Source organism: Novosphingobium sp. FW305-C-30-35, from assembly GCF_058783135.1.
In genome coordinates, this window is sequence record NZ_JBYSYJ010000001.1 from 2,023,361 (window position 1) to 2,134,137 (window position 110,777).

The following is a 110,777-nucleotide window of genomic DNA, read 5'->3' on the forward strand; positions in this document are numbered from 1 at the left end:
GCATTGACGGGAAGCCAGAGCGCGGGCGATTCGTTCGTGCGCGCAACTCTGGAAGCGGCGCTTGCTGACGACTCCTTGCGTGCGATGATCGGCGAAGGGCGTCCGCAGCTCTATCATGCTTTCAACCGGGTGTGGTCGACGGCCTATGTCGACACGGTGGACCGGTCGAGCGGCTTGCTCGGAGATCATGAAGCCGCTGCGCAGGAACGGCTTGCGGCCATGACGCCCGCCAATCGCCAGGCCTTGCTGCTGACCACGCTGGAAGACTTCAGCATCGAGGAAGCAGCCTTCATCATGGGTCGCGAGCCGGCTGATGTCGAACTGCTGGTTCAGGATGCCGTTGCCGAGATCGACCGCGAATCTGCCACGTCGGTTCTCATCATCGAGGACGAGCCGCTCATCTCGATGCAGCTCGAGGACCTCGTCCGCTCGCTCGGCCACGATGTTTGCGGCATGGCGGCTACACGCACCCAGGCGCTTGAGATCGTCCAGCGCGAACAGCCCGGCCTGGTGCTTGCCGACATCCAGTTGGCCGATGGCAGCTCGGGCCTTGACGCCGTGGACGACATCCTGCGCATCGGGTCCGTGCCGGTCATTTTCATTACCGCCTATCCCGAGCGCCTGCTTACCGGCGATCGTCCGGAGCCGACCTACCTCATCACCAAGCCTTTCCAGGAGCAGACCGTGCGCACCGCGATCAGCCAGGCGCTGTTCTTCGGATCAAGTCGTCCGCTCTGAAAGGCTTTTGGCCGAGTGACCAGGCCAAGGGCGCGGTGTCAGCCGCGCCCTTGTCGTATGGCGAAATCGCCGCGCCGTCTGACCGGAATGAGCAGGCTGCAGCGCACGCCTTCGGCCTCGAACTTCAGGTCGACAGGATTGCGCAATTCGTGCGCAACGATCTTCTCTACCAGTTCTGTGCCGAAACCGCGCTTGCGGCGAACGGTGGTGTCGATCGCCGGACCTCCCCGCTCGACCCATTCGATGCGCGCCAGGTTCTCGCCGGCCATATCCCATGTGACCGACACTTGCCCGGTCTCGACACTTAACGCCCCGTACTTTGCCGCGTTTGTGGCCAGTTCGTGGATGGCAAGCCCCAGCGACAAGGCATCGTTCGGCGCGAGTTCCACGTCAGGGCCTGAGATAACGAGATGGCGTTGGGCATCTTGCGCATAGGGCGCGAGTTCGGCCCTTACGACAGCCATGACCGGCGTCGTTCCCCAATCGGACTGCGTCAGCAAATCGTGAGTTGCCGACAGCGCGCGAATGCGCATTTCCAGGCTGTCGGCAAATTCCGGCAGGCTCGTCGCACGGCGACGCGTCAGCGAGATGATCGAAAGCACGTTGGCCAAAGTGTTCTTGACGCGATGGTTGAGTTCGCGCGTCAACGAGTTGCGGATCGAGGACTGCTGCTCGAACCAGGCCAGGGCGATGCGGTCTTCCACGGCCTGCTGGGTCAGCAGACGGGCGAGGACCAGAAGCAAAGTTGCAACGAGCAGGCCGAACAGCAGCGACATGACCGACATTATCGAAAGCATCGGCGTTGTCGGTGCCTCGATCTCCAGAACGAAGCGATGCCCGGCGATGTCGAGCGCCTGACGGATGATCCGTCCGGAGGCTCCGCTCGGGGCGACTTCCGCCATGAGTGTCCTGCCGGATGCATCTTCATCAAAGAGTCGCACGCCCGCACCCCCGAGGTGGCTGGCATCGACAGAAGATTCCAGGAAGCGCTGCGCATTGTAGGGAGAGTAGACGTATCCGCGCAGCGTGCGGGGGTTGGGATCGGTGTTCAGGGTATACACCGGCATGTAGACGAGGAACCCCGGCTTGCGCGTCTCCTTGCCTTCCTGCTGCAGCACCACAGCACCCGACGCCGTGGGCTGGCCGGTCCGCTCGGCCGATTTCATCGCCGCGCGGCGCGCCGCTTCGGAAAACATGTCGAATCCGATCGCACGTCGATTGCGCGGGGTATCGGGCTCGAGGAACATCACCGGGACTACGAACGGACGTTCGGCATCGGGCTTGGGCCTGATCGCAAAATCGCTCACCCCTCCGTTCTGCATGATTGCTTCAACTGTCGGTATGTCGGCGCTGTTAACCTTCATCGCCCAGCCGATCCCATCGGATCCGACATATCGGCCATCAAGATGCAGTTGGCGGATAAAGGTACGGAACAGCGGTGCCTCGACCATCTGCTGTGTCGCGAACAACGCTGCACTTGAACGCAGATAGGCGGCATTGGCGTTGGACCGCCGCTCCAGACCGGACGCGACGGACTGGGCAAGTTGCGCCGTGGTGGCGGTTTGGCGACGATCTTCGGCAGTTTCGATGGCTGCGACGCTAATGACCGTGACTGCCATGGTAAGGCCAAAAATACCGACGGGCAGGGCGCGGGGAAAGCGCTCGTACCATCTGGACGTCAGCTTTTTCTGGGCAAGCAATTTCTCCATCGCGCGCCCGTTGTCCCTTCCATTGCAGGTTTCACCAAGAAACCCGCTTCCCCCGATACAGCCAAACGCCCGCGAAGCGAAAATTTCGCTGCAAGCATCAGGTCGGGAACCGACAGGAGCCAATATCGTTCCACATCAAAACCTCGCGTCGCGTGCTTTGCCGTTTACCTTGATCGCTTTCTGATGAAAGCAATTCAGTGGACGGGCGCGATGCATTCAGAAATGCGCATCTGCCGCGCCGTTGCGGTCACACTTTGGATTTATCCCTGGAGGGGGAGGCGTTGACAGAGCGAATGTCGAAAGAACAACCAATGAATCCGGGTCAGCAGCGCCGCAAAGGCGGAAAACCGCGCCCGCCCGAATGGGCAGATGGGCTCAAGCGCCTTTACGATTCCGTACTCGATGAACCTCTGCCAGACACCTTTGCCGATCTGCTGAACAAGCTGGACGATCCGTCCAATGGCTGAAGCTGCTCCGAAGGCTGCCGGTGTTGACATCGACAAGACGCCTCGCCCCGCCAGCGATCCGGTCACGTTCAAACGCGAACTGACCGGCGTCATCCCCCACCTTCGCGCGTTCGCGCGCGGTCTTTGCGGCAGGCCGGATCTTGCCGATGATCTGGTACAGGAAACGCTGCTCAAGGCCTGGGCCGCGCAGGAGCGGTTCGAGCCGGGCACCTCGATGCGTGCATGGACTTTCGTGATCCTTCGCAATGCCTACCTGACCGACATGCGCCGGAACCGCTTCCGCGCCGACTATGATGAAACCGTAGCTGAACGGATCCTGGTCGCCCCCGCCGCGCAGGAGGGGCCCATGCACCTTTCGGACATGCACCGAGCCTTGCTCACGCTTCCGCCCGAACGGCGCGAGGCATTGCTGCTGGTGGGCGCAGGCGGCTTCAGTTACGAGGAAGCCGCCCAGATTTGCGGTTGTGCCGTGGGTACAATCAAGAGCCGCGTTGGTCGCGCCCGCGCAGCACTGTCGCAAATGATCGAGAATGGGCAAATCCCGCGCCGCAGCACTGATGATGCGGTGGCCCACTCGGCAATCATGAGCGAACTCGATCATACCGTACACGCCGGCAGCCAGTCCTGACGGACTGCTCTGTCGGAGCAGCAACACTCCCCTGCAAATTCACGCGGCCTCCTGCCAAGGCTATTGATCAGCGCCTGACAACGGTGGATGGAACATTGAAACCTCCGTCAGGCCCGTTTGCGTGAATCAACAGCCGTCAGAAATGCTGGAAAGACCGCTGGACGTCGACGATCCGGCGGATCGTCGTGCACGGCTGCAATCGGCCATTGTCCTTTTGCTGGGGCTGGGGCTGTTCCTTGCCTTGCCGTTCGTGCTCTCCATCGGGTCGGTGGTCTTTCTCCCTCCGGTGACGGCGATGATCTTCACGATCGTCATGTCGCCGCTTGCCGACCGACTGACCCGTCTGGGCCTGCCAAACATGCTGGCATCCTTCATCGCGATCTGCGCGCTGATCGCAGTCGTGTTGATGGCGCTACTGCTGATCCTGCAGCCCGCGTTCGTGATGGTGGATCAGGTCCCGGCCCTGGCCCGGCAGGTTGCCGGACGGTTTGCCGAGCTTCGCGGAAACCTTTCATGGATCGCCGATGTGAACCGGCAGCTTGCCCGGATCACCGGGCATTCGGCCACACGCGAAGTGGTTGTCGCCAGTCCGTCAGTGATCGAACAGGTCGCCTTTGCCACGCCGAGCGTGATCCTCGAAACCCTGCTTACCCTGCTGATGACCTTCTTCATGATCGAATCGCGCATTCGCATGAAGCGACGCATCCTGCTGGATCGCCATTCCTTCAACGCCTCGGTCCGCCTCGCACGGGTCCTGCGCGATGTGCAGGAGCGTGTCGCGAGCTACATCCTTACCGTGGCACAGGTGAACTTCGGCGTCGGGGTCGTCGTGGCGCTGGGAGCATGGGGCTTTGGTCTCGCCGCGCCGGTCATGTGGGGCGGCCTTGCCTTCGTGCTCAATTTTCTGCCCTACCTGGGACCACTGGTGATGATGGGACTGCTGGCACTGGTGGGACTCGGCACGGCTAGTAGCGTGGCGGTGGGTCTGGTGCCGGTTCTTGCCTACCTGGTGCTCCACGCTATCGAATCGAATGTGCTGACCCCGTCGATCCTCGGCGCGCGCTTCACCCTCAATCCCGTCGCGATCCTGCTGTCGATCAGCTACTTTTCATGGATCTGGGGTGTGCTCGGCGCACTGCTTTCGGTCCCGATCCTGCTGACCATCGCCGCGCTGCTTGATCACATCGGCAGGCCGAACCTCGTCGGCTTCCTGTTTGGCGAGGCTCTTTTCGAACCTGCCCGCCTCGCCGGTATCGACGAGGACGGGCAAGCGGATGCGAATCAGGCCGGATAGGTCCAGGTGCCATCGCGGCCGAGGTTCTCGGCGGCAAACTCCCAGTTCAGATGCTTCTCGATCACCGCCTTGAGATATTCGGGGCGCAGGTTCTTGTGGTCGAGATAGTAGGCGTGCTCCCACAGGTCGATGACCAGCAGCGGCTTGGCATCGCCGGTGGCAAAGGTCGCCGCGTCATGCGTCTGTTCGACAGCCAGCTTGTCGCCGCGGGCCACGAGCCAGACCCAGCCCGATGCAAAGTGTGCCGCGCCCTGTGACGCCAGTTCCTCGCGCAGGCGGTCGAGCGAGCCGAAGCTGCCTTCGATCGCTGCAGCAAGATCGCCGGTCGGCTCGGACGAGGTCGGTGTCAGGCTATTCCAGTAGAAGGCGTGGTTCCAGCTCTGCGCAGCATTGTTGAACAGGCCCTTGTCGCCCTTTGCCTCGGCAGCGGCGACGACTTCCTCGAGGCTCTTGTCCGCCAGGTCCGTGCCCTCGATCGCGGCATTGGTCTTGTCGACGTAGGCGTTGTGATGCTTGCCGTGGTGCGTCTGCAGCGTCGTCGCCGAGATGCTCGGCTCGAGTGCGGTATCGGCATAGGGAAGCGGGGGAAGTGTAATCGCCATGATAGTCAACGTCCTTGCTTGGAAATCTGCGTCGCAGACCAACGCGCGAGGTAGTCGTTGGTTGCGAAGTCGTCCCGCCCCAAGGTCGTTGAAATTATCGAAACAGCAGTTGCACTTATCGCGCAGGTTCACCGTGTGCGCGGTCGACCGCCGCCGTCACCGCGACGTCCATCGTCACGTTGCCGAGCGTGCGCATGAGGTCGGGCAGGACTTCCACGGCAACCAGGATGGCGAGTGGCTCCACCGGTATGCCCATCGCGATGGAGATGGGGCCGATCGAGGTCACGAAGCTGATTGCGCCGGGCAGGCTGACCGCGCCCAGTGTCGTCAGCGTTGCCACCACGAAGCCCGCAACCAGCATCGAAGGCGTGATCGGCATGCCGAACCAATGCGCAACGTAGATGGCGACAGCGAAGTTCATCGCTGGCCCGGTCGCGCGGAACAGCGCCACGGCAAGTGGCATCACAAGGTCTGAAGTCTGGTCCCGAACGCCCAGCTTGCGGCAAACCGTCAACATTGCGGGAAGCGTTGCGAGAGAGGACTGCGTCGAAAGTGCCAGAGCCTGCGCCGGCAGCACAGCGCGGGCGAACTCGCCCAGCCGCAGACGCGCGCCGAACACGGCAACGGCATAGGCCATAAGGAAGATCACGGTGCCGGCCGACGTCACTACCAAAACGTAGTGCGCCAGCGCGCCGATGGCCGAAGTCCCGCTCTGCGCCGCAACCGAAAGGCTGAGGCAGAACACGCCGAGGGGAGCGGCCAGAAGCACCCAGCCGATCACCACCAGCATCGCATTGGCGACGCCCTCGAAGAATGTCGCGAGCGACCGCCGTTGCGTTTCGGCAAGGCGCGTGGCGGCAAGGCCGAACACGGCGGTAAACAGGATGACTGGCAGGATCTGGTCCGTGGCAGCCGATTGCAGCACGTTGGTGGGCACCAGCGATTGCAGGAAGGCGCCAAAGCCGGGCACGGTCGCCTTGTCGTGAATCTGCGCGACGCTGGCCCGCAAGGCTGCTGCAGCGGCGGTCGGCATCGGGAAAACGGAAAGGATCGCCGGGATCAGCAGTCCCGCCATTGCACTTCCGCCGGCCAAGATCGCGAAGAAGAACAGCAACGCCCGTCTTGCCAGCGCCCCCGCACGCGCTGCGGCCACCGTCTGTGCGATGCCGGTGAACAGCAGCGAAACCACGAGCGGCACGATCGTAGCGCGTAAGGCGTTCAGCCACAGCGTACCGACAGGTTGTGCCACGACCAGCACGGGATCAAGCAGCGCCGGGCCAAGAAACGCCAGGGAAAGGCCCAACGCAAGCCCTCCGACAAGCGCGGCAAAGATCCAGCCTGCGCGGATCGTCGGGATCGGCGGTTGCGTGATGGACGAATTTTCAGAAGGCGGTAAGGTCATCTTGAGACAACTCTAGCTAGGTTGCACGGCAAGGCAACGCATGCCGCCCGGGATCGGGCGCACGAAAAAGAGGGAAACGCCGGTTCATGGCACGCAAGTTCTTCGGCACCGATGGCATCCGGGGCCGGACCAACGCCGGAGTGATGACCGCCGCGACCGCAATGAAGGTCGGGCAGGCGGCAGGCACGTACTTCCAGCGCGGCGACCACCGCCATCGCGTCGTGATCGGCAAGGACACGCGCCTGTCCGGCTACATGATGGAAAGCGCAATGGTCGCCGGGTTCACTTCGGTTGGCATGGATGTCGTCCTGCTCGGACCGATGCCGACGCCCGCAGTCGCCATGCTCACCCGCTCGATGCGGGCGGACCTTGGCGTGATGATCTCGGCCAGCCACAACCCTTTCGAGGACAACGGCATCAAGCTGTTCGGGCCGGACGGCTTCAAGCTTTCGGACGATGCTGAACTCAGCATCGAAGCCATGCTGGCCCAGGATCTTGCCCTCGCCGACGCCACGCAAGTCGGGCGCGCCCGTCGTATCGAGGATGCGCGCGGCCGCTATATCCATGCGGTCAAGGCCAGCTTGCCTGACAACGTGCGGCTCGATGGCCTGCGCATCGTGATCGATTGCGCAAACGGCGCAGCCTACCACGTCACGCCCTCGGCGCTGTGGGAACTGGGCGCGGAAGTCATCGCCATGGGCGTCGAGCCCAACGGCAAGAACATCAATGCCGGGGTCGGCTCCACCCATCTTGATGCGATCAAGGCCAAGGTTCGCGAAGTGCGGGCCGATATCGGCATTGCCCTCGACGGCGACGCCGATCGCCTGATCGTGGTCGACGAGAAAAGCCAGACGGTCGACGGCGACCAGATCATGGCACTGATCGGCACCCAGCTTGCCGCGCGTGGAGAGCTGCGCGGCGGCGGCGTGGTGGCCACTGTCATGTCCAACCTCGGCCTCGAACGCTGCCTCAATGGCAAAGGCCTGACACTCGAACGCACCGCAGTGGGGGACCGCTACGTGCTCGAACGCATGCGCGAAGGCGGGTTCAATGTCGGTGGCGAGCAGTCCGGCCACATGATCCTGACCGATCACGCCACCACTGGTGACGGCACGGTCGCGGCCCTGCAGGTGCTGGCCGCGCTGGTAGAAAGCGGCAAGCCGGCCAGCGAGCTGCTGCATCAGTTCGACCCGGTCCCGCAATTGCTGAAGAACGTGCGCTTTGCTGGCGGCAAGCCCTTGGACGACAAGACGGTGAAGCAGGCGATCGCTGATGCCGAGGCGCGCCTGATCGGCAAGGGCCGCCTCGTCATCCGTCCATCCGGCACCGAACCGGTCATTCGCGTGATGGCCGAGGGTGACGACGCCGGCGAAGTCGAGGCTGTGGTCGACCAGATCTGCGATGCCGTCAGGAAGGCTGCCTGATGCTGGAAATGCGCCCCGATTGCGAACGCTGCGGCGCGGATCTTCCGGCCGAAGCCCCCGGCGCCTTCATCTGCTCGTTCGAATGCACGTGGTGCGCCGAATGCGCCGAAGAGCTCGACGATCGCTGCCCCAACTGCGGCGGTGAACTTATGGACCGCCCGACGCGGGCGAAGGCGCTCCACGCCAAGCACCCGCCATCAACGGAGCGCAAGTTCAAGGGATGAGGCCACCCCGCGTCCTGTCGATCGCAGGCTCGGATTCCGGCGGCGGCGCCGGCATCCAGGCCGACATCAAGACGATCACCATGCTTGGTGGCTATGCGATGACCGCGATCTGCGCCCTGACCGCGCAGGACACCACCGGCGTCCATGCCGTCCTCCCGGTCGATCCCGCCATGGTCGCCGCGCAGATCGACGCCTGCCTCAACGATCTGGGCGTAGATGCGGTGAAGATCGGCATGCTCGGCTCACCCCAGATTGCGACCGTGGTAGCAGACCGGCTCGAATGCCTGTCCGTGCCCATCGTGTTTGACCCCGTGATGATCTCCACCAGCGGTGCAGCGCTCGCTGACGCAGCTACAATTGCTGCCTTCGAACGACTGATGGCGCTCGCCACGCTGACAACGCCGAACGTACCTGAGCTCGCAGCGCTTGGTGGCGATGCCGCGATGCAGGGGCGGGGCATTGCCTATATCGCCAAGGGCGGGGACGCCGACGGTCCCGAAGTGATCGACCGCCTGGTCATTCCAGGGCAGTCCGAGCGCGTCTGGACCGCACCGCGCATCGAAACGCGCCACACCCACGGCACCGGCTGCACAATGTCGAGCGCCATCGCCACGCTGCTCGCCAGCGGCGCGTCGCTCGAAGAGGCGGTGGAAGACGCCAGAGAATTCGTCCGCGCTGCCCTGCTGGCCGCGCCCGGCTTCGGCGCTGGCCACGGCCCGCTCGGCCATCAGGCGGTGCGCTGATCCCAATCCTCGCGCGTTAGCGCGAAGTAGACGCTGTCGCACCACTCCTCGCCGACCAGCCACGTCCGCGCCGCGCGGTGTGTCTCGGCAAAACCGAGCCGTTCAAGCAGCCGGATGGAAGCCTTGTTGCGCGGATCGACGTCGGCAAGGATGCGCGGCAGGTGATGGACGGTAAACCCGCGCGCGATCACCATGCCCACCGCCTCACGTGCGAAGCCCTGCCCCCAGACGTCCGGGTCGAACATGTAGCCGAGGTCGGGGAAGCGGTAGAATCCCGCCTTGCCGATGACGCGGCCCTGATGCTCGACGATGAAATCCTCACCCTCCAGGTCAGGGATGTCCGCCATGTTGCCAAGCCATTCCGCTGTCACGGCCTCGCTGTCGTGCGGCGGTGTGGACCAGTAGGCCATGGCACGCGGCTGCCGCATGATCGCGTGCATCGCCGCAAGGTCCTCCTGCGGGCGCACGGGTCGCAACAGCAGCCGCGCGGTCCGGATCATCGGTCAGCAGTCCAGATCGTAGAACTTGACGATGTGGTCCCAGGCTTCCTCGGCTGTCTCCACCGGAATGAACAGCTCCAGGTCCTCGAAGTTGATCACGCCTTCCTCGGCAAGCGCACGGAAGTTCACCACGCGGTTCCAGTAATCACCGCCGAACAGCAGGATCGGAATCGGCTTCATCTTGCCGGTCTGGATCAGGGTCAGCAGTTCGAAGAACTCATCGAAAGTGCCGAAGCCTCCCGGGAACACCGCCACCCCCCGCGCCCGCAGCAGGAAGTGCATCTTCCGCAGCGCGAAGTAGTGGAACTGGAACGAGAGGTGCGGCGTGACATAGCTGTTCGGTGCCTGCTCGTGCGGCAGGACGATGTTCAGCCCGATCGATTCGGCGCCAGCATCGTGCGCCCCGCGATTGGCCGCTTCCATGATCGATGGCCCGCCGCCCGAGCAGATCACGAACTGGCGCTTGCCGTCTTCCACCAGCCCGCACTTGCTGGCGGTGAAGGCCAGCTTACGCGCTTCTTCGTAGTACTTGGCCTTGGCAACAAGGCTCTCGATCACCGCCTTGCGCTCGGGCGTGGTCGCCGTCGCCAGCGCCGCTTCGGCCATGTCGGGCGAAGGAATGCGCGCAGACCCATAGACAACCAGCGTCGATCCGATGTCCGCTTCGTCGAGCAGCATCTCGGTCTTGAGCAGTTCCAGCTGGAACCGCACCGGTCGCAATTCCTCGCGCAGGAGGAAGTCGGTGTCACGGAAGGCCAGCCGGTAGGCCGGGTCCTGCTGCTGGGGGGTGGTCTTGGGGTGGTTCTCGACGAAACCGGCTTCCTGCTCGGCCTTGTAGAACTTGCGCTTGGTCAGCTCGTGCTGCTTTTCTTCTTCAGTCATGCCTGCATAGGTCGGTCACCATGCCGGAAAGCGCAACCCCCGAACCGTGCAAGGAAAGATTGCCGCACACGCCAGTGCGCGCTGGTGGGCCCCGCAAGCTGTATGCGGCGGTGCTAGGCCAGTTCAGCGCGATGATGGCACCAGGCGACTGCAAGCCACAGCAAGGCAAAGAACGTCAGGACGCCCCATTCGACAGCGTGCCCCGGCATCTGGTTGAGGGCGACGACACCGGCGGCATACTGGCCTGCGGCGAGGCACAACGCTATCCAGCGCATGGCGTGGGGGCGGAACCGACAAGCCACCGCCACCGCCATCCCGACAACAACCATGAGGAAGAAGAGCGTGTTGACGGAATTGTCGTCGCCAATGATGCCAACGGCAGCGTTTGACCAGACGGTAAGGAAGGCTGCAACACCGGCGAGGATGTAACCCGCGCGCTGTGTTCCTGCCTGAGCATATCTGGCCGCAAGTTCGCATACGGCGCCGATGAAGCCTAGCAGCAGTGCGGCGAACACGAAGTCCCCGGCAGTCCAATTCACCTCCGGGGTCAGTTGCATCGCAAGGGCGGGAAGGAGGAGCAGTGCCAGGAGGCTGCCCCATCCGGCAATTCGCCAGCCATTGGCAGTCTTCGAAGTATGGGCGTTGGTCATGATCGAGCCTCCTTGCGCATTTATGGCGGCGATTGATGAGGCGGCGCGGTCTGAAAGGCATGAGGAAAAGATGAGCAATTGCTGACAACACGCCAAGCGCTTGCCAATGCTCCGGTATGGCAGCAGACCCGGACGCAATGGGAAGACACGCACAGATTCTGCGCTTCGGGGACTTCGAGCTCGACTGCGAGAACCGGCAGTTGCTGCAACACGGAAAACCGATCGAGCTCGGCAGCCGCTACTTCGATGCGCTCGCGCTGCTGGTCGCGCGGCGGGGCGAACTGGTGAGCAAGGACAGCTTCATGGACGAGGTCTGGCAGGGCATCCCGGTTACAGACGAGGCGCTGACACAATGTATCCGCACCCTGCGCCGCGCGCTGGGAGACAATGCGGCCAATCCCCGCTTCATTCAGACAGTGCCGAAACACGGCTACCGCTTCATTGCTGCGATGCCGCAGCAAGCGGATGCTGCCGAACCAATGGCGCGAGCGTCGCGTATCGCCGCGGCCTGCACTTTGTTGGGACTCGTGGCCGGAGCCGCCGCCGGGCTGTGCTATGGCATCATCGCGGGGACTGGCGGTGGCGGTCAGGTGCTTGTTCTGTCCGCGATGATCGGTGTCCTCGGTCTTCTCGCCGGTGCAGGTCTGGGCGCGGGAATGGCTGCCACCGTGGCTTGGCGCCAGAATGCCGATTGGTTGATCGTTGCCGGCGCCGCACTGGGCGGCCTTGCGATTGGCGCTCTGGGCAACCTCTTGGGCCGGGAAGGCGTGGGGTTGCTGTCCGGCGTATCGGACCTTTACGTCACCGGACCTTTTGAGGGCGCAATTCTTGGCTCTGCGGCAGGTCTGGCCTCGTGGGCCGCGTGCACCGGCCAAAGCCGACGTGTCGTGCTTGCCGCCGCACTGTGCGCGGGAGGGACGGCGGGCCTCCTGATCTACCTTTCCGGCGGAGTTCTGCTGGCAGGCTCACTCCAGGCTCTCGAGCTGGGAGTTGCGGGCATGCAGCTCGATGTCGACAGGATTGGCAACCTGCTTGGCGAACAGGGGCTTACAACGACTGCACGGGGGCTCACCGCGGTCATCGAGGCGCAGGTTTTCGTCCTGGCGATCACCTGGGGGCTGCTCATGGCAGGCAGAAAGTCTGGAAAGCTGGATGCCCCGCGAGGATTCGAACCTCGATAGACGGAATCAGAATCCGTAGTCTTACCATTAGACGACGGGGCAGTGTGAGGCGCGCAACTAGGGGGCGAGTGCGCCCAAGTCAAGCGGTTCAATGGGCATTTTTGGTGCCGGTCTTGCGGGCGGGGCGGCACATCGCTAGCATTGGCATCAAGTACCCGGCCTGCATCAGGCGGCGCGGGAAAACATAAGCGAATACGATTCATGGCGGGTTCCATTCCGCCGGCAAATGGGCAAGGCGCGCGACCGGACGGCCAGCCGGCCAACGGCAAGACGGCAGGCGGCAAGAAGGGGCAAAGGAAAAAGCCCCGTCGGCCACGCGGCAAGACCGGGAGCGGTGTCCCACCCAAGTCGGCCGGCAAGACCAGTCCGCCCGCAGCACGCGGTGGCGGCACGCACGAGGCTATCGCCGCGGCAACTCCGGCTGTGGTGGCGGAATCTCCCGCACCGCCCGCGTTTGAGCGTGCAAGCACCTGGCAGAAACCGCTGCCCCATCACCGCCAGGCCTATGCCGCGATCGACCTGGGCACAAATAACTGCCGTCTCCTGATCGCAAGGCCCTCGGGCGAGCATTTCGTGGTGATCGACGCCTTCAGCCGCGTGGTCCGCCTGGGCGAGGGACTGGCCCAGACCGGGCGCCTTTCCGACGAGGCCATGGACCGCGCGCTTGGCGCCCTGCACGTCTGTGCCGACAAGCTGCGCAAGCGCAACGTGCATCTTGCCCGCTCGGTTGCCACTGAAGCCTGCCGCCGTGCGAGCAACGGACAGGCCTTCATCGATCGCGTTCGCAACGAAACCGGCATCCACCTGAATATCATCACCGCGCAGGAAGAGGCACGCCTCGCCGTGCTCGGCTGCCACATTCTGCTCGAACAGGGCAACGGCCCGGCGATGATCTTCGACATCGGCGGCGGGTCGACGGAGATGGTGCTGGTGGAAACCGGCGAAACCGTGCCCCGGATCCTCGATTGGCAGTCGGTGCCATGGGGCGTCGTCTCTTTGACCGAGAGCATCGGCGCGATTGCCGACGATCCGCATGCCCGCGCGGTCGCCTATGCCGAGATGCGCCGCCGTGTGGACGAAGGTTTTTCCGATTTCACCGCCCGCGTAACGCCGATCCGGCACGCAGCGCAGGGCGAGCGCAGCATCCGCCTGCTGGGCACCAGCGGCACCGTCACCACGCTGGCATCACTCCATCTCGAACTGCCGCAGTATGATCGCCGCGCAGTCGACGGCCTGATCGTGCCGGCCGATTCCATGCGCGACATCTCGCGCCGTCTGTCAACGATGACCCCGGCGGAGCGCATTGCCGTGCCCTGCATCGGGCGCGAACGCTCGGACCTCGTCGTTGCCGGGTGCGCCATCCTCGAATCGATTCTCGACATCTGGCCGGCAGAGCGCCTTGGCATTGCCGATCGCGGCATTCGCGAAGGCATCCTGCGCAGCCTCATGGCCACCGGCGCCGATCCGCGCGGGCCCAGGAAAACGGAAGCAGCATGAGTCGTTCCGGAAAGAATCCCAATGAGCGGCTCAAGAGCGCCAAGGGCCGCTCGGCCTCATCGGTGCGCTGGCTGTCGCGCCAGCTCAACGACCCTTACGTGAAGCAGGCCAAGGCCGAAGGCTGGCGCAGCCGCGCGGCATTCAAGCTGATCGATCTCGATGAGAAGTTCGGCCTGCTCAAAGGCTCGAAGCGTGTCGTCGATCTCGGCATCGCGCCTGGCGGGTGGAGCCAGGTCGTGCGCAAGAAGTCGCCGGCGGCAAAGATCGTTGGCATCGATCTCCTGCCCACCGATCCGATCGAGGGCGTGACCATCTTCCAGATGGACTTCATGGCCGATGAGGCGCCGGAAGCTCTGCAAGGTGCGCTGGATGGTCCCCCAGATCTCGTGATCTCCGACATGGCCGCCAACACCGTTGGCCACAAGCAGACCGACCACCTGCGCACGATGGGCCTGGTCGAGACGGCTGTAGACTTTGCCGTCCAGACCCTGGCCCCCGGCGGGGCGTTCGTCGCCAAGGTCTTTGCCGGCGGCACCGATGGCGAACTCCTCAAGATCCTCAAGAAGAACTTCACGACTGTAAAGCACGCCAAGCCCCCCTCGAGCCGCAAGGATTCCTCGGAGTGGTACGTGATTGCCCAAGGGTTCAAGGGCCGTGCGGGCGAGCCTGCGTTAACCGACAACTAGCCTGCTGTCGCATCGCGGGACTCAGGACAAACCCCTAGCTGGGCGCGCCTGGCGGGCATGGTTATCAGCACCTTAACCGAAGCACTCCGGAGCCACCCGATGACCTCCATCCGCAGCCTGCTGCTCCCTCTCGCCTTCCTCGGCTTCTCCGGCGGGGCAATGGCAGAAGACATTGCTGCAAGAGGATGGTCTGCCGACTGGAAGGTCATCGGCGTGGCCGAGGACCGCACCGAAGTGCTCGTGCGTCCCGAATCAGTCCGCGAACTGCCGCCCAGCCCGGCTCGTAGCTTTGCCGTCCGTCAGGTCTGGGCAGGTTTCGACTTTGCCCCCGCCGCGAGCTTGGCCACCGGGCGCAAGATCATCCTGTTCCGCTATGACTGCGCCGCGAAGCGCGTGCTCATTGCCGCGGCAACGGACTACGCGACGTCCGGCGAGATCCTGTCCCGCAACGCCGTTGCCGCCGACAGTGCCGATCAGTACGCCCCGGTTGAGCCAGAGACGCTAAATGCAGCGATCATGGCCGAGGCCTGCCACCTCTGACGGTCAGCGCTTCGCGTTCCAGTTGAACAGGAAGCTGCGATGCTCCGCCCAGGTCTGGCCCTCTATGTGATCGCCTACCAGGCACGCCGCCGTGTGATAGGGCCCGGCGCCATCGGTGGTGCGAACGCTCACGCAAGTCCGCGCGCGGTCGGTCTTCCAGCGTCCTGCCAGTATTTCGCTCTCGTAGAAGCTGCCCTTGACCGTGCCATCGGCCTGCAGCTGTAGCACCATCGGTTTTGTGTAAGGCTCTTCCGGCTTGGCCGACAGGTCGACAGTCCAATTGCCCTGCATGGCGGCGGGAGGTTCCGCCGCACCGGCCGGAGTCATGACGAGCAGAAGCGGCAAGGCAGTAAACAGGCGCATCGGTTTCTCCTAAAGCGCAACTCTGCGCGGCTCATGCGCAAACGCAATAGGTACCGAAGACATCAAAAGGGCGCCCGGATCGCTCCGGACGCCCTTTTGAATTTCGTCTGAAAGCGAAGTTTACTTCTTCGACTTCAGGTAGGCGATCACGTCCGCACGCTGCTGATCGTCAGCAATGCCGGCGAAGGTCATCTTGGTGCCAGCGGCAAAGGCCTTGGGATTCTTCAGCCAGGCATCGAGCGTGGCATCGTCCCAGGTGCCGCCCTTGCCCTTGAGCGCGTCGGAGAAGGCATAACCGCCGCGATCGCCAGCCACGGCCTCACCATGAACGCCGAACAGGTTGGGACCAATGCCGTTGGCACCGCCCTGATCGATGGTGTGGCAAGCCTTGCACTTGGCAAAGACTGCCTCGCCCTTGGCGGCATCGCCAACCAGAGCAACGGCAGCACCTTCGGCAGGCGCAGCACCAGCTGCCGGAACGGCTTCAGGCGCAGGCAGCGGCAGGTTCGAGCCGAGCGAGTTGAGATAGAGAATCACGTTGGCGCGGTCTTCACCCTTGGGCAGACCGGCGAATGACATCTTGGTGCCGGCGGCAAAGGCCTTGGGGTTCTTCAACCAGGCATCAAGCGTGGCGAAATCCCAGTTGCCGCCCTTGGCAGCGAGATCAGCCGAATAGGCAAAGCCCGCAGCATGCTTGCCGACCGGCTTGCCGACGATGCCATAGAGGTTCGGACCGATGCCATTGGCGCCGCCCTGCTCGGCGGTGTGGCAGGCCTTGCACTTGGCAAAAACGGCTTCGCCCTTGGCAACGTCACCAGCAGCGAGGAGATTCGCCAGCGGCAGCTCAGCCGCCCCGCCACCCTCGGCACCTTCTTCGACGACGCCCTCGATCGCGTAGCCCATCTTTTCCGGACGGTGCTCCTTGTCGGCCAGGAAGTAGTGCGCCGACAGGCTGGAGAGCCCCAGAGCCACGATGCCCCCGAACAAGGTCCATCCGGCGATGGTATTGAAACGATCGTCCATTTACGAGCCCCATAGGCGCAACGTCAGCACCTTGCCGACACCCGCGCGAGTTCGGGGTCCCTCTAGTCAGGGCCATGCGGCAGCGCAAGATGGTTTGCGCCGCAAATTCGATCTCCCTTGCCCGAAAGAACAGAGCGGCTTAACGCGCGAGCCATCATGCAGAGCTATCCCGCCCCCGCGCTCGCCCTTGTCGAGAACATGGCTGCCGCTGCAGCCGCCGATCCTGCGCGCGCCGTTTCGTTCCAGGGGGCGCCGGGCGCCAACTCCCACCGCGCCGCGCTCGAGGCCTTGCCCGATTGCCTGCCGCTGCCATGCTTCTCGTTCGAAGACGCGCTCGACGCGGTCAAGGAAGGCCGCGCGGCCCACGCGATCATCCCGATCGAGAATTCGCAGCACGGGCGCGTAGCCGACATCCACTTCCTGCTGCCCGAGAGCGGCCTTTCGATTGTCGGCGAACACTTCCTCGAGATCCATGCGAGCCTGATGGCGCTTGGCGATGGTCCGTTCACCGCCGCATACAGTCACCCGCAGGCGCTCGGCCAGTCGCGATTCTATCTGCGTGACCGCGGCATCGTGCCGATGAGCTATGCCGATACCGCCGGGGCCGCTGCCTATGTCGCCGAACTGGGCGATCCGACCGTGGCCGCACTTGCCCCGCGCATCGCCGCCGAACTCTATGGCCTGAAGGTGATCGAGGACAACGTCGAGGACGCGCACGACAACACCACCCGCTTCGTGATCCTGTCCAAGACCCCGCGCGATCCGGCCACCATCTCCGGCCCGGCGATGACGACGTTCGTATTCGAAGTGCGCAATATCCCGGCTGCGCTCTACAAGGCGCTGGGCGGCTTTGCGACAAACGGGGTCAACATGACCAAGCTGGAAAGCTACCAGCGCGGCGCGAGCTTTGCCGCCACCGAATTCTATGCCGATATCGTCGGCGCGCCGGGTGAACGCCCCGTCGATCTTGCGCTCGAAGAGCTCGATTTCTTTGCCAAGAACCAGCGAATACTTGGGACTTACCCGATGGAACGCGTCCGCGGCCAGTAAGAGTATTCAAAAGGACGGTGACTTGTGCTTGCCCCGTCGCCTGCCGCGTGCAAGGTTGCGCGGGTGACGGCACCGGCTTCGGCAACAGTACCAGCAAATGATGCGGCCGCAGCCGAGGCTGCATGGCGCTCGATCCGCGAATCGGGCGATATCCAGTTCGCACCTGTCCCGCCCGATCCCGTGCCCGTCACGCCGGACTGGCTCAAGGCGCTTGGCCGCTTCCTCGAATGGCTTCTCTCACCGCTCGGGCGCCTGCTTGGCGGCAGCTGGAGCGTGATCGAGATGCTGATGCTGGTCGGCGCAGGGCTCGGCGTGCTGTGGATCGCATGGAGCCTCCTCTGGCCGCTGTGGCGCGAACGTGGCACCCACCGGAGAGTGGCAGAGCCTGAATGGGCACCGCTGCGAGAAGAAGCGCTCGCCCTGCTCGAAGACGCTGACCGCCTTGCCGCGCAAGGCCTCTATGGCGAGGCCGCGCATCTCCTGCTCAAGCGCAGCGTTGGCCAGATCGCCCGCGCCCGGCCCGATTGGCTGGCCCCCTCCAGCACCGCGCGCGAAATCGGCACGATCACCGGACTACCCGGAGAAGCGCGCGCCGCCTTCGGCACCATCGCCAGCCTGGTCGAGCGCGCCCGCTATGCCCTGCGGCCCCTTGGGGCAGACGAATGGAGCACGGCGCGCGAAGCCTATTCGCGCTTTGCCATCGCGCCGCTGACGGTCGCTGCGCAATGAGCAATGCCGCACCAACCCCGTTCTCGCGCGGCACGCTGATCGGGATGCTGCTGGTCGGCGCGCTCGCCTTCGTCGCGCTGCTCTGGTTCCTTGGCAACGGCACCGGCGGCAACGGCAACAACGGCGGCGCGCATGTCGGCGGGCAAGGCCTCAATGGCTATGCCGGCCTTGCGCGGATGCTCGAAGCCGAAGGCCTTGACGTCCAGCGCCAGCGCAACCGCCGCGCGCTGGAAAACGCACCGGGCCTGCTCATCCTCACCCCGCCAGTCGATGCCGATAGCAAGGAGATCGCCAGGATCGTCGATGCCCACCGCTACTGGGGCCCGACGATCGTCGTCACCCCCAAGTGGCTGGCAATGGGCGTCAACGCCAAGGCCGCCAAGCGCGGCTGGGTGCAGATGGTCGGCACGCAGGCGCCCGAATGGAAGGGCTTTGCCGACAACGTCACGGTCGAGATCGGCGATGAAGATTCGCCACCCGCGGGCGGCTGGAAGCTTGGTGACCGCCGCGGCAAGTTCCCTGACGATCGCCAGATCGAAACCGGTTCCGGCAAGGGCCTCGTCCCCCTTCTCACCACCGGCAGAGGCAAGACGCTCGCGGCGTTTCTGGATGACGATGGCTACTATCCCGCGCTCAACAATTTCGCCGGGATCGACCCTGGCTACGGCGGCGATGATGAGGATCTGTACCCTGTCGTCCTCGTGTTCGAGCCCGACCTGCTCGACAACTGGGGCTTGGCCGACCGCAACACCGCCATGCTTGCCTGCGATCTCGTGCTCGCCACGGCGGATGATCGCAGCCAACCAATCGTCTTCGACATGACCTTCAACGGCTTCGGCGCCAGCCGCAATCTGCTGACCCTCGCGTTCGAGCCACCTTTCCTTGCCGCCACGATCTGCCTTTTGCTCGCCGCGCTGGCGATCGCCTGGCGCGCGCTCAATCGCTTCGGACCGGCGCTGGTGCAGGGGCAGGAAATCGCGTTTGGCAAGGCCGCCCTGGTCGCCAACGCTGCGGGGCTCATCCGCCGCGCCGGCCGCGTCCACCTCGCCGCCGCGCCCTATGCCGATGCCACGCGCGAACGCATTGCCTTGGCGCTGGGCCTGCCCAAGGGCCTCGACCCGCAGGAGACCGAGCGCCTGATCGACGCTGCGCAACTCCGCCGGGCCATCGCCGGCCCACCGTTTTCCCAGGCCGCGCGCCACTTGCGCGATGCCCGCAAGCCCCATGAACTGACGAAGCGCGCCCAAGTGCTGCAGCAGATAGAAAGGCACCTCAAGTGACCGAGACGACCTCCGAAATGTCCCTGACCGAGCTCGGCGCGCTATCCGGCCGGATCCGCGCCGAAGTCGGCAAGGCGATCGTGGGGCAGGAAGAGGTGCTCGATCACCTGCTCGTCGCGCTGTTCGCAGGCGGCCATGTCCTGCTCGAAGGCCCTCCCGGCACGGCCAAGACCTTCCTCGCACAGACCTTTGCCGCCGCTCTCGGCCTTGATTTCGGGCGCATCCAGTTCACCCCCGATCTGATGCCTGGCGACATCCTCGGCTCCAACCTGTTCAATTTCCAGACCAGCCAGTTCACGCTCACGCGCGGCCCCATCTTCCACGAACTGCTGCTGGCCGACGAAATCAACCGCACCCCGCCCAAGACGCAGGCCGCCCTGCTCGAAGCCATGCAGGAGCGCCGCGTCACCCTCGACGGCGAGGTCCACGCCCTGTCCGAACGCTTTACCGTGGTCGCCACGCAGAACCCGATCGAAAGCCAAGGCGTCTACCCGCTGCCCGAAGCCCAGTTGGACCGCTTCCTGTTCAAGCTCCTCGTCGGCTATCCTTCCATCGAGGAGGAAGCCCGCATCGTTGCCCGCTACGGCGAAGGCAAGGGCGCACCCAAGCCCGCCGATCTCGGCGTCGTTTCCGTGACCACTGCGGCAGAGCTTGGCCGCGCACAGTCCGCCATCGCCTCGATCACGCTCGCAGAATCGATTGTCGACTACATCGTGCGCCTGGTTCGCGCCACGCGCGAAAGCGGCGATCTGGTCGTCGGAGCCAGCCCCCGCGCCGCCGTGCTGCTGGCCGGGGCCGCCCGCGCACGCGCCGCGCTCGATGGTCGTGATTACGTCATCCCCGACGACGTCAAGGCGCTCGCCACTGCCGTCCTGCGCCACCGCCTGATGCTCAGCCCCGCTGCCGAGATCGAAGGCAAGCAGGTCGAGACCATCGTTGCTGCGCTGGTAGAAGGCACGGAAGCCCCCCGTTGATCAAGCCTGCCGCCATCCTGCCCTCGGGCCGTGCAGTCCTGCTCTTTGCAGGCCTCGCCCCGCTGGCCCTGGTCCTGGCCGCGGCCGCTCCTGCGGCCTGGATCGCCGCACCTGCGCTGGGCGGCGCACTGCTCGTGCTGATCCTGCTCGACGGCCTCTTCGCCGGCTCCCTCGAGGACGTACAGATCCACGCGCCGTCCGATAGCGAGGTCGGCGAACCTGCCACCCTGACGGTGGTCGCCGCACTCGCCCGTGTCCGCAACGGCATCCGCCCCGACGCGGCAATCGCATGCGACTCTCGCCTTGCCGAGGGGGGCCGTATTGCCCTGCCGCTCACCTTCGCGGACGGCGCATGGAGCGGCAGCACCACGATCGCCCCCACCCGCCGCGGCACCGGCCGGCTCACCCGCCTGTGGCTGCGCTGGAGCGGCCCGCTCGGCCTCGCCCACCGCCAGGCCACCCGCGATCTTGAGGCCGAAGTGCGGGTCTGGCCGAACATCGCCCCGGTACGCAGCCCGGCGCTGCAGATATTCCTGCGCGATGCCCAGTTCGGCTTGATCGCGCGGCGTATCCGTGGCGAGGGCACTGAATTCGAAGCACTTGCCGAGTACGAACCGGGCATGGACCGCCGCCGGATCGACTGGAAAAGCTCGGCCCGCCACGCCCGCCTTTTCGCCAAGGAATACGAGGTCGAGCGCAACAACCAGATCGTCTTCGCGTTCGATTGCGGACAGGCGATGTGCGAACCGATCGACGGCCTGCCCCGGATCGACCGCGCCGTCACCGCCGCACTCACCACCGCCTATGTCGCACTCAAGGCGCAAGATCGCGTCGCGCTGTTCGGCTTCGCTGCGCGCCCGGAAGTTGCCACCCCGTTCGTCACCGACAGCCGCGATTTCGCTCGCCTGCAGCGCGCCGCCGCCCAGCTTGATTACCATCCCGGCGAGCCCAACTTCACGCTCGCCCTGTCCACGCTCGCCGCACGGCTGCAGCGCCGTTCGCTGATCGTGCTCTTCTCTGATTTCTCCGACCCCACCAGCGCCGAGCTGGTGGTCGAGAACGTGGGCCGACTGGTAGAGCGCCACCTCGTGCTGTTCGTGGTCATGGCCGATGCCGAACTCGCCGGCCTTGCAACCGCCACCGTCACCGACATGCAATCTGTCGCCGAAGCGGTCACCGCCACTACGCTTTCCAGGCAGCGCGCGATCGTGCTCCAGCGCCTGCGCCACCTCGGTGTGCGCGTGCTCGAAGCGCCGCATGACCAGATCGGCACGCGACTGCTCGATTCCTATCTCGCGATCAAGCGCGAGGGACGCATCGGATGAACGCTGTCACCACAGGAATTGCCCAGAAGATCGGCAACTGGTTCGCCCGGCCGACAGAGGCCGCTGTTGCGGCAGAACACGCCGCCCTGCGTTCCGATCGCTTCCGGCTTGAACGCGAAGCCGATTGGAAGCGCCTCGAAGCAGTGCTCAAGCGCATGGAGGCCGGGCGCACGCGCGGCGTTTCGGATGAGGACTTGCTCGCCCTTCCGGCTCTTTATCGCACTGCCGCGTCCAGCCTTTCGATCGCCCGCGAAACCTCGTTGGACGCGGCGCTCGTCGCCTATCTCGAAGCGCTGACACAACGCGCCTGGTTCCTCGTCTATGGCCCGCGCGCCTCGTTGTGGTCATGGTTTCGCGGCTTCATCGGCGGCGGATGGAGCGCCAGCGTGCGCGGGCTCGGCATCGATCTGCTGATCGCGCTCGCATTGATGGTTGCGGGCACTGCGGTCGGCTGGCTGCTCGTGGCGTCGAACCCCGAATGGTACTATTCGCTGGTCCCTGGCGGCATGGCCGATGTCCGCGTGCCGGGGGCGAGCCGCGAAGTCTTGCACGGCACGCTATTCGGCAACCAGGACCAGAGCGGGATGGGCGTGTTTGCCGCCGGCCTGTTCAGCAACAACGCGCAAGTCTCGATCATGTGCTTTGCGCTGGGCTTTGCCTTCGGGCTGCCGACCATGCTGTTGCTGGTTCACAACACGGCACTGCTTGGCGCGATGCTGTGGCTATATCATGGACAGGGCCTGCTGCTCGATTTTGTCGGGTGGCTCGCCATTCACGGCACGACAGAGCTGTTCGCGATCCTGCTGGCGGGCGCAGCCGGCATTCATATCGGACGCGCCATGGCCTTCCCCGGCAACATGTCGGTCATGGATGCCGCCGCTGCGGCCGGCCGCCGCGCCGCGCAGGTCATGACCGGCGTGGTCCTCATGCTGATCCTTGCCGCCCTGCTCGAAGGCTTCGGGCGTCAGCTCATAGACTCCACCCCATCGCGCCTCACCGTGGGAGGCTTCATGCTGGTGCTGTGGAGCGGCTATTTCTTCGCCTTCCGGCGTGAGGCCCGCTGATGGCGATACGCCTGCCCTTCCGCCGTGACGCCAAGTCCGCGCCCCGTACTCCGCAGGCGCTTCAGGACCGCCGCCGCCGTATGGTCGTCACCCCTGAAGGCGTGGCGCTGCCATTCGTCCTGGCCTCGCGCGGAGCACGCGCCGCTGCACTCTTCCTCGATCTGGCCATGATCGTCGGCGCGATCATCGGCGCCACGCTGCTCATTGCCTATGTCGCCAATGCAGTGGGCATAAACTTCAATGATGATGACAGCCCCGCCGGGCGCGCGGTGCAGGCGCTGGTAGTCGTCTGGATCATCGCGCTGTTCCTGTTTCGCAACGCCTGGTTCCTGTTCTTCGAACTCGGCCCGCGCGGCGCCACGCCGGGCAAGCGTATCACCGGCATCCGCGTTGCCGCCCGCGCGCGTGGCAAGGATGGCGCGCGGTTGACCACCGAAGCGGTTATCGCCCGCAACCTCGTGCGCGATATCGAACTGTTCATGCCTGCGATCTTCATCGTCGTCGCCTCGGTCGAAGGCGGCGATACCGAGATGGCGGCCTGGGCGGGCCTCGTCTGGTTCCTGCTCTTTGCGCTGTTTCCGTTCTTCAATCGCGACAGGCTCCGGTGCGGAGACCTGATCGCGGGAACCTGGGTGGTCGAAGCGCCCAAGCGCAAGCTGGAACAGGCGCTATCGGTTGGCGAAGGTGCGCGCGGCCTGTCGCAAGCCACTGGCGTGCAGTATCGCTTCAGCGATGCCGACCTTGCCGTTTATGGAGAATACGAACTGCAGGTGCTCGAGCGCGTGCTGCGAGAGAACCGCGAGGAAGCCCTGCGTGATGTGGCCCGCACGATCTGCGGCAAGATCGGCTGGAACGCAGGCGCGGGCGACGAACGTGCTTTCCTCGAAGCCTATTACGCCCAGCTGCGCGCACGCCTTGAAACCGGCATGCGCTTCGGGCGTCGCAAGGCCGACAAGCACACCTGAGCGCAAGCCCCCGGCCTCCCGTCGCTGACCGGCGGCGGATGCGCCTGGGTGGGGCTACCCCTTCGCGGCTTTTTCTGAAGCATTGCGAGATGGCGCCCGTTCGTGCTGAACAGTCAATATCACTGGAAGGGAGGGGCCCAATGGACTGTGTCAAGATCCTCGAAGACGATCTTTCCGGAGAGGCAATCCGCGAACTTGTCGCCTTCCACCTCTCGGGCATGCATGCCAACTCACCTGCCTGCAAGGTCCACGCACTTCCGGTTGAAAAACTGCGCCAACCCGGCGTCACCTTCTATTCGGCGTGGGTCGGAAATGCGCTTGCCGGGATGGGCGCGATCCGCGAACTTGATTCCACGCATGGCGAACTGAAGTCCATGCGCGTCGCAAGTGATTGGTTGGGAAAGAAAATCGGCGAAGCCATGCTGCTTCACCTGCTTTCGGTTGCACGGCAGCGCGGCTATGCCCGCGTCAGCCTCGAAACCGGCCAAGGCCCCGCCTTCGAACCGGCACTCGGGCTCTATCGCAAGCACGGCTTCGTCAATTGCGAGGCCTTTGCGGAATACGTGCTGGACGATTTCAGCCAGTGCCTGACGCTGCGCCTTTAACCCATTTGGAGTGTTTCCCCGGGGAAACACTCCAGCGTGGCGTTGTGGTGGGATGGGGTTCAGAGCTTGCCGGTCAGTTCCGGGACGAGCGTGAAGAGGTCGCCGACGAGGCCGATGTCGGCGACCTGGAAGATGGGCGCGTCTTCGTCCTTGTTGATGGCGATGATGGTCTTGCTATCCTTCATGCCGGCAAGGTGCTGGATCGCGCCCGAGATGCCGACGGCGATGTAGACTTCGGGTGCCACGATCTTGCCGGTCTGGCCGACCTGATAGTCGTTGGGCACGTAGCCTGCGTCGACCGCGGCGCGCGATGCGCCGATGCCGGCGTTCAGCTTGTCGGCGAGCGGGGTGATGATCTGCTCGAAAGTGGCAGCGTCCTTCAGCGCGCGGCCGCCCGAGACGATGATCTTGGCGCTGGTCAGTTCCGGGCGCTCGCTCTTGGCGATCTCGGCGCTGACGAAGGTCGACAGGCCGCTGTCGCCGGTGGCGCTGACGGCTTCGACGCTGGCCGATCCACCAGTGGCGGCAGCCTTGGCAAAGGCGGTGCCGCGCACGGTGATGACCAGCTTGGCGTCGGAGCTTTCGACCGTGGCGATGGCGTTGCCGGCGTAGATCGGGCGGGTGAAGGTCTTGGGCCCCTCGACCGAGAGGATGTCCGAGACCTGCATCACGTCGAGCAGCGCGGCAATGCGCGGGGCGACGTTCTTGCCGGTGGTCGTGGCAGGCGCCACGAAGGCGTCGTAATCGGCCATCAGCCCGGCGACGAGCGGGGCGACGTTTTCAGCGAGCGCGTTGCCCAGCGATGCGTCGTCGGCCTTGAGCACACGGGCGACGCCGGCGATCTGCGCAGCAGCCTGTGCGGCGGCATCGCAGTTCGATCCGGCGACAAGGGCAGTCACTTCGCCCAGTTGAGATGCGGCAGTGACGGCGGCGAGCGTGGCGTCCTTTACGGAAGCGTTGTCGTGTTCGACGAGAACGAGAACCTTGGACATCAGGCTACTCCCATTTCCTTGAGCTTGGCGACCAGCGTGTCGACATCGGGCACCTTGATGCCGGCTGAGCGCACCGGCGGTTCGCTGACCTTGAGCGTCTTGAGGCGCGGCGCGATGTCGACGCCGTAGTCGGCGGGCGACTTGGTGGCGAGCGGCTTGGACTTGGCCTTCATGATGTTGGGCAGCGAAGCATAGCGCGGCTCATTGAGGCGCAGGTCGGTGGTGACCACCGCGGGCAGCGCCAGCTTCACCGTCTGCAGGCCGCCGTCGATCTCGCGCTTGACGACAACCGCATCGCCCTCGACCGAGACTTCGTTGGCGAACGTCCCCTGCGGGCGGCCCAGCAGCGCGGCGACCATCTGGCCGACCTGGTTGCTGTCATCGTCGATCGCCTGCTTGCCGGTGATGATCAGCGCGGGCTGCTCCTCATCGGCAATGCCCTTGATGATCTTGGCCACGGCCAGCGGCTCGACCTCGGTGCCCTCGTCAACCTGCACCAGCACTGCCCGGTCCGCACCCATCGCCAGCGCCGTGCGCAGCGTTTCCTGGCTCTTGGCAACGCCCACCGACACCGCCACGATCTCGCTCACCACGCCCTTTTCCTTCAGGCGAATGGCCTCCTCCACCGCGATCTCGTCAAACGGGTTCATGCTCATCTTCACGTTCGCAAGATCAACACCACTCCCATCCGCCTTCACACGTGGCTTCACGTTGTAGTCAATCACCCGCTTCACGCAGACCAGGGCTTTCATGCGTCGTGCTCCTGCCAATGCCATGCCGTTGATGCCAAAAGGCACCGGCTCGATCCTCGCGATGACGTGGAATGTGGGTGGTGTCCACGGTAAATTTGCAAAGGTGCAAAGCGAGACTTTGCAGTTGGCCCAAGGCGATCGGCATTTGGCCCGCGACGCGAAATGACGTAAAAGAACGGAGATTCTAATAAAGGAGAAGGGATGATGCTGAGACTCTCGCGCCAACTCGACTACGGCAAGCCCGCGCCGGATTTTTGCTTGCCGGATATCGAAGGGCATCTGCGCAGCCTTGGCGACTATGCCGAAAGCCCTGCATTGCTGGTGGCCTTCATCTGCAATCACTGCCCGTTCGTGCTGCACGTGCTGGACGAATTCCTTGCCTTCTCACGCGAGTACCTGCCCAAGGGGCTGCAGGTGGTAGCGATATCATCGAACTGGCCCGACGACTTTCCCGAGGACGATTATCCGCACATGCAGAAGCTGGCGACGGAGAAGGACTTTCCGTTCCCCTATCTGCATGACGAAACGCAGGACGTGGCGCTGGCCTATAACGCGATCTGCACGCCGGATTTCTTCCTCTACGATCGCGAGCGGCTGCTCTATTACGCCGGCCAGTTCGATGCGAGCAGGCCGCAGATCAATCGCCCGCCGGTGCCGGGGCTGCCGCCGCTGCGAACGGACCTGCCGGTTACGGGCGAAGACATGCGGCGCGCCGTGGATGCGCTGCTGGCAGGAGATGCCGCACCGCAGCCGCAGCATCCAAGCGCCGGTTGCAGCATCAAGTGGCGACCGGGGAAGGACCCGTCCTGGGGTTGAGGCTCCGCAGATTGCAGGCAACAAAAAAGGGGAGCGGCGATGCGCTCCCCTTCTTAATTTGCGACCCGGTGTTGACTTAGAAGTCGACCGCAAGGCGGACGCCGTAGGTGCGCGGCGTACCGAACTGCCAGTTGAACACGTCGTCGTTCGGACCGGCAGAGGTGAAGCCGCCATAAGTCAGTGGACGTTCATTCTCGAGGTTCTTGGCAAAAGCCGTGATTGAGAAGCGTTCGTTCTCGGGCTTGTATTCGAGGCTGACGTCAGTCTGCGTGAAGGCGGTCTGCGTGCCATCGCGGTAATTGTAGAAGTCTGTGAAGTACTTGCTCTTGAACGTGGTGTTTGCGCTGGCGCGCAGGGTCCCTGCATCGCCGAAGTCGAATGTGTGGTCATACCCCGCAGTGATCACCCATTCCGGCGAGAACGGCGGACGGTTGCCTGCAAAATTCGGCTGCTGAACACCCGGAGCGACCGGATCGAGATCGCCGATGCCGTTGCGGCTGTTGCAGACGCTCTGCGGATTGCCGGCGGTGGGCAGGCAGAACACGTTGAACTGCGCGAACAGCTCCTTGTATTCGGCGTTCAGGTAATTGACCGAAGCATGGAAGCGGTCGTTGTCGCTCAGCGCGAAGTCAGCCGAAGCTTCGATGCCCCAGATCCTGGCCTTGCCCGCGTTGAAGGTCTGGCCGCCGACGGTGGTGTCGAGCAGGACCGAGACCTGCAGGTCCTTGTAATCGTAGTAGAAGCCGCCGAGGTTGAACTGGTGCTGGCCCTTGTCGCCAAAGGTCTGCTTCCAGCCGAGCTCGTAAGCCGTGTTGGTTTCCGGCTTGTAGTCGCCCACGGAGTCGAAGCCACCGCCCTTGAAGCCGGTAGAGACCTTGGCGAACACGAGCGTGTCGCTGTTGGGCTTGTAGTTCAGGCCGGCAAGCCAGGTGATCTTGTCTTCCTTGCTGGAGAGCGGGAAGATCGTCTTGAACTTGAGGTCGGCAAAGTTCTTGGGGCTGATGGCGCCGTTGAACAGGAGCGGATCCGGCGGGCCTGCGCCGAACGGCGATGCATTGCGGTAAAGCGCATCGCGCGAGTTTTCGGTGTAGCGCAGGCCGCCGACAGCCGTAAGTGTTTCGCCGAGCGGTACTTCAACCTGACCGAAGGCCGACTTGCTCTCGCTGGTGATGTCGCGATCAAAGTAGGACAGCGTCACGACGTTCGGGCCGAAGGTGGTGACGAAGCTGCTTTCGGCGTTGACGGTCTCCTTGAAGTAGAATCCGCCGACCTGGTAGGTGATGCCGTTGACTTCACCGTTGAAGCGCAGCTCGTGGCTCTGCGTGCTGGTGCGCTGATCCCACCCGAACGAGCGGTAGGTGACCGGCAGCGTCAGGAACTGGCCCGGCGTACCTTCGAACTTGCGATAGCCGCCGATGTACGAGATCGTCAGGGCATCGCTGACTTCATAGGCCACGCGGCCGCGCAGGGCATAGGTGTCCTGCGAAAGCTTGCCGAGACCGAAGGCGGGCGCTGCATATTCCCCGCGATTGACGCCTGCGAGCAGGTTCGTTTCATTGGGAATGCACAGGACCTGATTCAGTGAGGTCGCATAGAGCGGGGCTACGGCAGTGAAGCCCGAAGCCGTCGCGCAGCTGGCGTTTGTCGGGCGAACGCCGGTTGCATTGAGATCTGCTGACGCGAAAGCCTGCGGGGTGAATTCACGCTTGGCATATTCGCCAGCAAAATAGACCGTCAGCGCATCGGTCGGCTCGAGCTGGACCGAGCCACGCACGCCATAGGACTTGTTGTCGTCCGAACGGCCGCCTGCAAAGGCCGGATAATTGTAACCGCCGCCATTGTAGGCAGCGCGAGCAGGGTGCTTGATGTAGCCATCATGCTCGTCATAGAAGCCGGCAACGCGGACGCCGCCGATGTCACCCAAAGGAACGGTCACGCCGCCGTCAAGGCGCACGGCGTTGTAGTTGCCATAGCTGGCCGAGGCGTTGGCGGCAAATTCCTTGCCCGGCTTGCGGGTGATGAAGTTGATGGCTCCGCCGGTGGAGTTGCGGCCGTAGAGCGTACCCTGCGGGCCGCGCAGCACTTCGACGCGATCGAGATCGAACAGCGCGATGCTGAGCGCCTGAGGGCGGTTCATGTATTCGCCGTCGATGTTCACGACGACCGAGGTGTCCTGCGATTCGTCGTTCGAGTTGGTGCCGACGCCGCGGACGGTAACCTTGATGGTGCCCTGGTCCTGGTTGAGTTGCACCGCAGGGGCGATCTTGCCGATGTCGTTCATGTTCGAGAAGCCGGCCTGCTGCAGCTGCTCGGCATTCACCACGTTGATCGCGATCGGAACGTCGTTGACGTTCTGCGCGCGGTTCTGCGCAGTCACGATGATGACGTTGGGATCTGCCTCTTCGGCCGCTTCCTGTGCATGGGCGGGCAGGGCGAGAGCCAGCGCGCAGGCGCTCGCCAAAAGGGTGCGGGTGTACAGGGTCTTGGGCATGATTTTCAGTTCCTCCCCAGGTGGCGCCACGTTGGGCGTGGCAGCGTGATAGCAGATTAGAATCTAAAAAACTAGAACATAAATTCTATTGGTGGAAATGTTCTGACACCTTGCGGCATTTTTGCCACGGGGAGCTCAAATGAGGCTCTGTGCGATCTGCTTCTGACGCCGGCCCATCATACAGTAAAATACCAAGCTTTGCCTTTGCCATAGTCTGAGACTCTGGAAGGCAGATATATCCGCCGGTGCTGCAAAGCTACGCGCCATGGCTTGATACACAAAGGAAACAAATTTCATGGAAGGTCATTCATCGCGTAAATGCGATTGGGCAAAAAGAAGGCGCCGCCGATCGTCTCGGCGGCGCCCCGACGATGAAGGGTTGATGGTTCAGCTAATTCCCATCAGCTTCGCGTTGAGAGAGCGATCCGCACCTCCAGCGGCGAAATCATCAAAGGCATGCTCGGTGACCTTGATGATGTGGCGGTCGATGAAGGGTGCTCCCTCGGCCGCGCCGACCTCAGGATGCTTCAACGCGCATTCCCATTCCAGCACGGCCCAGCCGGCATAATCATTCGCGGCCATCTTGCTGAAGATGCCGGGGAAATCGACCTGTCCATCTCCCAGAGAGCGGAAGCGTCCGGGCCGATCGACCCACGACTGGTAGCCGCCATAGACACCCGAGCGCCCGTTGGGCCGGAATTCGGCGTCCTTCACGTGGAAGCACTTGATGCGCTCATGGTAGATGTCGATGAAGGCCAGGTAATCGAGCTGCTGCAGCACGAAGTGGCTGGGATCGTAGAGGATGTTGGCGCGCGGATGGTTGCCGACGCGTTCGAGGAACATCTCGAACGTCACGCCGTCGTGAAGGTCCTCGCCGGGATGAATCTCGTAGGCCACGTCGACGCCGTTCTCGTCGAACACGTCGAGAATCGGCTTCCAGCGGCGGGCGAGCTCGTCGAAAGCGTCTTCGACGAGACCGGCCGGGCGCGCGGGCCAGGGATAGAAATAGGGCCAGGCAAATGCGCCGGAGAACGAGGCGTGCGCCTTCAAGCCGAGATTGGCGCTGGCCTTGGCCGCATGCTTCATCTGCTGCACGGCCCATTCCTGCCGAGCGGCGGGGTTGTTGTGGACCGCTTCCGGGGCAAAGCCATCGAACTGCGCGTCAAAGGCAGGGTGCACGGCCACGAGCTGACCCTGCAGGTGGGTCGAAAGCTCGGTGATCTCCAGCCCCTTGTCGGCGAGCATGCCCTTGATCTCGTCGCAGTAGGTCTGGCTGGTCGCAGCCTTCTCCAGATCGAACAGGCGTCCGTCCCAGCTCGGGATCTGAATGCCCTTGTACCCGAGCCCCGCCACCCAGTCGGCGATGGTCTCGAGGCTGTTGAACGGCGCGGCGTCGCCCGCAAACTGGGCAAGGAAGATGCCGGGGCCCTTGATGGTCTTCATGGCGGATTACTCCTTAGAGCTTGACCCAGCCGGCGTTGTCGCGGCTGGCGGAAACGGCGGTGTCGATGAAGGTCATGCCGCGCACGCCTTCTGCGATACCGGGCAGGAGCGGGGCGCTTTCGCCGCGCACGAGGGCGGCAAAATCGCGATAGAGGTTGGCGAAGGCTTCGAGATATCCTTCGGGATGGCCTCCGGGCGTGCGGGTGCGCGATGCTGCATCGCCGCCGAGAACGCCAGTGCCGGAGCGGACGAGGGTGCAGGTGCCATCGAGCCGGTTGATCGTGAGAGTGTTCGGCTCTTCCTGCTTCCAGGTCACGCCACCCTTGTCGCCATAGGCGCGGATGCGCAGGCCGTTGAGTTCGCCGACCTCGATCTGGCTGGCGAGGAGGACACCTCGCGCACCGTTGTCGAAACGCAGGAGGATCGAGCAGTCATCATCGAGCAGGCGGCCGGGCACGACTGCGCCCAGATCGGCCAGCAGTTCGGTGACGCGCAGGCCTGTGACGAATTCGGCAAGCTGAAATGCATGCACCCCGATGTCGCCGATGCAACCGCCGAGACCGGCCTTGGCAGGATCGACGCGCCATTCGGCCTGCTTGCCAACGGCCTCGCCAGCAAGCCAGCCTTGTGGATATTCGACGACGACCTTCCGGATGGTTCCGATCTCGCCAGCGGCAATGCGGGCGCGAGCCTCGCGGACCAGCGGGTAGCCGGAGTAGGTGTAGGTCACGCCGAAGGGCTTGCCCGCGGTTTCGACGAGCGTGGCCAGTTCATGCGCTTCGGCAAGCGTGGCGGTGAGCGGCTTGTCGGTAATGACCGGATAACCCGCAGCCAATGCAGCACGGGCGGAGGGCAGGTGGTTGTGGTTGGGCGTGACGATCGAGACGAAGTCGATCCCGTCCTCCCGCGCCGCTTCGGATGCGAACATGGCGTCGAGCGAGGGATAGGCGCGGGCAGGATCAATACGGTAGCTCCCGCCCGCTGCAGCGCTGCGTGCGGCATCGCTGGAGAAGACGCCGGCGACGAGCTCTATCTCGCGGTCCAGTTCCGCTGCAAAGCGGTGCACTGGCCCGATGAACGCCCCCGGACCACCACCGATCATTCCCATCCTCAACCGACGCATCGATATCTCCAATTTTTAGAAAGTCTGTTCTATTTTGAAAATCCAAGGGGTCAAGCGCGAGTACGCCGATTGACCATCGCCTTTCCCGTCAAATCGTGCAACAAACCGCCCACACATTCTAGAATACGAATTTCCTTTAAGGGCGAACGGGTAAGCAATGGCACGAGGCGCAAACGGGCAGGCCGAAGAAGCGGAACTGGCAGTGGAAACGGTCAGCCGAAAGCCACAGCAGGGCCGCAGCAAGGCGTCGCTCGAGCGGATGCTGAACGCGGCGCGCGAACTCATGCTGGAGCGCGGCAGCGAGGACTTCACGCTGCAGGATGTGAACCAGAAGGGCAACGTCTCCATCGGTTCAATCTACCTGCGTTTCCAGAGCAAGGACAATCTCGTGCGCGCTGTGATCGCGCGGGCGCTCGAGGATATCGCGGCGGACGAAGAGGCGATGGTCGCCGATGTCCTGGCGCAGTCGCCCACGCTCGACGAATTCATGCCGCGCTATGTGGCGGGATATGCCGAAGTGCTGCGAGTCAATGCGCCGCTGCTGCGCCTGGCGATGGAGCGGGCGACCTTCGACCCGCTCGTATCGAAGCCCGGCAAGGATCACGCCTTGCGCGCAACCCAGCGCGGCATGGACGCGATGCTGCGGTATCGCGAGACGTTTGGCGGCACGGACCACGAGACCAAGGCCAACTCGGCCTACAAGATCGTCTTCGCCACGATGGCACGCCAGCTCAGCCTCGGCTCCTCGGGCGAAGCGGCGCATGATTATGACTGGGAAGTCCTGAAGCGCGAACTCGGCCGGATGTGCCTGGCCTACCTTCGCGCTCCATGACGGGGGACGGGCCGAAGTTCAGCCTTCGGCCAACAGCCGCTTCATGATCGCGCGGACATCGCCGGCCATGTCTGGACGTTCAAGCGCCAGCGCCAGCGTGGCCTCGACGAAGCCGGTTTTGCTGCCACAGTCGAAGCGGCGTCCGTCAAACTTCACGGCGTGGAAGGGCTGCTGGCCGATCATCCGCGCCATGGCGTCGGTCAGCTGGATTTCACCGCCCGCGCCTTTCTCCTGGCTTTCGAGCGTGCGCATCACTTCCGGCTGGAGAATGTAGCGGCCAGAGATGATCAGGTTCGAAGGCGCATCCTCGCGCCTCGGCTTCTCGACCAGGCCGGTCACTTCGGTGAGGGAATCCGAAACCCGATTGCCGGGCGCAATCACGCCATAGCTGGACACTTCCTCCTGCGGGACTTCGAGCACGGAGATGAGATTGCCGCCCACTTCGTTGTAGGCATCGACCATCTGCTTCATGCAGCCGCCCTTGCCGCCGGGCTCGCCGACCATCATCTCATCAGGGAGGAAGATAGCGAATGGTTCGTTGCCGACGACCGCGCGGGCGCACCAGATGGCGTGGCCCAGACCCATCGGCACCTGCTGGCGCACAGTAACGAGATTGCCCGGCAGGATGCGGGTGGGCTCCAGCACCTCGAGCGCCTTGCCGCGATCGGACATGGTGTGTTCGAGTTCGTAGGCGGTGTCGAAGTGTTCGACGATGGCGGTCTTTCCGCGGCCAGTCACGAAGATGAGCTGTTCGATTCCGGCCTCGCGCGCTTCATCCACCGCGTACTGGATCAACGGGCGGTCGATCACTGGCAGCATTTCCTTGGGGATCGCCTTGGTGGCGGGCAGAAAGCGGGTGCCAAGCCCTGCTACCGGAAAAACGGCCTTGCGGATCGGCTTTCGCGAAGTGTCGGAACTCATTTGTCAGCCAATATCCATGCTTTGTTGCATCCTCATGATGCACTGCACAATTACTAAGTGAAAATGTCAAGCACGCCTCGTCACGTTATCGTATGCCCCAAGCTTGCACCGCCCTGAAAACCGGATAAACGGCAGCGATGGACAAGATCATCATCCGTGGCGGCAAGCGCCTTTCGGGAACGGTGCCGGTCTCCGGCGCCAAGAATTCGGCCCTTACGCTGCTGCCCTGCGCGCTGCTGACCGATGAGCCGGTGACCCTGCGCAACCTGCCGCGCCTGGCAGACATCGACGGCTTCCAGCACCTGATGAACCAGTTCGGGGTTTCCACGTCGATCGCAGGCGCGCGCCCCGAGGACTTCGGCCGCGTGATGACGCTGCAGGCGACCCGCCTGACGTCGTCGGTCGCGCCCTATGATCTGGTGCGCAAGATGCGCGCGTCGATCCTCGTGCTTGGCCCGATGCTGGCCCGTGCGGGCGAGGCGACGGTTTCGCTGCCGGGGGGCTGCGCCATCGGCAACCGCCCGATCGACCTGCACCTCAAGGCGCTTGAAGCACTGGGCGCGACGATCGAACTGGCTGCCGGTTACGTCCGCGCAATTGCGCCTGACGGTGGCCTGCCCGGTGGGCGCTATTCGTTCCCCGTCGTCTCTGTCGGGGCGACCGAGAATGCGCTGATGACCGCCGTGCTGTGCAAGGGCAAGTCCACCCTGCACAACGCCGCGCGGGAGCCGGAAATCGTCGACCTGTGCAACCTGCTGGTGGCGATGGGCGCGCAGATCGAAGGCATTGGCACTTCGGACCTGACGATTCATGGCGTCGACCGCCTGCACGGCGCAACCTACATGGTCATGCCCGATCGCATCGAGGCCGGCTCCTATGCCTGCGCCGCTGCGATCACAGGTGGCGAGGTCATGCTGCAGGGCGCTCGCATAGAGGACATGGAAGCGACCGTGCAGGCGCTGCGCGATGCCGGTGTGCACGTCGAGCCGCGCAAGGGCGGGCTGTTCGTTGCAGCGGAAGGTCCGTTGAAGCCGGTCACGCTCTCGACCGCGCCGTACCCCGGCTTTGCTACCGACATGCAGGCGCAGCTGATGGCCATGCTGTGCCTGGCCAAGGGTTCCTCGGTGCTGACCGAGACGATCTTCGAGAACCGCTACATGCACGTGCCCGAGCTCAATCGCATGGGCGCACGGATCGAAACCAAGGGCCGCACCGCCGTGGTCCACGGCGTCGACAAGCTGACCGGCGCGGAAGTGATGGCAACGGATTTGCGCGCTTCGATGAGCCTGGTCATTGCCGGTCTTGCAGCCGAGGGCGAGACGCAGGTCCACCGCCTCTACCACCTCGACCGCGGTTATGAGCGGCTCGAAGAGAAGCTCTCGCTGCTCGGCGCCGAGATCGATCGCGTCGGGGGCGACTGAGGGGCGGCGATCAATCCAGCCGGACCTTGCCGCGTCCGGCCTTTACCGCGCCCCTGATCTTCTTGCCCGCTAGCCGCTCGGTCTTGCCGACGCGGTTTAGGCGGGACTTGGCGCGCTTCTGCGGCAGGTTGCAGGCTTCGCGCAGCAGTTCTGACAGCCGCTTCCTTGCATCCTCGCGGTTCTGTTCCTGCGTGCGATAGTTGCGCGCGGTCAGCACGATCTCGCCTTTCGCGGTCATCTTGCTGCCCGCCAGCGTCTTGAGGCGGTGGAAGATCTCCGGCGGCAGGCGCAGCATGAAGACGTCGAGCCGCAGTTGCACGGCGGTTGCCACCTTGTTGACGTTCTGCCCGCCCGGCCCGGCCGAGGCGATGAAGCTCTCCTCGACCAGCGTCAGCGCATGGGCGACGAGAGCATCGGGCGACATGTCAGGCCTCGGTTTCCGGTTGTTCTGCTATTGGCAGCTCGAAGGCGAAGGCTGCGAAGTCGAGCGGCATCGGTGAATAGGCGTCGATCGGCGGCTTGCCTTCGCGCTTCACCACGAGTTCCGAAGCATGGAGCATCGTGCGCCAGGCAAGCTTCCCGTCACCATAAATCGGATCGCCGACAAGCGCGTGGCCCAGCCCCGCAAGTGCGTGGATGCGGATCTGGTGGGTGCGCCCGGTTTCGGGGCGAAATTCGACCAGCGTCATGCCCGGCTTGCGCGACAGCACCTTCCAGTGCGTGACGGCGGGCTTGCCCTTCCTGGCAGGGATCATGCGCCAGCCCTTTTCGGCCGAGCTGATCTTGGACAGGGCGAGTTCGATCGTGCCGCTTTCGCCCTGCACTTCGCCGGCAACGATGCCGAGATAGACCTTCTCCACCTCGCGCGCTTCGAAGGCGGCCGAAAAGCGCTTCAGTGCCTTGGGATTGCGAGCGAGGAGCAGGCAGCCGGAGGTATCCTGATCAAGCCGGTGGACAGGTTGCGGTTCGCGCTGGAAGCCGAAGCGCAAGGCGTCGAGATGGTTCTCGAGACTGTCGCCACCGGCGCGCGGAGGATCGAGCGGCAATCCTGCCGGCTTGTCAATCACCAGCGCTTCACCGTCTTCGAACAGGATGGAAAAGTCGATCACGCTACCGCCTTTGCAATACGCCGCAGCGCTTCTTCGAGTTTTGCTTCGTCCGCCGCGAAGCTGATGCGAAAACCGTCCTTGCCGCCGAATGCCGAGGCCGGGACGACTGCCACGCCGCATTCGAGCAGGTGGAGGCACAGTGCCTCGTCATCTCCGAAACGCGCCATCAGCGGGGTGGCATCGACCATGCAATAAAATGCGCCGTCTGGGATCGGGGTGGACAGGCCGGGTATCGCGTTGATGCTGGCACAGACCATGTCCCGCCGCGCGCGGAAGCGTTCGCGCCAGTCCAGCAGAAACTCCTGAGGGCCTTCGAATGCGGCAACGGCGGCTGCCTGGGAGATTGAGGCCGGGTTGCCCGATGAGTGCGACTGCAGGCGCCCCATCGCGCCGATGAGCCAAGCCGGGCCCGCCGAAACGCCGATGCGGAAGCCGGTCATCGCGTGGCTCTTGGATACGCCGGAAACAGTCAGGATGCGGTCGGCAAGGTCCGGGCATTCCACCGCCAGCGTGGCATGGAGGCCCTCGCCATAGCGCAGCGGCGCATAGATATCGTCGCTCATCACCAGCACACGCGGGTGGCGGCGCAGGACTTCGCCCAGCGCGCGCAGTTCCTCGGCCGGGTAGGTCGCGCCGGTCGGGTTGCCGGGGCTGTTGAGCAGCAGCCAGCGGGTGGCGGGCGTGATCGCCGCTTCAAGCTGGGCAGCGGTGATGCGGAATCCGCCTGCGGCATCGGTCGGCAGGTCCAAGACTTCGGCGCCGGCAAAGCGCACGATTTCGGGATAACTCACCCACCACGGGGAGGGGATCAGCACTTCGTCGCCCGGATCGAGCGTGGCGAGCAGGGCGTGGAAGATCGCCTGCTTGCCGCCTGCGCTGACGATGATCTGCGAGGGCGGAACTGCGATGCCAAGGTCGCGCTTGAAATGCAGCGCGGCGGCCTCGCGCAACCGCTGCGTGCCGACGACGGCGGTATATTTCGTGTCGCCTGCGTCGAGCGCGTCCTTGGCGGCCTCTACGACGTGGGCGGGCGTGGCGAAGTCCGGCTCGCCCACCGAGAGCGAGATCACGTCGCGGCCTTCGGCGCGAAGCTGGATGGCGCGGTCGGTGATGGCGGTGGTGCGCGATGGCGCGATGCGCGCGAGGGCTTTTGATAGCTGGGTCATGAGAGTCAGGAGCCGAGCAGGCGCGCCGGGATCAACCCGCGCAGGGCGTTGCCGACGAGGAAGCCGCCTGCGAGATCGTCAAGCGTCAGGTCAGCCTCGACGGCCCGTCCGGCCTCGATCAGCGAGCGGCGTAGCACGCCCGGCAGCAGGCCGAGGTCGGCGCGCGGGGTGAGCAGCTTGCCATCGCGTTCGACGAACAGGTTGGTGAAGGTGCCTTCGGTGAGCAGGCCATCATCGCGCAGGAACAATGCCTCGCCGGCCCCGGCCTTCTTCGCGGCAGCCAGGCCTGCTTCGTAGAAGCCGCGGTCGGTAGTCTTGTGGCGCAGGCGCCAGTCTCCGTCCGAAACCGGCAGCGGCAAGACTGCGCAAGTCAGGCTTTCGAGCGGCGCGGGCATGTCACTGGCATCGAGCGCATGGGCACCGCCCCTGGAGGCCACCAGCCGCACCTTGGACGGCTTGTCGAGATCGAAGCACAACGCATGGATCGCATTGCGCACGGCGTGGCGATCGAAGCTGAAGCCCAAGGCCAGTGCGCTCGCCTTCATGCGTTCGAGGTGCAGTTCGAGCAGTTCGATGCCCTTGGCGGGATCGAAGGCCATCGTTTCGATCAGATCGGCATGGCCGGCAGACAAGCGCAAGAAATTCCCCTTCACCACGCATTCGCGCCATTCGCCGATCATTGCGGAATCGGCGACCACGGCCGAGCCCACGCCCATCACGGCGCGACCATCGGGCGAGAGGCGCACCGTGCGGATTGCCACATTGAACGCGGCATCGCCAGAGGGGTCTATCCGTCCGATCGAACCGCAATAAGCCCCGCGCGCATCACGCTCTGCCTGGTGGATGATCTCCATGGCGCGGATCTTGGGCGCGCCGGTGATCGAGCCGCAGGGGAAGATGGCGCGCAGGAGGCTGCGCACGTCCTGGCCAGAATCCAACTCTGCCCGAACTGTCGTGACCATCTGGTGAACTGTGGGGTAACTCTCGATGGCAAACGGGGCTTCGACACGGACCGAACCGGGGCGCGAAACGCGCGACAGATCGTTGCGCATGAGATCCACGATCATCAGGTTCTCGGCGCGATCCTTAACGCTGGCCGAGAGGTCCGCCTTGAACCGCGCGTCCTCTTCCGGGGTGCTCCCTCGCGGAGCCGTGCCCTTCATCGGGCGGACGCGGGCTTCCCCGCCCGAGAGCTTGAAGAACAGTTCGGGCGAGAACGAGAGGTGCCAGTGCGACCCGTCCCAGATCACGCCGCCATAGCCTGCCCGGGCATCGCGGCGGACATCGGCATAGATCGCCAGCGGATCGCCGTCCCACGTGCCGGCGAGCGGGAAGGTGAGGTTGGCCTGGTAGATGTCTCCGGCGCGGATCGCTTCCTGCACCTGCGCAAAGGCCTTGGCATAGCCACCGGAAGAGATGGCCGCGCCCATCGGGCCGAGCCTGCCGGAGCCCGCGGCGGTTGCGGCGAGCCAGCGTTCGACGGCGGCGCTGGCCATGCGCGTGACCTTCCCGAACCGGGCGAACCACACCAGCGGGCCTGCCGCGCCGGTGCGCTCTGCCGCCAGAGGGGCAAGGCGCGGTTCGAGCGCCAGCCCGGCCTCGTAGGCAAGGTAGCCCGCCCAATCGCCCGGTGTGGCGGCGATCTGCGCCAGCGCGGCCTCGACTTCATCGGCCCGGCGCGCAACGACGAGTTCGCGCACGTCCTCATAGAGGCGTGCGTCGCTGGCGCCTTCGGTTCGGGCATCGTCGAGCAGGATGAAGGGGGCGCGGGTCATGGGCGGGTCATTGTCTCTGGCGAGCGCGCTCTAGCCGTTCCCCGCTCCGGATGCAAAAACCCCTCGCAAGGGGCGCGGCTGCGTCTTAGTCTCAGGCCAAATCGATGGGGTGCTGTGCATGGACGATATCTACCTTGGCCTCGGTTCCAACGGCGAACGGCAGGTGCTGCGCCTTGGCCGCGCCAACCGCCACGGCCTGATCGCGGGGGCGACCGGCACCGGCAAGACGGTGACGCTGCAGGGCATTGCCGAACAGTTCTCGGCGCGAGGCGTACCCGTGTTCATGGCCGACGTGAAAGGCGACCTTGCGGGCATCGCCATGCCCGGAAGCCCGACCTTCAAGCACGCCGCTTTCCTCGAATCGCGCGCCAAGGAACTGGGCATCGAGGACTACGCCTATTCCGACAATCCGGCAGTGTTCTGGGACCTCTATGGCGAATCTGGCCACCCGATCCGCACAACGATCTCGGAAATGGGCCCGCTGCTGCTGGCGCGGCTGATGGGCCTCAATGAGACGCAGGAAGGCGTGCTCAACATCGCCTTCCGCTATGCCGATGACAACGGACTGCTGCTGATCGACCTGCCCGATCTGCAATCGGTGCTGATGGCCTGCGCCGAGAACGCCAGTGCGCTTGCCACGCGTTACGGCAATGTCTCCAAGGCCAGCGTCGGCACGATCCAGCGCCAGTTGCTGGCGTTCGAAAGCCAGGGCGCGGACCGCTTCTTCGGCGAACCCGCGTTCGAGGTGAACGATTTCCTCAAGGTGGACGAGCAGGGCCGGGGCATGGTCAACGTGCTCGCCGCCGACAAGCTGATGCAGAGCCCCAAGCTCTACGCCACGTTCCTGCTGTGGCTGCTGTCCGAACTGTTCGAGGCGCTGCCCGAAGTCGGCGATCCGGAAAAGCCGTGCCTGGTGTTCTTCTTCGACGAGGCGCACCTGCTGTTCGACGATGCCCCGCAGGCGCTGATGGAGAAGGTGGAGCAGGTCGTCCGCCTGATCCGCTCGAAGGGCGTGGGCGTCTATTTCGTCACGCAAAACCCGATCGACATTCCCGAGAAGATCGCGGGCCAGCTCGGCAACCGCGTGCAGCACGCGCTGCGGGCCTTCACCCCGCGCGACCAGAAGGCGATCCGCGCGGCGGCCGAGACCTTCCGCATCAACAAGGACCTCGATGTCGAGACGGTCATCACCGAACTGAAAGTCGGCGAGGCGCTGGTCTCGACGCTGGACGATGACGGCGCGCCTTCGGTCGTCCAGCGCACCCTGATCGCCCCGCCCCGCTCGCGCCTCGGGCCGCTCAGCCCAAAGGAGCGCGCGGTGATCCAGTCGGTCAGCCCGTTCGACGGCAAGTACGATACGGCGGTAAACCGCGAATCCGCCGCCGAAGTGCTGGCGCAGAAGGCCGCCGATGCAGCGGCGGCGGCGCAGCAGGTGGAGGAGCAGGGCGAAGAGGCCCAACGCGCCTCGCCGCGCCGGACGACGACGATGTGGGAACGCGCGGGCAAGGCCGCAGCGGGCGCAGTCGCCTCATCCGCAGGCGCAGTGATCGCCGCCAGCATCACCGGCAAGAAATCCCGCGCGGCGCCGGTGGCTTCGGGCGTGACGGCGATGGTCGGCTCGATCGCGACGTCGATTGGCGGCGAGGCCCTGGGCCGTTTCGCGCGGGGGATTCTGGGTGGGTTGTTGCGTTAGGGCTTGGACTGCTTGGGCAATTGCGGCTTGGCCGAGTTGGCAGTTATCCGCCACTTTGCGGTGGAAGGAGACTTTCGGGATACGACGCCATTCAGGACATTGACCCCTACTGCTGAAAACGTCAGTCAGAGCTATGAACGCTGAAATCGAAGATGCTTTCGCAGCCCTCTCCGTACGAGCAAAAATCGCCGTCCTGGCTCGAGCTATCCACATGGAAACAATCCATAATCGGGATCAACCAGAAAGTGCTGAGCGGCTCTACCGTTCGAGTGAGTTCATACATCGATTGGTCGGGTTCATTATGTCGCTGGCCTATCGGCCTGAGGATTTCCAACGTGATGCGACTTGGGCGAGCAAGACTCTAGTCGAAGGCGTGGCAGTTCACGGCCAACCATATTTGGCAAAGTTGCACGATTGGATTGTGGAAGTTCGTATGGTTTCTTGAGGTCAATTTCCCACCCCAAAACAGTCAACATGCTCCCAGCATTGAGGACCCAAAACCCGTCGTCCCGGACTTGATCCGGGACCTGGCTTTTCTTCTTCAGTGTTTGGCCAGAAAGAAGCCCAGCCCCGTGTCGAGCACGGGGCGACGGTTAGTATGTTTGGCAGTTGTTTGCGCTGCCCAGCTTTTCGTCATTGCGAGCCGCCGCAGGCGGAGAAGCAATCCAGTGCGGTTTGTACCAAGCCGCAATGATCGTGACCCACAACGCCCCTCCCCCTTGAGGGGGAGGTTGGGTGGGGGTGTACCACGGCGGCTGTGGACGCTCGGCTTTGCCTCGCTCCCCACCCCCGAACCCTCCCCGCCGGGGAGGGGAGATGAGACGGCGTTGTCGACTGTCCGGATTACTTCCCCTTCGCGTTCTGCCAGTCGGTCAGGCCCTTGATGAACTGCGGGCGGGTGCGGGCCTTTTCGGTGAGGACGCCGATCACGCGGTCAACCGGGCGGGCGGCTTCGGCGGGGACCGTGGCCTTGAACGCCTTGAGCTTCTCGATCATCGCCGGATCGTTCGACTGCCCGCCGAGGCTGGCGATGAACGTGACGCGGCTCTGCGCGTCGACCAGCGATTCGATCTTCTCGCGGTTGGCCAGCGCGAAGTCGTAGGTCTCGTCCGGGTGCAGGCCTGCCGAGGCGACGATCATTGCCGCGCTGGTGGTCTTGCCCGGCGCATCGGTCAGCGCAAGCTCACGCGCCGCCTTGGCGAGCGAGGCATCGGCGGGGCGGCCCAGCAGGGTGTAGAGGAACTGGCGTTCCACCGCGCTGTTGCTGGCCGCGGCCATGGCCTTGATTGCTTCCCAATCCGCCTTCGTCGCGTTGCGGGCGACGATGTTGAGCCAGGTCGTCTTGAGCGGGCCGTCCAATGCCTTGGGGTTGCTGGCGAGCATGGCGAAGCGGCGGCGCGCTTCGGCCACGACGTCGGCATCGCCCATCGTGCCGAAGCCCGAGATCAGCGTCGAGCGCAGGTCTGAATCGCGCAGCGGCTCGTCGGCCTTGGGCTCGAAGCCCAGCGCCATGAGGCGCGGCTTGTAGGTGCTGGCAACCTTGCCATAGAGCTTCTTCTGCGCGGCAGGGTCCTTGTCGAGCACGCGCCACGCGCCGACGAAATCGCCGAACGCATTGCCGAGCACGACCGGATTGGCATTGCCGGGGATCGCGGCAAGCAGATCGAACGCCGGACCATAGGGCTGGTAGCCGCTCGACGAGAGCGCGAGGTTGTCGGCAATCAGGCCCATCTGGTCGACCGGCTGCAGCGTCGGCATGGCCTTCTTCAGCGATTCGAGCATCTTGGGGCTGTAGAGCGAGCGGTAGTAGCCTAGCTGCCCGGCGTTGATCACGATCGGGCCGCAGCCATTGACCGTCACCGTTGCCTTGCCGCCATCGAGGATGGTGCGAACCGGTTCGCCCGAGCCTGCCGAGACGATCAGCGGCACCTTCCACTGCTGCGGCTTGGCGGCAACCTCGTCCTTCCGGTCGACGCTGAATTCGCTCTGTTCGAGATTCAGCGTGGCCTTGCCCTTCTTGCAGGTCATGCCCGTCACCTTGACCAGCGGGATGCCGGGCTTGGTGGTGAAATCGGTGGCGATGGCGGTGAGGCCGGGTGCGCCTGCCTTTTCGATTGCCTGCCACAGATCCTTCGAGCGGGTGTTGCCGAACTTGTGATCGCGCATGTAGGCGCGCAGGCCATCGCGCCAGACGTTCTCGCCCGCGAAGGCCTCGAGCATCGAGATGACCGCTTCACCCTTCTGGTAGGTGATCGCGTCGAAGGCCTGGTTGGTCTCGTCGACGGTCTTGATCTCCTGCACGATCGGGTGCGTGGTCTTGAAGCCATCAAGGCCCATCGCCGCATCGCGCCCGTTGACCCGCTCGAGCAGCGGGAACCAGTCGGGATGGAAGTGGGCGGTGGCCTTGGTTTCCATCCAGCTGGCAAAGCCCTCGTTCAGCCAGAGGTCTTCCCACCAGGCCATGGTCACGAGGTTGCCGAACCACTGGTGCGCCACTTCGTGCGCCTGCGTGGTGACGATGTTCTGGCGGGCAGCAGCGCTGGTGATGGCGGGATCGTTGAGCAGGATGCGCTCGAACGTCAGGATCGCGCCCCAGTTTTCCATGGCCGAGAAGAACTGCGACTGGCCGGGTGCGGCGATGTTGTCGATCTTGGGCAGCGGGTAGGGCTGGCCGAAGTATTCGGAATAGTAGGGGATCAGCGGGGCGAGTTCATCAAGCGCGAAGCGGGCCTGCTCGCCGCTGCCCTTGGGCGCGACGATGCCAGCCTGGACGCCGGGGGCGGCTTCCTTGGTCATCCGCTCCCAGTCGCCCAGGCCGAAGAACAGGAGGTACGAAGACATCTTCGGGCTGGTGCCGAAGGTCACGCGCTTCATGCCACCCGCGAGCTGCTCTTCCTTGGCGATCGGCATGTTGCTGACGGCCATCTGCGTGGCGGGGACGGTGGCGGAAAGGTCGAACGTCGCCTTGTAGATCGGCTCGTCGAACATCGGGGCGAAGCGGCGGGCGTCGGGCGCTTCGAACTGCGTGAACAGGCCGCGCACCTCCTTGCCGGTCACCTTGTCAGGGTAATCGAGCGCGAAGAGGCCATTGGCCTGCGTGTTGATGATCCCCGAATAGCTGGTGTCGAGCCGGTACTTGCCGGGCTTCAAGGGTGCGGCGGCGGTGAAGGTTGCGGTCTGGCTCTTGGCGTCCATCGTCACGGTGACGGGCATGGCTGCGCCGCCTGCGGGCGTGAGCGTGGCGGTGGCGATCTTCAGGTCGAGCGCGTGGAGCGTCAGCGCGGGCGTGGCTTCGGTGACTTCGAGATCGACCGAGGAGGTGCCGGTGAAGGTCAGCGCCTTGGCATCCGGGGTGATCGAGATGGTGTAGTGCGAGGGGTGCGCCACGCGGGGAAGATCGGTGTGGACGCCCGCTGCAGCCGAAGGATTGAGCGGCGCCTGCGCCGTGGCGGGGACGGCAACGGTCGCAACAGCGAGAGCGAAAGCGGAAACAAGTGAAATGGTACGCATGCCGATCATGACTCCCCGGCGCAATGAAGATTGGTTGCACTAGCAACCGGTCGACCACTGCGCGACTCCTTTCGACGAACGGCAGGCGCGCACCGACGAAGGTCGGTTGACTATTGCGGCGGGGATGAGCGGTGGCTTAACCGAGCGGCAGGCGCATGGTTGCGGTGAGTCCGGCAATGCCATTCTCGCCGCGCCGGTTGGTGAGCGTCAGCGTGCCGCCGTGCTGGTCGGCGATGGCGCGGGCGAGCGTCAGGCCGAGCCCGGTGCCACCCGTGCCGCTGTTGCGCGAGGCATCGAGCCGGGTGAACGGCTCCATCATCCGCGCAATCTCGTGCTCGGGGATGCCGGGGCCGTCATCCTCGATCCGCAGCACAGCCTCGCGGCCTTCGCGGGCGAGGGTGATGCGAGCGCGATCGCCATAGCGGATTGCGTTGGACACGAGATTGCGCAGGGCGCGCCGCATCCAGGTCGCGCGGACAGGCAGGACGACGCGGTCGGTGTCACCCAGTTCCACCGGTTCGCCCATGTCCTCGAATTCGCCGATCACGTCGGCGACCAGTGCCGAAAGCTCGGTGGGCTCGAGTGGATCGGACGGCCGTCCGACGCGGGCGAGCGACAGGATATCGTCGAGCGAGCGGTTGATGTCCTCGATCGTCGCAGCCATGCGGGCGCGCTCGACATCATCGTCGACGGCCTCGATCCGCACGCGTAGCGCCGCCAGCGGGGTTTTGAGATCATGCCCGATCGCGCCGAGCATGACGTCCTTTTCATCGAGCATTGCCGCGATTCGCGCTTCCATCGCATTGTGGGCGACGATCAGGCCCTGGATGTCCTCGGGTCCCTCTGGCTGGAGTTGGCCATCCAATGTGCGATTGCCGGCGAAGTCCTCGACCCGGCGGGTGAGGGCCTTCAATGGGCGGGCCATGCGCCGCAGGATCAGCGCCATCGTGCCGACCAGCACCAGGTACAGCACGATGGTCTGGCCGACGAGCGGCGCAAGCACGCGCATTTCACCGCCCTCGGTGAACACGCGGGTCGAGGTCCAGCCGCCAGATGGGCTGCGTATCGAGGCAATGACCAGACGGGGCATGGGCTCCTTCGAGACCAATTCCAGTTTCCGGCGATTGCGGTTCCAGAATTCGATGCTCGGCCCGTCGCGCATCGGATCGCGTTCGAAGACCAGCACCTCGGCGGTCTCCACGCCCTGCGCGTTCAGGACTTCGCTCAGTTCGTGCTCGACGCGGGGCAGCCGCCGCTCGCCGGGGCGATAGAGTGAATCTTGCGAATGTTCGATGCGGAACGGCGGGGGCGGGCGATCATCGGCATCCCCGTGTCGATGGCGGCGTTCTTCAGGGCTGGGGCCGATCAGCCGAAAAGCGGCCGAACTCACCATGGAAACTTCGCGCCGATGATTCTGTTCGCGCCAGATCAGCACGGCGGAAATGGTCTGCGCTACCAGCAGTGCCAAGGCGATGGCGAGCAGGACCTGCCCCTGCAGGCTGCGCGGCCACAAGCGGAGGTTCTTCACGCCCGGTCAGCTTTCGTCCGAAGTGGCGGGACGCTTGCGCACCTCTGCGGCAAGCATGTACCCGCCGCCCCACACCGTCTGGATCAGTTGCGGGTTGCGGCTGTCGACCTCCACCTTCCGGCGCAGGCGCGAGATCTGGTTGTCGACAGCGCGGTCGAACAGATGCGCCTCGCGGCCCTGCACCATGTCGAGCAGGCGATCGCGATCGAGCACCTGTCGGGGGTGGTCGAGAAAGGCCATGAGCAGGCGGAACTCCGCCGAGGAAATGGCGACGACCGCGCCTTCGCTGTCGATCAGGCGGCGCTTCAATGGATCGAGCCGCCAGCCTTCGAATTCATAGATGACCGCGTCCGAAACCTCGCTCGACTGCTTGGTCGCGCGCCGCAGGACCGAGCGGATGCGAGCGACAAGTTCGCGCGGATCGAACGGCTTTACCACGTAATCGTCGGCACCGATCTCCAGCCCGACGATGCGGTCGGTCGATTCGCCCTTGGCGGTGATGAAGATGACGGGCAGGCGCTTGGCCTCGACCAGATGGCGGCACAGCGAAAGGCCGTCCTCGCCCGGCATCATGATGTCGAGCAGCACAAGGTCGCAGCCTGCTTCGAGCAGGCGGCTGCGGGCTTCGGCGGCGGTGCCTGCCTGAGTCACGACAAACCCCTGCCGGACCAGATAGTCCGCCAGGGGTTCGCGCAGCGCAGGTTCGTCATCGACCAGGAGCAGTCGGATCGGCGCTTCGTTCATCGTGGATCAGTTAGCCGGAGGGGGCGGCGGAGGTCCATCACCCATCGCACCCATATGGCCGGCGTGCGGGCCCTTCATCTTGCCCATCATCGCCTTCATCGAAGCGCGACGCTCTTCCGGCGTGATCTTGCCGTCCTTGTTGGCATCGGCCATGTCGAAGTGCGCCTTCACGCCAGCGTCGAATTCGGCGCGGGTGACGGTGCCGTCCTTGTTGGCATCGGCCATCATGGCCATGCCGCCACCCATCATCATGCCCTTCATGCCGCCGTTGCCACGGCCACCATGACGGGCCTTGCGGTCACCATCGCGGCCTTCAGGCCCCTTCATCTGCTGGTGATGGGCAATGAATTCCTCGCGGCTGATCGAACCGTTCTTGTCGGTGTCGATCTCGGCGAACTTCTCGGCCCACTTGGCATTCTTGTCAGCCTGGTCGAGCTTGCCGTCCTTGTTGACGTCGAGCTTTACCCACATCTCGTCGGACTTGGCCTTGGCCTCAGCCCAGGTGATGGTCTTGTCGCCGTCGGCATCCATCTTCTGCGCGAAGGCGGGCGAGGCGGCGTAGAGCGCGAGCGAGGCCGTGGCCGTCACTGCAGCGGCAGCCGCAATCTGGAATTTCTTCATCGGTTAGTTCCCGTCAGTAGAGGGAGGAGACTGCGGCCACTGGCACTTGGCAAGGAGAGGGGGAGGGAGTGCCTTGCTCAGGAGGGACTGAAAACCAGCGACCGCAGTTCCTGTAGTCCCTATCTAGGCGCAGCTTGTCGCGCGACTATGCCGGGGACGCGGGTTTATTGTCGCAATTTGTCGCGCCTGCACCGGAGCGTTCATCCGCGTGCAAGCGCGGGCGGATATGCCTGCGTTCAGCCCATCACGAAGGCGTTGAGCTTGTTGCCGTCGGGGTCGCGGAAGTAGGCGGCGTAGAAGCCACCACCGCGCAGTCCCGGCTGGCCCTCGCAAGTGCCGCCATGGGCAAGCGCAATGGCGTGGAGGCGCCCGACCTGTTCCTTGTCCTTGGCCTGTAGCGCGACCATGACGCCATTGCCCACCGTTGCGGGCTGCCCGTCGAAAGGCTTCATCGCCGCAATTCCGGCAGCGCCATCGGGCACGCCCCAGGCAATCCCGGTCTCGAACTCCATCATCCGGCCGACCCCCATTTCTGCAGCGATGGCATCATAGAACGCTGCGGCCTTGGCCAGGTCATTCGTGCCGACAGTGACGTATCCGATCATCGCATTGCTCCTCATCTTTGAGTCGATAAGGAACAATACGTGAACATATGCCCCGTCACAAGGGCGCGCAGGCCGCTTCCAGCCAGATCAGATCGTCACCGGAGAGCTGCGGGGCCAGCACGTCGCGCACCTTGGCGTGGTAAGTGTCGAGCCACTCGCGCTCATCGGGTGAGAGGAGGGTGATATCCACCAGATCGCGGGCGATCGGGGCGAAGGTGAGCGTTTCAAAGCCGTAGAACTCGCCCTCGGCGCCGGGAATGTCGCGCTTTTCGACCAGCACGAGATTTTCGATGCGGATGCCGTATTCGCCGGTCTTGTAGTAGCCCGGTTCGTTCGAGAGGATCATGCCTGGCATGAGCGGCTGGCCGGTGCCGGCCTGCCCGCCGCTGGCCTTGGCAATGCGCTGCGGGCCTTCATGGACGGCGAGGAAGCTGCCGACGCCGTGGCCGGTGCCATGGGCGTAATCGAGGCCAGCGGACCACAGGAACTGCCGGGCGAAGCTGTCGAGCTGGCTGCCGGCGGTGCCTTTGGGGAACACGGCGCGGGCCAGCGCGATGTGGCCCTTGAGCACGCGGGTGAAGCGGTCCTTCACTTCCGCATGCGGCGCGTCAGGTCCGACCCAGACGGTGCGGGTGATGTCGGTGGTCCCATCAACGTACTGCCCGCCCGAATCGACGAGATAGACGCTGTTCGGCTCGAGCTTACGGCTGGTCTCCTCGCTGACGCGATAGTGAACCACCGCACCGTTCGGCCCGGCGCCCGAAATGGTGTCGAACGAGAGGTCGCGGAGCAGCCCGCCCTCGGCGCGGAAGGCTTGCAGGCGGTCGGCTGCGGAAAGCTCGGTCACGGTGCCGTTGGGCGCTTCGACCTCGATCCAGCGCAGGAAGCGGGCAATGGCGGCGCCATCGCGGGCCTGTGCAGCGCGGTGGCCGGCTTGTTCCACGGGGTTCTTGATGGCCTTGGGCAGGACGACCGGATCGGTGACGGCAACGACTTGCGCACCGGCCCCTTCGAGCGCCTGGAAGATCGCGGCCACCGCCCGTTCGGGATCCACCGCCACCTTTCTGCCCTTGAGCGCCTGGAGCGCCGGGACGAAGGCCTCGCGCGGCTGGACGCGAACCGCGTTGCCGAGATGCGCCGTCAGTTCGGGCGTGACCTTCTCGGGCGCGATGAACAGGTCGGCGGTGCCATCGGCATTGGCGATGACGAACGAGAGCGCCACCGGCGTGCGATCCACGTCCTCGCCGCGAATGTTGAGCAGCCAGGCCACCGAATCGAGCGCAGTGATGACCGCAGCGTCGAGCCCTTGCGATGCGAGCCACTCGGCCACATCGGCCCGCTTTTCCGTTGCCGACTTGCCGGCGTGTTCGGTGGCATGAGGCACGGCCGGAGCGAGCGAGGGCGCCGGCTGGTCCTGCCATACCGCGTCGACCGGGTTGTCTGTGACTGCCACCAGCGAGGCGCCGCGCGGTTCGAGTGCGGAGGCAACGCATTGCGCCCAGCTCTTGGCATGGAGCCAGGCATCGTAGCCGATCTTCGCACCTTGCGGAGCATGTTTTCCGAGCCATTCCGCAACGCTGGTCTGCGGCACCGACTGGTACGACCACAGCTTGCCATCGACCTGATCGCGCACCTGCAGGGTATAGCGTCCGTCAACGAAGATCGCGGCTTCATCGGCCAGCACCACCGCCGTGCCCGCAGAGCCGCCGAAGCCGGTTAGCCATTCCAGCCGCTGGGCATAGGCGCCGACATATTCGCTCATATGTTCGTCAGAAATGGGGATGACGAAGCCGTCCAGCCCCTCCTTGGCAAGCTGCTTGCGCAAGGCGTCGAGGCGGGCTTCATGAGTTTGCATCAGCATGGGATCGGTCCTGAATGTGGGCGGCCCGCCTTGCGGGCATCATGCACGCAACATAGATGCGGGGGATGAGCATTGCCACACCTCCTGTCGCCGCCCGCATTCCGCACAGCTTTTCGCATCATGGCCTGACCGTCTCCGACGATTACGCCTGGCTGCGCGATCCCGGCTATCCCGAGGTCACCGACAAGGCCGTGCTTGCCCATCTCGAAGCCGAGAACGCCTGGTTCGAGGCTCGCATGGCCGAGCGCAAGCCGGTCATCGACGCCCTGTTCCAGGAAATGCGCGCCCGCATCAAGGAAGCCGACAAGTCCGTGCCGCAGAAGGATGGCGACTTCCTCTACTGGATCGAGTTCGAGGAAGGCGCCGAATACAAGAAGTGGTGGCGCAGGCCGGTTGGCGCGCCCGACGATGGCAGCGCGGACGAACTGATTCTCGATGAAGTCGCCCTGGCCGAGGGCAAGGACTACTTCCGCCTTGGCGCGATTGCGGTGTCGAAGGACGGGACGAAGCTCGCCTGGTCGGTGGATGACAACGGCTCCGAACGCTTCACCGCCCGCATCAAGATCATCGCCACCGGGGAGGTCCTGCCCGACGAGATCCCCGGCACGCTTTCCGGACTGATCTGGGTGAAGGACGACACCGGCCTCGTCTACAGCCTTGCCAACGAGAACTGGCGGACGGACAACGCGCGCCTGCACTGGATTGGCCAGCCGCTGGAGAACGACGTCGAACTCTATCACGAGGACGACGAGGGCTTCCGCGTGGGCGCGTCGCTTTCGGCCAACGAGAAGTGGCTGATCATTTCGACCGGCGACCACGAGACGGGCGAGGTGCGACTGGTTCCGGCGGACGATCCTCTTGCCGAACCCCTGCTGGTCAAACCCCGGCAGAAGGGCGTGGAGTACGATGTCGATGAGCGCGACGGCGTTCTCTATATCCACGCCAACGATACCCACGAGAACTTCCGCCTCGCCACGGCGCCGCTCGCGAATCCCGGCGAATGGACCACGCTGATCGAGGGAACGGACGATTTCTACCTTACCGGGTTCGACCTGTTCCGCGACTTCTACGTGATCGAAGGGCGTGTGCGCGGGTTGGACCGGATCGAGGTGCGCTATTACGACGATCCGTCTCGCATCGAACCGATCGAGTTTCCCGAAGCAAGCTACGAAGCTTCGCTTGGCGACAATCCCGAATGGGACATGAGCGTGCTGCGCGTCGGCTATGAATCGATGGTCAGCCCGGCGTCGTCCTATGACTATGACGTGGCCACCCGCAGCCTGACCCTGCTCAAGGTGCAGGAAATCCCGAGCGGGTACGATGCTTCGCTTTATGACACGGCGCGGCTGGAAATTGCGGCGCGCGATGGCACGATGGTCCCGGTCAGCGTGGTCTGGCGCAAGGACCGCGCGGCCATCAATGGCGAACAGGGCGGTCCGCTGCACCTCTATGGTTACGGCGCTTATGGCATCGCCATCGGGCCGGGCTTCTCGACCACGCGGCTGAGCCTTGTCGACCGCGGATTTGCCTATGCCATCGCGCATATCCGCGGCGGCGACGATCTTGGCCGCGCGTGGTACAAGGCGGGCAAGCTGGAAGCGCGGACCAATAGCTTCAACGACTTCGTCGACGTCGCCAGGGGCCTGATCGAGCGTGGGTTCACGCAGGCTGGCAAGATCAGCATTTCCGGCGGTTCGGCCGGGGGTGAACTGATGGGCGCAGTGATCAATTCCGATCCAGACCTGTGGGGCGCGGTCGTGGCCCACGTGCCGTTCGTCGACGTGCTCAACACCATGCTTGACGAGGACCTGCCGCTGACACCGGGCGAGTGGCCTGAATGGGGCAACCCGATCGAGGACAAGGCGGCGTTCGAACTGATCCAGTCGTACTCGCCCTATGATCAGGTCAAGCCGCAGGGCTATCCGCCGTTGATGGTGACTGCAGGCCTCAACGACCCGCGCGTGACCTATTGGGAGCCTGCCAAGTGGGTGGCGAAGCTGCGCGAGGTGAAGACCGACGGCAACGAGCTGATCCTCAAGACCAACATGGGCGCGGGCCATGGCGGCAAGTCGGGCCGGTTCGAATCCTTAAAGGAAACGGCGGAAGAGTTCGCCTTCATCCTGTGGCAGCTGGGGGTGGATGCTTGAGTAACCGCCACACCCTCACCTTTACCGCAGGCCCCGAGCACATCGACGAGCTTGGCCATGTCAACAATGCGGTGTGGGTGAACTGGATTCAGGATATCGCCACCGCGCACTGGTCCGCGGTCGCCTCACCCGAGCACCAACAGGCCTACGTCTGGGTCGTGACGCGGCACGAGATCGATTATCGCGGAAACATCGTTTCGGGCGAGAGCGTCACGGCCGAGACCTTTATTCCGGAACCGCCCACCGGCGCGAGGTTCGACCGGCGCGTGGATTTCCGCAACGCAGGCGGCAAGGTCATCGTCAGCGCGAAGACCACCTGGGCGATTATCGACCGCGCATCAGGCCGCATCCTGCGCGTACCGAAGGATGTTGCCGCGCCGTTCCTGCCATAGGGTTTCGTCCTGAGGCTTTCCATTCTGCCTGAATGGTTGCAACCATAGATGACCCGAATGCGTTTGGCCGCAGATGCAAGGGCAGTACGTGGATAGGACGAGTGGCGCAGTCACGCCGTCAGGGCGCTATCGCGACCGCCAGCGCAGCGGGCGCGAGCGGCTTGCGCCCACCGTGCTCGCCGCATTGTTGCATATCGTTGTGCTGTGGGGTGTGATCCACGGTTTCGGCGGGGTCCCGGCCATGACCGATCTGGCCAAGGAGGCTTTCACCACCAGCACTTTCGATGTGCCGCTGGACGAGCCCAAGCCCACGCCCAGTCCGACCACGCCCGAACCCGCTGGCGCTTCGGGGGAGGAGGGGAAGAAGGCCAAGCCCAAACCGGTGATCGCCAAGGCTCGCGTCCCTTCGCGCAAGGAGAATGCGCCACCGGTCGCCTCGACCGGCCAAGACGCGCGTTCGGGCGCAGCCGCGCAAGGGCAGGGGACCGGCGGCGGTGGTGAGGGCACGGGCACCGGCAGCGGCGCCAGCGGCAATGGTTCGGGTGGTGGTCTTGCCCGGAAGGCAGAAAAGATCGCCGGAGATATCCGCTCGACCCGTGACTACCCGGTCAGCAGCCAGCAGGAACGCATCGGCAAGCGCGTGGTTATCCTGCTGACGGTCGGCACGGACGGACGCGTATCGTCCTGCCGTGTCTACCGCGCGAGTGGCGTGCCCGAGGCCGATGCGACAACTTGCCGTCTTGCCACCGAGCGCTTCCGCTTTCGGCCTGCGCTTGATGCGGAAGGCAATCCGGTTACCTCCAGCTACGGCTGGGAACAGCGCTGGTTCGAACCATAATACTGCACTGCAACATAGCAGTTCTTTTATCCTAAGTTATACAAATGGTTGGATAGAAGAACTTTTGCGGTAACCTGCGTTATTTCCGCGCTATTTTTGTTGCATCGCAATGCAACCGGATTGCTCTCCCTGCGTTGGTTCATCGAAAGTACAGCATCCGCGCCATGCGGTTTGCGACGAGCCTTCGGAAACCTGCACGCCATGACTCTCATCGAAAATGCCTTCGGCACCGGCGACGCTTCCGCTCCCGGAGTCCTCTCCTTCCTCCGTCGCGGCCAGAAAGCGCCCTGCCGCGTTGCGTTGATTGGGGGCTACACGCCGCGCAAGTGCGGCATCGCCACCTTTACCACCGATATCTACGAGCAGCTCCGGGCGCATCATTCGGACATCTCGGTCGATCTTCACGTCATCGACGATGCGCGTTCGCCGCTTGAATACGACGATGTGCGCGGGCTCATCCGTTCAGATCAGGTCGAGGACTATCGTGCCGCGGCGCGCCGCATGAACGAGGACGCGGTCGACGCGGTCTGGCTCCAGCACGAATACGGCATCTTCGGGGGTGCGGATGGCGATATGGTGCTCGAACTCGTCGACCGGGTTGCGGCGCCGCTGATCGTCACCCTGCATACGGTTCTGGCCCAGCCATCCGCGCATCAGCGCGACGTTCTTGAGCACATCCTGCGCCGCGCCTCGCGGGTCATGGTCATGTCGCAGCACTCGATGGGGCTGCTGCAGGATCTCTACCGCGTTGCTCCCGAACGCATCATGGTGATTCCGCATGGCGCGCCAGACCGTCCGTTCGGCCGTGGCGAGGCCTACAAGGCGCGCATCGGCCATGAGGGACGGCGCGTTATGATGACGTTCGGCCTGCTCGGCCCAGGCAAGGGGCTTGAAACGGTCATCGAGGCGCTGCCGGCCATCGTGCAGAACCATCCCGATGTCGTCTATCGCATCGTTGGTGCCACCCACCCCAACCTCGTTGCCAGCGAAGGCGAGCGCTATCGCGAGAGCCTTGAGGCCCTCGCTCAGGATCTGGGTGTTGCCGCCAACATCGAGTGGGACAACCGCTTCCTCGATCTGGACGAACTGCTCGACCAGCTCGAGGCCTGCGACATCTACCTGACCCCATACCCCAACATGCAACAATCCACCTCGGGGACCCTCAGCTATGCCGTGGCATTGGGCAAGGCTGTGGTCTCGACCCCATATGTCCACGCCCGAGAACTCCTTGCCGATGGGGTGGGGGTTCTGGTCGATCCGCGCCGGGCCGATGTGATTGCAGCCGCTGTGAATCGCCTGCTTGATGATCCCGACGAACTGCATGCCGTGCAGAAGCGCGCTTGGGGCAAGGGCCGCGAGACGATCTGGCCCCGCTTTGCCGGCGCCGCCCGCGAACTGGTCGAAAGCGTGGTGGTCCGACCTGATCGCACGACCCCGTTGCTCGCGACGCCGGGCTTCTCTGGCGTGACTGCGATGAGCGATGCCACCGGCATGCTGCAACACTCCATCCTGACAGTGCCCGACCGCCGTCATGGCTACTGCCTGGATGACAACGTGCGGGCACTGATGCTGATGGGAGTGGCCGACACCGTGCCCCTGGCAGAGCGGCAGCGCTGGGCCATGGTCTATGCCTCGTTCATCCAGCACGCCTGGAATCCCGACGCGCGCGCCTTTCGCAACTTCATGAACTTTGACCGGACCTGGTGTGAACCGATCGGATCGGCCGACAGCAATGGCCGAACGGTCTGGGCGCTGGGCCGGGCCATGAACGATGCGCCGGACGCCGGGCTTCGGCACTGGGCAGCACAGTGGTTCGACATCGCGCTTGCTCCGGTTTGCACGATGGATGCCCCTCGCACGGTTGCGTTCGTGATGCTCGGCTGCATCGAGGCTTTGCGCGCCAACCCTGCACATGGCGAGGCGCTGAACAGCCTTCGCCACGGCGCCGAGTTGCTTGCCAACCTTCTCAACGAAGCGCGTCGCCCCGATTGGGCTTGGTTCGAAGCCGTGCTCAGCTATGACAATCCGCGCCTTTCCCAGGCGCTGATCGGGGCCGGGCAGGTTCTGGAGCGAGCTGACTGGGTGGAATCCGGCCTGTCCTCGCTGCGTTTCATTGCGCGGCAGCAGGTTTCGGCGCAGGGGCACTTCCGCCCGGTGGGTTCGGAAACCTTCGGTCGGCCTTATGAGAACATGCCGTTCGACCAGCAGCCACTGGAAGCTTGGGCTGCGGTCGATGCGGCGGCGACCGCCTATGCCGCGACCGGTGATATTACATGGCTGCGTCATGCGGAAACCGCCTATCGCTGGTTCCTGGGCGGTAATGACCGCGGCGAGGTGCTTGGCGATATCGTGTCAGGCCGCTGCCGCGATGGCGTGACCCCGCAAGGGGTCAACCTCAACTGCGGTGCGGAGTCTATCCTCGCGTTCCAACTTGCGCATTACGCCATGGTCGATATTGCGCGGCGACCGGGTTCCGGAACGATCCGTCAGGAACCTATTCCGCCCCATGCCATTGCCATGAAGATCAACAGCAAGGGTACGCAACAGCTTGCGGGTGCTTGAACAACGACTTCATGCCGATCCCTCCAGGGTCGTGCTTCGTCCATTTCATCTTGGCTGGCAGGGGCCCGGCGGCTCTGGCGCGCGCGCGCGCAAGCTCGTCGCCGATGTCCTTTCGCTTGGCCACAAGGAGGCAGACGAGGAGTACGCGCGCGTGCTCCACGATTTCGAGGAGCGTCACTGGCAGACCGAACAGCTTTTCGAGGAGCGCTATCGCCAGATGGAGGCGGTGCTCAACTTCGATGGTTCGGAACTGTCGATCCGCCGCAAGCGGCTCATCGGTGCCTACTTCTGCCACGAATACACTTATGCCGCTGCGGCCCTGATGAACCCGAGCATCGTGCCGCATCCCGACCAGTCGGGCATGACCGACGGCGCAGTCCGGTTCGTGATGAGCCTGCGTGCCGTGGGCGAGGGGCACATCAGTTCGATCGTCTTCCGGGAAGGCATTGCCCTTCCCGACGGCGCTTTCGAACTCTGGCCGCAGAGCCATTTTGCAACAGCCATGCTGCCGGACGACAGCCTGACGGTGTGCCAAGGGGCCGATTGCGCCGTCACGTTGCATCGGCACTCAGAAAGCACGCTTTCCAACAGCGTGATCTTTCCTGTGACCGAACAGCAACGCGGCGGCTTGGAAGACCTCCGCCTTGTCCGCTTTGACCATGGCGGTGGGGATTACGAGTGGATCGGCACTTACACTGCCTATTCCGGAGCAGATATCAGGTCCGAACTGCTGCGCACGCGGGATTTCCGGTCCTTCCTGCTTGAACCCATCGTCGGGCGCGCCGGTCGGAACAAGGGCATGGCGCTGTTTCCGCAGAAGGTGGGCGGGCAATATTGCATGGTCGGCCGGCAGGACGGCAAGAACCTGTTCCTGCTCCGCTCGGACAGCCTGGAGCGCTGGGAAGATGATGGCGTGCTGCTGATGGAGCCGGAATTCCCTTGGGAATTCGTGCAGATCGGCAACTGCGGCAGCCCCATTCTGACCGACCACGGCTGGCTGTTGCTGACGCACGGTGTGGGCGCGATGCGCAAGTACGCGTTGGGCTGCGCCCTGCTCGATCGTGATGACCCTTCGAAAGTCATCGCGCGCTCAAGCAAGCCATTGCTGACAGCCATTGATGCCGATCGCTTCGGGTATGTTCCCAACGTAGTCTATACTTGCGGTGCGCTGCTGGTCGAGGATCAGTTGCTTGTGCCATATGGCATATCAGACAGCGCCGTGGGGTTCGCTACGACATCGGTTGGCGAGATGCTGGCAAGAATGGATGCAACTCGCTAGAACAGTGCTTCGCTGCGCTGCAGCAAGTCAGATCAAGGCAACACATGACCAATACAGTTCCCGTGATCCTGTGCGGCGGTAGCGGCACCCGTCTTTGGCCGCGCTCGCGCAAGGCGCGGCCAAAGCCATTCCTTCCGCTAGTAGGCGACGAGACGCTGTTTCGCGCAACCGTCCTGCGCTGCCCGGTGGGGGAAGGCTTTGGCAATCCAGTCGTCGTGACCGGGGCAGCTCATCTCGATCATGTCGAGCAGCAGTTGCCTGATCCTGCCAATACCCGCATCATTGTCGAGCCGGAAGCGCGCAACACTGCGGCGGCGATCGCGCTTGCCGCGCTGACCCTGCCGGAAGACGCGATCATGCTGGTCTGCCCCAGCGACCATCATATCGGTGATTGCGATGCCTTCCGGGCCTCCGCGCACAAGGCGGCGGCACTGGCGCAGGATGGCTGGCTCGTTTCCTTCGGCATCGTGCCCACTGCGCCCGAGACCGGTTTCGGTTATCTCAAGCAGGGGGAAGCGATCGACGGCACCGGCGGTCGCCGCGTCGAGCGCTTCGTCGAAAAGCCCGATCTGGCCCGCGCGATCGAGTTCCTCGGCAGCGGCGACTATGCCTGGAACGGGGGCATATTCGCATTCAGGGTCGGCACCTTCCTCGAGGAACTCGGCCGACATCGGCCCGACATTCTGTCGGCCGTGCGCGAGGCCGTGGCCAAAGGGCGGGAAGATGGCATGCGTTTTCATCCCGATCACGAAGCCTTTGCCAAGGTACCCAGCGAATCCGTCGACTATGCCGTCATGGAAAACACTTCGCGCGCAGCTATGGTCCCGGCTGAGATGGCATGGTCCGACATCGGCAACTGGCAGGCCCTGCACGAAGCGCAAGATCGCGATGAAGCGGGCAATGCCGTCCGCGGTCGGGCGGAACTGAAGGATTGCAGCAACGTACTCGTTATGAGTGATGGCCCCCGCGTTTCGGTGGTGGGCGCGTCTAACCTCATGATCGTCGTCGATGGCGACGAAGTCCTCGTCTGCACGCCCGAAGGTGCGCAAGGCGTGGGCAAACTTTCCGGAGCTGCGAACCAGTGAAATTGCTGCCGAGGCGGATAGTCGAAAAACCTTGGGGAAAGAACGATCTGCCCCCGCCTTTCGAATCCTACTCGGGCAAGAGCATTGGCGAAATCTGGTTCGAGCCGCCGCCCGAACTGCCATCGGTCCTGATCAAGTACATCTTCACCAGCGACAAGCTTTCGGTGCAGGTGCATCCCAGCGACGCGCAGGCGAGGGCGCTGGGCGAGCAGGATCGCGGCAAGGAGGAATGCTGGCTGATCCTTGATGCCGAGCCGGGCGCGAAGCTGGGCATTGGCTTTGGCCAGCATCTGGATGGCGAAGCGCTGCGCACAGCAGCGCTCGATGGCAGCATCGAAGAGCTGATGGACTGGTATCCGGTTCAGCGCGGGGACTTCTTCTATATTCCCGCCGGCACAGTGCACGCGATCGGGGCGGGTATAAGCCTGATCGAAATCCAGCAGAACAGCGACATCACCTATCGTTTCTACGACTATGGCCGACCTCGCGAATTGCACCTTGAGCAGAGCGTTGCGGTTGCACGGGGCGAGCCGCACGACCCCTCGCTGCGGCGCCACGGTGTTCTGTCGAAACCGGGCAAGCTGGCCAGCGGCAAGTATTTCCGTGCCGATTGCGTGATTGGCGAGCCTGCGGCCGATGTGCAAAATGCGTATGACGGTCCATGCCTTGTCATCCCGGTCGATGCCGCCGTTGCGGTAGCGGGCGAGGCAGTGGACGTAGGCCATTGCGCCCTTGCCGCTGCTGCCGCCGACGTGGCGTTCTCTGCATCCGGCACCTGCCTGCTCGTCCGACCGGCCTAGCGTTCTCGTTCTTCCTTGGAAAAAGGGTGGCGGATTCATGTAATGTTATGTTGTAACATGCGTGCGGCGCCTGTATGGAGCCGCCAACGCCGCAGCCCGAAGGGCGGGTGGCCAGTCGCATTCAGCAAGGACATTCCATGCGTCTTTCTGCTCTCTTCCTCAGCGCTTCACCGATTTGCGCTGTTGCATTCGCCGTCCCCGCCGTGGCGCAGCAGGCTTCTGCTCCTGCAGCTGATGACCAGGCAGACGGGCACACTCAGCCGTCGATCCAGATCGTCGTCAGCGCCCCGTTCGAACGCAAGCGCGACGATGTGGCGTCGGCAGTAACCGTCCTTCAGGGTGACGATCTGCAGTTGCAGCAGCGCTCGACCATCGGGGAGACGCTGGCCCGCCAGCCGGGTGTGTCCTCCACCTTCTTTGGCCCCAATGCTTCGCGCCCGATCCTGCGCGGGCTGGATTCCGAGCGGGTGCGCGTGCTGACCGACGGGATCGGCAGCTTCGACGTGTCGAACACATCGGTCGACCATGCCGTGGCGGTCAATCCCCTCTTGGCCGACCGCATCGAGATCCTGCGCGGCCCGGCTGCGCTGCTCTATGGATCGGGCGCGATCGGTGGCGTGGTCAACATGCGCGATCTGCGCATCCCGCGCGAGGTGCCCCAGTCAGGACCGCACGTCGACGCCGTGGCCGGCCTCGCCTCGGCAGCCGAAGAGCGCAATGTCGCAGCCTCGGTAAACGCGCCGCTGGGTGGCGGGTTTGTGGCGCATTTGGACGGCAGCTTCTTTGAATCGGGCAATTACCGCACCGGTGGCTTCGTGTTCAGCAAGGATCTGCGTGAGGAAGCGGCGGAAGAGGGTGGCGAGGTGGCCGATGAGGCGCAGGCGCGGGGGCGGCTCGAGAACACGTCCGCGCGCACCTGGGACGTGGCCGGTGGTCTCGGATGGGTCGGCAGCAATGGTGCGAACTTCGGCTTTGCCGTCAGCCATCTCGAAAATCGCTACGGCATTCCCAACAGCCTTGAAATCCACCACGACGATCACGGCGAAGAAGGGGGTGTCACGGCGCTGGCCGAAGACGACCACGAGGGCCACGGCCATGAGGACATCACCCTCGACATGCGGCAGACCCGCGTCGACGTGCGCGGCGCAGTGCCGCTGGGCGGCGCGTTCAAGGAGCTGAAGGTGCGCGGCGGGTGGGCTGACTATCGCCACGACGAGATTGAATCGACCGGGGAAATCGGCACCAGCTTCTTCAACAGGAGCTGGGAAGCGCGCGCCGAACTGGTGCAGGCACAGCGCAACGGCTGGCAGGGTGCCAGTGGCCTCCAGTACTTCAGCCGCAATTTCAATGCCGTGGGCGAAGAGGCCTATATTCCCGCCAACGAGACACGGCAGATCGGCCTGTTCACCCTTCAGGAGTTCGACCTCGGCGTCGCGAAGCTGGAAGCGGGGGCGCGCTACGAGCATGCGACCGTCAGGTCCGCTGCAATCGGGCGGGAGAGGACGTTCGATTCGGTCTCGCTCTCGCTGGGTGGTTCGGTCGATCTCGGCAGTGGCTTCCGCCTTGCCCTGAGCGGGGCCCGCAGCGAACGTGCGCCTTCCGCCGAAGAACTGTTCGCCAACGGTGCCCACGCCGCCACCCGCGCCTTCGAGATCGGCAATCCCGATTTCCGCAAGGAACGGCAGATCGGCGGCGAAGCGGTGCTGCGCGGACGCGGCGAAGGCTGGCGCGTCGAGCTTTCCGCCTTCATCAACCGGTTCGACAATTACATCTTCCTCAACCCCACCGGCGAGGAAGAGGACGAACTGCCGGTGTTCCAGTATGCTCAGGCCGACGCCCGCTTCTATGGCTTCGAGGCCGAAGGCGCGGTTACCGTGGCTCAGGCGGGCGATACCCGCTTCGAACTGACCGGCCTTGTCGATTACACCCGCGCCGATGTGCTGGGCGCCAATGGTCAACAGGGCGGGGCCGTGCCACGCATTCCCCCGCTGCGCCTGATTGGCGGACTGGAAGCCAGTGGCAGCGTGATCGGCGGGCGCTTGGAGGTGGAGCATGCCACGGCGCAGCGCCGCATTGCCGCGTTCGAAACTGAAACGCCGGCCTGGACCATGGTCAACGCGAGCGTTTCGTGGAAGCCGTTCGGCGCGCAATCGCAGACCACGCTGATGCTGCAGGCCAACAACATCTTCGATGTGGAAGCGCGCCGCCACACCAGCTTCCTCAAGGATGTCGCCCCGCTGTTCGGGCGCGATATTCGCTTGAGCGCCCGCTTCAGCTTCTGATCACCTGCTGAATCTGGCGGTTCATCGCAGATAAAGCCGTGGCCCATCAGTTTTCTCAGCAAGGGAAAACGGTGAGGTCACGGCATGAAGCGGACATGGATCGCCGGCGCGGCGGCGCTGGTCATTCTCGGCGCAGGGCTGGCGGAAGCGCGCCCCGGCGAGCGTTTGCGCGAACGCATCGCCAAGCGCATGGAGCAGCGTGCGGAAGGCTCTGCCAAGCGTGATCGTGCGCCGGGCGCGCAGACCTTCGCTTACGGCTCCGATCCCCTGCAGGTCATGGACTTCTGGGCTCCGGTGACCATCGACATCAGGCCCAAGCCCAAGGTCCCGCTGGTGCTCTACGTCCACGGCGGCGGGTGGAAGCGCGGGAGCAAGGACACCGCGATGGGCAATGCCCTGCCCGGCCATCTGCGCGATCAGGGCTATGCCTTTGCCTCGATCAACTACCGCCTCGTGCCCAATGCCACGGTAGAGCAGCAGGCGAGCGACGTGGCGCAGGCGCTGGCCTATTTGCTGGCCCGCGCCGACAAGCTGAACATCGATCGCAGCAAGGTCGTCATCACCGGCCACAGCGCGGGCGCACACCTCGTCGCGCTGGTCGGCACGGACGAGCAATACTTGCGCAAGGCAGGCCTGTCCTTCGCCGATATCGACGGCGTGATGCCCAACGACGGCGCGGCCTATGACGTGCCGAAGCAGATGGAGCAGGCCGGCCGGATGATGGCCGATACCTACAAACAGGCCTTCGGCACCGACCCGGCGCGCCAGAAGGCGCTATCCCCCACCTACCACGCCGCCGCCCCCAACGCCCCGCGCTTCCTCCTCCTCAACGTCCAGCGCAAGGACGGCGTGGCGCAGGCGCAGGAACTCGGCGCGGCGTTGAAGAAAGCGGGCGTGAACGTCGAATACGGCAGCTTCCCCGGCACCGGCCTCCAGGGCCACGCCGAAATCAACCGCAAGCTGGGCGAACCGGACTATCCAGCGACGCCGGTGATGGATGCGTGGTTGAAGGGGGTGTTTGGGGGGTAGGTTTGGGATGGCGCGGATGGCAGTTTCCAAACCGACCTCACCGTCGCCCCGTGCTCGACACGGGGCTTGGCTTCGTTCCACGGTCCAGCGCTGAAGAAGAAAAGCCAAGTCCCGTATCAAGTCCGGGACGACGGGTTTTGGGTTTATGACGTTGTTATTTGGATGGCAGGAATTGGGTGGGCAGCGGTCACTAACGGCGGCGAGAAATTGTAACTGCCTTCCACCAAGTCAGGAGAGCCTTCAGAATTAACACCACTGGTGCGCCGAAGAGCAGTGGAAGTCCAAAAGGTGAGATGAACAGCACGAACCAGCCAGCCCAGCTCCGTGCATCGTCTGAATGGAAACCGTAAAGCTGCATTCCTGACCAGGAGACAAACAGCATCGCAACTGCGAAGCTGGCGAGTCAGGCTAAGCATCCAACTGTTGTTTCTTGAGCGGCGTTTCTCGGACGATACAATCGAATGGCGACCGCCTGAACCAATAACGCCGCCACGGGACACCAGAGCCACCAAAGAATGTCGAAAACTGCGTCCATGCTATGCGCATACGCAAACTGGCTCATCTTGTCTGCAATGGCGTCGCTCTCCGGAAAGGCGTCTTCCAGTGAAGAATGACGCAAAAGCTGCCGTTCGCTGTTCTCAAACCTTCTCCGGCCCACCCTTGCCCAACACATGTGTGCACCCCAACCCCTGCGCACTGTCCGCATCGCTGAGCGCCGCAACCGTACGCCACCCAATCGAGCGCAACCGTGCCGCCTCGTCACGGTCATGCCCCAGCGGCAGGAACACGCGGTCCTCCGGCGTTTCGCTGGCCGAAAGCAGGTCGATCAACGCATCCGGGTACAGCGAAAAGCCGGTGGCGGCTTCGTCCTTGCCATTGCCCGCAATGCGATAGGTGCCGCCGCGTCCCACCGGGCCGCGCGCGCCTTCGGCGTAGAGGGTGAAGCCGAACCAAGTCTGGTATTCGAAGCCGTGGCGCTCGCTGGGATCGAGCGTCAGCCGCGCCGCGCCGTTCAGGCTGGCCGCGATCTGCCTGAGCGCAGTGATGCGCGAGGCGAGCGCGCCGCCTGCGTCGATCTCGCAAAGCTTCTCGATCGCGCTGTCGAACTCGCCGGTGGCGTAGAGCAGCGGCACATAGGCCTCGCCGCCCACATCGCGCAGGCCGCCCGCATCCTTGGTGTCGAGTTCGCGGCGCACCGCCTCGATCTGTTCGGGCGCAAGCGGGAAGGCCTTGGCGGCGAGCGTATCGACCAGATCGGGCAGGGTGAAATCGACGCTGACGCCGCGCGCGCCTGCGGCCTGCAGAGCCTCGACGGCGATGGAGACGATCTCGGTAGCCGCCGCCAGATTGTCCGCACCGACCAGCTCCGCGCCGCACTGCAGCTTCTCGCGCGCGGGGTTCAGCCCGTCGCTCTTGATGGTCAGCACTTGCCCTGCATACATCAGCCGCAAGGGGCGCGCCGCTTCGGCCAGCCGCGTCTGCGCGATGCGACCGATCTGCGGGGTGTGGTCCGAACGCAAACCCATCATCCGCAGGCTCGACGGATCGGTGAAGCGGAACATGCGGCGTGATTGAATGCCCGCCATCCGGGCGGCGAGGCTTTTTTCGAACTCGATCATCGGTGGCAGCACGCGGTCATAGCCGTGGCCGTGCATCACATCCTGAATGCTGCGCATCACGCGCGTGGTGGTCGCCGCCTCGGCAGGCAGGCGGTCCTCAAGCCCCTCGGGCAGCAAGCTGGAATCGACGTCGGTCATGGTTGCGGCGCTTAGCGGCTAGGTAGCCAAAAGCAAAGGGCGGGCGCATCGCTGCACCCGCCCCTCGATTTCACGCTGACGCTGGATCAGACGAAGTTCAGCGCCTTGACCACGCGTACGCCTTCGATGTCGCAGGCCTGCTTGAGCACGTCCTGCGGGACCGGGCTGTCGAGCGAGAGCAGCAGCACGGCTTCACCGCCGGCTTCGCGACGGCCGAGGTGGAAGGTGCCGATGTTGATGTCCGACTGGCCGAGCAGCGTGCCGATGCGGCCGATGAAGCCGGGCGCGTCGGAATTGACGATGTAGAGCATGTCGCCGTCGAGATCGGCCTCGATGCCGATGCCGAAGATCTCGACGAGGCGCGGCTGGCCGTTGCCGAACAGCGTGCCCGCAACCGACCGCTCGCCCTGGCTGGTGCTGACGGTGACGCGAACCAGCGTGCGGTATTCGCCTTCGCGATCGTGGCGCACTTCGCGCACGTCGAGCCCGCGCTCCTTGGCGAGGAACGGCGCGTTGACCATGTTCACGCTCTGCGAATACTGGCTCATCAGGCCGGCAAGGACCGCCGCCGTGATCGGCTTCTGGTTGAGCTGCGCGGCAGCACCTTCAACCTCGATGGCGATCTTGGTCAGGTTGTCGTGCGCGAGCTGGCCCACCAGCTTGCCGAGCTTTTCCGCCAGCGCCATGTAGGGCTTGAGCTTCGGCGCTTCCTCGGCCGAGAGCGAGGGCATGTTGAGCGCGTTGGTGACGCCGCCCGTCACGAGGAAATCGGCCATCTGCTCGGCCACCTGAAGGGCGACGTTGACCTGCGCTTCGGTCGTGCTCGCGCCGAGGTGCGGGGTGCAGATGAAGTTCGGGGTGCCGAACAGCGGCGATTCCTTGGCGGGTTCGGTTTCGAACACGTCGAGCGCGGCGCCTGCGACCTGGCCCGAATCCAGAGCATCCTTGAGTGCGGCTTCATCGATCAGGCCGCCACGCGCGCAGTTGATGATGCGCACGCCCTTCTTGCACTTGGCGAGGTTCTCGCGGCTGAGGATGTTGCGGGTCTGGTCGGTCAGCGGCGTGTGCAGCGTGATGAAGTCCGCCTTGGCCAGCAGCGTGTCGAGGTCGGCCTTTTCGACGCCCATTTCCACGGCGCGCTCGGGCGTCAGGAAGGGGTCGAAGGCGACAACCTTCATCTTGAGGCCAAGCGCGCGGCTGGCAACGATCGAGCCGATGTTGCCAGCGCCGATCAGGCCCAATGTCTTGCCGGTGACTTCAACGCCCATGAAGCCGTTCTTCGGCCACAGGCCAGCTTGCGTCTGCGCGTTGGCTTCCGGGATCTGGCGGGCCAGTGCGAACATCATCGCGATGGCGTGTTCGGCGGTGGTGATCGAGTTGCCGAACGGGGTGTTCATCACCACCACGCCCTTCGAGGAGGCGTAGGGGATGTCGACGTTGTCGACGCCGATGCCGGCGCGGCCGATGACCTTGAGGTTGGTGGCGGCATCGAGGATCGCCTTGGTCACCTTGGTCGAGGAACGGATGGCGAGGCCATCGTATTCGCCGATGCGGGCGATCAGCTGTTCCGGGGTTTCGCCGGTGATCACGTCGACGTCGCAGCCCATCTCGGTGAAGATGCGGGCGGCGTTGGGATCCATCTTGTCGGAAATGAGAACCTTGGGCTTGGTCATGTTTCGATCCAATCCATCAGAATGAGACACCGTCATGCTGAACTCGTTTCAGCATCCATCCCTCGGCCCGAAATGTCGGTTGAGGGGGAGAGATGGACCCTGAACCAAGGACAGGGTGACGACTGGAAGAACGGGAAGGTCTTGGCGCTACCCTGCAGCAGCGCCAAGCCTTGATCAGGCCGCAGCCAGTTCGGCCTTGGTCGTCTCGTAGGCCCAGTCGAGCCACGGGCCGAGATCGGCGATGTCCTCGGCATTGACGGTCGCGCCGCACCAGATGCGAAGGCCCGCCGGGGCATCGCGGTAACCGGCGATGTCATAGGCCGCGCCCTGCTTTTCGAGCAGGCCTGCAAACTTCTTGATGAAGTCTGCGTCCGCGCCTTCGACCGAGAGGCAGACCGAGGTCTTCGACCGCGTCGCTTCGTCAGCGGCCAGATGCGAGAGCCACGAACGCTCTTCGACGATCTTGTTGAGCGCTGCCGCATTGGCATCGCTGCGCGCTTGGAGGCCCTTCAGCCCACCCAGACCCTTGGCCCACTCGAGCGCGAAGATCGCGTCTTCGACGGCGAGCATCGAGGGGGTGTTGATCGTCTCGCCCTTGAACACGCCCTCGGCCAGCTTGCCCTTTGAAACAAGGCGGAACACCTTCGGCAGCGGCCATGCAGGGGTGTAGGTTTCGAGCCGTTCGACCGCGCGGGGCCCCAGGATCAGCACGCCGTGGCCGCCTTCGCCGCCAAGGACCTTCTGCCAGGAGAAGGTGGCAACGTCGATCTTCGACCAGTCGATGTCGTAGGCGAAGACAGCCGAAGTCGCGTCGGCGAACGAGAGGCCTTCGCGGGTTTCCGGGATGAAATCGGCGTTCGGCACGCGCACGCCCGAGGTGGTGCCGTTCCAGGTGAACAGCACGTCGTTCGACCAGTCGATCGCGTTCAGATCGGGGATCTGGCCATAGTCGGCGCGCAGGATCGTGGGATCGAGCTTGAGCTGCTTGGCGGCATCGGTGACCCAACCTTCACCGAATGATTCCCATGCCAGCGTGGTGACGGGGCGGGCGCCCAGCATCGTCCACATCGCCATTTCGAAAGCGCCAGTGTCAGACCCCGGAACGATGCCGATGCGGTGCGTATCGGGCAGCTGCAGCACTTCGCGCATCAGGTCGATGCAATACTGCAGGCGCGTCTTGCCGATCTTGGCGCGGTGTGACCGGCCGAGCGATTCGGTGCTGAGCTTTTCGGGGGAGTATCCGGGCGGCTTTGCGCAGGGACCGGACGAGAAGAAGGGGCGCGCAGGCTTGCGAGCCGGAATCGTAGCAGACATTGTAGTCTCTCCTTGCAGAGAGCACGCGCGGCGTTGGGACCGCGTGGCCCGCCGGCCGCTCTAGTGGCGCGTGAGCGAATGTCAAACCATTCCGTTTCCAACTCTCCTGAACTCTGGGGCAAGTTTCCCCCAACTCACCCCCAACTCTCCGGGGCAAGGGGCCAACTCCCCTGCGCCAACGGCCTACTTCTCGAGGGTTTCGGCGAGCATCGCGGCGGTCCTTGGACCTGACCAGTCATGCGCGCCGATCATGCGCCAGACTTCCTTGCCTTGTGCATCGTAAAGCACCGTCGTCGGCAGCATCCCCGTCTCGTAGAAGAAGCCGAGGTTGTTCTCGGTGTCGAGCCAGGGTTCCAGTTTGGCGAACTTCTTCTCGGCATAGAACGGTGCGACCTTCGCCCCACCTTCAATGTCCTGCGAAACCGTGAGGACGCGGAGCTTGCCCGCGTTGTCCGCTGCCAGCTTGTCGAGCATCGGCATCTCGAGGACGCAGGGTCCGCACCAGGTGGCCCAGAGATTGACGAGGACCGGCGTGCCCTTGAGGTCGCGCAGCTTGAGCGACTTGCCCGACGGGTCGGTCACGGTGAAGTCGGGCATGTCCTTGCCGCGATTGGCGATGTCGAGCGTGCCATTGAATTCGCCCTTGGCGACAGATTCCGTAGGTGCCGCGCTGCTCTGCGGTTGCGAGTCGCTCGGCGCTTGCCTATCGCACCCCGCAACGGCAAGGGCCGCCACGAGCAACAGCACTTTGGGCGAATAGACGGACATGGGCGACAAATCAGGCTCCAACCAGATGTGGGGCGGGCGCTTCGCAGGCGGTCCCTCGGCGATCATGCGCGAGATTAACGCCTCGATTCCCTTCGACAAGGCGCTGTGGCGGCAAGACATCGCCGCGTCAAAGGCCCATGTGGACATGCTGGGTGCGCAGGGAATCGTCTCGGCCGAGGATGCTGCGCTGATCGCGCAAGGGCTGGATCAGGTCGCGGCGGAGTATGAGGCCAACGGGGTGCCCGAAAACTGGGACCTCGAAGACATCCACATGACCACCGAAAGCCGCCTTGCCGAACTGATCGGCCCGGCGGCAGGGCGCCTCCACACCGCGCGCAGCCGCAACGACCAGGTGGCGACGGACTTCCGCCTGTGGGTGCGCGATGCGATGGACCAGGCCGAGCTTGGCCTCAAGCAGTTACAGGTGGCGCTGGTGAGCCGCGCAGGCGAACACGCCGCATCGATCATGCCCGGCTTCACCCACCTGCAGACCGCGCAGCCCGTCACGCTTGGCCATCACCTGATGGCCTACTACGAGATGGTCGGGCGGGACCGTTCGCGCTTTGCCGATGCGCGCAGCCGCATGAACCGCAGCCCCTTGGGCGCGGCGGCGCTGGCGGGCACCGGATTCCCCATCGACCGTTTCCGCACCGCTGAAGCGCTCGGCTTTGACGGGCCAACCGACAACAGCCTCGATTCGGTGTCAGACCGCGATTTCGCGCTCGATTACCTGATGGCGGCGGCGCAGTGCTCGCTGCACCTTTCGCGGCTGGCCGAGGAGTTCATCATCTGGGCAAGCCAGCCCTTCGGCTTCGTGACGCTGCCCGACAGCCTGTCGACCGGCAGCTCGATCATGCCGCAGAAGAAGAACCCCGATGCCGCCGAACTGGTGCGCGGGCATTCCGGACGGATCGTCGGTTGCCTGACCGCCCTGATGATCACGATGAAGGGCCTGCCGCTGGCCTATTCGAAGGACATGCAGGACGACAAGCCGCCGGTGTTTGAAGCTGCCAGCCTGCTCGCCCTGTCCATCGCCGCGATGACCGGCATGGTCGCCGAAGCGAAGTTCCGCACCGACCGGATGCGCGCCGCCGCCGAACTCGGCTATGCCACGGCGACCGACCTCGCCGACTGGCTGGTGCGGCAGGCGAACATCCCGTTCCGCGAGGCGCATCACATCACCGGCAGCGCCGTGAAACTGGCCGAATCGCGCGGCATCGCGCTCGATCAGCTCTCGATTGAGGACCTCAAGGCCATTGACCAGCGCATCGACGATCGCGTCTACGCCGCGCTTTCCGTCGAGGCGAGCGTGGCGGCGCGTTGCAGCCATGGCGGAACCGCGCCGGACGAGGTAAGGAAGCGCGTGGCCCAGGCGCGCGTCGCGCTGGGGCTGGAGGAATCGGCTTGAAGCTTTCGCGTACCATTTTGCTCGGCACCCTTGGCGCCCTCGCTCTGGCGGGCTGCGGCAACAAGGCCGAGCTGAAGCTGGCGCCAGACCAGACGCCGCCGCCGATCCCCTATGGCCGCGAGGTCCAGCCGGGCGCGGACGATCTGCTCAAAACCCCCGCGCAGGCAGCCCCTGCGCGCAACGTCGAGCCGCGTCGCCGCTCGCAGGATCGCGAAGACGATCCTTTCGACCTGCCTCCCGAAGACTGAGAATTTCCGATGGACCATTTTGAACTGAACAACGGCGTGCTCTGCGCCGAGAACGTGCCCCTGCCGGTGATCGCGGCGGCGGTCGGCACGCCCGTCTATGTTTATTCGCGCGCGACGCTGACCCGCCACGCCCGCGTGTTCCGCGATGCCCTTGGCGTGCTGCGCGATGTGAAGATCGCCTTCGCGGTCAAGTCCAACCCCAACCTCGCCGTGCTCAAGGTCCTGGCTGCCGAAGGCTACGGCGCCGATGTCGTCTCGGGAGGCGAGATGGAACGCGCGCTGGCGGCAGGCATGGCGCCCGATGGCATCGTGTTCTCGGGCGTGGGCAAGACCGCGGCCGAAATGCGCCGTGGCATCGAAGCCGGGATCGGCCAGTTCAACCTCGAAAGCGAGGAAGAGGGGCTGGAACTGGCGGAAATCGCCGCGTCCATGGGCAAGGTTGCCTCGGCCGCGCTGCGCGTGAATCCTGACGTTGACGCCGGGACGCACGGCAAGATTTCCACCGGCAAGGCCGAGAACAAGTTCGGCGCGCCGTTCGATCGTGCTGCGGCAATCTATGGCCGACTGGCCAATACGCCGGGCCTGAACATGCGCGGCCTCACGCTGCACATCGGCAGCCAGCTTTCCAGGCTCGAGCCGCTGGAAGCCGCCTTCAACAAGGTCGGCGGGCTGATGGAAGAGATCCGCGCTGCTGGCCATAGCGTCACGCACATGGACTTGGGCGGCGGCATCGGTGTGCCCTACAAGGCGGGCGAGGTGTTCCCGCAGCCCGCCGAATATGCGGCGATGGTCGCGCGGGTGACCGGCAACTGGGGCGTGACCCTGATGTTCGAACCGGGCCGCGTCATCACCGGCAACACCGGCGTGCTGGTGACCGAGGTGATCCGCGTGAAGGAAGGCGTGGGGCACCCCTGGGTCGTCGTCGACGCCGCAATGAACGATCTGGCGCGCCCGGCGCTTTACGACGCCTGGCACGATTTCGCCGCCGTTGAACCGAAGGGCGAGACCTTCACCGCCAACATCGTCGGCCCGATCTGCGAAAGCTCGGACACCTTCGCCATGGCTCGCACCATCGACAAGGTTGGGCGCGGCGATCTCGCCGTGTTCCGCACCGCCGGGGCCTATGGCGCGACGATGGCCAACACCTACAATTCGCGGCCCTTGGTGCCCGAAGTCATGGTCGATGGCGACAAGTGGGCCGTGGTGGCTGATCGCATCGATCCCGCGACGATCCTGGCGGCAGAGCGCGTGCCGGACTTCCTCAAGTAAGATGCATTCGCTCCCCCTCTTCCACCGCATCGCGGGCCAGCCGGTGATCCTGCTGGGCGAGGGAGATGCCGCCGCGGCCAAGCAGCGCCTGATCGAGCGCGCGGGCGGAGTGATCTACCGCGATATCAACGCCGGGATCGACGACGGCGCGCGCCTCGCCTTCATCGCGCACGACAATCCCGACATGGCGCAGGGCGACGCGATCCGGCTGCGCTGTGCCGGCCTGCTGGTCAACGTGGTCGACAGGCCCGAACTGTGCGATTTCACCACGCCCTCGATCCTCGACCGTGACCCGGTGCTGATCGCCGTGGGCACGGGCGGGGCCTCGGCAGGCCTCGCCAAGATCCTGCGCCTGCGGCTGGAGCGCCTGCTGCCGCAAGGGCTGGGCGCCTTGGCCCGCGCGCTGGAAGAGGCGCGCGAGGGGATGCGCAAGCGTTGGTCCTCGGTCGCCGACCGCCGCCGAGCTTTGGATGCGGCGCTGGACGAGGGCGGCGAACTCGACCTGTTCCGGGCCGGGAGCGAGGCGAAGGTGGCTGACTGGCTGGCTTCTGGCGCGGAAGGGCAGTCCGGGCGCTTCGAAATCACCCTGACCTCGAACGACCCCGAAGACCTTACCCTACGCGCCGCGCGGCTGCTGGGGCAGGCGGACGTGGTGGTGCATGATCCAGGCGTTGCGCCGGAAGTCCTGTCACGCGCACGGGCCGATGCGGTGCGTGTGCTCGCCGGGTGTGAGGTTCCGCAGGGCGGGATCGTCGTGGTGCTGCGAGTAGTTTGACTGATCACTCCTGGCCGTCCCGGACCTGATCCGGGACCCCACTTTTCTTGCCGCAAGCTGCGTTTTCACCGAGGCCGCAAAAGGCAGCGGGGTCCCGGATCAAGTCCGGGACGACGTGGTTTTAAAGCGGACAGTTACCCCTTCATCGCCGCCTGCAACTGCCCGATGATAACTTGGCTCTGTTCCGCGCCTGATTGCGGGGCGAAGTCGCCGGTGCGGTCGCTGATCTTGTCCCAGTTGGCGGCGAAGCCTTCGACGGTGCGCTCGTTCGGTGCCAGCAGGACGCCCTTGTTCATGGTGACCCATGCGCCGTGGTATGCGCCGCCGCCTGCGCCGACGATGGCGTTGGTCGGCGCATCTTCCGAGACGAGGAAGAGCGCGGCGGGGACGACGTTTTCGGGGCCGAACAGCTTGAAGGCTTCCTCGGGGAAAATATCCTCGGTCATGCGCGTGGCGGCAACCGGGGCCAGCGTGTTGACCTTGATGTTGTTCTTCGCGCCTTCAAGATAGAGCGTCTTGGTCAGCCCGGCGAGGCCGAGCTTGGCCGCGCCATAGTTGGCCTGCCCGAAGTTGCCGAACAGTCCGGTGGACGATGCCGTCATCAGGATGCGGCCGTAGTTCTGTTCGCGCATCAGGTCCCAGCAGGCCTTGGTGGCGAAGGCCGAGCCGATCAGGTGGACGCGCACGACCATCTCGAAATCGGCCGGGTCCATCTTGGTGAAGCTCTTGTCGCGCAGGATGCCGGCGTTGTTGATCAGCACGTGGACGCCGCCCCAGCGTTCCTTGGCCTTGGCGACCATCTCGACCATCTGCTCGTATTCGCTGACCGAGCCGCCGTTCGACATGGCCTCGCCGCCCATGGCCTCGATTTCCTCGACGACCTTGAGCGCTGCGTCCGAATGGCCCGTGCCATCGCGCGATCCGCCAAGGTCGTTGACCACAACCTTCGCCCCGCGTCGGGCGAGTTCGAGGGCATAGGCGCGGCCAAGGCCACCGCCTGCTCCGGTAACGATCGCGACGCGGCCTTCGAACGAAATGCTCATGCTTGGGTCTCTCCGGAGCGCCCTAACCGGGCGATTAACGCAGGCATCAGCGATGCCACGGCGAGGGCCGGAACGCAACGGGCGAGGCGTTGCCGCAGCATTTGCGACAAATCGGCAAAACCACCGTCAACAAAATGTAACACTACAGACATATTTGGCCGCAAACCGGTAGGCTCAAGGATTCGTCATGAAGTTTGCAACGCGCGTCTCGATCACCGCTCTTGCCTGCGCCGCTGGCTGGGCTGTCCCGGCTGAGGCCGCGTCCTCGAACGCGGATATTGCCGCCATGCAGGCCCAGCTTCAGCAGATGCAGGCGCAGATGCAGAGCCAGATGGATGCAATGGCCGCGATGCAGGCGCAGATCCAGACCTTGCAGGGCCAGCTCGCCGAAGCCAGGGCCAAGAGCGACGCGACCGCCACTGCCGTCGCCGCAATCCCTGCGCCGACCGCTTCGGGCAAGCCGCCAGTCGCGATCAGCTGGGATGGTGGGCCGAAGATTGAAGCCCCGGTGGACCCGAAGAACCCCAAGGCCGGCAAGTGGAGCTTCAAGCCGCGCGGCCGCCTGCAGATTGACACCGCCTCGGTCTCCGCGCCGTCGTCCATAGGCAGCAAGAGCCTTGGCCTCGCCACGGAATTCCGCCGCGCCTACCTGGGCTTCGACGGCACCATTCCCGGCAACTTCGGCTACCGTATCGAGGCGGACATCGCCAACAGCAGTGTCGATCCGACCGACGTCTACCTCACCTATACCGGTATCAGGAACCTTACGCTCACGATCGGCCAGCACAAACCGTTCGAATCGATGGAGGACACCGAGTCCGACCTGTTCACCAGCTTCATGGAGCGCGCCGCGTTCAACACCGCCTTCGGTTTCGAGCGCCGCCTCGGCCTTTCTGCACAGTACCAGAAGGGCATGGTCCTGGCGCAAGTCGGCGTGTTCTCCGACAACGTCACTGACCTCAACGCCGATACCGACAACAGCTATTCCATCGACAGCCGCTTTGCCTTGCAGCCCAGGCTGTTCGGCGGCCAGGCGCACATCGGCGGCTCGGCGCACTACCACGACCTCAACGACAGCAGCGCCACCGTGCGTTATCGCGCGCGCCCGTTCACCCACACCACCGACATCCGCTTCGTCGATACCAAGGCGATCAGCGCGCTGTCGGAAACGAATTACGGCGTGGAACTGGGCTGGACCGGCGGTCCGGTGCATTTCACTGCTGAATCGCAGTGGATGAAGGTCAACCGTCCGGCCGGGATTGCCGACCCCACCTTCAACGGCGGCTATGTCGAAGCGGGCGTGTTCCTGACCAAGGGGGATACGCTTCCCTACAAGGCAAGCGAGGGCACCTGGACCCGGATCAAGCCGAAGAACGGTGTAGACAAGGGCGGCATTGGCGCGGTGCAGGTCAACGCCCGCTATGACTGGCTCGACCTCAACGACGTCGATGGTGCTGGTGGGGGCGTGCTGGGCGGCCGCCAGCAGCTCGTCGGTGCCTCCTTGCTGTGGGTGCCGACGGACTACGTGCGCTTCATTGTCGACTACGGCCATCTCTGGCTAAAGGATGCCGCGGTCGCTGCAGGTGCGGATCGCAATTACAACGCCGACGTCATCGGCATGCGGGCGCAGTTCGACTTCTGAGGCAGACGCAATGAAAAAGGCCCGCCGTTCCACATGGATCGGCGGGCCTTTTCGTTTTCTCAGGTCTCGCTATCAGGCGATCCGCGTCACCCAGCCATGGGTATCGGCAATCTCCCCGCGCTGGATGCCGACGAGCTTGGCGCGCAGCTTCTGCGTCAGCTGGCCGGGACCGCCCGAACCGATCGTGAACTCGCCCTCGTGGCTGGCGACCTTGCCGACCGGCGTGACAACCGCCGCGGTTCCGCAGGCGAACGTCTCGATCAGCTTGCCCGAAGCCGCGTCTGCCTTCCACTGGTCAAGGCTGTAGCGGCCCTCGCGCACGGTCAGGCCTTCCTCGGCGGCAAGCTTGAGCAGGCTCGAACGGGTGATGCCGGGCAGGATCGTGCCGGTCAGTTCAGGCGTCAGGATCGAACCGTCATCGAACACGAAGAACAGGTTCATGCCGCCCAGTTCCTCAACCCACTTGTGTTCAGCTGCATCGAGGAACAGGACCTGATCGTGCCCGCGCGAGAAGGCTTCGGCGGTGGGCACGAGGCTGGCGGCATAGTTGCCGCCGCACTTGGCCGCGCCGGTGCCGCCGGGCGCAGCACGCGTATAGTCCGAAACCCAGATCGAAACCGCCGGCGCGCCCGACTTGAAGTAGTTGCCGGCCGGGCTGGCGATCACCATGAACTTGTACTGCTTCGCAGGCCGCACGCCCAGGAACGCCTCGCTGGCGAACATGAACGGGCGCAGGTACATCGAGCCGCCCTCCACAGTAGGGAACCAGTCCTTGTCGGCCAGCACCTGCTGGCGCACGGCATCGACGAACAGCTCTTCCGGCAGTTCGGGCATGGCGAGGCGGCGCGCAGACGCATTGAAGCGCTGCGCATTGGCTTCCGGACGGAACAGGGCGATGCCGCCGTCGGCCAGGCGATAGGCCTTCAGCCCTTCGAAGATTTCCTGCGCATAATGCAGCACTGCAGCCGCAGGATCGAGCGCGATGGGGCCATAGGGAACGACGCGAGCGTCGTGCCAGCCGGTCCCCTCGGCGTAGTCGATCTCGACCATGTGATCGGTGAAGGCGGTGCCGAAGCCGGGGTTCGCCAGCACTTGCGCCCGCACGTCCGCAGCAACCGGAGCCGGGTGCGGATGCTTGGTGAAAGTGAGGCTGTTGTCGGCGAGCGTCGCCATGGGGCAGTCCTTGCGCTAGAATCGAGGAAGCAGCGCCGTGAACTATTATTGCGCGAAAGGCAAGGGGAATGTAATAAATGTGAAGGGCCGCGTCGGTCAATCCGAGCGGCCCTTCGCATGGTCAGCGGCCGGAAGTGCCGCCCACGAAGCCTTTATCGCTTAATCGAAACTCAGCGATAATGCCTCGCGCGGGACTGTACCGACCTCTCTGCTGAACCATGAGACATCGGATCACCTCCTTTCGCGCTGTTGAGCCAAAGTCACAGGCTGTTGGGCCTGCTGGACCGGGAGTTTGTATTCTCACCGGCCTTGTTCTGAATGTGATTCATCCATGGCAAAACAACAAGACTTGATCGAAAAAAAATTGTCGTCACAATCTCCGCTTCGCGCCTGCAGTATGGTCACCCCTGCAACCGGATAGGCAACTGGCCATGCAGGCGGCCATGCAGGCGGATCGCGTTATTTCCGGCAATCCTCGATCACCCGCCCCACTTCGGCCCAGGCTGGCAGGTAGAGCGTCGGCAAGCCGTTCACCTCGATGGCAAAGCGACCGCGGCTGAACGCCATGGAATCCAGCAGCGGATCGCGTGAGGGCAGCGTTGCCACCAGTTGCGGCTGGCCCTGCGGCGCCGGATCGGCCGAAAGCGGGCGGATATCGCTGGTGGTTGCCACCGTCATCGGCAGCGGCACGGTGGAAGTGCCGGTGCGGATCAGGCTCATCGTTCCTGCGGCGCGGTTGCAGGCCATGGCGAACAGTGTGGCGTCGCCCGGGCCGAAACGGGCGACCCCCGGCTCATAGCGCCAGTTGCCCACGGTCTGTGGCGCATCGCGCCAGTCCTTGAAAGTCTGCGCAGGTGGCGGCGGGGGCGGTGCCTGGGTTGGCCTAGGGGCCGGCGGCGGCGCGGCTTGCGGGACCACCGTCGGCGCGGCGCAGGCGGAAAGGGCCAATGGCAGGACGAAAGCCAGCGCACCGGATAAAACGAGGCGGGGGCGGTGTGCATGGTTGATCTTCATGATGCAGTTATGGAAGGAACGCGCCGTGACCTCAACCCGCCCCCCCAAACAGCCCGGCGCATCCAAGCTTCGCGTGGACCAGTTGCTCGTCGAACGGGGCTTGGTCGAAAGCCGCGCGCGCGCGCAGGCCCTGATCCTTGCCGGGCTGGTCTACTCGGGCGAGACCAGGATCGCCAAGGCCGGGCAGGCGCTCGCTCTCGATGCCGCCTTGGATGTGCGTGGACGCGATCACCCCTGGGTCTCGCGCGGCGGCATCAAGCTCGCCCACGCCATCGAGCATTTCGGCCTCGATCCATCCGGCGTCACCGCGATGGACATCGGCAGTTCGACCGGCGGCTTCACCGACGTACTGCTGCAAGGCGGCGCGGAGCACGTCTTTGCCGTGGACTCGGGCACCAACCAGCTCGCCTGGAAGCTGCGCCAGGATCCGCGCGTCACCGTACTGGAACAGACCAGCGCGCGCATCCTCACGCCGGGACACATCGATCGACCAGCGACCTGGGTGGTCTGTGATGCCAGCTTCATTGCCTTGCGCAAGGTGCTGGAAGTGCCGCTCTCCCTGGCGACGAGACCGACCCGCCTCGTCGCGCTGATCAAGCCGCAATTCGAAGTGGGCAAGGCCGAAGTCGGCAAGGGCGGCGTGGTGCGTGATCCCGCGCTTCACGAACGCGTCTGCGGCGAGGTGCGCGATTGGCTGGAAGGCGAAGGCTGGGAGGTTCAGGGCATCGTCCCGAGCCCGATCACCGGACCCGAAGGCAACGTCGAATTTCTGATTTCCGCGCTGCGTTGCTGAGTTTTCCCCGGATTGTGTCTCCGCGCGGGATGCAATGCGGGACGACTTCCGATTGCAGAGCAGGCAACCCCTCGCCAATATCCCCGGCGAATCGCGCGTTTTGCGCAGTTGCTTGCGGGTGCCATGAACTATCTTGCCTCTTCGGGACAGCTTCGCGCCAGTCTTCTGCGCTGGTCGCTGTTCACCATTCCCCTTGTCGTCGCTCTCGGGTTTCTGTCCGGACAAGCTGCGGGCAGCGGCCCTGGCAACCCGTGGTTCGATGCGCTGGTCAAGCCGTCGATCTATCCACCGCCGGCTGCCTTCGGAATCGTCTGGACAGTCCTTTATGTTCTGATGGGGCTGGCGCTGGCGATGGTTCTCTCGGCACGCGGCGCGGCGGGTCGTGGCATTGCCGTCGCGATGTTCGTGGTCCAGCTTCTCATCAACCTCGCCTGGTCCCCTACGTTCTTCGCGTTGCACCAGATCACGGTGGCGTTCTGGATCACCGTTGCCATGGCCGTGGCGATCGTCTTGATGGTGGTACTGTTCTGGCGCGTGCGCCCGGTCGCGGGCATGCTGCTGCTGCCATATCTCGCGTGGGTCTGCTTCGCTTCGGTGCTGACGTTCGAGTTCGGCCGGTTGAACCCCGATGCCGATGGCGCATTCGGCACCGTGACGACCGAGCGCGTCGAAATCTGACCTGTCCGGCCACTTGCGCAAGGCTTGATGGCGGCCCACATAGCGGGAACCGAATGCCAGCCAGGACCCAAGCCCATGCAGAGTGAAAACCCGATGATCGCCGACTTCGTCAAGCTGCTGAACAGCGCGGCGGGAACGATTGCGGGCATGGGCCGCGAGGCGGGCGAAAACGCGCGCGAGAAGGCCAAGGAAATCTTCGGAGGCCTCGATTTCGTCAGCCGCGAGGAATTCGACGCGGTCAAGGAACTGGCTGCTTCCGCGCGTGAGGAAGTGGAAGCGCTCAAGGCCCGCATCGCCGCGCTTGAGGCTGCCTCAAAGGGCGAGTGAGGAACCCGTTTCCCGTTTCGCGGATTTAACCTGCATCAAGTTGGCGCCCGACGGCGCACTGCAGGAAGACAACCGTGTTTACGCAACTCAATCCGACAATTCCCTTGCACGTGCTGGGCAAGGGCGATGGCTATGCGATCGGGATGATCGACTATGGCCAGGAGCACAATCTCATCTGGGTCACGGCGCTCGATGAGTCGGGCGAGATCTGGTGTGCGCCCAACAGCAAGGTCCGTCTCGGCAAGAACTGGACAATGGGGCGGGCGGAAAACCGCCTGATCACGCAGGACAAGCAAGAGGCAACTTCCAAGGCCGAGGTAGAAGCAGAACACTGTGAAGGCCGGCGCGCCGCCTGAGGTTCAGCTTTCCAGCATCCTTGCCGTGGCGAGCGAGCAATCCAGCCGCCAGTGCAACCCGGTCGGCGCGTAATCGATGGTCACTTCGGCATCGAGGCTTCGGGCCGGGATATGCCGCATCAGCGTGGTACCGAACCCGTGATGCGTCGGCACGCACATCAGGGGCACGCCGCTCTCACGCCAGTCGATGACGAAGCGATCTGCGGTTTCCTCCCAGCACAGCACGACTTTGCCTGCCGGCGCGGCCAGGGCGCCGTACTTGAGCGCATTGGTGGCAAGCTCGTGCAACGCCATGCCGATGATCTCGGCGCTGCGGGGGCTGAGGGGAATCGAGGCTCCACGCAATTCGATCTGCGCCCGCGCCTCGCGCCCCAGTATCGCCAACTGGGCCTCGGCCAGCTCATCCATGAGGATGGTCGACCAGCCGCGTCGGACCAGCAAGTCCTGATTGGCCGAGAGGCTGGCGAGGCGGCGTTCGAAGCGGTGCAGGAAATCCGGGTCCTTGCAGCCCGAACGGCGGGCAAGGGCCTGAACGACGGCAAGCAGGTTCTTCGAGCGGTGGTTCACCTCCATCAGGAGAACGCGAATCTGCTCTTCCTTCTCGAGCATGTCGGTCACATCGGTATTGGTGCCGAACCAGTAGAGGATCGCGCCCGAAGCGTCGCGAATGGGTAGCGCGCGCGACAGGAACCAGCGGTATTCCCCGTCGCCCGATCGCAAAGGGAAGGTGTCCTCCCACTCCACCCCGGATTCTATGCTGGTCTTGAAGTGTGCAAGGACCCTTTCGAGGTGGTCCGGGTGATGGACCTGATCCCAGCCCCAGCCGTCGCAATCGCCTTCTGCAAGGCCGGTGTAGTCATACCAGCGCTTGTTGTACCAACCTATCCAACCGGACCGGTCGGCAACCCATGCCAGTTGGGTGATGTTGTCGGCCAGCATGCGGAAGCGCATCTCGCTTTCGCGCAAGGCGCGCTGGCCTTCCTCGCGAGCGGTGATGTCGCGGGCGATCTTGCTTGCGCCGACGATCTTTCCTGCCTGGTCGTAGATCGGTGAGACCGTGAGCGAGACGGAGATGAGGGCTCCGTCCTGGCGCTGGCGGACGGTGTCGAAGCTCTTCACCCGCTCCCCACGCGCTATGCGAGCAAGGATATCGTCTTCTTCGGCCTGCCGATCTTCCGGGATCAGGCGCCGGATCGACTGGCCGATCATGTCCGCTTCCGCAAATCCGAAGATGCGCGTGGCCGCCGGGTTCCAGCTCAGGACTGTCCCTTGCAGGTCCTTGCTGATGATCGCATCATCGGAAGACTGGATTATGGCAGATAGATGGGCCTCGGCCAGCAAAGCAGCTTGCTCCGTTGCGACCCCACCCGGCTGCCTATTTACGGCAAGGGTGGCGCGATGCAACCGAATTGGCGCAATTTCAGGCAGATGGTTTCACAAACCCGCGGCCCGCAGGGCCTGGTCGAGATCCTCGATCAGGTCATCGGGGTCCTCAAGGCCGACATTGAGGCGCAGCATGCCTTCGCCCACGCCCATGTCGGCGCGGGTTTCCGGGCCGACGCCGTAATGCGTGGTCGAGGCCGGATGGCACATCAGCGAGCGCGAATCGCCGATGTTGTTCGAGATGTCGATCAATTGCAGCGCATCTAGAACGGCGTGGGCCTGCTTCAGCCCACCATCGAGGTGGAACGAGAAGATGGTGCCGCCCGCCTTCATCTGCTTTTTCGCCAGTTCGTACTGCGGATGGCTGGGCAGGAACGGATAGAGCAGACGGGGCACGCGGGCTTCGACAAAGCTCGCCACCTTGAGCGCGTTCTCGCTCTGGCGGTGGATGCGCAGGTCAAGCGTTTCGAGGCCCTTGTGGACGACCCAGGCGTTGAACGCGGCGATGTTCGGACCGGTGTTGCGCTGGAACGGCAGCAGGACGTTGTTGATCCACTCCGCCGAACCGCACACCGCGCCAGCCATGACGCGGCCCTGGCCATCCATCATCTTCGTGGCTGAATAGGCGACGACATCCGCGCCGAAGTCCATCGGGCGCTGCAGAGCAGCGGTGGCAAAGGCGTTGTCAACCACGGTGGTGATGCCGTGGCGTTTGGCGAGCGCGCAGACGAATTCGAGATCGACAATGTCCATCGTCGGGTTCGCCGGGCTTTCGAAGAAGAACACCTTGGTATTCGGCCTGATTGCGGCTTCCCACGCAGCGTTGTCCGAAGCGTCGATCGTGGTGCCGGTAATGCCGAAGCGCGGCAGCAGGTTGTCGACCAGCCAGCGGCACGAACCGAATGCGGCCTTGGCGGCGACGATGTGGTCCCCGGCCGAAAGCTGGCAGAGCAGGGCGGTGGTCATCGCCGCCATGCCGGTGGCCTGCGTGCGGCACGCCTCGGCTCCTTCCATCAGGGCGATGCGCTCTTCCAGCATCTGCACCGTGGGGTTCTGCAGGCGCGAATAGGTCATGCCTTCCGCCTCGCCGGCGAAGCGTGCGGCAACCGTTGCGGCATCGTCGTAGGTAAAGCCGGAGGTGAGGAACAGCGCTTCGGACGTTTCGCCCATTTCCGAACGCCACGTGCCTCCGCGCACGGCTTGCGTTGCGGGACGCCACTTCTGCGTGATCGAACGGTCCTGGCCAGCAGTTCTCTTCATGCCAGCCGCCTTAGTTTTCCGGACGGCTGCGCGCAAGCGGCGGGATTGCGAAGCGGCCCTGCGCGCCCTATCGGTCAGGACGCATGACGCAACAGTTCCAGACCGCAGCCCCGCGCGAGAAAGACCCTGCATTCTGGTGCGCGGTCATCGCGTCCGCGTTCTTCCTCCTCGTGCTGCACCGGCTCGGCATTCCGTCAAAGCCGATGTTCGACGAGGTGCATTACCTGCCCGCGGCAAGGCGGCTGATCGACCTGACGTCGCGGCTGAACCCTGAGCATCCCCTGCTGGCCAAGCAGCTGATCGCCTGGTCGATGCAGCTGATCGGCGATACCCCGTTCGGCTGGCGCTTCCCCTCGGCCGTGCTTGGCGGGCTCGGGCTTTGGGCAATGATGCGGGCGCTGTGGTGGGCGAGCTTTTCCCGTTCGGCCACGGTCTTGTTCGGCCTGCTGCTGGCAACGGACTTCATCTGGTTCATGATGTCGCGGATTGCCCTGCTCGACATGGCGATGGCCGGGTTCATGGCGCTGGCCATGTGGCAATGGGCGCTCGCCTGGCGCAATCCTTCCGGCAGGGCCTTGCTGGCGCGGTCTCACCTGCTGCTGGCGGGCGTATTCATGGGGCTTTCGCTGGGCGCAAAGTGGAATGGCGCGCTTCTGCTGCCGCTGCCGGGACTGGTCTTTGCACTGAACCGCTGGGAGGCGCTGAAGGGCAGGAGGAGTGGCCTTCTGTGGGCCTCGCGCGAGGCCGGACCGGTGCCAGGTGTCTCGCTGGTCGAGGCGGCGTTATGGCTGGGGGTGGTCCCGGTGGTGGTCTATCTTGCCACCTTCCTGCCCGCCTTCTTCTATGAAAAGCAGCCGATGACCGTAGGCGGGCTGTGGCATTGGCAGCAATACATGCTGGAACTGCAGGACAGCGTGAAGAAGCCGCACACCTACATGAGCGTGTGGTGGCAGTGGGTGGCCAACATCCGGGCGATCTGGTTCCTTTATGAAGAGGTCGATGGTGCGCAGCGTGGTGTGCTGATGATCGGCAATCCGTTCACGATGCTCGCCGGGCTGCCCGCGCTGCTGTTCTGTGCGTGGGACGGGTTCAAAGGCATGAAGGGTGGGGCAAAGCGGCTCCACCTGCTGGTCTTCGCCGCCTATGTCCTGCTCGTCGGCTTCTGGGCGATCAACGGCAAGCCGGTGCAGTTCTACTACCATTACATGCTGGCCAGCTGCTTCCTGCTGGCCGCCCTTGCGCTGGTCCTGGGCGAGTGGTGGGATCTGGGCCTGCGCTGGCCGACCAAGGTGACGCTGGTGCTGTCGTTCGGGCTGTTTATCGGCTTCTACCCGATCCTTTCGGCAGGCGAACTGCCGCGCAAGGATTCCTACCGGGACTACACCTGGCTCAATAGCTGGAAATAGCGCGCAGCCGTAACCAGACTGCGGTGGTCAGAGCGCCAAGCCCGGCAAGCGCCATGTCCTTCTGCGGGTCCCACACATCGCCCTGCTGCCCGTTATACGCATCTGCATCCGGCCCGGCCATGACCACGGTAAGCTGCCACTCGAAGATTTCGTAAAGCGCGCTGCCTGCCAGCACGAACTCCACCGCGATGTAGGTGGCCAGCGCAGGCGAAAGCCCGCGATGGCGCGCAAGCCAGCAGGCGATGGGCCAGGCCCACAAGGCGCCGAAGCTGAAATGAACGAGCCGGTCCCATGAATTGCGACCCAAGCCGAAAGCATGGTCGATCGAGGGCAGGCCAAGTGCGCCCAGCCACTGCTCGTAGGGCACGTACGAGTAGATGTAGCGCCCGCCGATGGTGTGCAGCGCCATGAATGCCGCGATGCACATGATCGCGCTGGTCGGCATGGGCCAACGACGCAGCGCGAGCCAGAGCATGGCAACGATGAACAGCGTCGGCAGGTTCTGGAGCGGCGCGAGTGCCGGGTAAGGCGTATCGATCAGGCTGAACAGAGCCCCTGCGCCGGTCAACCCGAGCAGAAGCGCTTGCGGTCCCGGAAGCCCCGCGACCGCGCGCAAATCAGTACTTGCCCCAGACGAAGCGCGAGGACAGCGCGAAGTTCCACACCGAGCCGAGCACGATGCCGACGGTCACCGCGACCACGCTGTGGAAGCCGATGGTCTTGAGCACGGCAGCCGAACCGACGTTGGTCAGCAGGCCCAGTGAACAAGTCAGGCCGAACTGCGCCCACCCGCGCAGCAGCGGGCCGAAGCCGCGCAGGCGCTTGTCGGAATAGGTCAGCTCGTTGTTGAGCACGAAGTTGAAGGTCATGGCGATGATCGCCGCCAGCGTGTTGGCGGTGTTGAAGGTCGCGCTTTCCGACCAGTTGCCATAGACGAAGCGTTCGCCGGCAATGACCTTGAGCAGCACCCACAGCGCGCCCAGTTGCACCGCGACACCCATGGCGCCTACGGTGCCGAACAGCGCGAAGCGTGTCGGGATGATGCGGCCGAGCCACTTGTCGTACAGGCCTACGAGGAATTCGAACACTACGGTCTGGTCCAGCTTGCTCTCGCCCTCGATGCGGGCGACGAAGTTGAGAGGGAATTCCTTGACCTTGAGCGGGCGGTCGACCGTCGCAAGGATATCGAGCAGGATCTTGAAGCCGACGCCGGACAGACGGTGCGCGTCCGCGCGCAGCGTTTCGGTGCGAAGCATGAAATAGCCGCTCATCGGGTCCGACAGTTCGACGCCGGTCACCTTGTTGGCGATGCGGTTGGCCAGGCCCGACGCCTTGACGCGGTCGGGACGGCCCCATTCCTCGGTACTCGCACCTTCCGCAAAGCGCGAGGCATAAGCGAGGTCATACTCGCCGCTTTCGACCGCAGCGAGCATCTTGGGCAGCAGTTCGGGATCATGCTGCTGGTCAGCGTCCATCACCGCGACGATCGGGGCAGCCGTGGCGCACATGCCCTCGATCGCAGCCGAGGCAAGGCCGCGGCGACCGATCCGCTCGATCACGCGGACGCGCGGATCGGTAAGCGAAATGCGGCGCGCCTCGTCGGCGGTGCCATCGGGGCTGTTGTCGTCAACGAAGATCGCTTCCCACGCCACGCCCTGCAGCGCAGCGTCGAGACGCGCGACCATCGGCGCGATGTTCGCGCGTTCACGATAGGTCGGAAGGATAACGGCTAGCTGGAGCATCGGACGGGGCCTTTAGAGCCTTGCGAGCACCGCGTCACCTACTTCCGTCGTCCCGGCGCTACCGCCAAGATCGCGACCCAGCACGCCATCGGCCAGAGTCCTGGCCACGGAGGCCTCCACCCGGTCTGCCGCTTCTGCCAGCCCCAGCGAGTGGCGCAGCAGCAGCGCCGCCGAAAGGATCGTTGCCATCGGATTGGCAAGACCCTGGCCAGCGATGTCGGGGGCCGAACCGTGGATCGGCTCGTAAAGGCCGAAGGTGCCGTGCGCGGTCTGGCGCTCGCCGAGCGAAGCCGAGGCAAGCAGGCCGATCGAGCCTACGCACATCGAGGCTTGGTCCGAGAGAATGTCGCCGAACAGGTTGCCGGTCAGCACGACGTCGAACTTGCCCGGCGCGCGGACGAGCTGCATAGCGGCGTTGTCTACATACATGTGCTCGAGCGTGACCTCGGGATATTCCCTGGCCACCTCGATCACCACGTCGCGCCACAGTTGGCTGGTTTCGAGCACGTTGGCCTTGTCGACCGAGCACAGGCGCTTGGCGCGGCCCATCGCGGTGCGGAAGCCGACATGGGCGATCCGGCGCACTTCGGATTCGTTGTACGACATGACGTCGTAGCCCTCGCGGTCACCGTTGGCGGCAGTGCGGAAGCCCTTTTCGCCGAAATAGACGTCGCCATTCAGCTCACGCACGATGACCATGTCGATCGCACCGGCCACCTCGGGGCGCAGGGCGGAATGTCCTTCGAGGCCGGCAAAGACCTTGGCCGGACGCAGGTTGGCGAACAGCGTCAGTTCCTTGCGCAGGCCAAGGATCGCCTGTTCCGGGCGCAGGTGGCGTTCGAGCGAATCGCAATCGGGATCGCCTACCGCACCGAACAGGATGCCATCGGAAAGGCGCGCGATCTCCAGAGTCTCCGCCGGAAGGGGGTGGCCATAGGCCTTGTAGGCCGCGCCGCCGACCGGGGCTTCCTTCATCTCGATGTCGGGCAGGCCGAGCGCTTCGATCACGCGGACCGCTTCACGCGTCGCCTCGGGACCGATGCCATCACCGGGCAGAACCGCAATCTTCATGAAATACCCCTTCGTCCCTGCACTCGCTCGCCGCTTATGCGTCGAAGCCAATCCTTCTCAGGCGGCCGAGCAGAATCGCGCGCGCCCCCATAACATCGCGCGTGCGATCGGCAAGCAGGCGGTTGGCGATGGCCTTGCCCTGACGCTCCAGACGGGCCAGCAGATCGGGCCATTGCTCGTCTGGCGGAGGGGCTGGGGCCGTGCCATATCCGACCTCGCGCAGCAGCAGTACTTCGTAGCCAGCCAGGACCCGTGCCCATCCTCGGGCCGAGGGCGCATGGCAGATCGCATCGAGCAAGGCGACGAGCGACTCGTAGAGCACCGGGTAAGGGTGGCCTTCGGGCAAGGTCGCTGCCGTCAGCGCGCAGGCCCAGCCGATCCCCGCGCTGGGCAGTGGTTCTGACAGCCACGGCCCCCGACTTGCCACGAGCTCGACGCGGGCAGATGGCAGTTGCGAAGCCGTGCGTGAGCGCACTTCAACCTCGATCAGGTTCCCCGGGATCAGCACGGGCCGCAGTTCGCGCCCCCGCGCCCCGGCGACATAGGCGGCGGCAAGGCCGTGGTCGGCGGTCAGCACGCGGATGATCGCGCCGTGTTCGCCGTTGGGCAGGACCGAGCAGAGAATGGCAGGGGCGCGGATCAGCATTGCATCATCCTCTGCGCCTGCCACCCTTTTTGGGCAATGCCTTCATGGGCAGGCGGCACAAAGTTGCACATCGGCGTTGGAACATCTGGCGGTTTGCGATAGTTTGATGGGCATGAAGCAGCTCTTCCAGCATGCCGCCATCACCGAAGGCGTCACGGTGCGAGTCGCCGTGAACTTCCTCCCCGAACAGTCGCGGGTGGAAGCAGGCAAATGGTTCTGGGTCTATCATATCCGTCTCGAGAACGACGGCGACCAGCCGGTGCAACTGCTGTCGCGCCATTGGCGGATCACCGACGGGCGGGGCATGATCAACTTCGTCGATGGCGATGGCGTCGTCGGCGAACAGCCCGTCCTGCAGCCGGGGCAGAGCCACGACTACGTCTCCGGCTGCCCGCTTGGCACCCACCATGGCAGCATGGAGGGCCATTACACGATGCAGCGTGCCGATGGCTCGTTGTTCGATGTGGCGATTCCGTTCTTTCCTCTGGCGGCACCGGCTCCGGCGAACTAAATCCGGTTCGCAATGAAGCGGACCCATCTCCCTCTCAATGGCCTGCGCGTGCTTGACGCTGCGGCCCGGCACCTCTCGTTCACGCGCGCCGCCGACGAACTGGCGGTGACGCCGGCGGCGGTCGGGCAGCAGATCCGCGCGCTGGAAGACCTGCTCGGTGTCGTGCTGTTCCGCCGCACTTCGAAGGGCCTTGAACTCACCGACGAGGCGATTGCCGGTCTCGATGCGATCCGCGAAGGCTTCCTGCGCTTTGAAGAAGGCGTGCAGGCGATGCAGGCCGGGCAATCGAGCCATGTCTACACGATCGCCTGCCCGCGCGACTTCTTCGCCGCGTGGCTGTCACCCCGCCTTGCGGCGTTTCGCGCCGGCAATCCGCAGATGCGCTTCTCGCTCGTGGGAGGCGATGCCGATATCGACTTCACCGAAGCCAATCTCGACCTTGCGGTGCGTTGGGCCGAGGGGCCGGGCGAACTGGAAGGCATCGCATTGGGCCAGCCGCTGATGGTGACGGTGGCCGCGCCCGATGCCGCGCCCGATTGCCCGTGGATCGGCTGGCCCGGCGATCCTGCACCGGGCGGCGGCGATGTCGGCTTCTCGGTCGGCGACGCCGGAACCGCGATCAGCGCAGCAAGCGCCGGGCTGGGCCGGGCGCACGTGCCCTATCAACTGGTCGACAATGCGATCGGCATGGGCCGCGTGGTCGTGCAGGGCGAACCCGTGACATCACGCAAGGGTTACTGGCTCGTCGCACCCCTGCCGCAGTGGCGGCAAAAGAAGGTCAAGGAGCTGGTCGCGGCGCTTTCCGCGTAAAGCTAAGGCGATGATTTGCCACGCCAGATAGACCCGATTCGGAATTGACCCTTACGCGCTGTTAACTGCCTTGGTGCTATCCGCGCAGCCATGTTTACCGGGTTGCGCAGTCTTGTCGCTCGCGGACGGCGCTTCGGCCGTCCGCTGCGTAATGCGCGTCCTTTCTCTTCAAGCTGGCAGCAGCGCGAGGGCGACAACTTCACGCTCGCCTATGCGCGAAGCCTGTCGCATCGCCTGCCTCTTCTCTATCTCGTCGTCGTCTTCGACATGCTGCTTGTGGCATTCCGGTTTCGCCATATCGCGCCCGTCTGGCTGATCGCGCCGGGGCCGATATTCCTCGGCGGCTTTGCGCTGTGGCGGGCATATTACTGGCGACCGGCAGCGGTCGAGCGGCGTGCAACGGCGGTTCTCCGGCGTGATCTCGCCTCGATGAGCTGGCTGGGAGCATTCGCCAGTTTCCTGTTCGCCCTGTGGGGCATGGCGCTCTACGTCCATGGTGATTGGGAAGCGCAATCCTTCATCCACTATATCTTTGCCGTTACGCTGTTTTCCGGGATTCTCGGCCTCGGCCATTCGCCCATGACGGCATTGCGCATCGCGATTGCGACAACGATCCCGACCACTGGCCAGATCCTCTTCAGCGGGCATCCGAATGCGGTGATGGTCGTGCTGGTGCAAGTGGTGGTGACGACCTTGCTGCTGCTGATCACCAACGGCCACCACCGCGATTTCGTGCGGCTTGAACTGTCGCGTCAGCAATTGACCCGGCGAGAGCGCGAAGCGGCGCGGCTGGCGCAGGAGAACCTGCTCCAGGCAACCATCGATCCGCTGACCGGGGGTCTCAACCGTCGCGCCATCCTCGATCGGCTGGCCGAGGATATCGAACGCAGCGGCAGGGGCGTGCAACGGGCATGGCTTGCCTTGATCGACCTCGACGGGTTCAAGCACATCAACGATACCTATGGCCACGCGGCAGGCGATGCCGTGCTCCAGGCCGTGGCGAATCGGCTTGGCGGAATGGAGCGTGTGCGCTGCTTCGGTCGGCTTGGAGGCGATGAATTCGCCGTGGTGCTCGACCCCTCGCTTGATCACGCAGCCGCCTTTGCGATCGGTACGGCGCTTTCAGATTCACTGCGCGCCCCGGTGCTGCACGGCGGTGCAGTGCTGCGCTTTTCCGGCTCCATTGGCGTCCATCGCATGGACGGGCGCAGCGTCAGCGATTGCCTCGAACGGGCCGACGCCGCGCTCTACAAGGCCAAGGAGCTTTCCGATGGCGCCGTCGTCGTCTTCAGCCCGGACGACGAGGCCGAGCTGCAGGATCGCGCTGCAATCACCCGCCTGTTCAACGAAAGCAATCTCGCCGACCGGCTCAAGCTCGTCTACCAGCCAATCCTCGATGCCGAGAGCGGCGGCGTGATCGGCCTCGAAGCGTTTGTGCGCTGGAGCCCCGATGGCGAACGCTGGCTGGCACCGGGGCAATTCATGTCGCTTGCCGAAGCGACGGGGCGGACCGGCGAACTGACCCGCACGGTCATGGCGCGCGCCCTGGCCGAATGCCCGGCGTGGAAGTACGGACGTTGGCTGGCGATCAACCTCAGCCCCCGCGACGTGATGCGGACTGGCACGGCCGAAGCTCTAGCGCGCCTGGTGGAAGACCATGGGGCGCCGCCGCATTCGATCATCCTGGAGGTTACCGAACGGGCCCTGCTCGAAGATCCCAAGCGCGCCGAAGCACAATTGCTGGCATTCCGCGCGCGCGGTTTCCGCATCGCGCTGGACGATTTTGGCGCGGGCTGGTCAAGTCTCAATCAGGTGCACAGCCTGCCGCTCGACATGATCAAGATCGATCAGGAACTGTCCCGCGCCCTCGCCACCGACCCGGGTGCGCGTTCCCTCGTCGGTACGATCGTTTCACTTGCCTGGCAGCTTGGCATCGACTGCACGATCGAGGGCGTCGAGGACGAAGCGCAGGCCAGCACGGCCCGCGCTCTGGGCATCCGGCTCATGCAGGGGTATCATCTGGGGCGGCCGCAACCCGCAGCAGAAGCCTTGGCGCTGATCTCGGATAATGCCTTGAGCCTGCGCGCCTGAGAGTTCTTTGATCCGAAACTGGCGTTTCGAATCTTGCGGCACCGGCCCGCTCCCCCGCCCGGCCACCCATTCAGGATACTTGCGTGGGTGGCCGGGCGGGGGAGCGGGCCGGTGCCGCACGAACCTCGCCGGTGGCGAGGTTCAGATCAATGCTCCAGCACGATCGGGCGCGGCGTGCCCGGCGGGTGCAGGCGGCGGAACAGTTTCCCCTTTTCGCTGAACAGCACCAGCAGCAGGCTGAGCACGCCTGCTGACAGCAGCGCGAGCGCCAGCGGATGCGCCGTGCCGTCGTAGGCCTGGCCGACGAAGATCCCGATGACCGAGCCGATCACCATGCGCAGGAAGGCGTGCATCGAATTGGCGCTCCCTGCCGTGCGTTCGAACGGCTGCAGCGCGATCGAGCCGAAGTTCGCGCCGATGAAGCCGATCAGGATCATGTTCGTGATCATCAGCGGCATGAACTGCCACAGCGTCTGCCCTTCCAGACTCGAGGAGAAGGTCTGCAGCGCGCTGACGAGGATGAACGCGATTACCGCCGTGTGCGAGACGCGGCGCGCGCCGAAGCGCTCGACGATGCGCGAGTTGGAGAAGCTGGCGCAGGCCATCATCAGCGCCGAAAAGCCGAACAGCACGGGGAACATCTTGCCCGCGCCGAAGTGTTCGCCGACGAGCTGCTGCGAGGAGTTCACATAGCCGATCATCGCCCCGAAAGTGAGCGAACCGCCCAGCACGTAGCCGATGGCCGAGCGGTTGGTGGCAGCGTGCCCCATGTTCTTCGCGATCGTCATCGGGCGGATCGCCTGGCGATATTCGGGGTGCAGCGTCTCAGGCAGGCGGATATACAGCCATGCCGCCATGCCCGTGGCCAGAACGGCCAGCAGCACGAAGATCCAGCGCCACCCGGCAAACAGCAGCACGACCTGCCCAATGCTCGGCGCAAGCATCGGCACGACCATGAAGATCACCGAGATGATCGACATCTGCTTGGCCATCTGATCGCCCGAGAAGCGATCGCGGATGATGGCACCGGGCAGAACGGCAAGCCCGCCGCAGCCGATCGCTTGCCCCACGCGCATCGCCAGCATGCCGTCGAACGAAGTGACGAGCGCGCAGGCCAGCGAAAACAGGATGTAGATCGCCATGCAGGTCAGCAGGACCGGGCGGCGGCCATAGCGATCCGCCAGCGAACCCGGGAGCAGTGAGGCAAAGCCCGAGGCGAGCAGGAACGTGCCGACCACCAGCTGGCGGCGGTTGGGATCGGCAACGCCAAGATCCGTCGCAATGTCGCCAAGCGCGGGCAGCATGGCATCGACGGCGAGCGCCTGCATCGCCATGACGAGCGCCATCATCGCGATGGTCTCGCGCTCGCCCATCGTGCGCGGCGCGCGCAGGGTGTTGGAATCGTTAGCGGGCATAATCACCCTTTGAACGAGAATGGCTTCAAATCCCATCCCCCAAAACCGGGTTTATGTTGCAATGCGAAACGGAGTATCGTGGGCACATGGAATTTGCGCGAGACCAGGACGAGCCTGACCGTCAGGCGATTGCCTTGCGCAAGATCATCCATGTCGACATGGACGCCTTCTTCGCCAGCGTCGAGCAGCGCGACGATCCCTCGATTAGGGGCCTGCCCGTGGCGGTCGGCGGATCGTCCGGGCGCGGCGTGGTGGCAGCGGCAAGCTACGAGGCGCGCAAGTTCGGGGTGCGTTCGGCCATGCCCTCGGCCCGTGCGGTGCAATTGTGCCCGGACCTGATCTTCAGGAAACCGCGCTTCGATGTCTACAAGGCAGTGTCGCAGCAGATCCGCAGCGTTTTCCTGCACTTCACGCCGCACGTCGAGCCGCTCTCGCTGGATGAGGCCTACCTCGACGTGACCGATGATGTGCGCGGGATCGGTTCGGCCACGCGTATCGCCGAGCTGATCCGCCAGCGCATCAGGGCCGAGACCGGCCTTACGGCAAGCGCCGGGGTGTCCTACAACAAGTTCCTCGCCAAGCTCGCCAGCGACCAGAACAAGCCGGATGGCCTCTGCGTGATCCGTCCGGGCGAAGGGGCGCAGTTCGTCGGCTCGCTTCCGGTGCGGCGCTTCCATGGCATCGGGCCGCGCGGCGCTGAGAAGATGGCCAGGCTGGGCATAGAGACCGGCGCTGACTTGAGGGCCAAGGACCTGGCTTTCCTGCGCGCCAACTTCGGGAGTTCGGCAGACTATCTCTATCGCGCGGCACGGGGGATCGACCTCAGGCAGGTCAAGGCAGACCGGCCGCGCAAGTCGGTCGGCGGCGAGCGGACGTTCGAGCGGGACATCTCCTCCGGCCCCGCGCTGCGCGAGACACTGGAGCGGATCATCGAGATCGTGTGGGAGCGGATCGCGCGCAGCGGGGCAACCGGGCGAACGATAACGCTCAAGATGAAGTTCAACGATTTCACCCCCTGCACGCGCGCCAGGTCCCTGCCGCGCCCGATCGCAGGGAAGGAGGAGTTTGCCGCACTCGCCCGCGACCTGCTCGATGCGCAATTGCCGCTGCCCAAGCCGATCCGCCTGATGGGGCTGACGCTCTCGGCGCTGGAAGGCGAAGAGGCCGAGGAAGGCGACGAGGGCGCCGCAGCGACGGTGCTTCAGGCCGAACTGCCGTTCTGATCGGCCAGCCAGCGCGCAACTATCTCTCGCACCGGGCCGCTGGTGTTTGCCGGGAGCGCCTCGGCCGCAAAGAAGCGTGCTTCCTCGATCTCGCGGCCATCGGCGGCGGGCAGGTCCCCTGTCGTCCCGACGACGAGTTCGATCGCATTGGTCCAGCCCTTGCGGTCCAGCACCACCGTGCCAAGGTGACGCGGCGCATCAAGGATGCAGCCGGTCTCCTCCAACAGTTCGCGAGAGGCTGTCACTTCAGGGCGCTCGTCACGGCCCAGCCCTCCGCCTGGCAGCATCCACGTGTCGCGCGCGTGGTAGCTGTGCCGGACGAGCAGCACTTCGCCTGCGGCATTGGCGGCGATCACGTTGCAGCCGCGGACGCGCTTGCGCGTGATGCGCCAGTACCACAGCCGCGCGGCATGGGCAGTGCGCAGCAGGGTGCGGTGGAGCGGGCCGGGAAGGAAGTGCAGCACCAGCCCATTGTGAGGCTGGTGCTGCCGGTTGTCACCCCGGTTACGCCGCCTTCCAGCGCAGCGGCAGCGCCTTGAACCCGCCGACGAAGGTTGAATTCACGCGGCGCGGGCTTCCCGCCAGTTCGAGGCTCTCCACCCGGTCGAGCAGCACATCGAGCAGGATGCGCATTTCCAGGCGGGCGAGGTGCAGGCCGAGGCACTGGTGCGAGCCAGCGCCGAAGGCGGCGTGTCTGTTCGCTGGCCTTGTGGCGTCGAACTTGCGCGGTTCCGGGAACTGGGCGGGGTCGTGATTGGCCGCGACGTAGTTCAGCATCAGCCAGTCACCTTCGGCGATCTGCTGGCCACCAAGCTCGGTGTCGCGTGCGGCGGTGCGCATGAAGTGCTGAACCGGTGTGGTCCAGCGGATCGCTTCCTCGACGATGCCGGGCAAAAGGGTGCGGTCGGCCTTGGCGCGGTCAAACAGGTCAGGATCGCGGGCAAGGGCAAGCACGGCCCCTGCCGAGGAGGCCGAGGTGGTGTCGTGCCCGGCGCTGGCGACGATGATGTAATAGCCTGCCGTATCGCGATCGCTCATCGGTTCGCCATCGATCACGGCATTGGCGATCACCGTGGCGACGTCCTCGCCGGGGTTCTGGCGGCGCTCGGCAGCAAGTCCGGCAAAGTAGCGCTCGAACTCTGCCACTGCGCCGGCGACGATCTGCGAAATCTGTTCGGGCGGCAGGTCCTTGATGCCGGACTTGTTCATGTCCTCGTCCTGCCCGCCGAACATCTGCTGGGTCAGGAACAGCATCTTCGGCTCGTCCTCGGGCGGCACGCCGAGGATCTGCATGACGACGTGGAGCGGATAGGGCGCAGCGACCAGCGGGATGAAATCGCCTTCCTCGCCCGCCGCCAGCATCCGGTCGATCGATTCGTTGGCGATCTTGCGGATCTCGCCATCGAGCTTCGACAGGTTCTTGGGCATGAACCAGTCCTGCGTCAGGCGGCGCAGCTTCGGGTGCTTGGGCGCGTCCATGGCGACGAGCGAATCCACCAGATGCGGGCTCCCGCCGGTGATCGAGCGGGCCAGCATGTCTCCGACGCGCAGGGTGAAGACGGCCGACTTGGGCCGGTTGAGGAAAGTCGCATTGTCCTTGCTGACCTTCATCACTTCGTCGAAGCCCGAAACCAGCCAGAACGGCTCGTGCTCGTCTTGCGGCGCGACGACCCGGGCCACGGGCGCCTTGGCGCGAAGGGCATCGAACTGGTCGAGCAACGGGTCCCAGGTGCCATAGGACTTGGGGTCGATGACGGCGCGGCCCACCTCAGCCGGAACCACTGGAACGCTTGACATTGTCCTGTCCTCCCTCAGACCGTGGCCGCTTGCGCGGCTTCGTAGGCCTGCTTGTATTCGTCGCGGAGCAGGCGCTTGAACAGCTTGCCGGTGGGTTCGCGGGGCAGCTCCTCGCGGAAGTCGATCTGGCGCGGCATCTTCACGCGCGAAAGCTGCGGGTTCAGCCACTCGGTCAGCTCGGCTGCAAGTGCCGGACCAGCCTCGGCCATGTCGCGCGGCTGGACGACCGCAACGACTTTCTCGCCCATGTCGGGATCGGGCGCGCCGATCACGGCGACGTCGGCCACCTTGGGATGAGTGACAAGCAGGTTCTCGATCTCCTGCGGGTAGATGTTCACTCCACCCGAAATGATCATGAAGCTCTTGCGGTCGGTCAGGAAGAGGTAGCCGTCCTCGTCGACCCAGCCCACATCGCCAAGGCTGGTCCAGCCGTGCTTGTTGGTGGCGTCGCGCGTCTTGTCGGGGTCGTTGTGGTAGGTAAAGGCATTGCCGCCTTCGAAGAACACCTGGCCTTCGGTGCGCGGCGGAACCTCGTCGCCCTCCTCGTTGCAGATGCGGATCGTGCCAAGAATCGCGCGACCGACCGAGCCGGGACGCTGCAGCCAGTCCTCGCTGGCGATGAAGGTGAAGCCGTTGCCTTCGGTGCCGGCGTAGTATTCGCGCAAGGCCGGCCCCCACCACGCGATCATCGCCTGCTTTACCGGCACCGGGCAGGGCGCAGCGGCATGGATCGCGCACTTGAGGCTGGAGATATCGTACTTCGTGCGGACGTCATCGGGCAGCTTGAGCATGCGCACGAAGTGCGTCGGCACCCACTGGCTGTCGGTGACCTTGTACTTCTCGATCAGTTCGAGGGCATGCTCGGGATCGAACTTCTCCATCGCGACCACGGTGCCGCCCATGCGGTGAATGGTCATCGACCAGCGCAATGGCGCGGCGTGGTAGAGCGGAGCGGGCGAGAGATAGACCGCATCGCCGGTGATGCCGAAGGCCTGGTTCGCAATGCCGATCAGCGAATTGACTGCGCCGATCTCGGGGTCTTCGGGAAGCGGAATGCGCACGCCCTTGGGCTTGCCCGTGGTGCCCGAGGAATAGAGCATGTCGCAGCCGGCGCGCTCGTCCGCGATGGGCGTGGCAGGCTGCGCCGCCAGCGCGGCGTCGAGTGAAAGGGGGCCTTCGGTATCGAAGCGCAAATGCGGCACCTCAGGGGCCAGCTTTGCCACTTCGTCGAGCACCGGGGCGGTGTATGCCGAACCGATCAGCAGGCGGCTGCCACTGTCGTGCGCGATGTAGGCAATCTCGGGCGCGGCTAGGCGGCACGAGACGGCGACGTAGACGAGGCCTGCCCGCTGCGCGCCCCAGGCCAGAGCGAAGAAATCGGCCCGATTTTCAAGGCACAGTGCGATCGTATCGCCGATCTGGAGCCCGCGCGAGCGCAGCAGCTGCGCGAACTGGTTCGATTTGGCCTCGAGCTGCGCATAGGTGACCACCTCGCCGCTGCCGCCCATGATCACAGCGGCGCGATCGGGATTGCGGGCGGCATGATACTTGGGGTGGAAATGCACCGGCCTCGTCCTCTCGCAATTGGCGGACTCAGGCCGCCATTTGCGAGGAAGCTTAACCGATCAGTTAAGGGGTGCAACCGGGATTTGCGAGTCCGGTTGCACCACCTTGCTGCAATTCTTGCCCGATCCTTTCACAGCGGAATCATCGGCCAAGGCCGTTACTGTGGCGCGGGCAGGACGCGGTCGATCGGATAGATCACGCCGTTGCGGGCGACGATCGGTTCGCCAACCAGTCTCGGCGCGTCGTCTCCGCTGCCGAGGCGAATGGTGTCGCCGCTGCGGGTGAGCGTGAGAGGCTGCCCGCCGAGACTGGCGAGGCGCACCGTGCCGTTGGCGCGCTCGATACCCTGCTCCAGATCGGCCCGCGCGACATAGCCCGGCGAGAGGTGCTGGCTGACGAGAGCGAGGAGTTGCACCTTGCCGTCCTCGCTTTCCAGCGCCTTGCGATCGGCTTCGGGCAAGGCCTTGATCGCTTCGTTGGTCGGCGCGAACAGGGTGTAGCTGCCGACGCCCTCGAATGTCTTCTCGAGCCCTGCTGCCTTGATCAGCCGGGCCGATTCCGAAAGATCGCTGCTGTCGTCGAGAGCATCGAACAGGTCCTTGCTCGACGCCTCGGCGACTGCGCCGCTGCTCTTGGCATCTGGCACATCGCTCTTTCCGCAGCCGGCAAGGGCGAGCGCTGCGACCAGCACAGTCCCCATCATCGTATGGCGCACCATGGAAATCCCCTTCGTGTCTTCGAGTGCAGGTCAGGCGATCAGTTCGATCACGGCGCGGACCAGCTGGGTGGTCGGGTCGACTTCGTAGACGTAGCCGTCGCTATAGCGGTACCAGCTGTCGGGCGTGTCGGCGTAGCGGCCGCGCCAGTCAGGGGGTACGTTGTAGAAGCCGTAGCCGGCCGGCATCGGCTGGCCCACTACCCACGGATCACCCGTCAGCAGCGCGGCAATGCCCTCGATCACGTTGGACTGCGGATTGACCTCGAAGATGGCGTTCTGTGCGTAGCGATAGTCATAGCCATCGCGGAAGCCATAATAGCGGTCGTAATAGCTGGGTACGGCGTAGTCGCTGTACTGCGTGGGCCAGACCTGCCCGCCGAACAGCGCACCGCCAAGCAGGGGCACGATACCCGAGACCAGCCCGCCATTGCCGACGCGGTACATGTAGCCGTTGCCGTAGCGCCAGTCATAGTTGTTGCCGAGGTAGCGCACCGGGTACCAGTCACCCCAACTGCGCGAGTCCCGGATCTGGCGGGCCTGGCCCGGCGGCAGGCAGCCGTTGTTCTTCTTGGCAAGGCCGGGAGGGCAATCGCTCGCGACCGGAATCAGGAAGCGGCGGTCGTCGTAACGATAGCGGCCGTCCTGCCATTGGCGGCTCGCCACGCGGATGACGTTGCGGTCGTCCCCTCGGTCAACGCGGCCGTCGCCGCCGCGGTTGACCTGGCGTTCGACCTTATCGAAAGCCTTCGCACCGTTGTCGCGGCCCCAGTCCTTCCCGGGGTCCTTGTCATTGTTGCCGCGCATGGCCTGCTGGGGCATTTGCCGCGCGTCGTTGCCGCGGGACTTTTCCGGGCGCATTTCGGCGCGCTTGTCAGGGCCCTTCGCCCTGTCAGGACCCTTGGCCTTCTCGGGGCCTTTCTGGCCCCCGCGATCCATTTTCTCGGCCTTGGCCGGGCCGCCGCCGCCCTTGCTGTGGCCGTTTCCGTTGCCGTTCCCATTGCCTTGGGCGAGGGCCGGGGCACTGGCCGCGAAAGCGGCGATACCGGCCATGAGCATCATCTTGCGCATCGTCTTGTCTCCGAATCCGTCGGTTGAGGCAACGTGCGCCTTGTGGCTGCGGTTCCCGCAGACTAGGGCTTCAGAGATGATAGCACGCGAACTTCTCGGCACGGCTCGAGTGCCCGATGGTGAAGAGCTGAAGCTCTACAGGCACGACCGCGATTTCATGATCGTGCTCGGCCACAACGAACTGATGAGCACGCGGCAGAACGGTTCGGAGATTGCACTCGCCACGCAAAGCATCGCCCGGATTGCCAAGGCGCAGCGGCCGGCGATGCTGATCGGCGGCTATGGCATGGGCTTCACCCTTCGCGCCGCGCTGGAGAAGCTTCCGGCCGACGCGCACGTGACCGTGGCCGAACTGGTGCCCGAAATCATCCAGTGGGCCAAGGGGCCGATGGCGGAACTGGAAGCAGGCTGCCTCGGCGATCCGCGCGTGCGGCTGGTGATGACCGACGTGGCCGACGTGATCTCGGCCAATGCGCTGTCGGTGGGCGGGACCGGGTACGATGCCATCCTGCTCGATGTCGACAACGGACCTGATGGGCTGGTGCGGGCGGGCAACAACCGGCTTTACACGATGCGCGGGCTGCGCACGGCGATGGATGCACTGCGCCCTGGTGGCGTGCTGGCGATCTGGTCTGCGGCAAGGGATGCCAATTTCACCCAGCGCCTCAAGGCAGCAAGATTCAACGTCGATGAAGTGGAAGTGCGCGCCCGCACCAATGGCAAGGGTGCAAAGCACGTGATCTGGTTTGCCAGCGCTTGAGGGGTAGCCCAGGGCGAGACTGCGCACGCGAAGGCTCACGTTTCATTCACGGCGTTTATGCCGGGCAATAAATACCATTCCTTTGCTGTCTCGCCCGGCGCGGACTAGGCGTCGGGGCAAGACAGCATCGGGAGAATGACATGCGCCTCGCCACAATCGACAACGGTACTCGCGACGGGCGGCTGATCGTGGTCTCGCCGCAAGGCGATGCCTTCGCCTATGCTCCGGCCGCGACCTTGCAGGAACTGGTCGAGGGCTGGGAGGCGTTCTCGCCGGCATTGCAGGCCATCGCCGCGTTTCCCGAAGCGCTTGATGATGCAAGGCTGCTCGCACCGTTGCCCCGTGCCTGGCAGTGGCTGGATGGTTCAGCCTTCCAGAGCCATGGGGACCTGATGGACGCGGTGCTGGGGATCACCAAGCCCAAGACCGACGTGCCGCTGATGTACCAGGGCATGTCCGATACCTTCATGGCGACAGGGACCGAAGCGCGCTTCCCTTCGACCGACCTCGGCATCGATTTCGAGGGCGAGTTCGGGGTAATTGTCGATGCCGTGCCGATGGGGACAGGCGCTGCCGAGGCGATGCAGCACATCCGGCTTGTCGTTCAGATCAACGACTGGTCGCTGCGCACGCTCGCGGGGCCGGAAATGAAGACCGGCTTCGGCTGGGTCGGTGCCAAGCCAGCCTGCGCAATGGCGCCCTTCGCCGTGACGCCCGATGAACTCGGCGATGCGTGGAGGGATGGACGCGTCTGCCTCGACCTGCTGGTCGACTGGAACGGGAAGCGCTTCGGCGCCGCCAATGGCCATGCGATGGGCTTTGGCTTCCACGAACTCGTCGCCCACGCCGCGCGCACGCGCGATCTGGTGGCGGGCACGGTGATCGGATCGGGTACGGTCTCCAACGAAAACTTCCGCGAGATCGGCTCGTCCTGCATTGCCGAGCGGCGCGGAATCGAAGTGCTGGACGAAGGCGAACCCAGGACCGCATTCATGGCCTTTGGCGATACGGTGCGGATGGAAGCGGTCGATGCTTCGGGCCGCGCACCGTTCGGTGTCCTGCACCAAAGGGTCGTGCAGGCCTGACCACAACGCCCACTTGCCGTCCTTCCGATAATTGTTATAGCGCATAGCGAAATCGGAGGATGCCATGGCCGTTGTTGCGAGTCTGTCCCACGCTGCGCTTGATCGTTTCCTGCGCCCGAAGTCCGTCGCCGTCGTCGGCGCATCGGACAAGCCCGGCGCGCTTGGTGCAACGCTGCTGACCAATCTCGATCGCAACGGCTATGCCGGTGCCGTCTATCCAGTGAACCCCAAGCGTGACGAGATCATGGGCAAGCCCTGCTTTGCCTCGGTCGACGCGCTTCCCCAAGGTGTGGACGTGGCCGTGCTGGCGATCCCGCGCGCCGGCGTGCTGGATGCTGTGAAGGGCCTGGCGGAGCGCAAGTGCGGCGGCGTGGTGATCTTCTCGGCCGGCTTTGCCGAAGGCGGCGAGGAAGGCCTGGCCGAACAGCGCGAGATCGCGCGCATCGCGCATGAAGCGGGCATGGTGGTCGAAGGGCCGAACTGCCTTGGCCTGGTCAACTATGTCGATCGCATTCCGCTGACCTTCGTGGAAACCAATGCCGTCCCGCCAGCTGGCAAGCGGGCGATCGGCATCGTTTCGCAATCGGGCGCGATGGCGGCGGTGCTCGGCACGATGCTGCTCGCCCGCGATGCCGGCGTCTCCTACTCGGTCTCGACCGGGAACGAGGCAGCCAGCGGGGTCGAGGACTATGTCGATTGGCTGGTCGACCAGGACGATACGCACGTGATCGCGATGATCGTCGAACAGTTCCGCAAGCCGCAGGCGTTCCTCGCTGCTGCGCGGCGGGCGAAGGCGGCCGGCAAGCCGGTGGTCCTGCTGCACCCCGGCAAATCGAGCGCGGCGCGCGAATCCGCAGCGACGCACACCGGCGCAATGGCGGGCGACTACAAGCTGATGCGCGCCATGGTGGCACGCGCCGGCGTGATCTTTGCCGAAACGCTGGAAGAACTGGGCGACATTGCCGAGATCGCGGTGCGCTGTCCGGCGCTGCCTTCGGGCAAGACCGCGGTGCTGGGGGAATCCGGGGCCTTCAAGGCGCTGACGCTCGACCTGGCTGAAGAGCTCGACCTGCCGCTGGCCGATCTGCACGACGAGGATTCGCCACTGCTGCGCGCGGCGCTGCCGCCGTTCGTGCCGGTGTCCAATCCGCTCGACATCACCGCGCAGGGTCTGTCCGAGCCGGCGATCTACACCCGCTGCGTCGAGGCCCTGCTGGAAGACGACCGCGTCGGCACGGTCTTCGCCGGGATCATCCAGGCCGAACCGATCACCTGCAAGATCAAGTTCCCGCCGATCCTCGCCGCTGTGGAAGGCAAGACGCTCACCAAGCCGGTGATCTTCGCCGGGCTCGACGAAGGCGCCGAGGTTCCGGCCGAGCGCATCGCCGCGCTGCGGGCGGCCGGCATTCCGTGGTTCCCCACTACCGAACGCGCACTGCGTGCCGTTACCCGGCTGACGCACTGGTCCGCTCAGGACCTTTCCGCCAACGACCTTCCGGCAACACCGCTGCCCGGCCTTGCCGATGTCCACGGCGTGATCCCGGAATACAAGTCGAAGGAACTGCTCGGCCCGCTGGGCGTGAGCTTCCCCAAGGGCGGCTTTGCCGACAGCGCCGATGCGGCGGTAGCGGCTGCCGATGCCGTCGGCTATCCGGTGGCGATGAAGGCGCAGGCCGCAGCGCTTGGGCACAAGAGCGATGCCGGCGGCGTGATTCTCAACCTTGCCGATGCCGCTGCCGTGCGCGAGGCGTGGGACCGCATCCACGCCAACGTCGCAGCCTACTCCGCGTCGATCCGCTTGGATGGCGTGTTGATCGAAGCGATGGGCAAGCGCGGCATGGAGATGATCGTCGGTGCCAAGAACGATCCCGAATGGGGTCCGGTCGTGCTCGCAGGTTTCGGCGGCGTGACCGCGGAGATCCTGCAGGACGTGCGCCTGCTGACTGCAGACCTGACGCAGGCTGCGGTCGAGGCCGAACTGATGAAGCTCAAGAGCTCAGCGCTGCTCAGCGGCTATCGCGGTTCACCCGCGCTGGACGTTCCCGCGCTCGCGGCCCTGATCGTAAAGGTTGGCCAGGTCCTGCGCGCCGAACCCTCGATCCGCGAGATCGACCTCAACCCGGTGATCCTGCACCCCAAGGGTGAGGGCGTGGTAGCACTCGACGCGCTGATGCTGGTGGAATGAGTGGCGCGATGTGGTCGCCGGAGTTTCAGACTCCGGCCCACTCAAGGCCGTTGGGTAAAGCCAAGGCCGAGTAATCGACTTGCAGCACCCGGCGATGCATCGGCTGGGTGGCAGCGTCTGACGCGTGAAGAATGAGTGTCGAATAAAGCCAGACGTCTCCCCTCTCGGCGAGGCACGTCAGGATTTGGCTTTGCTCGATGATTGCAGCCACTTGCCGTTCCGGGATTCGACCAAGCCGATGTGATCCGGAAGCAACCAGCAACGGCGCATTGGTTTCCGGCACGGCATCCAGATGAATGCGCAGCGTGACCATGTCCCGCAAGATGCTTTCAGGCGGGGCGACGTGAACCATGCCCTGCTTGTTGGTCCAAGGACCGAAGCCGGGCGTCTCGATTCTCTCGGCCACACAAATCGTTCGGTCCTGATGCCAGCCCAAGGCCCAGTTCGTCCGTTCGCTCTTGTCGAAGAGGAGTGCGCGGACAGGTTGGGCATGCGCTCCAAGCGCGTGACATGCCGCTTGTCCTATCAAACTCCGATGATCGAGTAGTGGCCGCAGGCCCGGTTGTCCCTTCAATCTCAGTCCTGCGCGCTCGGCCGGTAGACCGCAGTTAACAGCATCAATCGCTGACAGCAGCGGCAAAGCCAATTGTGGCAGTCTTACCGCGCCTGTGCGCTGCAGTTCTTCCATATCAAACACGGCAGTTCAGTGCCCCGGAAAATCCATCAGCGCCTCTACCGTCAGCCCGGCGTCGCGCAGGCGGGCGGCGCCGTGGAGGTCGGGGAGGTCTATCACGAACAGCGCGTGAGTGACGTCCGCGCCTGCCGTGCGCAGGAGTTCCGTTGCCGCAAGGGCAGTACCGCCCGTGGCGATCAGGTCATCGATGATGACCACGCGCTGGCCTGCGGGAATGGCCGTAGGATCGATCTCCAGCCGGTCGCGCCCGTATTCGAGCGCATAGTCGATGCCGATGGTCTTGACCGGCAGCTTGCCGGGCTTGCGTACCGGCACGAAACCGAGGCCCATATGCGCCGCTACCGCAGCACCGAAAATGAATCCGCGTGCCTCCATCCCGGCGATCGCCTCGGCACCGGCGTCCTGCGCCATCCGCGCCAGGTGGCCGATGCTGGCGGCAAGCCCGGTCCCGTGCGAGATCAGCGTGGTGATATCGCGGAACAGGATGCCGGGTGCGGGAAAGTCCGGCACGGTGCGGACAAGGGCCTTGAGCTCTTCGGGTGTCATGCCTCCAGCCTAGCCGCCATGCAGGTCAAAAGGAAAGGCCGAGAACCTGCCCGAGGTCGGCCAGGGCCTGTTCGCCGCTGATCACCTTGATCGCCTGCATCCCCAGCGCGGCGGCCGGTTTGCAGTTGATGCCGAGGTCATCGAGGTAGACGCATTGCGCCGGGGCGAGGCCCAGCGTCTCGCACATCATCAGGTAGATGCGCGGATCGGGCTTGCGCACGCCCGCCTTGCTGCTTTCGATGACGTGTTCGAAGCGGGCGAAGATCTGTTCGAGCTCGTCGTGCGCGTCGGCGCTGCGGGCCATGCCGGCGCCGTGGCCGGTGGGCACGTTGTTGGTGATGCAGCCAAGCCGGTAGCCTTCTGCCTTCAGCCGATCGAGCGCCGACACCATCGCCGGACGCACCGCGCCGGCAAGGACGGCCAGGACCGACGCGCCATCAAGCTCGTGGCCAAGCGCCCGGGCCTCTTGCGCAAAGCGGCGGTCGAATTCGGCGCTGTCGATCTCGGCGCGTTCGAACAGCGCCCAGGCGTTGGTATCGCCGTTGCGGGCATTGACGGAACGGACGAAGTCCTGCGGCAGGCCCCGTTCCGCCTCGAGCCGGTTGAACGCCTCGAACGGGGAGGAGGTGATCACTCCGCCAAAATCGAAAATCACCGCTGCGTACGCCATCGTGCCTCCCTTTGTGTGGCGCGCAGCCTTAACCGATCGGTGAAATCGGACAAGGCCATCGGATTTTTCCTCCGTTTTGATGTGGATCATCGTATGTTGACGGCGGCGAAGGCAGACTTTTCCCATTGAAGGACAGGAGGATCCCGATGCGCTCCATTCTTTGCCCCGTCGAAAAGTCCGAAACCCTGAACGACCGCGTGGAAACTGCGCTGGCGCTGGCCCGCAAGACCGGAGGGCATGTCACCTTCGTGATCGCGACTCCGTTCGCGCAAATGGCGGCGTGGGAGCCGTTCGGCGGTGCCGCCATTTCCGCTGCCGCAATCAACGAAGCGCGTGAGGCCGACGAGGCGTTTGCGCGCGAGCTCGATGCCCGGCTGGCTCCGCAGGACGTCGCTTTCGACGTCGCGATAGACGACAACGGCCGGGTCGAAGCTGCAGCGGCCGCCGCGCGCTTTGCCGACCTGATCGTGGCCACGCTGGACGATCCCAGCGTCGAGGAACTGGTTCTTGGCGTGCGCAGCCCTGTGCTGGCGGTGCCACGCGGCGTGCCGATGCTCGATTTCGCGGCACCGGTGCTGATCGCCTGGGACGGCGGGCATGAATCCGCCAACGCCCTGCGCGCTGCCTTGCCGTTCCTGGCGATGGCGAAGTCGGTGCATATCCTGACCGTGCGCGAGAAGGACGATACCTTCCCGGCGGTCGATGCGGCCTGCTATCTCTCGCGCCACGGAATCCATGCCGAAGTGCATGAACAGGAGCGCAACGGTTCGATCGCCTTCACGATCGAGGAATGCGCCCGCAGTCTCGGCGCCGGCCTCGTCGTCATGGGCCTGTTCGGGCACAGCCGCCTGCGGGAACTGCTGATGGGCGGCGTGTCGCGCGAAATGCTCGACCGGTCGCAGATTCCGCTGCTGCTGGCGCATTGACGCCTGGGGCCCGGTTGCGACGCAGCCCGGGTGCGAGCCAGAATGCGGCAATGACAACGATCCGCTCGCTTCCCGCGCTCGCCCTGATGGTCACTGTCTCGCTTGGGGCCTGCTCTCCGGAGCCGGCAACCGGACCGACCGGCGTGGCGGGGGAAAGTGCAGCCGCAGTCGAAGCCGATTCCATGCCGCCTGCCGAGCCGCCTGCGCTGGTAGCAACCGAAGCGGCCGCAGTGATGCCAGCGCCGGTGCCGCCATCTTTTCGCGCCATCGGCACCGAGCCGTTCTGGTCTGCGCGGGTGGACGTGGACAAGCTCTCGTGGTCCACGCCCGAGCAGCCCGATGGACTGGTCGTTCCGGTGAAACGGCAGGATGTCGAAGGGAAGGCGATTCTCTCCGGCCAGGTCGAGGGGAGGGCGCTGGTGCTTGAAGTCAGTGCAGGGTCCTGTTCGGACGGCATGTCGGACACGGTCTATCCCTTCACCGTGACACGGCGTCTCGGCAACGACACCCAGCGTGGCTGCGCGCGCTGATGGTATCCAAATCACGCTTGTGCGCTGCACAGCGACGAGTCGCACGACATGCCTGCAAACAATTGCGAACGGAACGACCTGGTATCGTTACGCCTGAAACAACTGCAAAATCCCTGTGAAACAGCGGTTTATGCGATAAATTGCAAAAACTGCAACCAATCCCGATCATTTCGCAATTGCACAATATGTGTGTGCAGTGCATACAGAACCTGCCTTTCAGGCATCCTCTCCCAAAACTTTCCGACCCGGCGGGCAACTGCCGGGTCTTTTTTTGCCTGCGTTCCGGGCGGAGCGAAGCTCTTCGCAACCTTCGCAGGCCTCCCGCGTTTGAAATCCTGATTGCCGGTTCCCACATCGGAACCCGTCGATAGCTCAAGGGGATTTCTTAAAGCTCATGGCAGATGCGGCAACCGAAGCCCGGACCGATGCGCGCACCGTGCGCCTTCAGGTTGCGGGTGCTCGTCAGGAAGAAAGCGGCCACGGCATTGCCCGCATCAGTCGGCACGTGATGTCGCAGCTGGGCGTGACCGAAGGCGACGTCATTGAGATCGTCGGCAAGCGCGCCACGGCGGCGCGGGTGATCCAGCCCTATCCCGAGGACGAGGGGCTGGAACTGATCCGCCTCGATGGCCTCCAGCGCGCCAACGCCGATGTCGGTTCGGGTGAGCACGTGGAAGTGCGCAAGATCGATTCGCGGCCTGCGCAGCGCGTCGTCTTCGCGCCCGCGCAAAAGGAACTGCGCCTGCAAGGACCGGCCGTGGCGCTGAAGCGCAACTTTGCCGGGCGTCCGCTGGTGACGGGCGATCTCGTGGCGACCGCCGGGCAGCAGCAGGTCAACCGCACCGACATGCCGCCACAGCTGCGCCAGATGCTCAATGCGCCTGCCTTCGCGCTGACCCAGATCCGCCTGACCGTGGTCTCGACCAGCCCGAAGGGCGTGGTCCACATCGACGAGAACACCGAGGTGGAACTGCGGCCCGAATACGAGGAGCCGCGCTCGAGCCGTGCCGACGTCAATTATGACGACGTCGGCGGCATGGGCGATACCATCCGGCAACTGCGCGAGATGGTCGAACTGCCGCTGCGCTATCCCGAACTGTTCACGCGCCTGGGCGTCGATCCGCCCAAGGGCGTGTTGCTGCACGGCCCGCCGGGGACCGGCAAGACGCGGCTGGCGCGTGCCGTGGCCAATGAAAGCGATGCCTCGTTCTTCACCATCAACGGCCCCGAAATCATGGGATCGGCCTATGGCGAGAGCGAGAAACGTCTGCGCGAGGTGTTCGAGGAAGCGACCCGCAACGCGCCCTCGATCGTGTTCATCGACGAAATCGATTCGATCGCGCCCAAGCGCAGCGAGGTTCACGGCGAGGCGGAGAAGCGGCTGGTTGCGCAGTTGCTGACTCTGATGGACGGACTGCACAGCCGGTCCAACCTTGTCGTGATCGCGGCGACCAATCGCCCCGATGCGATCGACGAAGCTCTGCGCCGGCCCGGCCGGTTCGACCGCGAGATCGTGGTCGGCGTGCCGGACGAATCCGGTCGCCGCGAGATCATCGGCATTCACACCCGCGGCATGCCGCTGGCCGAGGACGTCGATCTGCAGGAACTGGCCCGCACCACGCATGGCTTCGTCGGTGCCGACCTTGCGGCGCTGGCACGCGAAGCGGCGATCGAGGCAGTGCGCCGGATCATGCCGCAGCTCGATTTCGAGCAGCAGACGATCCCGCAGGACGTGCTCGACAACCTGCGCGTGGAGCGCGACGACTTCCTGCAGGCATTGAAGCGCGTGCAGCCATCGGCGATGCGCGAAGTCATGGTGCAGGCGCCAACCATCGGTTGGGCCGACATCGGCGGCCTCGACGATGCGCAGGACAAGCTGCGCGAGGGCGTCGAACTGCCGCTCAAGAATCCCGAGGCCTTCCACCGCCTCGGCATTCGTCCGGCCAAGGGCTTCCTGCTCTATGGTCCGCCCGGCACCGGCAAGACGCTGCTGGCCAAGGCCGTGGCGAAGGAGGCAGAGGCCAACTTCATCGCGATCAAGTCGTCCGACCTGCTGTCCAAGTGGTACGGCGAGAGCGAGCAGCAGATTGCCCGGCTCTTTGCGCGCGCGCGCCAGGTCGCACCTTGCGTGGTGTTCATCGACGAGATCGACAGCCTCGTTCCCGCGCGCGGCAGCGGGCAGGGCGAGCCGAATGTCACGGCGCGGGTGGTCAACACCATCCTTGCCGAGATGGACGGGCTGGAGGAACTGCAGTCGGTGGTGCTGATCGGCGCGACCAACCGCCCGAATCTGGTCGATCCGGCGCTCCTGCGTCCGGGCCGCTTCGACGAGCTGATCTATGTCGGCACGCCGAGCGTCGAGGGCCGCGAGCACATCCTTGGCATCCACACCCGCAACATGCCGCTGGCTGGCGATGTGGACCTTGGTCGTATCGCGCGCGAGACCGAGCGCTTCACCGGTGCCGATCTCGAAGACGTGGTGCGTCGCGCTGGCCTCAACGCCATTCGCCGTGCGGGCGGCAATGTCGATCAGGTCACCGCGGAGGACTTCGCCGGTGCACTGGAGGCGTCACGCGCGACGGTGACCGAGCAGATGGAGGAAGAGTACGGCCGGATGAAGGGCGAGCTCAAGAAGCGCGCGATGAATCCGGGGCCGCTTGGCTTCATCACGCCGGGAATGGTCACGCCCTTGCGCGAATCCAAGCACGGCTGACGGCAACGCGGGCGGAGAGGTTCAGGCCTCTCCGCCTTCCAGCGTGAAGTCCATTTCCACGACGATGCCGCGTGCTTCGAAGCGGCGGACGATCGTGCCGCCCAGCTGACGCTCGGACGAGCGGATCAGGGCTGAGCCGAAGCCTTCGCGGCCTTGCTCTGTCGGTCCAGCCGCTTCCCCGGTGGCAATCTCTTCCCAGATCACCTTGGCGCGCGAGTCGTCGCTCTCCCAGCGGATGCGCAGCAGGCCGCCGGGAGCGGACCAGGCGCCGTACTTCACGGCATTGGTCGCCAGTTCATGCAGGACGAGGCCCAGCGGCACCGCGTGCCGACCCGGCAGGTTCACCGTGCCGCCATCGAGTTCGCACCTCTCGCTCGAGGAGCGGTACGGCGCGATGACCTTGCCGATCAGCTCGGCCAGGTCCACCGTCTGGTCCTTGCCCGACCCTTGCGTAACCTCGTGCGCGGTGACGAGCGCGTGGATGCGCTTGGCGATGCGATCCACCGCAGGGGCGGCCGCAGCATCGCCCCGCGCGCTCATCTTGACGATGGCGAGGATCACCGCGAACAGGTTCTTGACGCGGTGGTTGAGTTCCTTGGCCAGCAGGTCGGCCCGGTCGCGCGCTTCGGCAATGGCGGCGGCGCCCTCTGCCAGAGCCTCGGCCTCGGCCTTGCGGATCGCCTGCCACAGCCCCAGCGCCAAGGCGCAGACGATCACCACGAACAGCGCGGCCAGCGAAGGCAGGATGCGCGCCTCGGCATTGGCCGCGCGCTGCGCCGCCTGATCCAGACGCACGCGCTCGATGTCTTCCAGCCGGGCGACGGCCTTGCGCAAGCCGTTCATGGCGAGCTGGCCTTCGTCGGACAGCAGCCGGGCGTGGGCGTCGGGAATGCGGCGTTGTTCGACAAGGTCGACCACGCCGGCCATCTCGGCCCACTTGGCGTCGCCCAGCCGCGCAATCTCGGCAACGAGATTCGCCTGCTCTGCCGGCAGGTCCGGCCCCATGCGGTCACGCAATGCGCGCATGCCGGCGGCATAGCGGCCCTGGCCTTCGCGGTAGGGTTCGAGGTAGCGGGTGTCGCTGGTGATGAAGTAGCCGCGTTGGCCGGTCTCGCCGCTCATCGTGGCGCGCACGATCTCGTCGAGCGAAGCGATGATGCCGCTGGTGCGGGCGGCCTGCTGGCGCTGGGTGCGTTCAACTTCGACCGTGGCAATGATCAACGAGAAGGTGCCGATCAGCGCCAGGGCGACGACTGCGAACAACGCAAGCGTGGGGATCCGCGGCGCGCGTTGCCACCAGTGCAGCCTCATCTCCTTGAGGAGGGATTCGTTTTCCCTGTTCATCCGGGGGGCCTAGACCCTATGGCTTGCATCGGCAATGTATTGAAGCGCTTGTGCCTTTGCCTGCAGGGTTGACGCAAATCGCCTTGTCGCCTATCGGCCACCCCCTGATTCCGGCGCTTTGTCCCGCGGCAAGTGCCAGTCCACAGATTCGATATAGAAGAGAAAAGCCATGAAGCGCACTTTCCAGCCCAGCAACCTCGTGCGTGCCCGCCGCCACGGCTTCCGCGCCCGCACCGCCACTGTCGGTGGTCGTAAGGTTCTCGCCGCCCGCCGCGCGCGTGGCCGCAAGAAGCTGTCGGCCTAAGCCTTTCAGCATAGATCCGGTTCCGGCGAAGGCGGGGATGACCCGAATCGCCACCATCCGGAAACGGGCAGACTTCGTTGCTGCCAATCGCGGAATCCGGGTCGCAAGGCCCGGATTCGTGCTGTTGGTGAACCGCGACGTCGTGCCTGCCGATGAGGCCGACCTCCGCTTCGGCGTCACCGTCACCAAGAAGATCGGCAACGCGGTCGTCCGCAACCGCATGAAGCGCCGCTTCCGCGCTCTGCTGCGCGAAGCCCTGCCTGATGCCGGCATTGCCGGCGCAGACCACGTGATGATCGGCCGTGAAGGCGGCGTCGAGCGCGACTTTGCCCTGCTGCGCGAGGAATTGGCCGTCGCCCTGTCCCGCGCCGCTGCAGGCAAGGGCGACCCGCCGAGAAAGCGTGGCGGTCAGCGTTCCAGCCACGGCAGGGGCAAGTGAAGCGCCTGCTCATCCTCATTGCCCGAGGCTGGCAGCTCGGCCCTTCGCGCGTGCTTCCGCCATCCTGCCGCTACAGCCCTTCGTGCTCGCAATATGCGATCGAAGCGCTGGAAAAGCATGGCGCGATTAAGGGTGGCTGGCTCGCGGCGAAGCGGCTATTGCGCTGCCATCCCTGGGGCGGGCACGGCTATGATCCCGTACCTTAGGCCGGGTGCCCTGACCAAGACGAATTCAAGATTTAGGACGCGAACACGGTGCAGAATCAGCGCAACGTCATAATGGCAGTGATCCTGACGGGTCTGCTGCTGATCGGCTGGGAAGCGGCCATGCGCTGGTTCTACCCCGCGCCGCCGACAAAGCCACAGGCGGCAGCGACCGCGCCTGCCAGCACCGATGCCGCAAAGCCCACGCGCGAAGGCGGACTGCAGAACGCGGCTGACATCGCGCTCGAGAAGAAGGACTTGCGCGCCGAACTCGCCGCCGGCAACCGTGTCGCCATCGACGCGCCGGGCCTCAAGGGTTCGATCAACCTCAAGGGCGCGCTCGTCGATGACGTGACGCTGGTCCGTCACCGCGAGAACGTCGACAAGAACAGCCCGCCCGTGCGCCTGTTCTCGCCTGCAGGCACGCCAGCGCAGCACTATGCCCAGATCGGCTGGGTGGGCGAGGGCGTAGCGACGCCCGACACCAACACCGTCTGGCAGGCCGATGGCGCAAGGCTGACACCGCAGACCCCGGTCACGCTGCGCTGGACCAATCCCACCGGCCAGACTTTCGCGATCAAATACGCGATCGACAGCGATTACATGATCACCGCAACGCAGAGCGTCGCCAACACCGGTGCCGCGCCGGTCGTGGTCAAGCCCTTCGCGCTGGTAAACCGCACCGACAAGACGGCCAGTGTGGATACCTGGCAGCTCCATTCGGGGCCGATTGCCGCGCTCGATGGCTCGGTGAACTTCGACAACAACTATTCCACCGTGACCGAAGCCCCCGGCCAGGCCGTCGCGCTCAAGGGCGCAACCAACTGGATCGGGTTTACCGATATCTACTGGCTCTCGGCGCTGATCCCGGATGCCGGGGCCAAGGCCGAAGGTTCGCTGCGTTCGCTTGGCAACAATGTGTTCCGCGCCGACCTGATCTATCCCGGCGTGTCCATCGCCCCGGGCAAGGCGCAGAGCCAGACTGTCCGTCTGTTTGCCGGCGCCAAGGAAAATTCGGTTCTCGAGAAGTACGAAGCCACTGGCGTCACCAATTTCAGCCTCGCGATCGAC

106 protein-coding genes and 1 tRNA gene (2 of these 107 running past the window's edge) are annotated in these 110,777 nt (G+C 64.7%); 58 read left to right on the forward strand and 49 right to left on the reverse strand.

Translation table 11 applies throughout. The annotated features are described in order from the left end of the window. Positions 1–738, forward strand: partial view of a response regulator gene (locus AC3WLM_RS10025; protein WP_039337064.1) — the 3' portion only. 57 nt of this gene lie to the left of the window's left edge; the window shows 738 of its 795 coding nt (coding positions 58–795); its start codon lies off the left edge, out of view; the stop codon is at positions 736–738. Between the two features lie 38 nt (positions 739–776). On the opposite strand, the gene AC3WLM_RS10030 is transcribed toward AC3WLM_RS10025, so the two are convergent. Next, complete coding sequence (locus AC3WLM_RS10030) at positions 777–2,357, reverse strand: CHASE domain-containing protein (RefSeq protein WP_492477277.1); 1,581 nt, start codon at positions 2,355–2,357, stop codon at positions 777–779. 287 nt (positions 2,358–2,644) lie between these two features. Here AC3WLM_RS10030 and AC3WLM_RS10035 point away from each other — a divergent pair, with 287 nt between their 5' ends. From AC3WLM_RS10035 to AC3WLM_RS10045, 3 genes are all read left to right on the forward strand, one after another. After that, positions 2,645–2,914, forward strand: coding sequence for a NepR family anti-sigma factor (locus AC3WLM_RS10035; protein ID WP_156135854.1), 270 nt, complete (start codon positions 2,645–2,647; stop codon positions 2,912–2,914). Then, the gene (locus tag AC3WLM_RS10040; protein ID WP_052242629.1) at positions 2,907–3,542 is read left to right on the forward strand and encodes a sigma-70 family RNA polymerase sigma factor; all 636 of its coding nucleotides are present in this window, start codon (positions 2,907–2,909) and stop codon (positions 3,540–3,542) included. Before AC3WLM_RS10035 ends, AC3WLM_RS10040 begins: the two co-directional genes overlap by 8 nt. Before the next feature lie 142 nt (positions 3,543–3,684). Beyond that, positions 3,685–4,836 (forward strand): AI-2E family transporter, encoded by a 1,152-nt coding sequence (locus AC3WLM_RS10045; RefSeq protein ID WP_052242628.1) that lies wholly within the window; start codon positions 3,685–3,687, stop codon positions 4,834–4,836. Here AC3WLM_RS10045 and AC3WLM_RS10050 read toward each other — a convergent pair. Together AC3WLM_RS10050 and AC3WLM_RS10055 are read right to left on the reverse strand one after the other, a co-directional pair. Continuing rightward, the gene (locus AC3WLM_RS10050) at positions 4,824–5,438 is read right to left on the reverse strand and encodes a superoxide dismutase (RefSeq protein ID WP_492477278.1); all 615 of its coding nucleotides are present in this window, start codon (positions 5,436–5,438) and stop codon (positions 4,824–4,826) included. The two genes, AC3WLM_RS10045 and AC3WLM_RS10050, sit on opposite strands and share 13 nt — an antisense overlap. Before the next feature lie 115 nt (positions 5,439–5,553). Further along, the gene (locus AC3WLM_RS10055; protein WP_492477279.1) at positions 5,554–6,840 is read right to left on the reverse strand and encodes a dicarboxylate/amino acid:cation symporter; all 1,287 of its coding nucleotides are present in this window, start codon (positions 6,838–6,840) and stop codon (positions 5,554–5,556) included. Between the two features lie 86 nt (positions 6,841–6,926). On the opposite strand from AC3WLM_RS10055, the gene glmM reads away from it, so the two are divergent. The 3 genes from glmM to thiD are packed head-to-tail and all read left to right on the forward strand — an operon-like array spanning position 6,927 to position 9,231. Continuing rightward, positions 6,927–8,264, forward strand: a complete 1,338-nt coding sequence (gene glmM, locus AC3WLM_RS10060) for a phosphoglucosamine mutase (RefSeq protein ID WP_039337058.1) — start codon at positions 6,927–6,929, stop codon at positions 8,262–8,264. After that, positions 8,264–8,488: a DUF1272 domain-containing protein gene (locus AC3WLM_RS10065; protein WP_039337056.1), complete on the forward strand. Its 225-nt coding sequence runs from the start codon at positions 8,264–8,266 to the stop codon at positions 8,486–8,488. Before glmM ends, AC3WLM_RS10065 begins: the two co-directional genes overlap by 1 nt. Next, positions 8,485–9,231: a bifunctional hydroxymethylpyrimidine kinase/phosphomethylpyrimidine kinase gene (thiD, locus tag AC3WLM_RS10070; RefSeq protein WP_492477280.1), complete on the forward strand. Its 747-nt coding sequence runs from the start codon at positions 8,485–8,487 to the stop codon at positions 9,229–9,231. The genes AC3WLM_RS10065 and thiD overlap by 4 nt, the downstream gene beginning before the upstream one ends. On the opposite strand, the gene AC3WLM_RS10075 is transcribed toward thiD, so the two are convergent. From AC3WLM_RS10075 to AC3WLM_RS10085, 3 genes are all read right to left on the reverse strand, one after another. Then, entirely contained in the window at positions 9,216–9,731 is a 516-nt protein-coding gene (locus AC3WLM_RS10075; protein ID WP_193827510.1) for a GNAT family N-acetyltransferase, read from the reverse strand. The two genes, thiD and AC3WLM_RS10075, sit on opposite strands and share 16 nt — an antisense overlap. Positions 9,732–9,734: 3 nt before the next feature. Further along, positions 9,735–10,613 (reverse strand): LOG family protein, encoded by an 879-nt coding sequence (locus AC3WLM_RS10080; RefSeq protein WP_492477281.1) that lies wholly within the window; start codon positions 10,611–10,613, stop codon positions 9,735–9,737. 113 nt (positions 10,614–10,726) lie between these two features. After that, entirely contained in the window at positions 10,727–11,263 is a 537-nt protein-coding gene (locus tag AC3WLM_RS10085; RefSeq protein WP_492477282.1) for a hypothetical protein, read from the reverse strand. A 137-nt stretch (positions 11,264–11,400) separates the two neighbouring features. On the opposite strand from AC3WLM_RS10085, the gene AC3WLM_RS10090 reads away from it, so the two are divergent. Then, entirely contained in the window at positions 11,401–12,444 is a 1,044-nt protein-coding gene (locus tag AC3WLM_RS10090) for a winged helix-turn-helix domain-containing protein (protein ID WP_492477283.1), read from the forward strand. Here AC3WLM_RS10090 and AC3WLM_RS10095 read toward each other — a convergent pair. Beyond that, positions 12,413–12,486, reverse strand: a tRNA-Gln gene (locus tag AC3WLM_RS10095). The two genes, AC3WLM_RS10090 and AC3WLM_RS10095, sit on opposite strands and share 32 nt — an antisense overlap. A 159-nt stretch (positions 12,487–12,645) precedes the next feature. Between AC3WLM_RS10095 and AC3WLM_RS10100 the strand changes: the two genes are divergently transcribed. The 3 genes from AC3WLM_RS10100 to AC3WLM_RS10110 all read left to right on the forward strand — a co-directional run bounded on the left by AC3WLM_RS10100 (position 12,646) and on the right by AC3WLM_RS10110 (position 15,167). Beyond that, positions 12,646–13,941, forward strand: coding sequence for a Ppx/GppA phosphatase family protein (locus AC3WLM_RS10100; RefSeq protein ID WP_492477284.1), 1,296 nt, complete (start codon positions 12,646–12,648; stop codon positions 13,939–13,941). Next, entirely contained in the window at positions 13,938–14,627 is a 690-nt protein-coding gene (locus tag AC3WLM_RS10105; protein WP_062344314.1) for an RlmE family RNA methyltransferase, read from the forward strand. Before AC3WLM_RS10100 ends, AC3WLM_RS10105 begins: the two co-directional genes overlap by 4 nt. A gap of 99 nt (positions 14,628–14,726) precedes the next feature. After that, the gene (locus AC3WLM_RS10110) at positions 14,727–15,167 is read left to right on the forward strand and encodes a surface-adhesin E family protein (protein WP_062344312.1); all 441 of its coding nucleotides are present in this window, start codon (positions 14,727–14,729) and stop codon (positions 15,165–15,167) included. A 3-nt stretch (positions 15,168–15,170) separates the two neighbouring features. Here the strand turns inward: AC3WLM_RS10110 and AC3WLM_RS10115 are convergent, their stop codons facing one another. Then, entirely contained in the window at positions 15,171–15,530 is a 360-nt protein-coding gene (locus AC3WLM_RS10115; protein WP_492477285.1) for a hypothetical protein, read from the reverse strand. A gap of 120 nt (positions 15,531–15,650) precedes the next feature. Further along, the gene (locus AC3WLM_RS10120; protein ID WP_082013457.1) at positions 15,651–16,553 is read right to left on the reverse strand and encodes a c-type cytochrome; all 903 of its coding nucleotides are present in this window, start codon (positions 16,551–16,553) and stop codon (positions 15,651–15,653) included. A gap of 156 nt (positions 16,554–16,709) precedes the next feature. On the opposite strand from AC3WLM_RS10120, the gene AC3WLM_RS10125 reads away from it, so the two are divergent. The 8 genes from AC3WLM_RS10125 to AC3WLM_RS10160 all read left to right on the forward strand — a co-directional run bounded on the left by AC3WLM_RS10125 (position 16,710) and on the right by AC3WLM_RS10160 (position 24,545). Further along, entirely contained in the window at positions 16,710–17,603 is an 894-nt protein-coding gene (locus AC3WLM_RS10125; RefSeq protein WP_492477286.1) for a prephenate dehydratase, read from the forward strand. Positions 17,604–17,666: 63 nt separating this feature from the next. Further along, on the forward strand, positions 17,667–18,332 hold the full coding sequence (locus tag AC3WLM_RS10130) for a DUF4129 domain-containing protein (RefSeq protein ID WP_062344306.1): 666 nt from the start codon (positions 17,667–17,669) through the stop codon (positions 18,330–18,332). After that, positions 18,329–19,612, forward strand: a complete 1,284-nt coding sequence (locus tag AC3WLM_RS10135; protein ID WP_492477287.1) for a DUF4350 domain-containing protein — start codon at positions 18,329–18,331, stop codon at positions 19,610–19,612. Before AC3WLM_RS10130 ends, AC3WLM_RS10135 begins: the two co-directional genes overlap by 4 nt. A gap of 17 nt (positions 19,613–19,629) precedes the next feature. Beyond that, positions 19,630–20,586: an AAA family ATPase gene (locus AC3WLM_RS10140; RefSeq protein WP_039337255.1), complete on the forward strand. Its 957-nt coding sequence runs from the start codon at positions 19,630–19,632 to the stop codon at positions 20,584–20,586. Further along, positions 20,583–21,911, forward strand: a complete 1,329-nt coding sequence (locus AC3WLM_RS10145) for a DUF58 domain-containing protein (protein WP_492477288.1) — start codon at positions 20,583–20,585, stop codon at positions 21,909–21,911. The genes AC3WLM_RS10140 and AC3WLM_RS10145 overlap by 4 nt, the downstream gene beginning before the upstream one ends. Beyond that, on the forward strand, positions 21,908–22,975 hold the full coding sequence (locus tag AC3WLM_RS10150) for a stage II sporulation protein M (RefSeq protein ID WP_427467950.1): 1,068 nt from the start codon (positions 21,908–21,910) through the stop codon (positions 22,973–22,975). The genes AC3WLM_RS10145 and AC3WLM_RS10150 overlap by 4 nt, the downstream gene beginning before the upstream one ends. Beyond that, on the forward strand, positions 22,975–23,940 hold the full coding sequence (locus tag AC3WLM_RS10155; RefSeq protein WP_039337028.1) for an RDD family protein: 966 nt from the start codon (positions 22,975–22,977) through the stop codon (positions 23,938–23,940). Before AC3WLM_RS10150 ends, AC3WLM_RS10155 begins: the two co-directional genes overlap by 1 nt. A 140-nt stretch (positions 23,941–24,080) precedes the next feature. Beyond that, positions 24,081–24,545: a GNAT family N-acetyltransferase gene (locus AC3WLM_RS10160; RefSeq protein ID WP_492477289.1), complete on the forward strand. Its 465-nt coding sequence runs from the start codon at positions 24,081–24,083 to the stop codon at positions 24,543–24,545. A gap of 59 nt (positions 24,546–24,604) precedes the next feature. Here AC3WLM_RS10160 and AC3WLM_RS10165 read toward each other — a convergent pair whose 3' ends face one another. Next, positions 24,605–25,537 carry an electron transfer flavoprotein subunit alpha/FixB family protein gene (locus AC3WLM_RS10165; protein WP_039337171.1) on the reverse strand — a complete coding sequence of 311 codons (933 nt, stop codon included), beginning with the start codon at positions 25,535–25,537 and terminating at the stop codon, positions 24,605–24,607. After that, positions 25,537–26,289, reverse strand: coding sequence for an electron transfer flavoprotein subunit beta/FixA family protein (locus tag AC3WLM_RS10170; protein WP_492477252.1), 753 nt, complete (start codon positions 26,287–26,289; stop codon positions 25,537–25,539). Before AC3WLM_RS10170 ends, AC3WLM_RS10165 begins: the two co-directional genes overlap by 1 nt. Here AC3WLM_RS10170 and AC3WLM_RS10175 point away from each other — a divergent pair. Together AC3WLM_RS10175 and AC3WLM_RS10180 are read left to right on the forward strand one after the other, a co-directional pair. Then, positions 26,288–26,455, forward strand: coding sequence for a hypothetical protein (locus AC3WLM_RS10175; RefSeq protein ID WP_193827540.1), 168 nt, complete (start codon positions 26,288–26,290; stop codon positions 26,453–26,455). The two genes, AC3WLM_RS10170 and AC3WLM_RS10175, sit on opposite strands and share 2 nt — an antisense overlap. 35 nt (positions 26,456–26,490) lie before the next feature. Next, complete coding sequence (locus AC3WLM_RS10180) at positions 26,491–27,105, forward strand: thioredoxin family protein (protein ID WP_492477290.1); 615 nt, start codon at positions 26,491–26,493, stop codon at positions 27,103–27,105. Positions 27,106–27,181: 76 nt separating this feature from the next. Here the strand turns inward: AC3WLM_RS10180 and AC3WLM_RS10185 are convergent, their stop codons facing one another. The 4 genes from AC3WLM_RS10185 to AC3WLM_RS10200 form a co-directional block, all read right to left on the reverse strand. After that, complete coding sequence (locus AC3WLM_RS10185; RefSeq protein ID WP_492477291.1) at positions 27,182–29,596, reverse strand: TonB-dependent receptor; 2,415 nt, start codon at positions 29,594–29,596, stop codon at positions 27,182–27,184. Positions 29,597–29,731: 135 nt separating this feature from the next. Continuing rightward, positions 29,732–29,893 carry a hypothetical protein gene (locus AC3WLM_RS10190; RefSeq protein WP_156451938.1) on the reverse strand — a complete coding sequence of 54 codons (162 nt, stop codon included), beginning with the start codon at positions 29,891–29,893 and terminating at the stop codon, positions 29,732–29,734. A 90-nt stretch (positions 29,894–29,983) separates the two neighbouring features. Beyond that, positions 29,984–31,039 (reverse strand): sugar phosphate isomerase/epimerase family protein, encoded by a 1,056-nt coding sequence (locus tag AC3WLM_RS10195; protein WP_062343281.1) that lies wholly within the window; start codon positions 31,037–31,039, stop codon positions 29,984–29,986. Between the two features lie 13 nt (positions 31,040–31,052). After that, on the reverse strand, positions 31,053–32,162 hold the full coding sequence (locus AC3WLM_RS10200; protein ID WP_492477292.1) for a Gfo/Idh/MocA family protein: 1,110 nt from the start codon (positions 32,160–32,162) through the stop codon (positions 31,053–31,055). A 157-nt stretch (positions 32,163–32,319) separates the two neighbouring features. On the opposite strand from AC3WLM_RS10200, the gene AC3WLM_RS10205 reads away from it, so the two are divergent. Continuing rightward, the gene (locus tag AC3WLM_RS10205) at positions 32,320–32,994 is read left to right on the forward strand and encodes a TetR/AcrR family transcriptional regulator (protein ID WP_039336348.1); all 675 of its coding nucleotides are present in this window, start codon (positions 32,320–32,322) and stop codon (positions 32,992–32,994) included. An 18-nt stretch (positions 32,995–33,012) separates the two neighbouring features. Here AC3WLM_RS10205 and galU read toward each other — a convergent pair whose 3' ends face one another. Further along, positions 33,013–33,915: a UTP--glucose-1-phosphate uridylyltransferase GalU gene (galU, locus tag AC3WLM_RS10210; protein ID WP_492477293.1), complete on the reverse strand. Its 903-nt coding sequence runs from the start codon at positions 33,913–33,915 to the stop codon at positions 33,013–33,015. Positions 33,916–34,052: 137 nt separating this feature from the next. On the opposite strand from galU, the gene murA reads away from it, so the two are divergent. Beyond that, positions 34,053–35,336, forward strand: coding sequence for a UDP-N-acetylglucosamine 1-carboxyvinyltransferase (gene murA, locus AC3WLM_RS10215; RefSeq protein WP_039336350.1), 1,284 nt, complete (start codon positions 34,053–34,055; stop codon positions 35,334–35,336). Between the two features lie 10 nt (positions 35,337–35,346). Here the strand turns inward: murA and arfB are convergent, their stop codons facing one another. The 4 genes from arfB to pabB are packed head-to-tail and all read right to left on the reverse strand — an operon-like array spanning position 35,347 to position 39,386. Further along, positions 35,347–35,760, reverse strand: a complete 414-nt coding sequence (arfB, locus tag AC3WLM_RS10220) for an alternative ribosome rescue aminoacyl-tRNA hydrolase ArfB (RefSeq protein ID WP_492477294.1) — start codon at positions 35,758–35,760, stop codon at positions 35,347–35,349. 1 nt (position 35,761) lies between these two features. Further along, positions 35,762–36,442, reverse strand: coding sequence for an RluA family pseudouridine synthase (locus AC3WLM_RS10225; protein WP_370584357.1), 681 nt, complete (start codon positions 36,440–36,442; stop codon positions 35,762–35,764). Further along, a complete protein-coding gene (locus AC3WLM_RS10230) occupies positions 36,442–37,611 on the reverse strand; it encodes a pyridoxal phosphate-dependent aminotransferase (protein WP_492477295.1) in 1,170 nt (389 codons plus the stop codon). The genes AC3WLM_RS10225 and AC3WLM_RS10230 overlap by 1 nt, the downstream gene beginning before the upstream one ends. 5 nt (positions 37,612–37,616) lie before the next feature. Beyond that, a complete protein-coding gene (gene pabB / locus AC3WLM_RS10235; RefSeq protein WP_492477296.1) occupies positions 37,617–39,386 on the reverse strand; it encodes an aminodeoxychorismate synthase component I in 1,770 nt (589 codons plus the stop codon). Between the two features lie 118 nt (positions 39,387–39,504). Between pabB and AC3WLM_RS10240 the strand changes: the two genes are divergently transcribed. Together AC3WLM_RS10240 and AC3WLM_RS10245 are read left to right on the forward strand one after the other, a co-directional pair. Continuing rightward, complete coding sequence (locus AC3WLM_RS10240; RefSeq protein WP_492477297.1) at positions 39,505–41,079, forward strand: helicase HerA-like domain-containing protein; 1,575 nt, start codon at positions 39,505–39,507, stop codon at positions 41,077–41,079. Positions 41,080–41,212: 133 nt separating this feature from the next. Beyond that, entirely contained in the window at positions 41,213–41,524 is a 312-nt protein-coding gene (locus AC3WLM_RS10245; RefSeq protein WP_039336358.1) for a hypothetical protein, read from the forward strand. A 398-nt stretch (positions 41,525–41,922) separates the two neighbouring features. On the opposite strand, the gene AC3WLM_RS10250 is transcribed toward AC3WLM_RS10245, so the two are convergent. The 6 genes from AC3WLM_RS10250 to AC3WLM_RS10275 all read right to left on the reverse strand — a co-directional run bounded on the left by AC3WLM_RS10250 (position 41,923) and on the right by AC3WLM_RS10275 (position 49,942). Further along, positions 41,923–44,589, reverse strand: coding sequence for a M1 family metallopeptidase (locus AC3WLM_RS10250; protein WP_492477298.1), 2,667 nt, complete (start codon positions 44,587–44,589; stop codon positions 41,923–41,925). A gap of 136 nt (positions 44,590–44,725) precedes the next feature. Next, entirely contained in the window at positions 44,726–46,117 is a 1,392-nt protein-coding gene (locus AC3WLM_RS10255; protein WP_039336360.1) for a sensor histidine kinase, read from the reverse strand. Positions 46,118–46,123: 6 nt separating this feature from the next. Next, on the reverse strand, positions 46,124–46,861 hold the full coding sequence (locus tag AC3WLM_RS10260; protein ID WP_039336362.1) for a response regulator: 738 nt from the start codon (positions 46,859–46,861) through the stop codon (positions 46,124–46,126). A 6-nt stretch (positions 46,862–46,867) separates the two neighbouring features. Beyond that, positions 46,868–47,482 (reverse strand): EF-hand domain-containing protein, encoded by a 615-nt coding sequence (locus AC3WLM_RS10265; protein WP_492477299.1) that lies wholly within the window; start codon positions 47,480–47,482, stop codon positions 46,868–46,870. 236 nt (positions 47,483–47,718) lie between these two features. After that, positions 47,719–48,087, reverse strand: a complete 369-nt coding sequence (locus AC3WLM_RS10270) for a VOC family protein (RefSeq protein WP_039336487.1) — start codon at positions 48,085–48,087, stop codon at positions 47,719–47,721. Between the two features lie 55 nt (positions 48,088–48,142). Further along, positions 48,143–49,942, reverse strand: coding sequence for an aminopeptidase P family protein (locus AC3WLM_RS10275; RefSeq protein ID WP_492478114.1), 1,800 nt, complete (start codon positions 49,940–49,942; stop codon positions 48,143–48,145). A gap of 62 nt (positions 49,943–50,004) precedes the next feature. Between AC3WLM_RS10275 and AC3WLM_RS10280 the strand changes: the two genes are divergently transcribed. The 9 genes from AC3WLM_RS10280 to AC3WLM_RS10320 all read left to right on the forward strand — a co-directional run bounded on the left by AC3WLM_RS10280 (position 50,005) and on the right by AC3WLM_RS10320 (position 62,362). Beyond that, entirely contained in the window at positions 50,005–52,095 is a 2,091-nt protein-coding gene (locus AC3WLM_RS10280; RefSeq protein ID WP_492477300.1) for a S9 family peptidase, read from the forward strand. After that, positions 52,092–52,487 (forward strand): acyl-CoA thioesterase, encoded by a 396-nt coding sequence (locus AC3WLM_RS10285; RefSeq protein ID WP_062344899.1) that lies wholly within the window; start codon positions 52,092–52,094, stop codon positions 52,485–52,487. The genes AC3WLM_RS10280 and AC3WLM_RS10285 overlap by 4 nt, the downstream gene beginning before the upstream one ends. Before the next feature lie 88 nt (positions 52,488–52,575). Next, positions 52,576–53,325 carry a TonB family protein gene (locus AC3WLM_RS10290; RefSeq protein WP_492477301.1) on the forward strand — a complete coding sequence of 250 codons (750 nt, stop codon included), beginning with the start codon at positions 52,576–52,578 and terminating at the stop codon, positions 53,323–53,325. A 201-nt stretch (positions 53,326–53,526) separates the two neighbouring features. Then, positions 53,527–55,887 (forward strand): glycosyltransferase family 4 protein, encoded by a 2,361-nt coding sequence (locus AC3WLM_RS10295; RefSeq protein ID WP_492477302.1) that lies wholly within the window; start codon positions 53,527–53,529, stop codon positions 55,885–55,887. Between the two features lie 31 nt (positions 55,888–55,918). Then, on the forward strand, positions 55,919–57,166 hold the full coding sequence (locus AC3WLM_RS10300) for a glycoside hydrolase family 130 protein (RefSeq protein WP_492477303.1): 1,248 nt from the start codon (positions 55,919–55,921) through the stop codon (positions 57,164–57,166). Between the two features lie 44 nt (positions 57,167–57,210). Next, positions 57,211–58,251, forward strand: coding sequence for a mannose-1-phosphate guanylyltransferase (locus tag AC3WLM_RS10305; protein ID WP_492477304.1), 1,041 nt, complete (start codon positions 57,211–57,213; stop codon positions 58,249–58,251). After that, positions 58,248–59,051: a class I mannose-6-phosphate isomerase gene (locus AC3WLM_RS10310; protein WP_039336375.1), complete on the forward strand. Its 804-nt coding sequence runs from the start codon at positions 58,248–58,250 to the stop codon at positions 59,049–59,051. The genes AC3WLM_RS10305 and AC3WLM_RS10310 overlap by 4 nt, the downstream gene beginning before the upstream one ends. A gap of 137 nt (positions 59,052–59,188) precedes the next feature. After that, positions 59,189–61,333, forward strand: a complete 2,145-nt coding sequence (locus tag AC3WLM_RS10315) for a TonB-dependent receptor (RefSeq protein ID WP_492477305.1) — start codon at positions 59,189–59,191, stop codon at positions 61,331–61,333. Between the two features lie 84 nt (positions 61,334–61,417). Continuing rightward, the gene (locus tag AC3WLM_RS10320) at positions 61,418–62,362 is read left to right on the forward strand and encodes an alpha/beta hydrolase (protein WP_492477306.1); all 945 of its coding nucleotides are present in this window, start codon (positions 61,418–61,420) and stop codon (positions 62,360–62,362) included. A gap of 638 nt (positions 62,363–63,000) precedes the next feature. Here the strand turns inward: AC3WLM_RS10320 and AC3WLM_RS10325 are convergent. From AC3WLM_RS10325 to AC3WLM_RS10340, 4 genes are all read right to left on the reverse strand, one after another. Further along, complete coding sequence (locus AC3WLM_RS10325) at positions 63,001–64,119, reverse strand: ATP phosphoribosyltransferase regulatory subunit (protein ID WP_492477307.1); 1,119 nt, start codon at positions 64,117–64,119, stop codon at positions 63,001–63,003. 86 nt (positions 64,120–64,205) lie between these two features. Then, the gene (serA, locus tag AC3WLM_RS10330) at positions 64,206–65,792 is read right to left on the reverse strand and encodes a phosphoglycerate dehydrogenase (protein WP_039336384.1); all 1,587 of its coding nucleotides are present in this window, start codon (positions 65,790–65,792) and stop codon (positions 64,206–64,208) included. A 174-nt stretch (positions 65,793–65,966) separates the two neighbouring features. Further along, complete coding sequence (locus AC3WLM_RS10335) at positions 65,967–67,106, reverse strand: phosphoserine transaminase (RefSeq protein WP_062347477.1); 1,140 nt, start codon at positions 67,104–67,106, stop codon at positions 65,967–65,969. 183 nt (positions 67,107–67,289) lie between these two features. Further along, entirely contained in the window at positions 67,290–67,874 is a 585-nt protein-coding gene (locus tag AC3WLM_RS10340) for a TlpA family protein disulfide reductase (RefSeq protein WP_492477308.1), read from the reverse strand. A 25-nt stretch (positions 67,875–67,899) separates the two neighbouring features. Between AC3WLM_RS10340 and argH the strand changes: the two genes are divergently transcribed. Genes argH through AC3WLM_RS10360 form a run of 4 tightly spaced genes read left to right on the forward strand, consistent with a single transcriptional unit; the run spans position 67,900 to position 71,574 of the window. After that, a complete protein-coding gene (argH, locus tag AC3WLM_RS10345; protein ID WP_492478115.1) occupies positions 67,900–69,282 on the forward strand; it encodes an argininosuccinate lyase in 1,383 nt (460 codons plus the stop codon). Next, entirely contained in the window at positions 69,279–69,530 is a 252-nt protein-coding gene (locus AC3WLM_RS10350) for a hypothetical protein (protein ID WP_039336391.1), read from the forward strand. Before argH ends, AC3WLM_RS10350 begins: the two co-directional genes overlap by 4 nt. A 9-nt stretch (positions 69,531–69,539) precedes the next feature. Further along, the gene (gene lysA, locus AC3WLM_RS10355) at positions 69,540–70,799 is read left to right on the forward strand and encodes a diaminopimelate decarboxylase (protein WP_492477309.1); all 1,260 of its coding nucleotides are present in this window, start codon (positions 69,540–69,542) and stop codon (positions 70,797–70,799) included. A 1-nt stretch (position 70,800) separates the two neighbouring features. Beyond that, positions 70,801–71,574, forward strand: a complete 774-nt coding sequence (locus tag AC3WLM_RS10360; protein ID WP_492477310.1) for a precorrin-2 dehydrogenase/sirohydrochlorin ferrochelatase family protein — start codon at positions 70,801–70,803, stop codon at positions 71,572–71,574. 134 nt (positions 71,575–71,708) lie between these two features. Here the strand turns inward: AC3WLM_RS10360 and AC3WLM_RS10365 are convergent, their stop codons facing one another. Then, complete coding sequence (locus AC3WLM_RS10365) at positions 71,709–72,617, reverse strand: SDR family NAD(P)-dependent oxidoreductase (protein WP_193827565.1); 909 nt, start codon at positions 72,615–72,617, stop codon at positions 71,709–71,711. 187 nt (positions 72,618–72,804) lie between these two features. Here AC3WLM_RS10365 and AC3WLM_RS10370 point away from each other — a divergent pair, with 187 nt between their 5' ends. After that, positions 72,805–74,259, forward strand: coding sequence for an OprO/OprP family phosphate-selective porin (locus tag AC3WLM_RS10370; protein WP_039336399.1), 1,455 nt, complete (start codon positions 72,805–72,807; stop codon positions 74,257–74,259). Between the two features lie 72 nt (positions 74,260–74,331). Here the strand turns inward: AC3WLM_RS10370 and AC3WLM_RS10375 are convergent, their stop codons facing one another. Then, positions 74,332–75,432 carry a branched-chain amino acid aminotransferase gene (locus tag AC3WLM_RS10375; RefSeq protein WP_193827567.1) on the reverse strand — a complete coding sequence of 367 codons (1,101 nt, stop codon included), beginning with the start codon at positions 75,430–75,432 and terminating at the stop codon, positions 74,332–74,334. 459 nt (positions 75,433–75,891) lie between these two features. After that, a complete protein-coding gene (locus tag AC3WLM_RS10380) occupies positions 75,892–76,446 on the reverse strand; it encodes a hypothetical protein (protein WP_052242578.1) in 555 nt (184 codons plus the stop codon). A gap of 1 nt (position 76,447) precedes the next feature. On the opposite strand from AC3WLM_RS10380, the gene AC3WLM_RS10385 reads away from it, so the two are divergent. From AC3WLM_RS10385 to AC3WLM_RS10400, 4 genes are all read left to right on the forward strand, one after another. Next, positions 76,448–77,239, forward strand: coding sequence for a TlyA family RNA methyltransferase (locus AC3WLM_RS10385; protein WP_492478116.1), 792 nt, complete (start codon positions 76,448–76,450; stop codon positions 77,237–77,239). Positions 77,240–77,362: 123 nt separating this feature from the next. Further along, positions 77,363–77,917, forward strand: a complete 555-nt coding sequence (locus tag AC3WLM_RS10390) for a TspO/MBR family protein (RefSeq protein WP_492477311.1) — start codon at positions 77,363–77,365, stop codon at positions 77,915–77,917. 75 nt (positions 77,918–77,992) lie between these two features. Further along, positions 77,993–78,244, forward strand: a complete 252-nt coding sequence (locus AC3WLM_RS10395) for an accessory factor UbiK family protein (RefSeq protein WP_039336498.1) — start codon at positions 77,993–77,995, stop codon at positions 78,242–78,244. Between the two features lie 74 nt (positions 78,245–78,318). Beyond that, on the forward strand, positions 78,319–78,600 hold the full coding sequence (locus AC3WLM_RS10400; protein WP_039336404.1) for a hypothetical protein: 282 nt from the start codon (positions 78,319–78,321) through the stop codon (positions 78,598–78,600). 3 nt (positions 78,601–78,603) lie between these two features. Here the strand turns inward: AC3WLM_RS10400 and AC3WLM_RS10405 are convergent, their stop codons facing one another. Then, positions 78,604–79,941, reverse strand: coding sequence for a PAS domain S-box protein (locus AC3WLM_RS10405; protein ID WP_492477312.1), 1,338 nt, complete (start codon positions 79,939–79,941; stop codon positions 78,604–78,606). Between the two features lie 93 nt (positions 79,942–80,034). Further along, complete coding sequence (locus AC3WLM_RS10410) at positions 80,035–81,243, reverse strand: trans-sulfuration enzyme family protein (RefSeq protein ID WP_492477313.1); 1,209 nt, start codon at positions 81,241–81,243, stop codon at positions 80,035–80,037. An 83-nt stretch (positions 81,244–81,326) separates the two neighbouring features. Between AC3WLM_RS10410 and AC3WLM_RS10415 the strand changes: the two genes are divergently transcribed. Continuing rightward, positions 81,327–82,649 carry a phospholipid carrier-dependent glycosyltransferase gene (locus tag AC3WLM_RS10415; protein WP_492477314.1) on the forward strand — a complete coding sequence of 441 codons (1,323 nt, stop codon included), beginning with the start codon at positions 81,327–81,329 and terminating at the stop codon, positions 82,647–82,649. On the opposite strand, the gene AC3WLM_RS10420 is transcribed toward AC3WLM_RS10415, so the two are convergent. The 4 genes from AC3WLM_RS10420 to recO are packed head-to-tail and all read right to left on the reverse strand — an operon-like array spanning position 82,633 to position 86,108. Continuing rightward, positions 82,633–83,265, reverse strand: a complete 633-nt coding sequence (locus AC3WLM_RS10420; protein ID WP_062347493.1) for a DUF2238 domain-containing protein — start codon at positions 83,263–83,265, stop codon at positions 82,633–82,635. The genes AC3WLM_RS10415 and AC3WLM_RS10420 overlap by 17 nt on opposite strands. Before the next feature lies 1 nt (position 83,266). Continuing rightward, positions 83,267–84,391 (reverse strand): glycosyltransferase, encoded by a 1,125-nt coding sequence (locus tag AC3WLM_RS10425; protein WP_492477315.1) that lies wholly within the window; start codon positions 84,389–84,391, stop codon positions 83,267–83,269. Positions 84,392–84,403: 12 nt separating this feature from the next. After that, complete coding sequence (gene leuB, locus AC3WLM_RS10430) at positions 84,404–85,462, reverse strand: 3-isopropylmalate dehydrogenase (RefSeq protein ID WP_492477316.1); 1,059 nt, start codon at positions 85,460–85,462, stop codon at positions 84,404–84,406. Positions 85,463–85,496: 34 nt separating this feature from the next. Further along, on the reverse strand, positions 85,497–86,108 hold the full coding sequence (gene recO / locus AC3WLM_RS10435) for a DNA repair protein RecO (RefSeq protein WP_039336415.1): 612 nt from the start codon (positions 86,106–86,108) through the stop codon (positions 85,497–85,499). Positions 86,109–86,220: 112 nt separating this feature from the next. Here recO and apaG point away from each other — a divergent pair, with 112 nt between their 5' ends. From apaG to AC3WLM_RS10450, 3 genes are all read left to right on the forward strand, one after another. Continuing rightward, positions 86,221–86,619, forward strand: a complete 399-nt coding sequence (gene apaG, locus AC3WLM_RS10440; protein ID WP_039336501.1) for a Co2+/Mg2+ efflux protein ApaG — start codon at positions 86,221–86,223, stop codon at positions 86,617–86,619. Between the two features lie 12 nt (positions 86,620–86,631). After that, positions 86,632–87,429: a LysR family transcriptional regulator gene (locus AC3WLM_RS10445; RefSeq protein ID WP_039336417.1), complete on the forward strand. Its 798-nt coding sequence runs from the start codon at positions 86,632–86,634 to the stop codon at positions 87,427–87,429. 90 nt (positions 87,430–87,519) lie between these two features. Beyond that, positions 87,520–89,520, forward strand: a complete 2,001-nt coding sequence (locus AC3WLM_RS10450; protein ID WP_492477317.1) for a putative bifunctional diguanylate cyclase/phosphodiesterase — start codon at positions 87,520–87,522, stop codon at positions 89,518–89,520. Positions 89,521–89,666: 146 nt separating this feature from the next. Here AC3WLM_RS10450 and AC3WLM_RS10455 read toward each other — a convergent pair whose 3' ends face one another. After that, positions 89,667–90,935: a multidrug effflux MFS transporter gene (locus tag AC3WLM_RS10455; RefSeq protein WP_039336505.1), complete on the reverse strand. Its 1,269-nt coding sequence runs from the start codon at positions 90,933–90,935 to the stop codon at positions 89,667–89,669. Positions 90,936–91,021: 86 nt separating this feature from the next. Between AC3WLM_RS10455 and dinB the strand changes: the two genes are divergently transcribed. Continuing rightward, complete coding sequence (gene dinB, locus AC3WLM_RS10460; protein ID WP_492477318.1) at positions 91,022–92,158, forward strand: DNA polymerase IV; 1,137 nt, start codon at positions 91,022–91,024, stop codon at positions 92,156–92,158. Here dinB and AC3WLM_RS10465 read toward each other — a convergent pair. The 5 genes from AC3WLM_RS10465 to AC3WLM_RS10485 all read right to left on the reverse strand — a co-directional run bounded on the left by AC3WLM_RS10465 (position 92,137) and on the right by AC3WLM_RS10485 (position 97,307). Beyond that, positions 92,137–92,622: an NUDIX domain-containing protein gene (locus AC3WLM_RS10465; RefSeq protein WP_492477319.1), complete on the reverse strand. Its 486-nt coding sequence runs from the start codon at positions 92,620–92,622 to the stop codon at positions 92,137–92,139. The two genes, dinB and AC3WLM_RS10465, sit on opposite strands and share 22 nt — an antisense overlap. Positions 92,623–92,662: 40 nt before the next feature. Further along, positions 92,663–93,955, reverse strand: a complete 1,293-nt coding sequence (locus AC3WLM_RS10470) for a cytochrome P450 (protein ID WP_492477320.1) — start codon at positions 93,953–93,955, stop codon at positions 92,663–92,665. A gap of 14 nt (positions 93,956–93,969) precedes the next feature. Next, positions 93,970–95,520: an acyl-CoA synthetase gene (locus AC3WLM_RS10475; RefSeq protein ID WP_492477321.1), complete on the reverse strand. Its 1,551-nt coding sequence runs from the start codon at positions 95,518–95,520 to the stop codon at positions 93,970–93,972. Positions 95,521–95,678: 158 nt separating this feature from the next. Then, positions 95,679–96,224, reverse strand: coding sequence for a fasciclin domain-containing protein (locus tag AC3WLM_RS10480; protein WP_169745736.1), 546 nt, complete (start codon positions 96,222–96,224; stop codon positions 95,679–95,681). A gap of 45 nt (positions 96,225–96,269) precedes the next feature. Continuing rightward, the gene (locus AC3WLM_RS10485; protein WP_492477322.1) at positions 96,270–97,307 is read right to left on the reverse strand and encodes a hypothetical protein; all 1,038 of its coding nucleotides are present in this window, start codon (positions 97,305–97,307) and stop codon (positions 96,270–96,272) included. Between the two features lie 76 nt (positions 97,308–97,383). On the opposite strand from AC3WLM_RS10485, the gene AC3WLM_RS10490 reads away from it, so the two are divergent. From AC3WLM_RS10490 to AC3WLM_RS10500, 3 genes are all read left to right on the forward strand, one after another. Continuing rightward, positions 97,384–98,067 (forward strand): spermidine synthase, encoded by a 684-nt coding sequence (locus AC3WLM_RS10490; RefSeq protein ID WP_492477323.1) that lies wholly within the window; start codon positions 97,384–97,386, stop codon positions 98,065–98,067. Between the two features lie 140 nt (positions 98,068–98,207). Continuing rightward, a complete protein-coding gene (locus tag AC3WLM_RS10495) occupies positions 98,208–99,152 on the forward strand; it encodes a fumarylacetoacetate hydrolase family protein (RefSeq protein WP_039336429.1) in 945 nt (314 codons plus the stop codon). Positions 99,153–99,216: 64 nt separating this feature from the next. Beyond that, positions 99,217–101,337, forward strand: a complete 2,121-nt coding sequence (locus tag AC3WLM_RS10500) for an acetate--CoA ligase family protein (RefSeq protein WP_492477324.1) — start codon at positions 99,217–99,219, stop codon at positions 101,335–101,337. Between the two features lie 25 nt (positions 101,338–101,362). On the opposite strand, the gene AC3WLM_RS10505 is transcribed toward AC3WLM_RS10500, so the two are convergent. Genes AC3WLM_RS10505 through AC3WLM_RS10515 form a run of 3 tightly spaced genes read right to left on the reverse strand, consistent with a single transcriptional unit; the run spans position 101,363 to position 103,247 of the window. Continuing rightward, a complete protein-coding gene (locus AC3WLM_RS10505; protein ID WP_062347564.1) occupies positions 101,363–102,025 on the reverse strand; it encodes a phytanoyl-CoA dioxygenase family protein in 663 nt (220 codons plus the stop codon). A 15-nt stretch (positions 102,026–102,040) separates the two neighbouring features. Next, the gene (locus AC3WLM_RS10510; RefSeq protein WP_039336433.1) at positions 102,041–102,577 is read right to left on the reverse strand and encodes an adenine phosphoribosyltransferase; all 537 of its coding nucleotides are present in this window, start codon (positions 102,575–102,577) and stop codon (positions 102,041–102,043) included. Between the two features lie 25 nt (positions 102,578–102,602). Further along, positions 102,603–103,247, reverse strand: coding sequence for an HAD-IA family hydrolase (locus tag AC3WLM_RS10515; RefSeq protein WP_492477325.1), 645 nt, complete (start codon positions 103,245–103,247; stop codon positions 102,603–102,605). Between the two features lie 146 nt (positions 103,248–103,393). On the opposite strand from AC3WLM_RS10515, the gene AC3WLM_RS10520 reads away from it, so the two are divergent. The 3 genes from AC3WLM_RS10520 (at position 103,394) to AC3WLM_RS10530 (ending at position 107,416) form a co-directional block, all read left to right on the forward strand. Beyond that, positions 103,394–104,173, forward strand: coding sequence for a universal stress protein (locus AC3WLM_RS10520; RefSeq protein ID WP_039336435.1), 780 nt, complete (start codon positions 103,394–103,396; stop codon positions 104,171–104,173). Positions 104,174–104,223: 50 nt separating this feature from the next. After that, positions 104,224–104,703 (forward strand): COG3650 family protein, encoded by a 480-nt coding sequence (locus AC3WLM_RS10525; protein WP_492477326.1) that lies wholly within the window; start codon positions 104,224–104,226, stop codon positions 104,701–104,703. Between the two features lie 394 nt (positions 104,704–105,097). Further along, positions 105,098–107,416 (forward strand): CDC48 family AAA ATPase, encoded by a 2,319-nt coding sequence (locus AC3WLM_RS10530; protein WP_039336436.1) that lies wholly within the window; start codon positions 105,098–105,100, stop codon positions 107,414–107,416. Positions 107,417–107,437: 21 nt separating this feature from the next. Here AC3WLM_RS10530 and AC3WLM_RS10535 read toward each other — a convergent pair whose 3' ends face one another. Next, positions 107,438–108,760, reverse strand: coding sequence for a sensor histidine kinase (locus AC3WLM_RS10535; RefSeq protein WP_492477327.1), 1,323 nt, complete (start codon positions 108,758–108,760; stop codon positions 107,438–107,440). A gap of 169 nt (positions 108,761–108,929) precedes the next feature. On the opposite strand from AC3WLM_RS10535, the gene rpmH reads away from it, so the two are divergent. The 4 genes in view from rpmH to yidC are tightly spaced (at most 48 nt apart) and all read left to right on the forward strand, a layout consistent with a single transcriptional unit that may run on beyond the window. Then, on the forward strand, positions 108,930–109,064 hold the full coding sequence (rpmH, locus tag AC3WLM_RS10540) for a 50S ribosomal protein L34 (RefSeq protein ID WP_039336437.1): 135 nt from the start codon (positions 108,930–108,932) through the stop codon (positions 109,062–109,064). A 37-nt stretch (positions 109,065–109,101) separates the two neighbouring features. Next, positions 109,102–109,503, forward strand: a complete 402-nt coding sequence (gene rnpA, locus AC3WLM_RS10545) for a ribonuclease P protein component (RefSeq protein ID WP_427467273.1) — start codon at positions 109,102–109,104, stop codon at positions 109,501–109,503. Next, positions 109,500–109,709 (forward strand): membrane protein insertion efficiency factor YidD, encoded by a 210-nt coding sequence (yidD, locus tag AC3WLM_RS10550; protein WP_084278662.1) that lies wholly within the window; start codon positions 109,500–109,502, stop codon positions 109,707–109,709. The genes rnpA and yidD overlap by 4 nt, the downstream gene beginning before the upstream one ends. 48 nt (positions 109,710–109,757) lie before the next feature. Further along, positions 109,758–110,777: the 5' portion of a membrane protein insertase YidC gene (gene yidC, locus AC3WLM_RS10555; RefSeq protein ID WP_492477328.1), read on the forward strand. The gene runs 774 nt beyond the window's last position; 1,020 of the gene's 1,794 nt are visible here — the first part of the coding sequence; its start codon is at positions 109,758–109,760; its stop codon lies beyond the right edge, outside the window.

What these genes read in the sequence shown, in the direction of transcription:
- AC3WLM_RS10165 (WP_039337171.1), bottom strand. Translation starts at nt 25,537, where the DNA reads ATGTCCAAGGTTCTCGTTCTCGTCGAACACGACAACGCTTCCGTAAAG.
- leuB (WP_492477316.1), bottom strand. Translation starts at nt 85,462, where the DNA reads ATGAAGATTGCGGTTCTGCCCGGTGATGGCATCGGTCCCGAGGCGACG.
- AC3WLM_RS10265 (WP_492477299.1), bottom strand. Translation starts at nt 47,482, where the DNA reads ATGAAGAAATTCCAGATTGCGGCTGCCGCTGCAGTGACGGCCACGGCC.
- AC3WLM_RS10415 (WP_492477314.1), top strand. Translation starts at nt 81,327, where the DNA reads ATGACGCAACAGTTCCAGACCGCAGCCCCGCGCGAGAAAGACCCTGCA.
- AC3WLM_RS10530 (WP_039336436.1), top strand. Translation starts at nt 105,098, where the DNA reads ATGGCAGATGCGGCAACCGAAGCCCGGACCGATGCGCGCACCGTGCGC.
- AC3WLM_RS10140 (WP_039337255.1), top strand. Translation starts at nt 19,630, where the DNA reads ATGTCCCTGACCGAGCTCGGCGCGCTATCCGGCCGGATCCGCGCCGAA.
- AC3WLM_RS10190 (WP_156451938.1), bottom strand. Translation starts at nt 29,893, where the DNA reads ATGAAATTTGTTTCCTTTGTGTATCAAGCCATGGCGCGTAGCTTTGCA.
- AC3WLM_RS10500 (WP_492477324.1), top strand. Translation starts at nt 99,217, where the DNA reads ATGGCCGTTGTTGCGAGTCTGTCCCACGCTGCGCTTGATCGTTTCCTG.
- AC3WLM_RS10340 (WP_492477308.1), bottom strand. Translation starts at nt 67,874, where the DNA reads ATGTCCGTCTATTCGCCCAAAGTGCTGTTGCTCGTGGCGGCCCTTGCC.
- AC3WLM_RS10280 (WP_492477300.1), top strand. Translation starts at nt 50,005, where the DNA reads ATGCGGGGGATGAGCATTGCCACACCTCCTGTCGCCGCCCGCATTCCG.
- AC3WLM_RS10335 (WP_062347477.1), bottom strand. Translation starts at nt 67,106, where the DNA reads ATGTCTGCTACGATTCCGGCTCGCAAGCCTGCGCGCCCCTTCTTCTCG.
- AC3WLM_RS10080 (WP_492477281.1), bottom strand. Translation starts at nt 10,613, where the DNA reads ATGACTGAAGAAGAAAAGCAGCACGAGCTGACCAAGCGCAAGTTCTAC.
- AC3WLM_RS10380 (WP_052242578.1), bottom strand. Translation starts at nt 76,446, where the DNA reads ATGAAGATCAACCATGCACACCGCCCCCGCCTCGTTTTATCCGGTGCG.
- AC3WLM_RS10185 (WP_492477291.1), bottom strand. Translation starts at nt 29,596, where the DNA reads ATGCCCAAGACCCTGTACACCCGCACCCTTTTGGCGAGCGCCTGCGCG.
- AC3WLM_RS10515 (WP_492477325.1), bottom strand. Translation starts at nt 103,247, where the DNA reads ATGGCGTACGCAGCGGTGATTTTCGATTTTGGCGGAGTGATCACCTCC.
- AC3WLM_RS10085 (WP_492477282.1), bottom strand. Translation starts at nt 11,263, where the DNA reads ATGACCAACGCCCATACTTCGAAGACTGCCAATGGCTGGCGAATTGCC.
- AC3WLM_RS10155 (WP_039337028.1), top strand. Translation starts at nt 22,975, where the DNA reads ATGGCGATACGCCTGCCCTTCCGCCGTGACGCCAAGTCCGCGCCCCGT.
- AC3WLM_RS10370 (WP_039336399.1), top strand. Translation starts at nt 72,805, where the DNA reads ATGAAGTTTGCAACGCGCGTCTCGATCACCGCTCTTGCCTGCGCCGCT.
- galU (WP_492477293.1), bottom strand. Translation starts at nt 33,915, where the DNA reads ATGAGTTCCGACACTTCGCGAAAGCCGATCCGCAAGGCCGTTTTTCCG.
- AC3WLM_RS10525 (WP_492477326.1), top strand. Translation starts at nt 104,224, where the DNA reads ATGACAACGATCCGCTCGCTTCCCGCGCTCGCCCTGATGGTCACTGTC.
- AC3WLM_RS10365 (WP_193827565.1), bottom strand. Translation starts at nt 72,617, where the DNA reads ATGAGCATTTCGTTCGAAGGCCGCGTCGCGATCGTTACCGGAGCAGGC.
- rnpA (WP_427467273.1), top strand. Translation starts at nt 109,102, where the DNA reads ATGACCCGAATCGCCACCATCCGGAAACGGGCAGACTTCGTTGCTGCC.
- AC3WLM_RS10315 (WP_492477305.1), top strand. Translation starts at nt 59,189, where the DNA reads ATGCGTCTTTCTGCTCTCTTCCTCAGCGCTTCACCGATTTGCGCTGTT.
- AC3WLM_RS10045 (WP_052242628.1), top strand. Translation starts at nt 3,685, where the DNA reads ATGCTGGAAAGACCGCTGGACGTCGACGATCCGGCGGATCGTCGTGCA.
- AC3WLM_RS10110 (WP_062344312.1), top strand. Translation starts at nt 14,727, where the DNA reads ATGACCTCCATCCGCAGCCTGCTGCTCCCTCTCGCCTTCCTCGGCTTC.
- AC3WLM_RS10260 (WP_039336362.1), bottom strand. Translation starts at nt 46,861, where the DNA reads ATGAACGAAGCGCCGATCCGACTGCTCCTGGTCGATGACGAACCTGCG.
- AC3WLM_RS10090 (WP_492477283.1), top strand. Translation starts at nt 11,401, where the DNA reads ATGGGAAGACACGCACAGATTCTGCGCTTCGGGGACTTCGAGCTCGAC.
- AC3WLM_RS10305 (WP_492477304.1), top strand. Translation starts at nt 57,211, where the DNA reads ATGACCAATACAGTTCCCGTGATCCTGTGCGGCGGTAGCGGCACCCGT.
- AC3WLM_RS10030 (WP_492477277.1), bottom strand. Translation starts at nt 2,357, where the DNA reads ATGGCAGTCACGGTCATTAGCGTCGCAGCCATCGAAACTGCCGAAGAT.
- AC3WLM_RS10510 (WP_039336433.1), bottom strand. Translation starts at nt 102,577, where the DNA reads ATGACACCCGAAGAGCTCAAGGCCCTTGTCCGCACCGTGCCGGACTTT.
- AC3WLM_RS10520 (WP_039336435.1), top strand. Translation starts at nt 103,394, where the DNA reads ATGCGCTCCATTCTTTGCCCCGTCGAAAAGTCCGAAACCCTGAACGAC.
- thiD (WP_492477280.1), top strand. Translation starts at nt 8,485, where the DNA reads ATGAGGCCACCCCGCGTCCTGTCGATCGCAGGCTCGGATTCCGGCGGC.
- AC3WLM_RS10535 (WP_492477327.1), bottom strand. Translation starts at nt 108,760, where the DNA reads ATGAACAGGGAAAACGAATCCCTCCTCAAGGAGATGAGGCTGCACTGG.
- AC3WLM_RS10120 (WP_082013457.1), bottom strand. Translation starts at nt 16,553, where the DNA reads ATGGACGATCGTTTCAATACCATCGCCGGATGGACCTTGTTCGGGGGC.
- AC3WLM_RS10275 (WP_492478114.1), bottom strand. Translation starts at nt 49,942, where the DNA reads ATGCAAACTCATGAAGCCCGCCTCGACGCCTTGCGCAAGCAGCTTGCC.
- AC3WLM_RS10160 (WP_492477289.1), top strand. Translation starts at nt 24,081, where the DNA reads ATGGACTGTGTCAAGATCCTCGAAGACGATCTTTCCGGAGAGGCAATC.
- AC3WLM_RS10270 (WP_039336487.1), bottom strand. Translation starts at nt 48,087, where the DNA reads ATGATCGGATACGTCACTGTCGGCACGAATGACCTGGCCAAGGCCGCA.
- AC3WLM_RS10040 (WP_052242629.1), top strand. Translation starts at nt 2,907, where the DNA reads ATGGCTGAAGCTGCTCCGAAGGCTGCCGGTGTTGACATCGACAAGACG.
- AC3WLM_RS10125 (WP_492477286.1), top strand. Translation starts at nt 16,710, where the DNA reads ATGCAGAGCTATCCCGCCCCCGCGCTCGCCCTTGTCGAGAACATGGCT.
- argH (WP_492478115.1), top strand. Translation starts at nt 67,900, where the DNA reads ATGTGGGGCGGGCGCTTCGCAGGCGGTCCCTCGGCGATCATGCGCGAG.
- rpmH (WP_039336437.1), top strand. Translation starts at nt 108,930, where the DNA reads ATGAAGCGCACTTTCCAGCCCAGCAACCTCGTGCGTGCCCGCCGCCAC.
- AC3WLM_RS10375 (WP_193827567.1), bottom strand. Translation starts at nt 75,432, where the DNA reads ATGGCGACGCTCGCCGACAACAGCCTCACTTTCACCAAGCATCCGCAC.
- AC3WLM_RS10230 (WP_492477295.1), bottom strand. Translation starts at nt 37,611, where the DNA reads ATGACCCAGCTATCAAAAGCCCTCGCGCGCATCGCGCCATCGCGCACC.
- AC3WLM_RS10470 (WP_492477320.1), bottom strand. Translation starts at nt 93,955, where the DNA reads ATGTCAAGCGTTCCAGTGGTTCCGGCTGAGGTGGGCCGCGCCGTCATC.
- AC3WLM_RS10195 (WP_062343281.1), bottom strand. Translation starts at nt 31,039, where the DNA reads ATGAAGACCATCAAGGGCCCCGGCATCTTCCTTGCCCAGTTTGCGGGC.
- AC3WLM_RS10320 (WP_492477306.1), top strand. Translation starts at nt 61,418, where the DNA reads ATGAAGCGGACATGGATCGCCGGCGCGGCGGCGCTGGTCATTCTCGGC.
- AC3WLM_RS10485 (WP_492477322.1), bottom strand. Translation starts at nt 97,307, where the DNA reads ATGCGCAAGATGATGCTCATGGCCGGTATCGCCGCTTTCGCGGCCAGT.
- lysA (WP_492477309.1), top strand. Translation starts at nt 69,540, where the DNA reads ATGGACCATTTTGAACTGAACAACGGCGTGCTCTGCGCCGAGAACGTG.
- serA (WP_039336384.1), bottom strand. Translation starts at nt 65,792, where the DNA reads ATGACCAAGCCCAAGGTTCTCATTTCCGACAAGATGGATCCCAACGCC.
- glmM (WP_039337058.1), top strand. Translation starts at nt 6,927, where the DNA reads ATGGCACGCAAGTTCTTCGGCACCGATGGCATCCGGGGCCGGACCAAC.
- arfB (WP_492477294.1), bottom strand. Translation starts at nt 35,760, where the DNA reads ATGTCGCCCGATGCTCTCGTCGCCCATGCGCTGACGCTGGTCGAGGAG.
- apaG (WP_039336501.1), top strand. Translation starts at nt 86,221, where the DNA reads ATGAAGCAGCTCTTCCAGCATGCCGCCATCACCGAAGGCGTCACGGTG.
- AC3WLM_RS10055 (WP_492477279.1), bottom strand. Translation starts at nt 6,840, where the DNA reads ATGACCTTACCGCCTTCTGAAAATTCGTCCATCACGCAACCGCCGATC.
- AC3WLM_RS10495 (WP_039336429.1), top strand. Translation starts at nt 98,208, where the DNA reads ATGCGCCTCGCCACAATCGACAACGGTACTCGCGACGGGCGGCTGATC.
- AC3WLM_RS10105 (WP_062344314.1), top strand. Translation starts at nt 13,938, where the DNA reads ATGAGTCGTTCCGGAAAGAATCCCAATGAGCGGCTCAAGAGCGCCAAG.
- AC3WLM_RS10250 (WP_492477298.1), bottom strand. Translation starts at nt 44,589, where the DNA reads ATGCGTACCATTTCACTTGTTTCCGCTTTCGCTCTCGCTGTTGCGACC.
- AC3WLM_RS10445 (WP_039336417.1), top strand. Translation starts at nt 86,632, where the DNA reads ATGAAGCGGACCCATCTCCCTCTCAATGGCCTGCGCGTGCTTGACGCT.
- pabB (WP_492477296.1), bottom strand. Translation starts at nt 39,386, where the DNA reads ATGACCCGCGCCCCCTTCATCCTGCTCGACGATGCCCGAACCGAAGGC.
- AC3WLM_RS10295 (WP_492477302.1), top strand. Translation starts at nt 53,527, where the DNA reads ATGACTCTCATCGAAAATGCCTTCGGCACCGGCGACGCTTCCGCTCCC.
- AC3WLM_RS10175 (WP_193827540.1), top strand. Translation starts at nt 26,288, where the DNA reads ATGCGTCGTGCTCCTGCCAATGCCATGCCGTTGATGCCAAAAGGCACC.
- murA (WP_039336350.1), top strand. Translation starts at nt 34,053, where the DNA reads ATGGACAAGATCATCATCCGTGGCGGCAAGCGCCTTTCGGGAACGGTG.
- AC3WLM_RS10075 (WP_193827510.1), bottom strand. Translation starts at nt 9,731, where the DNA reads ATGATCCGGACCGCGCGGCTGCTGTTGCGACCCGTGCGCCCGCAGGAG.
- AC3WLM_RS10065 (WP_039337056.1), top strand. Translation starts at nt 8,264, where the DNA reads ATGCTGGAAATGCGCCCCGATTGCGAACGCTGCGGCGCGGATCTTCCG.
- AC3WLM_RS10180 (WP_492477290.1), top strand. Translation starts at nt 26,491, where the DNA reads ATGATGCTGAGACTCTCGCGCCAACTCGACTACGGCAAGCCCGCGCCG.
- AC3WLM_RS10150 (WP_427467950.1), top strand. Translation starts at nt 21,908, where the DNA reads ATGAACGCTGTCACCACAGGAATTGCCCAGAAGATCGGCAACTGGTTC.
- AC3WLM_RS10100 (WP_492477284.1), top strand. Translation starts at nt 12,646, where the DNA reads ATGGCGGGTTCCATTCCGCCGGCAAATGGGCAAGGCGCGCGACCGGAC.
- AC3WLM_RS10170 (WP_492477252.1), bottom strand. Translation starts at nt 26,289, where the DNA reads ATGAAAGCCCTGGTCTGCGTGAAGCGGGTGATTGACTACAACGTGAAG.
- AC3WLM_RS10325 (WP_492477307.1), bottom strand. Translation starts at nt 64,119, where the DNA reads ATGACCGACGTCGATTCCAGCTTGCTGCCCGAGGGGCTTGAGGACCGC.
- AC3WLM_RS10385 (WP_492478116.1), top strand. Translation starts at nt 76,448, where the DNA reads ATGCAGTTATGGAAGGAACGCGCCGTGACCTCAACCCGCCCCCCCAAA.
- AC3WLM_RS10205 (WP_039336348.1), top strand. Translation starts at nt 32,320, where the DNA reads ATGGCACGAGGCGCAAACGGGCAGGCCGAAGAAGCGGAACTGGCAGTG.
- AC3WLM_RS10245 (WP_039336358.1), top strand. Translation starts at nt 41,213, where the DNA reads ATGAACGCTGAAATCGAAGATGCTTTCGCAGCCCTCTCCGTACGAGCA.
- AC3WLM_RS10050 (WP_492477278.1), bottom strand. Translation starts at nt 5,438, where the DNA reads ATGGCGATTACACTTCCCCCGCTTCCCTATGCCGATACCGCACTCGAG.
- AC3WLM_RS10390 (WP_492477311.1), top strand. Translation starts at nt 77,363, where the DNA reads ATGAACTATCTTGCCTCTTCGGGACAGCTTCGCGCCAGTCTTCTGCGC.
- AC3WLM_RS10490 (WP_492477323.1), top strand. Translation starts at nt 97,384, where the DNA reads ATGATAGCACGCGAACTTCTCGGCACGGCTCGAGTGCCCGATGGTGAA.
- AC3WLM_RS10505 (WP_062347564.1), bottom strand. Translation starts at nt 102,025, where the DNA reads ATGGAAGAACTGCAGCGCACAGGCGCGGTAAGACTGCCACAATTGGCT.
- AC3WLM_RS10240 (WP_492477297.1), top strand. Translation starts at nt 39,505, where the DNA reads ATGGACGATATCTACCTTGGCCTCGGTTCCAACGGCGAACGGCAGGTG.
- AC3WLM_RS10395 (WP_039336498.1), top strand. Translation starts at nt 77,993, where the DNA reads ATGCAGAGTGAAAACCCGATGATCGCCGACTTCGTCAAGCTGCTGAAC.
- AC3WLM_RS10135 (WP_492477287.1), top strand. Translation starts at nt 18,329, where the DNA reads ATGAGCAATGCCGCACCAACCCCGTTCTCGCGCGGCACGCTGATCGGG.
- AC3WLM_RS10115 (WP_492477285.1), bottom strand. Translation starts at nt 15,530, where the DNA reads ATGCGCCTGTTTACTGCCTTGCCGCTTCTGCTCGTCATGACTCCGGCC.
- AC3WLM_RS10360 (WP_492477310.1), top strand. Translation starts at nt 70,801, where the DNA reads ATGCATTCGCTCCCCCTCTTCCACCGCATCGCGGGCCAGCCGGTGATC.
- AC3WLM_RS10200 (WP_492477292.1), bottom strand. Translation starts at nt 32,162, where the DNA reads ATGCGTCGGTTGAGGATGGGAATGATCGGTGGTGGTCCGGGGGCGTTC.
- AC3WLM_RS10425 (WP_492477315.1), bottom strand. Translation starts at nt 84,391, where the DNA reads ATGCTCCAGCTAGCCGTTATCCTTCCGACCTATCGTGAACGCGCGAAC.
- AC3WLM_RS10480 (WP_169745736.1), bottom strand. Translation starts at nt 96,224, where the DNA reads ATGATGGGGACTGTGCTGGTCGCAGCGCTCGCCCTTGCCGGCTGCGGA.
- AC3WLM_RS10455 (WP_039336505.1), bottom strand. Translation starts at nt 90,935, where the DNA reads ATGCCCGCTAACGATTCCAACACCCTGCGCGCGCCGCGCACGATGGGC.
- recO (WP_039336415.1), bottom strand. Translation starts at nt 86,108, where the DNA reads ATGCTGATCCGCGCCCCTGCCATTCTCTGCTCGGTCCTGCCCAACGGC.
- AC3WLM_RS10450 (WP_492477317.1), top strand. Translation starts at nt 87,520, where the DNA reads ATGTTTACCGGGTTGCGCAGTCTTGTCGCTCGCGGACGGCGCTTCGGC.
- dinB (WP_492477318.1), top strand. Translation starts at nt 91,022, where the DNA reads ATGGAATTTGCGCGAGACCAGGACGAGCCTGACCGTCAGGCGATTGCC.
- AC3WLM_RS10410 (WP_492477313.1), bottom strand. Translation starts at nt 81,243, where the DNA reads ATGAAGAGAACTGCTGGCCAGGACCGTTCGATCACGCAGAAGTGGCGT.